Source organism: Proteus sp. TSJ240517 (assembly GCF_047921575.1).
Taxonomy (GTDB): domain Bacteria; phylum Pseudomonadota; class Gammaproteobacteria; order Enterobacterales; family Enterobacteriaceae; genus Proteus.
Genome location: NZ_JBLRMH010000002.1, coordinates 1 through 115343 on the forward strand (window position 1 = coordinate 1; position 115343 = coordinate 115343).

Annotated in this window: 107 protein-coding genes, 6 tRNA genes and 1 other annotated feature; of the genes, 37 read left to right on the forward strand and 76 right to left on the reverse strand. The window is 37.3% G+C overall.

Annotated features, from left to right (window positions below):
* Positions 1-179 precede the first annotated feature (179 nt).
* From clpB to rluD, 3 genes are all read right to left on the reverse strand, one after another.
* Positions 180-2753 carry an ATP-dependent chaperone ClpB gene (gene clpB / locus ACNARN_RS03605; RefSeq protein ID WP_196534248.1) on the reverse strand — a complete coding sequence of 858 codons (2574 nt, stop codon included), beginning with the start codon at positions 2751-2753 and terminating at the stop codon, positions 180-182.
* 146 nt (positions 2754-2899) lie between these two features.
* Positions 2900-3631, reverse strand: a complete 732-nt coding sequence (gene yfiH / locus ACNARN_RS03610; RefSeq protein ID WP_198620966.1) for a purine nucleoside phosphorylase YfiH — start codon at positions 3629-3631, stop codon at positions 2900-2902.
* Complete coding sequence (gene rluD / locus ACNARN_RS03615) at positions 3632-4609, reverse strand: 23S rRNA pseudouridine(1911/1915/1917) synthase RluD (protein WP_075672439.1); 978 nt, start codon at positions 4607-4609, stop codon at positions 3632-3634.
* Positions 4610-4744: 135 nt separating this feature from the next.
* Between rluD and bamD the strand changes: the two genes are divergently transcribed.
* The 3 genes from bamD to pheA all read left to right on the forward strand — a co-directional run bounded on the left by bamD (position 4745) and on the right by pheA (position 7551).
* Complete coding sequence (gene bamD, locus ACNARN_RS03620; protein ID WP_198620999.1) at positions 4745-5479, forward strand: outer membrane protein assembly factor BamD; 735 nt, start codon at positions 4745-4747, stop codon at positions 5477-5479.
* Positions 5480-5750: 271 nt separating this feature from the next.
* The gene (raiA, locus tag ACNARN_RS03625) at positions 5751-6086 is read left to right on the forward strand and encodes a ribosome-associated translation inhibitor RaiA (protein ID WP_109374392.1); all 336 of its coding nucleotides are present in this window, start codon (positions 5751-5753) and stop codon (positions 6084-6086) included.
* 154 nt (positions 6087-6240) lie between these two features.
* Positions 6241-6358 (forward strand) — a sequence feature (Phe leader region).
* 35 nt (positions 6359-6393) lie between these two features.
* Positions 6394-7551, forward strand: coding sequence for a bifunctional chorismate mutase/prephenate dehydratase (gene pheA, locus ACNARN_RS03630; protein WP_196534250.1), 1158 nt, complete (start codon positions 6394-6396; stop codon positions 7549-7551).
* An 82-nt stretch (positions 7552-7633) separates the two neighbouring features.
* Here the strand turns inward: pheA and ACNARN_RS03635 are convergent, their stop codons facing one another.
* Positions 7634-8974 carry an anaerobic C4-dicarboxylate transporter gene (locus ACNARN_RS03635; protein ID WP_196534251.1) on the reverse strand — a complete coding sequence of 447 codons (1341 nt, stop codon included), beginning with the start codon at positions 8972-8974 and terminating at the stop codon, positions 7634-7636.
* Positions 8975-9378: 404 nt separating this feature from the next.
* On the opposite strand from ACNARN_RS03635, the gene ACNARN_RS03640 reads away from it, so the two are divergent.
* Both ACNARN_RS03640 and ACNARN_RS03645 read left to right on the forward strand, forming a co-directional pair.
* Entirely contained in the window at positions 9379-9534 is a 156-nt protein-coding gene (locus ACNARN_RS03640) for a hypothetical protein (protein WP_198620968.1), read from the forward strand.
* Positions 9535-9566: 32 nt separating this feature from the next.
* Positions 9567-9740, forward strand: coding sequence for a hypothetical protein (locus ACNARN_RS03645; RefSeq protein ID WP_198620969.1), 174 nt, complete (start codon positions 9567-9569; stop codon positions 9738-9740).
* An 85-nt stretch (positions 9741-9825) separates the two neighbouring features.
* On the opposite strand, the gene tyrA is transcribed toward ACNARN_RS03645, so the two are convergent.
* The 7 genes from tyrA to ffh form a co-directional block, all read right to left on the reverse strand.
* A complete protein-coding gene (gene tyrA / locus ACNARN_RS03650) occupies positions 9826-10950 on the reverse strand; it encodes a bifunctional chorismate mutase/prephenate dehydrogenase (protein ID WP_198620970.1) in 1125 nt (374 codons plus the stop codon).
* A gap of 27 nt (positions 10951-10977) precedes the next feature.
* On the reverse strand, positions 10978-12072 hold the full coding sequence (locus tag ACNARN_RS03655; protein ID WP_100158633.1) for a 3-deoxy-7-phosphoheptulonate synthase: 1095 nt from the start codon (positions 12070-12072) through the stop codon (positions 10978-10980).
* 406 nt (positions 12073-12478) lie between these two features.
* Positions 12479-12832, reverse strand: a complete 354-nt coding sequence (gene rplS, locus ACNARN_RS03660; RefSeq protein ID WP_023580978.1) for a 50S ribosomal protein L19 — start codon at positions 12830-12832, stop codon at positions 12479-12481.
* A gap of 52 nt (positions 12833-12884) precedes the next feature.
* On the reverse strand, positions 12885-13637 hold the full coding sequence (trmD, locus tag ACNARN_RS03665) for a tRNA (guanosine(37)-N1)-methyltransferase TrmD (protein ID WP_109374397.1): 753 nt from the start codon (positions 13635-13637) through the stop codon (positions 12885-12887).
* 39 nt (positions 13638-13676) lie between these two features.
* Complete coding sequence (gene rimM, locus ACNARN_RS03670) at positions 13677-14222, reverse strand: ribosome maturation factor RimM (protein WP_109374398.1); 546 nt, start codon at positions 14220-14222, stop codon at positions 13677-13679.
* An 18-nt stretch (positions 14223-14240) separates the two neighbouring features.
* On the reverse strand, positions 14241-14489 hold the full coding sequence (rpsP, locus tag ACNARN_RS03675; RefSeq protein WP_004244772.1) for a 30S ribosomal protein S16: 249 nt from the start codon (positions 14487-14489) through the stop codon (positions 14241-14243).
* Between the two features lie 137 nt (positions 14490-14626).
* Complete coding sequence (gene ffh / locus ACNARN_RS03680) at positions 14627-15988, reverse strand: signal recognition particle protein (protein WP_023580979.1); 1362 nt, start codon at positions 15986-15988, stop codon at positions 14627-14629.
* A gap of 173 nt (positions 15989-16161) precedes the next feature.
* Between ffh and ACNARN_RS03685 the strand changes: the two genes are divergently transcribed.
* Positions 16162-16962, forward strand: coding sequence for a cytochrome C assembly family protein (locus ACNARN_RS03685; RefSeq protein ID WP_069367097.1), 801 nt, complete (start codon positions 16162-16164; stop codon positions 16960-16962).
* A 34-nt stretch (positions 16963-16996) separates the two neighbouring features.
* On the forward strand, positions 16997-18271 hold the full coding sequence (locus tag ACNARN_RS03690) for an HlyC/CorC family transporter (RefSeq protein WP_196534253.1): 1275 nt from the start codon (positions 16997-16999) through the stop codon (positions 18269-18271).
* Positions 18272-18315: 44 nt separating this feature from the next.
* Here the strand turns inward: ACNARN_RS03690 and ACNARN_RS03695 are convergent, their stop codons facing one another.
* The 20 genes from ACNARN_RS03695 to gpt form a co-directional block, all read right to left on the reverse strand.
* Positions 18316-19065, reverse strand: coding sequence for a hypothetical protein (locus ACNARN_RS03695; RefSeq protein ID WP_198626086.1), 750 nt, complete (start codon positions 19063-19065; stop codon positions 18316-18318).
* A 193-nt stretch (positions 19066-19258) separates the two neighbouring features.
* Positions 19259-19774: an S-ribosylhomocysteine lyase gene (gene luxS / locus ACNARN_RS03700; protein WP_109374402.1), complete on the reverse strand. Its 516-nt coding sequence runs from the start codon at positions 19772-19774 to the stop codon at positions 19259-19261.
* Positions 19775-19936: 162 nt separating this feature from the next.
* Complete coding sequence (gene gshA / locus ACNARN_RS03705; protein ID WP_109374403.1) at positions 19937-21517, reverse strand: glutamate--cysteine ligase; 1581 nt, start codon at positions 21515-21517, stop codon at positions 19937-19939.
* 185 nt (positions 21518-21702) lie between these two features.
* Positions 21703-21779, reverse strand: a tRNA-Arg gene (locus ACNARN_RS03710).
* A 51-nt stretch (positions 21780-21830) separates the two neighbouring features.
* Positions 21831-21907 (reverse strand) — tRNA-Arg (locus ACNARN_RS03715).
* Positions 21908-21962: 55 nt separating this feature from the next.
* Positions 21963-22039 (reverse strand) — tRNA-Arg (locus ACNARN_RS03720).
* Between the two features lie 89 nt (positions 22040-22128).
* A tRNA-Arg gene (locus tag ACNARN_RS03725) sits at positions 22129-22205 on the reverse strand.
* A 9-nt stretch (positions 22206-22214) separates the two neighbouring features.
* Positions 22215-22307: transfer RNA gene (locus ACNARN_RS03730), tRNA-Ser, on the reverse strand.
* Positions 22308-22773: 466 nt separating this feature from the next.
* Positions 22774-22962: a carbon storage regulator CsrA gene (gene csrA / locus ACNARN_RS03735; RefSeq protein ID WP_004244778.1), complete on the reverse strand. Its 189-nt coding sequence runs from the start codon at positions 22960-22962 to the stop codon at positions 22774-22776.
* A gap of 221 nt (positions 22963-23183) precedes the next feature.
* Entirely contained in the window at positions 23184-25811 is a 2628-nt protein-coding gene (gene alaS / locus ACNARN_RS03740; RefSeq protein ID WP_198620974.1) for an alanine--tRNA ligase, read from the reverse strand.
* An 895-nt stretch (positions 25812-26706) separates the two neighbouring features.
* The gene (gene recA, locus ACNARN_RS03745) at positions 26707-27777 is read right to left on the reverse strand and encodes a recombinase RecA (protein WP_099075159.1); all 1071 of its coding nucleotides are present in this window, start codon (positions 27775-27777) and stop codon (positions 26707-26709) included.
* Positions 27778-27884: 107 nt separating this feature from the next.
* On the reverse strand, positions 27885-28391 hold the full coding sequence (pncC, locus tag ACNARN_RS03750; RefSeq protein ID WP_198632138.1) for a nicotinamide-nucleotide amidase: 507 nt from the start codon (positions 28389-28391) through the stop codon (positions 27885-27887).
* Between the two features lie 36 nt (positions 28392-28427).
* The gene (lplT, locus tag ACNARN_RS03755) at positions 28428-29627 is read right to left on the reverse strand and encodes a lysophospholipid transporter LplT (protein WP_198626085.1); all 1200 of its coding nucleotides are present in this window, start codon (positions 29625-29627) and stop codon (positions 28428-28430) included.
* Complete coding sequence (gene aas / locus ACNARN_RS03760) at positions 29627-31786, reverse strand: bifunctional acyl-ACP--phospholipid O-acyltransferase/long-chain-fatty-acid--ACP ligase (protein ID WP_198626084.1); 2160 nt, start codon at positions 31784-31786, stop codon at positions 29627-29629. The genes lplT and aas overlap by 1 nt, the downstream gene beginning before the upstream one ends.
* A 103-nt stretch (positions 31787-31889) precedes the next feature.
* Positions 31890-32402, reverse strand: a complete 513-nt coding sequence (aroL, locus tag ACNARN_RS03765) for a shikimate kinase AroL (protein ID WP_198620978.1) — start codon at positions 32400-32402, stop codon at positions 31890-31892.
* Positions 32403-32547: 145 nt separating this feature from the next.
* On the reverse strand, positions 32548-33801 hold the full coding sequence (locus ACNARN_RS03770; protein ID WP_196534260.1) for a glutamate-5-semialdehyde dehydrogenase: 1254 nt from the start codon (positions 33799-33801) through the stop codon (positions 32548-32550).
* Positions 33802-33812: 11 nt separating this feature from the next.
* Positions 33813-34916 carry a glutamate 5-kinase gene (gene proB, locus ACNARN_RS03775; protein WP_109373927.1) on the reverse strand — a complete coding sequence of 368 codons (1104 nt, stop codon included), beginning with the start codon at positions 34914-34916 and terminating at the stop codon, positions 33813-33815.
* A gap of 115 nt (positions 34917-35031) precedes the next feature.
* Positions 35032-35433, reverse strand: coding sequence for a sigma factor-binding protein Crl (gene crl / locus ACNARN_RS03780; protein WP_075672399.1), 402 nt, complete (start codon positions 35431-35433; stop codon positions 35032-35034).
* A 71-nt stretch (positions 35434-35504) separates the two neighbouring features.
* Positions 35505-36755 (reverse strand): esterase FrsA, encoded by a 1251-nt coding sequence (frsA, locus tag ACNARN_RS03785; protein WP_416304165.1) that lies wholly within the window; start codon positions 36753-36755, stop codon positions 35505-35507.
* Positions 36756-36970: 215 nt separating this feature from the next.
* Entirely contained in the window at positions 36971-37432 is a 462-nt protein-coding gene (gene gpt, locus ACNARN_RS03790; protein ID WP_006534780.1) for a xanthine phosphoribosyltransferase, read from the reverse strand.
* Between the two features lie 353 nt (positions 37433-37785).
* Here gpt and pepD point away from each other — a divergent pair, with 353 nt between their 5' ends.
* Positions 37786-39243: a beta-Ala-His dipeptidase gene (gene pepD / locus ACNARN_RS03795; RefSeq protein WP_416304166.1), complete on the forward strand. Its 1458-nt coding sequence runs from the start codon at positions 37786-37788 to the stop codon at positions 39241-39243.
* A 218-nt stretch (positions 39244-39461) separates the two neighbouring features.
* Positions 39462-41624, forward strand: a complete 2163-nt coding sequence (locus ACNARN_RS03800) for a TonB-dependent siderophore receptor (protein ID WP_416304167.1) — start codon at positions 39462-39464, stop codon at positions 41622-41624.
* 77 nt (positions 41625-41701) lie between these two features.
* Here the strand turns inward: ACNARN_RS03800 and dinB are convergent, their stop codons facing one another.
* Entirely contained in the window at positions 41702-42757 is a 1056-nt protein-coding gene (gene dinB / locus ACNARN_RS03805; RefSeq protein ID WP_160230048.1) for a DNA polymerase IV, read from the reverse strand.
* A gap of 233 nt (positions 42758-42990) precedes the next feature.
* Between dinB and ACNARN_RS03810 the strand changes: the two genes are divergently transcribed.
* Positions 42991-43863 (forward strand): glycerophosphodiester phosphodiesterase family protein, encoded by an 873-nt coding sequence (locus tag ACNARN_RS03810; RefSeq protein WP_416304168.1) that lies wholly within the window; start codon positions 42991-42993, stop codon positions 43861-43863.
* 95 nt (positions 43864-43958) lie between these two features.
* Here ACNARN_RS03810 and nqrM read toward each other — a convergent pair whose 3' ends face one another.
* From nqrM to ACNARN_RS03850, 8 genes are all read right to left on the reverse strand, one after another.
* Positions 43959-44186: a (Na+)-NQR maturation NqrM gene (gene nqrM, locus ACNARN_RS03815; RefSeq protein ID WP_023580998.1), complete on the reverse strand. Its 228-nt coding sequence runs from the start codon at positions 44184-44186 to the stop codon at positions 43959-43961.
* 19 nt (positions 44187-44205) lie between these two features.
* A complete protein-coding gene (locus tag ACNARN_RS03820; protein ID WP_109373920.1) occupies positions 44206-45228 on the reverse strand; it encodes an FAD:protein FMN transferase in 1023 nt (340 codons plus the stop codon).
* Positions 45229-45308: 80 nt separating this feature from the next.
* Positions 45309-46535, reverse strand: a complete 1227-nt coding sequence (nqrF, locus tag ACNARN_RS03825; protein ID WP_109373919.1) for an NADH:ubiquinone reductase (Na(+)-transporting) subunit F — start codon at positions 46533-46535, stop codon at positions 45309-45311.
* A 16-nt stretch (positions 46536-46551) separates the two neighbouring features.
* Positions 46552-47148: an NADH:ubiquinone reductase (Na(+)-transporting) subunit E gene (gene nqrE / locus ACNARN_RS03830; protein ID WP_006534792.1), complete on the reverse strand. Its 597-nt coding sequence runs from the start codon at positions 47146-47148 to the stop codon at positions 46552-46554.
* Between the two features lie 5 nt (positions 47149-47153).
* Complete coding sequence (locus ACNARN_RS03835; protein ID WP_088493503.1) at positions 47154-47783, reverse strand: NADH:ubiquinone reductase (Na(+)-transporting) subunit D; 630 nt, start codon at positions 47781-47783, stop codon at positions 47154-47156.
* Complete coding sequence (locus tag ACNARN_RS03840) at positions 47776-48561, reverse strand: Na(+)-translocating NADH-quinone reductase subunit C (protein WP_109373918.1); 786 nt, start codon at positions 48559-48561, stop codon at positions 47776-47778. Before ACNARN_RS03840 ends, ACNARN_RS03835 begins: the two co-directional genes overlap by 8 nt.
* Entirely contained in the window at positions 48554-49792 is a 1239-nt protein-coding gene (locus ACNARN_RS03845; protein ID WP_023581003.1) for an NADH:ubiquinone reductase (Na(+)-transporting) subunit B, read from the reverse strand. Before ACNARN_RS03845 ends, ACNARN_RS03840 begins: the two co-directional genes overlap by 8 nt.
* Positions 49793-49795: 3 nt before the next feature.
* Positions 49796-51136 (reverse strand): Na(+)-translocating NADH-quinone reductase subunit A, encoded by a 1341-nt coding sequence (locus ACNARN_RS03850; RefSeq protein ID WP_109373917.1) that lies wholly within the window; start codon positions 51134-51136, stop codon positions 49796-49798.
* Positions 51137-51551: 415 nt separating this feature from the next.
* On the opposite strand from ACNARN_RS03850, the gene ACNARN_RS03855 reads away from it, so the two are divergent.
* Positions 51552-52319, forward strand: coding sequence for a L,D-transpeptidase family protein (locus tag ACNARN_RS03855; RefSeq protein ID WP_196534268.1), 768 nt, complete (start codon positions 51552-51554; stop codon positions 52317-52319).
* On the opposite strand, the gene ACNARN_RS03860 is transcribed toward ACNARN_RS03855, so the two are convergent.
* Complete coding sequence (locus tag ACNARN_RS03860; RefSeq protein WP_416304169.1) at positions 52290-53057, reverse strand: class II glutamine amidotransferase; 768 nt, start codon at positions 53055-53057, stop codon at positions 52290-52292. The two genes, ACNARN_RS03855 and ACNARN_RS03860, sit on opposite strands and share 30 nt — an antisense overlap.
* A 53-nt stretch (positions 53058-53110) precedes the next feature.
* Positions 53111-53689: a D-sedoheptulose 7-phosphate isomerase gene (lpcA, locus tag ACNARN_RS03865; protein ID WP_006534804.1), complete on the reverse strand. Its 579-nt coding sequence runs from the start codon at positions 53687-53689 to the stop codon at positions 53111-53113.
* A gap of 237 nt (positions 53690-53926) precedes the next feature.
* Between lpcA and fadE the strand changes: the two genes are divergently transcribed.
* Positions 53927-56374: an acyl-CoA dehydrogenase FadE gene (gene fadE / locus ACNARN_RS03870; protein WP_416304170.1), complete on the forward strand. Its 2448-nt coding sequence runs from the start codon at positions 53927-53929 to the stop codon at positions 56372-56374.
* Between the two features lie 109 nt (positions 56375-56483).
* On the opposite strand, the gene lysA is transcribed toward fadE, so the two are convergent.
* Positions 56484-57725: a diaminopimelate decarboxylase gene (lysA, locus tag ACNARN_RS03875; protein ID WP_198632134.1), complete on the reverse strand. Its 1242-nt coding sequence runs from the start codon at positions 57723-57725 to the stop codon at positions 56484-56486.
* A 112-nt stretch (positions 57726-57837) separates the two neighbouring features.
* Here lysA and ACNARN_RS03880 point away from each other — a divergent pair, with 112 nt between their 5' ends.
* On the forward strand, positions 57838-58764 hold the full coding sequence (locus tag ACNARN_RS03880; RefSeq protein ID WP_198620986.1) for a LysR family transcriptional regulator: 927 nt from the start codon (positions 57838-57840) through the stop codon (positions 58762-58764).
* Here the strand turns inward: ACNARN_RS03880 and ACNARN_RS03885 are convergent.
* Complete coding sequence (locus ACNARN_RS03885) at positions 58741-59661, reverse strand: LysR family transcriptional regulator (RefSeq protein WP_198620987.1); 921 nt, start codon at positions 59659-59661, stop codon at positions 58741-58743. The genes ACNARN_RS03880 and ACNARN_RS03885 overlap by 24 nt on opposite strands.
* 105 nt (positions 59662-59766) lie before the next feature.
* On the opposite strand from ACNARN_RS03885, the gene ACNARN_RS03890 reads away from it, so the two are divergent.
* Complete coding sequence (locus ACNARN_RS03890; RefSeq protein WP_198626078.1) at positions 59767-60639, forward strand: MBL fold metallo-hydrolase; 873 nt, start codon at positions 59767-59769, stop codon at positions 60637-60639.
* Positions 60627-61295, forward strand: a complete 669-nt coding sequence (locus ACNARN_RS03895) for a DsbA family protein (RefSeq protein ID WP_198620989.1) — start codon at positions 60627-60629, stop codon at positions 61293-61295. The genes ACNARN_RS03890 and ACNARN_RS03895 overlap by 13 nt, the downstream gene beginning before the upstream one ends.
* 107 nt (positions 61296-61402) lie before the next feature.
* On the opposite strand, the gene ACNARN_RS03900 is transcribed toward ACNARN_RS03895, so the two are convergent.
* Positions 61403-62056, reverse strand: coding sequence for an A24 family peptidase (locus ACNARN_RS03900; protein ID WP_198620990.1), 654 nt, complete (start codon positions 62054-62056; stop codon positions 61403-61405).
* Between the two features lie 251 nt (positions 62057-62307).
* Between ACNARN_RS03900 and rsmE the strand changes: the two genes are divergently transcribed.
* From rsmE to ruvX, 4 genes are all read left to right on the forward strand, one after another.
* Positions 62308-63039 carry a 16S rRNA (uracil(1498)-N(3))-methyltransferase gene (rsmE, locus tag ACNARN_RS03905; RefSeq protein ID WP_196534276.1) on the forward strand — a complete coding sequence of 244 codons (732 nt, stop codon included), beginning with the start codon at positions 62308-62310 and terminating at the stop codon, positions 63037-63039.
* Positions 63040-63049: 10 nt separating this feature from the next.
* Positions 63050-64006 carry a glutathione synthase gene (gshB, locus tag ACNARN_RS03910; RefSeq protein ID WP_109373905.1) on the forward strand — a complete coding sequence of 319 codons (957 nt, stop codon included), beginning with the start codon at positions 63050-63052 and terminating at the stop codon, positions 64004-64006.
* A 143-nt stretch (positions 64007-64149) separates the two neighbouring features.
* Complete coding sequence (locus tag ACNARN_RS03915) at positions 64150-64713, forward strand: YqgE/AlgH family protein (RefSeq protein ID WP_023581015.1); 564 nt, start codon at positions 64150-64152, stop codon at positions 64711-64713.
* Entirely contained in the window at positions 64713-65132 is a 420-nt protein-coding gene (ruvX, locus tag ACNARN_RS03920; protein WP_198620992.1) for a Holliday junction resolvase RuvX, read from the forward strand. The genes ACNARN_RS03915 and ruvX overlap by 1 nt, the downstream gene beginning before the upstream one ends.
* Positions 65133-65180: 48 nt before the next feature.
* Here the strand turns inward: ruvX and ACNARN_RS03925 are convergent, their stop codons facing one another.
* A complete protein-coding gene (locus ACNARN_RS03925) occupies positions 65181-66185 on the reverse strand; it encodes a type IV pilus twitching motility protein PilT (protein ID WP_198620993.1) in 1005 nt (334 codons plus the stop codon).
* Between the two features lie 21 nt (positions 66186-66206).
* On the opposite strand from ACNARN_RS03925, the gene ACNARN_RS03930 reads away from it, so the two are divergent.
* From ACNARN_RS03930 to hemW, 5 genes are read left to right on the forward strand one after another with little or no spacing between them, the layout of a single operon-like run.
* Positions 66207-66905: a YggS family pyridoxal phosphate-dependent enzyme gene (locus tag ACNARN_RS03930; protein ID WP_196534280.1), complete on the forward strand. Its 699-nt coding sequence runs from the start codon at positions 66207-66209 to the stop codon at positions 66903-66905.
* A gap of 14 nt (positions 66906-66919) precedes the next feature.
* Complete coding sequence (proC, locus tag ACNARN_RS03935; protein WP_109373901.1) at positions 66920-67738, forward strand: pyrroline-5-carboxylate reductase; 819 nt, start codon at positions 66920-66922, stop codon at positions 67736-67738.
* Positions 67739-67756: 18 nt separating this feature from the next.
* Positions 67757-68314, forward strand: a complete 558-nt coding sequence (locus ACNARN_RS03940; protein ID WP_196534281.1) for a YggT family protein — start codon at positions 67757-67759, stop codon at positions 68312-68314.
* 11 nt (positions 68315-68325) lie between these two features.
* Positions 68326-68919 carry an XTP/dITP diphosphatase gene (locus ACNARN_RS03945; RefSeq protein WP_198632128.1) on the forward strand — a complete coding sequence of 198 codons (594 nt, stop codon included), beginning with the start codon at positions 68326-68328 and terminating at the stop codon, positions 68917-68919.
* A complete protein-coding gene (gene hemW / locus ACNARN_RS03950; protein ID WP_311750415.1) occupies positions 68912-70042 on the forward strand; it encodes a radical SAM family heme chaperone HemW in 1131 nt (376 codons plus the stop codon). Before ACNARN_RS03945 ends, hemW begins: the two co-directional genes overlap by 8 nt.
* A gap of 93 nt (positions 70043-70135) precedes the next feature.
* Here hemW and ACNARN_RS03955 read toward each other — a convergent pair whose 3' ends face one another.
* The 5 genes from ACNARN_RS03955 to trmB form a co-directional block, all read right to left on the reverse strand.
* Entirely contained in the window at positions 70136-71086 is a 951-nt protein-coding gene (locus tag ACNARN_RS03955) for a siderophore ABC transporter substrate-binding protein (protein ID WP_416304171.1), read from the reverse strand.
* Between the two features lie 173 nt (positions 71087-71259).
* Entirely contained in the window at positions 71260-71997 is a 738-nt protein-coding gene (locus tag ACNARN_RS03960; RefSeq protein WP_109373896.1) for a DUF2884 family protein, read from the reverse strand.
* A gap of 22 nt (positions 71998-72019) precedes the next feature.
* Positions 72020-72946: a glutaminase B gene (gene glsB / locus ACNARN_RS03965; protein WP_416304172.1), complete on the reverse strand. Its 927-nt coding sequence runs from the start codon at positions 72944-72946 to the stop codon at positions 72020-72022.
* A 74-nt stretch (positions 72947-73020) separates the two neighbouring features.
* Positions 73021-73347 carry a YggL family protein gene (locus ACNARN_RS03970; RefSeq protein WP_023581025.1) on the reverse strand — a complete coding sequence of 109 codons (327 nt, stop codon included), beginning with the start codon at positions 73345-73347 and terminating at the stop codon, positions 73021-73023.
* Entirely contained in the window at positions 73347-74066 is a 720-nt protein-coding gene (gene trmB / locus ACNARN_RS03975; protein WP_109373894.1) for a tRNA (guanosine(46)-N7)-methyltransferase TrmB, read from the reverse strand. Before trmB ends, ACNARN_RS03970 begins: the two co-directional genes overlap by 1 nt.
* Positions 74067-74282: 216 nt before the next feature.
* On the opposite strand from trmB, the gene mutY reads away from it, so the two are divergent.
* The 4 genes from mutY (at position 74283) to ACNARN_RS03995 (ending at position 77085) form a co-directional block, all read left to right on the forward strand.
* Complete coding sequence (gene mutY / locus ACNARN_RS03980; RefSeq protein ID WP_368887487.1) at positions 74283-75323, forward strand: A/G-specific adenine glycosylase; 1041 nt, start codon at positions 74283-74285, stop codon at positions 75321-75323.
* A gap of 29 nt (positions 75324-75352) precedes the next feature.
* Positions 75353-75625: an oxidative damage protection protein gene (locus tag ACNARN_RS03985; RefSeq protein WP_098943971.1), complete on the forward strand. Its 273-nt coding sequence runs from the start codon at positions 75353-75355 to the stop codon at positions 75623-75625.
* 63 nt (positions 75626-75688) lie between these two features.
* Complete coding sequence (mltC, locus tag ACNARN_RS03990; RefSeq protein WP_198620998.1) at positions 75689-76759, forward strand: membrane-bound lytic murein transglycosylase MltC; 1071 nt, start codon at positions 75689-75691, stop codon at positions 76757-76759.
* 250 nt (positions 76760-77009) lie between these two features.
* Positions 77010-77085, forward strand: a tRNA-Phe gene (locus tag ACNARN_RS03995).
* A 169-nt stretch (positions 77086-77254) separates the two neighbouring features.
* Here ACNARN_RS03995 and ACNARN_RS04000 read toward each other — a convergent pair.
* The gene (locus ACNARN_RS04000; RefSeq protein ID WP_349442804.1) at positions 77255-77440 is read right to left on the reverse strand and encodes a hypothetical protein; all 186 of its coding nucleotides are present in this window, start codon (positions 77438-77440) and stop codon (positions 77255-77257) included.
* 745 nt (positions 77441-78185) lie between these two features.
* Here ACNARN_RS04000 and ACNARN_RS04005 point away from each other — a divergent pair.
* A complete protein-coding gene (locus ACNARN_RS04005; RefSeq protein ID WP_196532201.1) occupies positions 78186-79442 on the forward strand; it encodes a Zn-dependent hydrolase in 1257 nt (418 codons plus the stop codon).
* Here ACNARN_RS04005 and ACNARN_RS04010 read toward each other — a convergent pair.
* Positions 79436-80320, reverse strand: a complete 885-nt coding sequence (locus tag ACNARN_RS04010; RefSeq protein WP_109373888.1) for a helix-turn-helix domain-containing protein — start codon at positions 80318-80320, stop codon at positions 79436-79438. The two genes, ACNARN_RS04005 and ACNARN_RS04010, sit on opposite strands and share 7 nt — an antisense overlap.
* A gap of 274 nt (positions 80321-80594) precedes the next feature.
* Positions 80595-81791, reverse strand: a complete 1197-nt coding sequence (locus ACNARN_RS04015; RefSeq protein WP_416304173.1) for an ROK family protein — start codon at positions 81789-81791, stop codon at positions 80595-80597.
* A gap of 205 nt (positions 81792-81996) precedes the next feature.
* On the opposite strand from ACNARN_RS04015, the gene ACNARN_RS04020 reads away from it, so the two are divergent.
* From ACNARN_RS04020 to ACNARN_RS04050, 7 genes are all read left to right on the forward strand, one after another.
* Positions 81997-82815, forward strand: a complete 819-nt coding sequence (locus tag ACNARN_RS04020; RefSeq protein WP_109373886.1) for a purine-nucleoside phosphorylase — start codon at positions 81997-81999, stop codon at positions 82813-82815.
* Positions 82816-82899: 84 nt separating this feature from the next.
* On the forward strand, positions 82900-84147 hold the full coding sequence (locus ACNARN_RS04025; protein ID WP_416304174.1) for a nucleoside permease: 1248 nt from the start codon (positions 82900-82902) through the stop codon (positions 84145-84147).
* Positions 84148-84350: 203 nt separating this feature from the next.
* Complete coding sequence (locus ACNARN_RS04030) at positions 84351-85970, forward strand: M10 family metallopeptidase C-terminal domain-containing protein (RefSeq protein WP_416304175.1); 1620 nt, start codon at positions 84351-84353, stop codon at positions 85968-85970.
* A 338-nt stretch (positions 85971-86308) separates the two neighbouring features.
* Positions 86309-87727 (forward strand): serralysin family metalloprotease, encoded by a 1419-nt coding sequence (locus tag ACNARN_RS04035; protein WP_198619441.1) that lies wholly within the window; start codon positions 86309-86311, stop codon positions 87725-87727.
* A 167-nt stretch (positions 87728-87894) separates the two neighbouring features.
* Complete coding sequence (locus ACNARN_RS04040) at positions 87895-89634, forward strand: type I secretion system permease/ATPase (protein WP_198626069.1); 1740 nt, start codon at positions 87895-87897, stop codon at positions 89632-89634.
* 16 nt (positions 89635-89650) lie between these two features.
* Complete coding sequence (locus tag ACNARN_RS04045; protein WP_198619439.1) at positions 89651-90976, forward strand: HlyD family type I secretion periplasmic adaptor subunit; 1326 nt, start codon at positions 89651-89653, stop codon at positions 90974-90976.
* Positions 90976-92328 (forward strand): TolC family outer membrane protein, encoded by a 1353-nt coding sequence (locus tag ACNARN_RS04050; protein WP_160230036.1) that lies wholly within the window; start codon positions 90976-90978, stop codon positions 92326-92328. Before ACNARN_RS04045 ends, ACNARN_RS04050 begins: the two co-directional genes overlap by 1 nt.
* A gap of 499 nt (positions 92329-92827) precedes the next feature.
* Here ACNARN_RS04050 and ACNARN_RS04055 read toward each other — a convergent pair whose 3' ends face one another.
* The 3 genes from ACNARN_RS04055 to ACNARN_RS04065 form a co-directional block, all read right to left on the reverse strand.
* Positions 92828-93886 carry a hypothetical protein gene (locus ACNARN_RS04055; RefSeq protein ID WP_416304176.1) on the reverse strand — a complete coding sequence of 353 codons (1059 nt, stop codon included), beginning with the start codon at positions 93884-93886 and terminating at the stop codon, positions 92828-92830.
* A complete protein-coding gene (locus ACNARN_RS04060) occupies positions 93873-94475 on the reverse strand; it encodes a phospholipid carrier-dependent glycosyltransferase (protein ID WP_416304177.1) in 603 nt (200 codons plus the stop codon). Before ACNARN_RS04060 ends, ACNARN_RS04055 begins: the two co-directional genes overlap by 14 nt.
* 409 nt (positions 94476-94884) lie before the next feature.
* Positions 94885-95223, reverse strand: a complete 339-nt coding sequence (locus ACNARN_RS04065) for a carboxymuconolactone decarboxylase family protein (RefSeq protein WP_109373878.1) — start codon at positions 95221-95223, stop codon at positions 94885-94887.
* A gap of 130 nt (positions 95224-95353) precedes the next feature.
* Between ACNARN_RS04065 and ACNARN_RS04070 the strand changes: the two genes are divergently transcribed.
* Entirely contained in the window at positions 95354-95728 is a 375-nt protein-coding gene (locus ACNARN_RS04070; protein WP_416304178.1) for a DUF1992 domain-containing protein, read from the forward strand.
* Positions 95729-95808: 80 nt separating this feature from the next.
* Here ACNARN_RS04070 and ACNARN_RS04075 read toward each other — a convergent pair whose 3' ends face one another.
* The 19 genes from ACNARN_RS04075 to ACNARN_RS04165 all read right to left on the reverse strand — a co-directional run bounded on the left by ACNARN_RS04075 (position 95809) and on the right by ACNARN_RS04165 (position 114753).
* Positions 95809-97383, reverse strand: coding sequence for an AbgT family transporter (locus tag ACNARN_RS04075; protein ID WP_109373876.1), 1575 nt, complete (start codon positions 97381-97383; stop codon positions 95809-95811).
* Positions 97384-97944: 561 nt separating this feature from the next.
* On the reverse strand, positions 97945-98262 hold the full coding sequence (locus ACNARN_RS04080) for a helix-turn-helix domain-containing protein (protein ID WP_109373875.1): 318 nt from the start codon (positions 98260-98262) through the stop codon (positions 97945-97947).
* 23 nt (positions 98263-98285) lie between these two features.
* The gene (locus ACNARN_RS04085; protein WP_198626067.1) at positions 98286-99119 is read right to left on the reverse strand and encodes an adhesin; all 834 of its coding nucleotides are present in this window, start codon (positions 99117-99119) and stop codon (positions 98286-98288) included.
* Positions 99120-99139: 20 nt separating this feature from the next.
* Positions 99140-99691 carry a fimbrial protein gene (locus tag ACNARN_RS04090; protein WP_416304179.1) on the reverse strand — a complete coding sequence of 184 codons (552 nt, stop codon included), beginning with the start codon at positions 99689-99691 and terminating at the stop codon, positions 99140-99142.
* Positions 99692-99701: 10 nt separating this feature from the next.
* Positions 99702-100148, reverse strand: a complete 447-nt coding sequence (locus ACNARN_RS04095) for a fimbrial protein (protein WP_406588704.1) — start codon at positions 100146-100148, stop codon at positions 99702-99704.
* A gap of 56 nt (positions 100149-100204) precedes the next feature.
* Entirely contained in the window at positions 100205-100753 is a 549-nt protein-coding gene (locus ACNARN_RS04100) for a fimbrial protein (RefSeq protein WP_109373871.1), read from the reverse strand.
* An 11-nt stretch (positions 100754-100764) separates the two neighbouring features.
* Positions 100765-101523 (reverse strand): fimbria/pilus periplasmic chaperone, encoded by a 759-nt coding sequence (locus ACNARN_RS04105; RefSeq protein WP_416304180.1) that lies wholly within the window; start codon positions 101521-101523, stop codon positions 100765-100767.
* Between the two features lie 45 nt (positions 101524-101568).
* Positions 101569-104190 (reverse strand): outer membrane usher protein, encoded by a 2622-nt coding sequence (locus tag ACNARN_RS04110; RefSeq protein WP_198619434.1) that lies wholly within the window; start codon positions 104188-104190, stop codon positions 101569-101571.
* Positions 104191-104210: 20 nt separating this feature from the next.
* The gene (locus ACNARN_RS04115) at positions 104211-104771 is read right to left on the reverse strand and encodes a fimbrial protein (protein WP_109373868.1); all 561 of its coding nucleotides are present in this window, start codon (positions 104769-104771) and stop codon (positions 104211-104213) included.
* Between the two features lie 87 nt (positions 104772-104858).
* Entirely contained in the window at positions 104859-105386 is a 528-nt protein-coding gene (locus tag ACNARN_RS04120) for a fimbrial protein (protein ID WP_109373867.1), read from the reverse strand.
* A 1938-nt stretch (positions 105387-107324) separates the two neighbouring features.
* Positions 107325-107645 (reverse strand): helix-turn-helix domain-containing protein, encoded by a 321-nt coding sequence (locus ACNARN_RS04125; RefSeq protein ID WP_109373866.1) that lies wholly within the window; start codon positions 107643-107645, stop codon positions 107325-107327.
* A gap of 21 nt (positions 107646-107666) precedes the next feature.
* Positions 107667-108494, reverse strand: a complete 828-nt coding sequence (locus tag ACNARN_RS04130; protein WP_098943998.1) for an adhesin — start codon at positions 108492-108494, stop codon at positions 107667-107669.
* A gap of 21 nt (positions 108495-108515) precedes the next feature.
* Positions 108516-109064 carry a fimbrial protein gene (locus ACNARN_RS04135; RefSeq protein WP_198619433.1) on the reverse strand — a complete coding sequence of 183 codons (549 nt, stop codon included), beginning with the start codon at positions 109062-109064 and terminating at the stop codon, positions 108516-108518.
* A gap of 10 nt (positions 109065-109074) precedes the next feature.
* Positions 109075-109560, reverse strand: a complete 486-nt coding sequence (locus ACNARN_RS04140) for a fimbrial protein (RefSeq protein ID WP_109373864.1) — start codon at positions 109558-109560, stop codon at positions 109075-109077.
* A gap of 11 nt (positions 109561-109571) precedes the next feature.
* Positions 109572-110117 (reverse strand): fimbrial protein, encoded by a 546-nt coding sequence (locus ACNARN_RS04145; RefSeq protein ID WP_198630205.1) that lies wholly within the window; start codon positions 110115-110117, stop codon positions 109572-109574.
* Between the two features lie 13 nt (positions 110118-110130).
* A complete protein-coding gene (locus ACNARN_RS04150) occupies positions 110131-110889 on the reverse strand; it encodes a fimbria/pilus periplasmic chaperone (protein ID WP_198619432.1) in 759 nt (252 codons plus the stop codon).
* A 55-nt stretch (positions 110890-110944) separates the two neighbouring features.
* On the reverse strand, positions 110945-113560 hold the full coding sequence (locus ACNARN_RS04155) for an outer membrane usher protein (protein WP_196532221.1): 2616 nt from the start codon (positions 113558-113560) through the stop codon (positions 110945-110947).
* A 21-nt stretch (positions 113561-113581) separates the two neighbouring features.
* Positions 113582-114130: a fimbrial protein gene (locus ACNARN_RS04160; protein WP_160230858.1), complete on the reverse strand. Its 549-nt coding sequence runs from the start codon at positions 114128-114130 to the stop codon at positions 113582-113584.
* A 95-nt stretch (positions 114131-114225) separates the two neighbouring features.
* Positions 114226-114753, reverse strand: coding sequence for a fimbrial protein (locus tag ACNARN_RS04165; protein ID WP_196532222.1), 528 nt, complete (start codon positions 114751-114753; stop codon positions 114226-114228).
* Between the last annotated feature and the right edge of the window lie 590 nt (positions 114754-115343).

A 115343-nucleotide genomic window follows, 5' to 3' on the forward strand; every position in this document is an offset into this window, starting at 1 on the left:
CGACAGCGCACTTAATAATCAAATCGATATATTCAGTGTAATTTATAGACATTTACTGTCGAAAAAAGTTTCAAATAATATAAATCATATTTAAATATCCCCATCCCCCTTACTCAATAAAAACATAAAGTATAAAAAAAGAGGCTTATATAAGCCTCTTTTTGGTTTAGTGTTATCTATTACTGCTTCGCGATTATCTTATTGTCATCTAAATCTAAGATAATCTCTTTGCCCGGTAATAATTTGCCAGACAAGATATCTTGAGCTAATGGATTTTCAACCTCTTGCTGGATAGCCCGTTTTAATGGACGAGCACCATAAATTGGATCGAATCCAACTTCACTCAATTTCTCTAATGCAGCCCCAGTGATAGTAACGTGATAACCACGCTCTTCTAAACGCTGGTATAAACGACGCAATTGAATTTGTGCAATCGCTGCAATGTTTTCTTTACCTAATGGGTGGAATACCACAACTTCATCAATACGGTTGATAAACTCTGGTCTGAAATGATGGCCAACAACATCCATCACAATGTTTTTCATTTCAGGATAATCAATTGTCCCGAAGCGTTCTTGAATTAAATCAGACCCCAAGTTCGATGTCATAATCACAACTGTATTACGAAAATCGACTGTTCGGCCTTGTCCATCCGTTAAACGACCATCATCCAATACTTGTAATAAAATATTGAATACGTCTGGATGCGCTTTTTCAACTTCATCTAATAAAATGACTGAATAAGGGCGACGGCGAACGGCTTCTGTTAAATATCCACCTTCTTCGTAACCAACATATCCTGGAGGTGCACCCACTAAACGAGAAACGGAGTGTTTTTCCATAAATTCAGACATATCGATACGAACCATTGCATCATCACTATCAAACAAGAAGTTCGCTAATGCTTTACACAACTCAGTCTTACCTACCCCAGTAGGCCCTAAGAATAAGAACGAACCAATTGGACGATTTGGATCAGATAATCCAGCACGGCTACGACGAATAGCATTAGATACTGCACTCACAGCCTCAGCTTGACCAATAACACGTCTATGTAGCTCTTGTTCCATTCTTAGCAGTTTTTCACGTTCCCCTTCTAGCATTCTAGATACAGGAATACCTGTCCAACGAGCCAAGATTTCAGCAATTTCAGCATCAGTGACTTTATTACGTAACAGCTTCATATGTTTATCTTCAGCTTTATTAGCTTCAGCAAGCTGTTTTTCTAACGTCGGGATTTGTCCATATTGGATCTCTGACATTTTCGCCAAATCACCGCTACGGCGAGCTTGTTCTAATGCAATACGAGCCTGCTCTAATTCAGATTTAATATGTTGAGTGCCAGTAAGTTCTGCTTTTTCTGCTTTCCACTCTTCTTCTAAAGCAGAATACTCTTTCTCTTTTTCAGCAAGTTCTTCATTTAGCATCTCTAAACGTTTTTTACTTGCATCATCAGACTCTTTTTGCAGTGCTTGTTGTTCAAGTTTCAGCTGAATAATACGTCTATCAAGTCTATCTAATGCTTCTGGTTTTGAATCCATCTGCATACGTAGGCTTGCGCCCGCTTCATCAATTAAGTCAATCGCTTTATCTGGTAACATACGGTCAGAGATATAACGATGAGATAAAGTCGCAGCCGCAACAATCGCAGGATCTGTAATTTGAACATGATGATGAAGTTCATAACGTTCTTTCAGACCACGTAAAATAGCAATAGTATCTTCTACAGTTGGCTCAGCCACATACACTTTTTGGAAACGACGCTCTAATGCCGCATCTTTTTCAATATATTGACGATATTCATCAAGTGTTGTTGCACCCACACAGTGTAATTCACCACGAGCTAATGCAGGCTTTAACATATTTCCCGCATCCATAGCACCGTCAGCTTTACCTGCGCCAACCATCGTATGTAATTCATCAATAAACAGAATGACACTGCCTTCCTGTTTAGATAAATCATTTAAAACCGCTTTTAAACGTTCTTCAAATTCACCACGGTATTTAGCACCTGCTAATAACGAGCCCATATCTAAAGAAAGTACACGCTTATTCTTTAAACCTTCAGGGACTTCACCATTAACAATACGTTGAGCCAAACCTTCAACAATGGCCGTTTTACCAACCCCTGGTTCACCAATAAGCACAGGGTTGTTTTTAGTACGGCGTTGTAGAACTTGAATAGTTCTTCTTATTTCTTCATCACGACCAATAACAGGATCGAGTTTGCCTTGTTCTGCTCTTTCCGTTAAATCCACAGTATATTTTTTCAATGCCTGACGTTGGTCTTCTGCATTTTGATCGTTCACTGTTTCTCCACCACGTATTTTTTCAATCGCTATCTCAAGACTTGCTTTATTCGCTCCGGCAGCTTTTAGCATATCAGCAACTTGCCCACCGGTTTCCATAGCAGCTAAAAGAAAGAGCTCTGACGAAATAAATTCGTCACCTTTTTTCTGTGCCAATTTATCGCACAAGTTAAGGTGCTTAATTAAATCATTTGAGGGATGAACCTCTCCACCAGCACCTTCGACTTTAGGTAATCGAGACAAAGCATCATTAATTCGCTCATTAAATTGCGATGCATTAACACCTACGGATGTTAATAGAGGGCGAATTGAGCCACCTTGTTGATTAAATAACGCACTCAGTAAATGTATGGGTTCTATAAATTGATTATCGTTCCCAAGTGCCAATGACTGGGCGTCTGCGAGAGCTTGCTGGAATTTGTTGGTTAATTTATCCAGACGCATAACACCTCCAAGTAAAATTTAAAGTAAAATTCGTAACTGGAGAATAGATGAGGTCATTTTGACAATATTCAAGCTCAAAATAAAAATTTTGAGCAAAAATATTCATCAATATTTGAGATAAGTGAGAAAAAACGTTGAGAGGAAGTTTATTTAATCCAGATTAATGATGCCATTCGCCCAGTTACATGCTCTCGTCTATAAGAAAAGAAGCGCGATGGATCAGTTACAGTACAAAAATCGCCACCATAAATCTGAGTTATTCCACTTTCCTGTAAGATTATTCTCGCTAACATATAAATATTAGCTAAATATTTACCATTATGGGGAATAAATGCAGATTCAAAGGCAATATTTTTCTCTATAAACGCCAAACGGACTTCTGCACCAACCTCAAAAGCAGTTGGTCCAATTGCTGGCCCTAGCCATGCCATAATTTGATCTTTAGGTGCTTTAAACTGCGCAAGTGTATTCTGTAATACACCATGACAAAGCCCTCGCCATCCACCATGAGCGGCGCCAACTTCTGTTCCATCAACAGTTGTAAAAAGGACTGGCAAACAATCTGCCGTCATAATTGCGCAAACTTTTTTCACGGTAGAGGTGTAAAGGGCATCACCTTGTATTTCATTATTTTTCTCAGTATTTAGCGTAACAACATGAGTGCCATGAACTTGTTCAAGCCATAGTGGCATTTCAGGCAATTGAGCTTGCTGGCAAAGTCTGCGTCTATTTTCTTCAACATCAGACAATTTATCACCAACATGAGTACCTAAATTGAGGCTGTTATAAGGCGGTAGACTAATCCCACCTTCTCTCAAGGTACTGCAAGACCCAATATTTTCAGGTTGTGGCCAATCTGGAAAAATCAATGAAGTCATTTACCAATCCATTTCATCTTTAAACTGTTCAACGTCAGCTTTTAGCACATCGATAAGCTTAACCATATCATCAGGCAATGGTGCATGCCATTCCATTTCAATACCTGTTATTGGATGATAAAGACGTAGCATCGTTGCATGTAGCGCTTGTCTATCAAATAAGCGTAACGTTTCACGTAATTCATCTGAAGCCCCTTTTAAAGGACGAGGTCTTCCTGCATAAAGCTGATCACCGATTAAAGCATGGTGAATATGAGCCATATGAACACGAATTTGGTGAGTACGACCGGTTTCTAAACGTAAACGCAAACGTGTATGAGCACGGAAATGCTCCATAACACGATAATGTGTTACTGCTGGTTTACCCATTGGGTGCACAGCCATATGTGTCCGTTTAGTTGGATGTCGAGAAATAGGTTCATTCACTAATCCTCCCGCTGTCATTCTTCCTGTTGCAACCGCTTCATACTCACGCGTGATTTCACGACGTTGTAAAGCTTCAACTAAATGCGTTTGAGCAGGAACTGTTTTTGCAACAACCATTAAACCTGTTGTATCTTTATCCAATCGATGGACAATACCCGCACGAGGTACATTAGCAATCTCTGGATAGCGATAAAGTAATGCATTTAATACGGTGCCATCAGGATTACCCGCACCAGGATGAACAACGAGATCTCTTGGCTTATTGATAACTAAAATATCGTCATCTTCATAAACGATATTTAACGGAATATTCTGAGGCTCCCAGCGAACTTCCTCTTCAATTAAGGCATCGACTTCAATTTTTTCACCGCCAAGCATTTTTTCTTTTGGCTTATTGATGATTTTATCGTTAACCTGCACTCTATTGTCTAAGATCCACTCTTTTATACGAGATCTTGAATAATCAGGGAACATTTCGGCCAAAGCCTGATCTAAGCGTTGACCCAGCTGTGAATCTGCGACTGTAGCATTAAGTCGTATTTGTTGAGACATAAATAATTTTCTATTAATTAAGTTAGTGTTTTGACGGCACAGCCGTTTCATTTAAAATGAGTTATAGTGTAACCGATTTCAGGGGAGCTTCACGGAGAGACTCCCCAAACCTATTCAGAGGATAATCAATACGTGATGAGACGCATTAAATACCTGGTGGCAGCGGCCACTGTAAGCCTGTTACTTGCTGGCTGTTCGAGTTCAGACAAAGACGTTACTGCCGATATGTCGCCTTCTGAGCTTTACTCAACCAGTCAGGAAAAATTGCTAGATGGCAATTATGGAGCGGCTATCAAACAATTAGAGTCTCTCGATAATCGCTATCCTTTTGGCCCTTACTCGCAACAAGTTCAACTCGATCTGATTTATGCTTATTATAAATCAGCGGAACTACCAATGGCGATTTCTGCAATCGACCGTTTTATGCGATTAAACCCAACCCATCCTAATATCGACTATGTTCTTTATATGCGAGGCTTAACAGCTCAAGCATTAGATGATAGTGCATTACAAGGATTCTTTGGTATTGATCGTTCAGACCGTGATCCTCAACATGCCATCGTGGCATTTAAAGATTTTAGTCAATTAGTTCGTTACTATCCAGACAGCCTTTATGTCGCCGATGCAACCAAACGCCTAGTCTTTCTTAAAAACCGTTTAGCGAAGTATGAGCTTTCTGTTGCGAAATTCTATACTAAACGAGGGGCTTATGTCGCGGTTATTAATAGAGTAGAGCAAATGATGCGCGATTATCCTGACACACAAGCTACTCGTGACGCGCTTGTCTATATGGAAAACGCTTATAAAGAATTAGGTCTGACGCAAGAAGCAGAAAAAGTAGCTTCACTAATTGCAGCCAATCCAGCCTAATAAAAACATCACCATCAAAAACAGCAGCTTATCGCTGCTGTTTTTTTATTCTTTTCTAGCTAAATTGTCTTTGCTTTTCATCAGCCCAACCTTCCTAATATGACTGAATAAATGCAACTTAACAAGCGGTCTTTTTCAGCTATTTATCATTTGTCACGTTTCTATTACTAGTTACACATACATCTAACAAAAAGTGATTTTGATCATGTTTTAAATTGTGTATCACGATATTCTGAAGTTATCGAAGACGGAGTAATAAAGAGGTAACTATATGATTATAAATATTACTAGCAAACAAATGGAAATTACCCCAGCACTACGTGAACACATTGAAAGCCGTCTAACTAAACTCAATAAATGGCAGGTGAATTTAATCAATCCTCATATTATTCTTACGAAAGATCCTAAAGGTTTTAGTGTTGATGCCAGCATTCATACACCAAATGGGCAATTGGTCGCTAATGCACAACACACTGATATGTATGTTGCAATTAATGAATTACTCGCAAAACTTGAACGTCAATTAAACAAAGTTCAGCATAAAAACGAATCTCGTCGGGCTGATAACAGCCTGAAAGAAGAGAATTTACTTGTCGATGAAATGTAAATAGTAAAGCAAGATTAAAAATTAGAATAAATCACTGACTCAAAACGCCTCTGCGCATCCTCGTGATGCGCTTTTTATTGTATTTTTCTTGACTCTATTCACATCATCATGTTTGATAGCGATATGTTAAATAATTTACCAATCAATATAATGAAAAAACATTCACATTTGCCTTTCTTCTTTTTCTTTCTACTCTTTCATTAAGAGGCTTTGTCATTTCAGAAAGAAAAGTAAGAACGACAATAGCCTCCAAAATTGGAGGCTTTTTTATTTATGATGGCATGACATAACGGTATAGGGCTTAAACATGGAAAAACTCGATTTATCAGCAATCAGAGATAAAATCACAATGTTAGATTCAGAATTACTAACATTGTTAGCAAACAGACGTCAATTATCTGCTGATGTTGCTCAATTTAAATTGAATACACATCGCCCTATTAGAGATAAAAATCGTGAGCGTGAATTACTTGATTTATTAATTGAGAAAGGAAAAAACGTTGGGCTAGATGGTTTTTATATTAGTCGTATTTTTCAAATGATCATTGAAGACTCTGTCTTAACGCAACAAGCCATTCTACAACAACATCTTAATGCAACACCGAATGAATCAGCCAGAATTGCTTATTTAGGGCCTAAAGGCTCTTATTCACATATTGCTGCTCGTCAATATGCAGCCCGCCATTTTGATAGCTTCGTTGATTGCACTTGCCAGAAATTTGATGACATTTTTACACTTGTCGATACAGGCCAAGCTGATTACGGTTTACTACCTATTGAAAATACCAGTTCAGGGGCAATTAATGATGTTTACGATTTACTGCAAACAACATCAATCTCTATTGTTGGAGAAATTCGCATCCCTATTAATCATGCGCTTTTAACAAGTGTCGATAGCAGTACAGAAGAGTTGCAAACTATTTATAGTCATCCTCAACCCTTCCAACAATGCAGTCATTATTTAAATCAGTATCCAAACTGGAAAATTGAATATTGCGAAAGTACAGCTGCTGCAATGGAAAAAGTAGCTCTTGCACAATCACCACTTGTTGCGGCTATTGGTAGTGAAGCCGGTGGCTCTCTTTATGGTTTAAAACCTTTAGCTAATAATTTAGCAAACCAGCAAATAAACGTAACACGCTTTATTGTTATTGCACGAAAAGCCATTGATGTTTCAGAGCAAGTACCCGCTAAAACAACCTTCTTAATGGCTACTGGGCAACAAGCGGGTGCATTAGTCGATGCATTAATGATTTTAAAAAAATACGACATTATTATGACGAAACTCGAGTCTCGTCCTATTAATGGCACACCTTGGGAAGAGATGTTTTATATTGATGTTCAAGCAAATTTACGTGATATTAATATGCAAAAAGCCTTACACGATTTATCACAAACAACACGTTCATTAAAAGTATTAGGTTGTTATCCTTCCGAGAATGTCGTTCCTGTTGAAGTAAAATAATAAAACGATCCACTAATAAATAAGCCAGATAGTACATCACCTATCTGGCTTTTTTTATCTCATATTCTTACTTTGTCACTCATTATAAGAAGCCATACATCGCTGCAAATATCCAACCAAAGACACAGGAAACAGTTACACCAATTAATCCTGGTAGAATAAAGCTATGGTTAATAACAAATCGCCCTATTCGAGTTGTACCAGAACGGTCAAATTGAATAGCGGCTAAGTCACTAGGATAAGTAGGAAGAATATAGTAACCATAACAAGCAGGTGCAGATGCAATGATATAAGCAGGATCAACACCAATACCCAATGCTAAAGGAACAATGGCTGCTAAAGCCGCTGCTTGTGAATTAACAAACTTAGATACCAATAATAAGACAACTGCATAAGCCCAAGGATATTCTCGTACTAATTGTCCTAATGCAGCTTCTATTTCTTTCATATGTGCAGAGAACATTGTCTCTGCCATCCAAGCAATACCATACACGGCAACAATTGCTATCATCCCTGAACGAAATACTTCATTTTTAGAAATAAGAGAAGGGTTGGTTTTACAGATAATAATAATTGACGCGCCAGCTAATAACATAAACATTTGAATAACGAGCACCATAGATAATGGCTTGCCATTAAATACAGGACGTATTTCAGAGAAAGCACCTAATATTGCCACAACAGCAATTGCACCTAAGAAAATCCACATTGCTACCCAGTTTTTCATAGGGAGCTTTTTATCTAGAAGTGTTGCTGTATCACCATAAACATAATCATGGTTTTCAGGAACTGAAACAAATTCTTGGAAGCGTTGGTCTTTATCTAAATCTTTTCCTCTAAACCAGCTAAAGATACCAATGGCTAAAATACCGATAAAAGTAGAAGGAATAGTAATTGCTAATAAATCTAAAAACTCAAGGTGTTTACCATTAAAAGTCACATCACCGAGCATTGCGACTAATGTAACAACGGCAACGGAAACTGGACTGGCAATAATCCCCATTTGAGAGCCGATTGTACTTGCCGCCATTGGTCTTTCCGGACGAATATTATTTTTAATCGACACATCATAGATTATTGGCAATATGGTATAAACAACGTGCCCAGTACCACATAATATTGTAAGAGTACAAGTTACGAGTGGTGCAACAATAGAAATATATTTTGGATTTTTACGTAATAATTTTTCTGCTATTTGCAACATAACATCTAATCCACCAGATGCTTGTAATGTTGCTGATGCAGAAACAACGGCAATAATAACTAACATTACATCAACAGGTGGTTTTCCTGGAGGGAGGTTAAAAACAAAAACTAAAATAACCAAACCTACACCACCTAATAGACCTAGTGCAATTCCTCCCTTTCTAGCCCCATAAAATAGACACACTAATATAATGGCGAGTTGTATTAAAAAATCCATAAATTACCCCTTGAAAAACACGTCGAAATATAAACAAAAAATAATACAATGAAATTTTTAGCACTTATTGCAAAAAAAAAGAGCTTATAAAATATAATTTACGATAATTGTTATAGGCATTTTTTTGATCATTGTTATAATTTTAATAATACCTTTTAATTTCATTCATTTTTAAGATCTCATCAACAAATAACTTTTAATAAAAAGACAATCTTGAACATTAATTATTATTAAATTAAACTCTGAGATAACAATTAAATAACAATAAACACAAGATGTATTAATCTATTAATAAATATAGATATTTATCTTATTGTTTTTAAATATATATTTATATTTCTCTACTTTTATTTTCTAAGTAAAAACATGTGATTCTTATCTATTATTAAATGGAGGGAAAGAATATGAACACTTTTATCATACTGATTTTAAGTCTATTTTTTACCAATAACGTAGATGAAATTAAATTAAAAGAGGGTTATCACACTTACTCACTAACGTCTCAAACGGATTTGAAACGTTGCACAGTAAGCCCATGTCCAGATCCTAAAGACTATTAACTTTTAAGCATTTTGTTTTAAAAGGAGTTATTATGAATAAATCATATATTTTAATATGCTCATTTTTATTCGCTAGTTATACGAGTGCTTATTTTGATGATAAGGCAGAAAAAAATATAACATCGAAAATTGAATATTCTCAAAATAATAGCAATATCTCTGCTTCTAGTCGTTGTGTTTGGCCACCTTGTGATGATGACTGGTGATAAGCTAAACATGAAATAATTAATAAAATAAAAAGGCCGAACAATTTATTTTATTGCTCGACCTTTTATATAACAAATAATTTAACTAGATTCGGCTATCGTTAGCCTTTTGTAATAATACACCACTCTCTTTCATAAATTGAGTAGCATAATCGCCAAACCAATCACTCACGTTATTAAATGAACGAACAAACTCACTCTTTGCATTTATATCTAATAAATCGATAGCTTGCCCCAAAGAATGATGATATCTACGAATTAGTTCAATATTCTCTTGTGATGATAAAATAATATCAGCATAGAGTTGAGGATCTTGAGCAAACAGTCGTCCTATCATTGCCAATTCTAAGCGATAAATAGGAGATGAGAGTCGCAGTAAACTGGCTAAGTCCACTTTTTCTTTTGCTAAATGCTGACCGTAAGCAAAGGTAGTAAAATGTCGAAGTGCTTGAATAAAACTCATGTTTTTATCATGCTCTTCTGGCGTAATCGCCTCAATTTTTGCTCCCCATACCATTAATTGCTCTAGCAACCATTCAAATTCTTGATGGTTTCGGCCTTCACAATAAGCCACAACCTGTTTTGCCAAACTGGGCACATCAGGGCCAAACATTGGATGAAGACCTAAAACGGGCCCACTATGTGCCTTTAACATCGCCTCTAAAGGGGCTTTTTTGATAGAAGCTAAATCGACTAATAAGCAATCTTTAGGCAATGGCGGTAATTGTTCAATAACCTCAACGGTTAAATGGATAGGTACACTAATTATTACCATTCCTGCATTATCAAAAATAGCAGGCGACTTAGTTTGCCATTCATCAGCTTCTAAACTTTCAACTTGATAGCCAGAGAGTGTAAACAAACGAGAAAATAGTTTACCCATTTTCCCATTTCCTCCCACAATAACGATTTTACCAAGTTGAGGGTTAAGAGTTTTAAATCCCTTATCATTCTCTTTAGTATAGGATTCTCGCATTACTCGGCGTAACACATCTTCAATCAAATCTGGGGAAATTCCCATCATTTGTGCGTCATTACGACGAGAAGCAAGCATAGCGGCTTCTCTATCAGGCGCATAAATCGGTAAGCCATGACGGTTTTTAACTTCTCCCACTTCAGCTACCAACTGCATTCTTTTTGCGAGTAAAGAAAGCAGTGATTTATCTACCTGATCAATTTGCTCACGCAAACCTTGTAATTCTTCAGCCATCTATGCTTGCCTCTTTTTTCTTTATGATTAACTAACTTTTTTTAACTGAGCTTCACGCTGAACCAAAATCGGGGAAAGTTGAGCATGTAAATTTCTTAATACTGACTCCGTTGTTTCCCAACTAATACACGCATCTGTTACTGAGACACCGTATTTCATTTCACTACGAGATTGCTCTGACGATTGATTGCCTTCATTAATATGGCTTTCTAACATAATGCCAGTGATTGATTCATTACCTTTAGTAATTTGCTCAATCACAGAATCAACCACCGCTGTTTGACGACGGAAATCTTTATTAGAATTACCATGGCTGCAATCAATCATTAATGATGGTTTTAATCCTGCTTTTACCATTTGAGCTTCACATTGAGCAACATCTTCTTCATGGTAGTTTGGTGTTTTGCCACCACGTAAAATAACATGACCATCAGGGTTACCTTGTGTTTGCAATAAACAAACCTGCCCTGATTGATTAATTCCCATAAACCGGTGTGGCATAGAAGCCGCTTTCATCGCGTTAATCGCAGTATCTAAATTACCATCTGTTCCGTTTTTAAATCCAACTGGCATTGAAAGCCCTGATGCCATTTCACGGTGAGTCTGAGATTCTGTTGTTCTGGCTCCAATTGCAGACCAACTAAATAAATCACCTAAGTATTGTGGATTGTTAGGATCTAACGCTTCAGTCGCTAGAGGCAAACCTAATTGTACAAGCTCAGTCAATAGCTTACGGGCAATATGTAACCCTTTTTCCATCTCAAAGCTACCATCCATAAATGGATCGCTGATTAAACCTTTCCAACCAACAGTTGTACGAGGTTTTTCAAAGTAGACACGCATCACAATATACAGACTATCACTTAATTCAGACGCTAAGACTTTCAGGCGTTTTGCGTAATCTAACGCAACATCGACATCATGAATGGAACAAGGCCCACATACCACGAGTAAGCGAGGATCACGACGTTGGACAATTTCAGAAATTGTTTGACGTGACTGAGCAATGGCATGCAGATCATTGCGACTCAATGGGTATTTTTGTTTTAACTCTTCTGGAGTAATTAAAACCAGCTCTTCGCTGATATTCACATTATTGAGTGCGTCTTTTTGCATGATCATAATCTTTACCTTTTTTATATCTGTCATTGTGATTTTTGTGTGTCTGAAAGATAAGATAACACGCAATGTAAAGAAATCAATCCATATTTTTAATAATTTTGACAGCAATGTAATCATATCTTTACGATTAATGTTTTTGATACAAATAAACAATAAATAACAATTAGTTACAATAAAAAGAGAGAGCATAAATAATGTGATGAAGATTGAATTAAAATACCATTTTGTAAAAATATATTTACAGCTTGTCTTTTAATGAATCTCGACATATGAAGAATAGATAAGATAGGGATATAGAGGTAAAAGAGGTAAAAACTAACAAGCAGTATTTTCAACATGGGGTGATATAAAAAAGGTCAGCAAATGCTGACCTTTTAACAATAACTTTCGGATGTGCGAAAGCGTATTATTTAGCGTTAAGACGCTCTTTAATACGAGCAGCCTTACCTGAACGCTCACGCAGGTAGTACAGTTTAGCTTGACGAACCGCACCACGACGTTTCACAGTGATGCTATCTACGACTGGAGAGTGAGTTTGGAATACACGCTCAACACCTTCGCCATTAGAAATTTTACGAACAGTGAATGCAGAGTGCAGACCGCGGTTACGAATAGCGATAACCACGCCCTCGAATGCCTGCAGACGTTTTTTAGAACCTTCAACAACCCATACTTTAACTTCTAAAGTGTCACCAGGACGGAATGAAGGAACATCTTGCTTCATCTGTTCTTGTTCGATTTGTTTAATAATATTGCTCATAATAACTCTCTTACCCTAGGTAAACTGATATTAATGACATCTTGTGTCAGACTTACTCTGCTGTTCCTGACAGATGTTCCTGTTGGAACTCTGTTAACAGCACTCTTTGCTCGTCAGTCAGAGCTAGGCTTTCCAGAAGCTCAGGTCTTCTTAGCCAGGTTCGACCCAGTGATTGCTTCATGCGCCAGCGATTAATATGAGCATGGTTGCCTGACAGTAAAACTGCCGGAACTTCCATACCATCTAAAACCTCTGGGCGAGTATAGTGAGGATGATCCAGTAAACCTTCAGCAAAAGAATCTTCTTTCGCAGAGGCTGCATGTCCGAGAACACCCGGTACAAAGCGCGCTACTGCATCTATCATTATCATGGCAGGTAATTCCCCACCACTTAATACGTAATCACCTACAGACCACTCTTCATCGATTTCAGTCTGAATGACACGCTCATCTATACCTTCATACCGACCACAAACCAGAATTAACTTCTCATTTGTTGCCAGTTCACAAACTCCTTGTTGATCGAGTTTGCGTCCCTGAGGTGATAAATAAATCACCTTTGCTCCATCACCTGCCGCAGCTTTCGCTTGATGAATGGCTTCCCTTAAAGGTTGTACCATCATCAACATACCAGGACCACCGCCATAAGGACGATCATCAACGGTATTGTGTCTGTCGTATGTAAAATCTCGGGGATTCCAACATTCTACATTGAGCAGACCATGCTTCACTGCCCGACCAGTCACCCCGTACTCGGTTATAGAGCGGAACATTTCTGGAAATAGGCTAATTACCCCAATCCACATTTTTGTGTCCCACTATTGAGAACCGTTAACCGGAATAATCTAAAAACCAGGATCCCAATCAACGATAATTTTTTTCGCTGAGAGATCGACTTTCTTGATAACCTGCCCATCAAGAAACGGGATTAGCCGTTCCCCGGCACCGAACGCATCTTTCAGATTAGCTTTAATGACCATGACATCATTTGAGCCCGTTTCCATCATGTCAGTAACGACACCCAGATCGTAGCCTTTGTCAGTTTCTACATGGCACCCCATCAGATCTTTCCAGTAATATTCACCTTCAAGCTCTGGAAGTTGCGAAGCATTCACAACAATTTCAAAATTAGTCAGGATATTAGCCGCATCTCTGTCATCAATACCTTTTAGCTTGACGATAATATCTTGGTTGTGATGTTTCCAACTTTCAATTTCAATAGTTTCCCACTGTCCATGACGTTGAATAAACCACGGTTGATATTCAAAAATGTTTTCGGCGTGTTCGGTGGAGGAAAAAACTCTGAGCCAACCACGGATCCCGTAAGGTGAACCCAATTTACCCATTACAATAGGTTCTATAGGTTCTTTTAAGGTTTTTTGTTCGCTCATTGTTACCACCGCGACAGATTAAGCGCTTTTCTTCGCTGATTTGATCAGGCCAGCAACACGTTCTGAAACTGTTGCGCCTTGAGCAACCCAGTGTTCAACACGGTCTACGTCTAAACGTAATTCTTCTGCATTACCGGTTGCCAGTGGGTTATAAAAGCCTACACGCTCAATGAAACGACCATCACGTGCATTGCGGCTATCGGTTACTACTACTTGGTAAAACGGACGCTTTTTTGCGCCGCCACGAGCTAAACGAATTGTTACCATAACATCCTCATTAGTTAATAAAACAACCAGACGCCATCGAGGAACGGAGTCCGGTTGTCATATAAAAAGCCCGAAAAGTTTACTCACTTTGGCGAAAAAAGCAATCCAAAGCACGTTTTTTTTCAGGCTTTTTGATTTTATCGGCCTGGGAATCCAGGTGGCATCATACCTTTCATGCTACGCATCATCTTAGCCATGCCACCTTTTTTCATTTTTTTCATCATACGTTGCATATCATCGAACTGTTTTAATAAACGGTTGACGTCTTGCACTTGTGTTCCTGAGCCCGCTGCAATACGGCGTTTTCTAGAACCTTTGATGATTTCTGGTTTTTGGCGTTCTTTTTTAGTCATGGAATTAATAATCGCTTCCATTTTCACTAAAATTGAATCATCCATTTGTGATTTTACTGCATCTGGCACCTGAGACATACCCGGCATTTTGCTTAACATACTCGCCATGCCGCCCATGTTTTTCATCTGCTTTAATTGATCTAAAAAATCATTTAGATCAAAGCCATCACCTTTTTTAAGCTTTGTCGCTAGCTTTTCAGCTTGTGCTCTATCAACTTTGCTTTCAATGTCTTCAATTAAAGACAGAACATCACCCATGCCTAAAATACGAGAGGCAATACGATCTGGGTGGAAAGGTTCTAAGGCTTCTGTTTTTTCCCCAACACCGAGGAATTTAATTGGCTTACCCGTGATATGGCGAATGGATAATGCTGCACCACCACGCGCATCACCATCAACTTTGGTTAATACAACCCCTGTTAATGGCAATGCTTCATTGAATGCTTTTGCTGTATTTGCCGCATCTTGACCCGTCATGGCGTCAACAACAAACAGGGTTTCAACTGGATTAATGGCTTTATGGAGAAGTTGGATCTCTTCCATCATGCCTTCATCTACGTGTAAACGACCTGCCGTATCCACCAGCAATACATCATAGAATTGAAGTTGTGCATGTTTTAATGCATTACTTGCAATTGTGACTGGATTTTCTTGAACAGTTGAAGGGAAGAAATCAATGCCAACCGTTTCGGCTAACGTTTCAAGCTGTTTAATCGCTGCTGGGCGATAAACGTCAGCAGAAACAACAAGAACTTTTTTCTTCTTTTTCTCTTTTAAGAATTTACCTAGTTTTGCGACACTGGTTGTTTTACCGGCACCTTGCAAACCTGCCATTAACACAACAGCTGGCGGTTGCGCTGATAGATCAAGGTCAGTATTCACTTCCCCCATCGCATTGACGAGTTCATTTTGAACAATCTTCACAAACTCCTGACCTGGTGTCAGGCTTTTGTTAACTTCATGCCCTACTGCGCTCTCTTTGACGCGCGCAATAAAATCACGAACCACAGGTAAGGCAACGTCAGCTTCTAATAAAGCCATACGTACTTCACGCAGTGTCTCTTTGATGTTTTCTTCGGTCAGTCTTCCTCGACCGCTTATATTGCGCAATGTGCGCGATAGTCTGTCACTTAAATTCTCAAACATTATCTTAGCTCAGTGTTAAAGTTGGGCTTATCGGTCATGTATGCCACCGATTATATCACGATGACTCGCGGATCTCTGCATAGAGATTTAAGCTTAATGACTTCAATAGTTGGAGCCGTATGCTCCTAGCGCTATACTAGGAAGTTATTCAAACAATATATGTAAGCGAAACTATGCCCGTTATATCAATCTCTATCGTCGCTGTCTGCGCTTATTTACTCAGTCTGGTGCTGTTTTTGCCCGGTCTGTTACGAAAAGAGCAGAATGGATACCGCGGATTAGCTCTACTATTTGCGGTAATTGCACTTATTGCACATGCCATTTCATTAAAATTTTTAATTTTCCGCCCCCACAGCGGACAAAATCTTTCACTCACCAATCTAGGTGCGATTGTGAGCCTGATGGTCTGCGTTATCATGACGATTGTGGCTTCTCGTGGCCGTGCATGGTTCTTGCTGCCTATTGTTTATTGTTTCGCAATAGTCAATCTTGTTATTGCAGCGCTGATGCCGGGTGAATTTGTTACACATCTTGAAAGTAGCACATCACTCTTTATTCATATTGGGCTGGCTTTATTAAGCTATGCCACACTGTTAATTGCCGCTCTATATGCTTTACAACTTAGTTGGCTCGACTATCAACTAAAAAATAAGAAACTAAAATTCTCACCTCAAATGCCACCATTAATGTCAATTGAGCGTAAAATGTTTCATATCACACAAGTAGGTGTCGTATTGCTGACACTGACCTTATGTACAGGTTTGGTGTATATGGATAATATTTTTGGTAAAGAAAATATCCATAAATCTATTTTCTCTATCATTGCTTGGTTTGTTTACATCATTTTATTATGGGGACATTTCCGAGAAGGATGGAGAGGAAAGAAAGTCATTATCTTTAATTTGATTGGCGCTATTATTTTGACATTAGCTTTTTTCGGTAATCGTTTATTACAAGAGTTAGTGCTTAATTAATTTTCTATTTTAGGGTAGCAAAAGGATCTCAATTTTGGAGCATGTGTCGACAACTACGCTCATTATCATACTTGTATGTATGATTATTGCCTCAGCTTATTTTTCTGGGACTGAAACCAGTATGATGACGATTAATCGCTATCGTCTTCGTCATGCTGCAAAACAAGGAAATCGCTCTGCAAAACGTGTGGAAAAATTATTACAACGTCCTGACAGATTGATTAGTTTAGTATTGATTGGCAATAATCTGATTAATATTGTTGCGTCTGCACTAGCTACCATTGTTGGTATGCGTTTATATGGTGATGCAGGTGTAGCAATAGCCACGGGTGTGCTGACCTTTATTATCCTTATTTTTGCTGAAGTGCTTCCAAAATCAATCGCGGCACTTTATCCAGAGCGCGTTGCTTATCCAAGTAGTGTTATTCTTTCTCCTTTGCAAAAAATGATGCTGCCTATTGTTTGGTTTTTTAATAAAATCACATTAATACTCATGCGTATTTTTGGTATCAAATCCCCAATAATACAGGGAAATGCAGTCTCAAAAGAAGAATTGAGAACTATCGTTAATGAATCTAAATCAAAGCTTTCGCAAAGAAATCAGAACATGTTGCTGTCGATTTTAGATTTAGAAAAAGTGACGATTGGCGATATTATGGTACCAAGAAATGAGATTTTTGGTATCGACGTCAATGACGAATGGAAATCTATCGTAAGACAATTAACTCATTCTCCACACGGTCGAATTGTGCTTTATCGTGACACTCTCGACGATGCAATTGGTATGTTACGAGTACGAGAAGCTTATCGCTTAATGACAGAGAAAAAAGAATTTACTAAGCAAATTCTGATGAAAGCGGCCGATAAAATCTACTTTATTCCAGAAAGCACACCATTAAACCTACAACTCGTCAACTTCCAGCGTAATAATGAAAAAGCGGGTGTTGTGGTTGATGAATATGGTGAGATTCAAGGTTTAGTCACTGTTGAAGATATTCTTGAAGAGATTGTTGGTGACTTTACTACCTCGATGTCCCCATCTTTAGCTGAAGAAGTTATTCCTCAAAAAGACGGTTCATTATTAGTCGATGGTACAACAAACATTCGAGATATCAATAAAGCTTTTGGTTGGCATTTACCTGAAGATGAAGCTCGAACGATCAACGGCGTCATTATTGAAGAGTTGGGAGACTTACCTGTTGTAGGTAATAAAATAAAAGTGAGTGACTACGAATTTGAAATACTTGAAGTTCAAGATAACGTCATTAAAAAGGCATTAATTCGCCACCTTTCAATCCCACATCATTAATGAATACAAAATAAGCGCCTTCTAAGGCGCTTATTTTCTACTGTTTATCCTAGCTCAAATCGTAATTTGCTATTACGAAAATCAAACTCTCTGGCGGGTTTCATATAGAAAGGTTCTATCGCTTGCTCTTGTATTAATTTTGCAGGTTTTAATTGTTGATAATCAGAATAGAAACCATGATTTTTGACCCACATAACTAAGTTTAATGCAGGCTGATAAGAATAATCAGCACCATACTCTTCACGCCGACAAATAAAACACGCAGTTTCTCCTTTATTCAAAGTAAGAGAAAGGGACTTGCGTGGAAAATTAGTAATAAGCGCCTCCTCACCGTTTATCGCTTCAATATTAAAATGATGAGGTGCTAAGCTACAAATATTTTCATATTTTAACTGTGAATTATCGCCACTATAACTGTTTGTTTTAATTTTATCTTGTTGAAAATACCAATGATATTGCTCTTCTTCTTTTTCTTTATAAAGATAATCACCACTTATTTTTATTATGGTATTTGTTTGTGGTTTAATGATTTTGGCAAATAATTCAGTATTGAGTTCAGACGATAGCAATAATAAATCAGGCTTGATAATAAGCTCTGGTTCACACTGAGAGCGTTTAACATACTTTTTGTGGACTCGTTCAAAGTAACGATATTCAAGTGCTTTAGAACGTCCTTGATAGAAAAAGGCATCTTTAGGAAATTGGGTACGCAATGTGCCTTTACCTACAAAATAAAATTCTCGAACAAAAAACTCTAACACTAATTTAGGTGATGAGAATTTGCGATTTTCCATAACAAAAGTGTACTCCGTGTATTAAGCATAAATTTAATCCATTACTGTGCTAACAATATAAGAAGATAAGAAAATAAAACAATGGAGTAGAGAAAAGAAAAATAATAAAGGAGATAAAAATAAAAAAGAGACAATAAATCAGGATGCGAATTTCTTGATCTATTGTCCCCTAATTTTATGAAGTGGCAGTGACTTAAATATGTAGCTCTTTTAAAGTCTCTTCAGGTAGTGCTAATTCATCGTTATGATTAATGCCAATACTATGAGATAAAATATCTCGTGCAATATCTTGTGCTTCTGTCAGTGAGTGCATTTCATAGGTACCACATTGGTACACATTCAGTTCTGGGATATGGTTTTGATCTTTTACTTTCAAAACATCTTCCATTGCCGCTTTCCATGCATTAGCTACACGTTGCTCTTCAGGTTGTCCAATTAAGCTCATGTAGAAGCCTGTACGGCATCCCATTGGGGAAATATCAATTATCTCAACACCATCACCATTAAGATGGTTACGCATAAATCCAGCGAACAGATGCTCTAGAGTATGAATTCCTTTCTCAGGCATGGCTTTTTTATTTGGCACAGTAAAACGTAAATCAAATACCGTGATGGTATCACCTGATGGCGTTTTCATTGTTTTAGCAACGCGTACAGCAGGTGCTGACATACGTGTATGGTCAACAGTAAAGCTATCCAATAAAGGCATAAAAAACCTCCTAAGAAAAATTTAAATATTTTTAAGAAAAAATGAAACTTTCTGCAAGTAGCCTGGTCTTAGTAATGAATACGCGCAAATTGTTATCATCCCTATTTCTCTATAGAATTTTTTAGCCACACAAATCTTAGTGTGGCTTTTTTCTATCTAAGTTTAGGAAGCCACGTTATCGGTGTTTGTCCCCGCATGGATCTTCAAATACTCATCAAAAGAAATGGTATCACTCTTTTCTAACTCTTCTTGACGTTTTATGGATGAAATTCTCTCATGATCAAAAGCTTCATCGGTTAACGTTTCATAAGGTGTTTTAATTAATTCTTGGTAATATTCTTCAGCTAAAGACAAGCCGAAACCACCAATACCTTGCGTTTTAATTTTATCTAAAAGTCTGCCAGAGAAAGTTAATTCAGGATTATCAAACATTTCTTCTAACTTAACGCAAACTTCCATATATTTAGTGCCTGAACAGCAATCAAGAACATTAGCAACACGTTCTAAATCAGCAAATAAGGCTTTACCCACTTGCGCTAATGGCTCTTTTCTTTCACCACAACCCATTCCAATAACTTGACCTGGCTTACGTCCTTCTAGAATAACGTTATTCCAATTTGAACGGCAGCACGCTAATTCAGAGGCGCTCATCTCTGGAGCATCAGCTAATACACACCAGATCAGGAATAAATCAAGGAAGCGAATTTGAGTTTCGTCAACACCAATTGGCGTAAATGGATTGATATCAAGTGAACGAACTTCGATATATTCAATACCACCACGTAATAACGCATCAGAAGGTGATTCATCCCCTTTAACCACGCGTTTAGGACGAATAGGCGCATAGAGTTCATTTTCAATCTGCAACACATTGGTGTTTAACTGAATATATTCACCGTTTTTCTTAACACCTAATTTAGCAAACTCTTCAGAAGGCTTATGAATCGCTTTTTTCAGCCCTTTGACATACGTTTCAAGATGATTAAAGGTGATATCTAAATCGCTTTGAGATTTATTGGTATACCCTAAATCACTTAAACGTAATGAAGTTGCATAAGGTAAATACTTCGCCCCTTTAGGAGTGCTTTCAAATGGTAGATTTGTTTCTCTTCCTTTTAAGAAAGATCCACAAATTGCCGGTGATGCACCAAAGAAGAATGGAATGATCCAGCCAAAGCGATAATAGTTACGAATAAGACGTAAGTAACCATCAGAAATCGCCTCTTTCCCACTCTCTTCATCTTTTACATTTGCCCATGCTTGCCAAAATTCGATAGGCAGTGAGAAGTTGTAATGCACACCTGAAATAGTTTGCATTAACGCGCCATAACGATTTTTAAGCCCTTCACGATAGAGTGTTTTAAAACGCCCAACATTAGAGGTACCAAATTGAGCCAAGGTAATCTTATCTTCGGCTTCAATAAAGCAAGGCATACTCATAGGCCACATACGTTCATTATCTAAGTGACGAGCTGTATAGCGGTGTAAATCACCTAAAAAATGCAAGGTATGTGCAATGTTATCATCAACAGGTGTAATAAACTCTAATAGAGACTCAGCAAAATCAGTTGTGATCCATTTATGAGTTAATGATTTACCTAATGAAATAGGATGCTCTGTTGATGCTAAATTGCCTTCTGGCGTAACTCTTAAAGTTTCACGCTCTATACCACGGTGGATGCCACATAAAACTTTAGGGTGTGCTTCCAACCAAGAAAGCGCTTTTGATACGTCCGGGATCAAAGGTGACCTCCCGCGTTGATTGATGTTAGTAAATAGATAGGAGTTACTTTATCGCAAAGTCACTAAATTGTCGCTGATTAGATGATGTTAGCATTGTTAGTTGGTGCTAAACAAAGACGTAATATTATGAAAAATAATAGAATGGTAGAAAGCAAAAAGCCCCGCAATAAGCGAGGCTTTTAAGATGGTGCATCCTGGAGGATTCGAACCTCCGACCGCTCGGTTCGTAGCCGAGTACTCTATCCAGCTGAGCTAAGGATGCGGGTCTGACGTTTTTGCTAGAAATAATAAACTAAAGAGATCTAATAAAAGATGGTGCATCCTGGAGGATTCGAACCTCCGACCGCTCGGTTCGTAGCCGAGTACTCTATCCAGCTGAGCTAAGGATGCATCGTAGTTACTTTTCTAGCTGCTCATATTGCAATTAGCAATCTGAGTAATGAGATGGTGCATCCTGGAGGATTCGAACCTCCGACCGCTCGGTTCGTAGCCGAGTACTCTATCCAGCTGAGCTAAGGATGCGCCGTTTTAATACTTTACGCTTTTAATGCAAATTATTCACCATTTGCACCAAAATAAAAACCCCATACATTAATCATGGGGTTGGAATATGGTGCATCCTGGAGGATTCGAACCTCCGACCGCTCGGTTCGTAGCCGAGTACTCTATCCAGCTGAGCTAAGGATGCAAATCTAAATGGCGGTGAGAGAGGGATTCGAACCCTCGATGCAGCTTTTGACCGCATACTCCCTTAGCAGGGGAGCGCCTTCAGCCTCTCGGCCATCTCACCATATTTAGAACCACTCGAAGAAGTTCTTACTGAACATCTCGTCTCTGTGTGGCGCACATATTACTTTCTCAGCCTAAGAAGTCAAACAATTTTTCTCAACTTTTTACGAATATACGTTTGTTTGAACACTTCACAAACAAACTGATGCGTTTATCATCAAGATTGGCTAAAAAAGTTCTAAACACAATGATATCGCTGATGAAAAATCATTCAAGTATTTTATTCTCTTAGTAAATAAATTCATTCACACATCAAATAATTGTGAAGCGAATGATTAGAGGTAAAAAGACTTTCAATTCTGTCAATCAGAATAAACGGATAGTGCAATAATAAATACAGTTCAAGGAGAACGAAGATAGGAACAAAGATAGGAATCAAAAGTCTTATAAAGAGAAAAGCGCCCAAACCCGGCAAAAGTGTGGACGCTTACGAATGAATTGTAACTGACTAAAAAATGGGAATTGATTTAGTAGTTATCAGTAGGCTGAGTTTTCTCGGCCTGAATTCGTTGATAGATCTCTTCACGATGGACTGATACTTCTTTGGGTGCGTTTACGCCAATCCGTACCTGATTACCTTTAACCCCTAAAACGGTTACGGTCACATCATCGCCTATCATAAGCGTTTCACCAACTCGACGAGTTAGAATAAGCATTCTTTGCTCCTTGAAAATTTACAAGAGTCGGGTCTCTAGAATTTCCCGGCCATTATCCATCATACATTGTCAATTCGTATAATCATTATTTATCACAAGTAACTCATACTTCATAACAAAATATAAATTTAGTGATTGATTATTTAACGGATTATCAATATCTCTATAAGGCGTTATCCCGATACAAACAGGGATAGCGCCTTTTTTCAGGTTGCTATCGCTTACAGATGCGATTCAACCCACTCGTCAACACTTGCCAAAGCAGCAGGTAAGGCTTCAACGTCAGTACCACCAGCTTGAGCCATATCAGGGCGACCGCCACCTTTACCGCCAATTTGCTGTGCTACAAAACTAATTAGCTCACCCGCTTTAACTTTAGCAGTTAAATCTTTAGTGACCCCAACAATTAAGCTCACTTTACCATCAGAAATAGTAGAAAGCACAATAATTGCAGAACCTAATTGATTTTTTAAATCATCAACCATTGTTCTTAACATTTTTGGCTCAACACCATTAAGCTCACGAACTAAAAGTTTGATACCTTTCACGTTTTTAGCTTGGCTACCTAAAGAGGAACTCTCTTGGGCAGCTTGCTGATCTTTTAGTTGTTGGAGTTCTTTTTCTAATAAACGATGTTTTTCTTGGACTGTTTTGATTCTTTCGACCAAGTTTGTACCATCACTTTTTAGAACTTGTGCAACAAGAGAGATGAGATCTGATTGTTCATGAATACTCTCAATTGCTGCAATACCCGTAATCGCCTCAATACGACGAATACCAGCCGCAGTACCTGACTCACTGACAATGCGGAATAAACCAATATCACCCGTTCTAGAAGCGTGAGTACCACCGCAAAGCTCAGTAGAGAAGTCACCCATAGTTAAAACACGAACTCGTTCGTCGTATTTTTCACCAAAGAGTGCCATCGCACCTTTTTCTTTCGCATCTTCAAGATCCATTAACTCAGTGACAACTGGTGAGTTAAGACGGATTTGCGCATTTACAATATCTTCAACTTCCCGTAATTGTTCTGGTTTAACAGCTTCAAAATGAGAAAAGTCAAAACGCAGATATTTATCGTTAACTAAAGAACCTTTTTGCGTAACATGCGTACCCAGAACTTGACGCAATGCTGCGTGTAATAAATGCGTCGCAGAGTGATTTAAACGAATAGCATCACGGCGAGCAGTATCAATGGCTGCATTGATTTTATGGTTAACAATAAACGACCCTACGTTAACTTTACCAATATGACCAATAGCTTTACCGTATTTTTGCGTATCTGTGACTTCAAACAGGCTATCTTTACCTGTTAGAACACCTTTATCACCAACTTGACCACCAGACTCTGCATAAAATGCGGTTTTATTTAAGAAGATAATACCTTCTTCACCTGCTTTTAATTCAGTGACTGATTGTCCGTTATGGAAAATAGCGGTAATTGTGCCCTGCTGTTCATCATGCTCATAACCAGAGAACTCACTGCGACTATCCACTTTGATTAAACTATTATAGTCAGTACCGAAACCGCTGGATTCACGAGCGCGTTTACGTTGCTCTTCCATCGCGACTTCAAAGCCTTTTTCATCAACTTTGATATTTCTTTCACGACAAACATCGGCAGTTAAATCAAGAGGGAAACCATAAGTATCATAAAGACGGAAAGCGGTTTCACCTGGAAGAACGTCATCTGTTAATTGAGCAAGCTCTTCATCTAATAATTGCAGACCACGTTCTAACGTGCGAGCAAACTGCTCTTCTTCCGTTTTTAATACTTTTTCAACGATATCTTGTTGGCGTTTTAATTCTTCACCCGCTTCTGCCATAACATCAATTAATGGAGCTACTAACTTATAGAAGAAGGTATCTTTAGCGCCAAGCATATAACCATGACGTACTGCACGACGAATAATACGACGCAGAACATAGCCACGGCCTTCATTAGAAGGGATAACGCCATCGCAAATAAGGAATGAACAAGAACGAATATGATCGGCAATAACACGTAATGATTTATTTTCTAAATCTGTTGCATTAGTCACTTGTGCAACTGATTTAATTAAAGAACGGAATAAATCAATGTCATAGTTAGAGTTTACATGCTGTAAAACAGCGGTAATACGCTCTAATCCCATTCCTGTATCAACCGATGGTTTTGGCAATGGATCCATTGTGCCATCTGATTGACGGTTAAATTGCATGAAAACGATGTTCCAGATCTCAATATAGCGATCGCCGTCTTCTTCTGGTGAGCCTGGAGGTCCGCCCCAAATGTGGTCACCATGGTCATAAAATATTTCAGTACAAGGTCCACAAGGGCCTGTGTCACCCATTTGCCAGAAGTTATCTGATGCAAATGGTGCCCCTTTGTTATCACCAATACGGATTATTCTTTCTGCTGGAATACCAATTTCTTTATTCCAAATATCATAAGCTTCATCATCTGTGGCATATACCGTTACCCAAAGTCTTTCTTTAGGTAAGTTGAACCACTCTTTGCTTGTTAATAATTCCCAAGCAAAATTGATTGCATCATGTTTGAAATAGTCACCAAAACTGAAATTACCTAGCATTTCAAAAAAGGTATGGTGACGAGCGGTATAACCCACATTTTCTAAATCGTTATGTTTACCACCAGCGCGCACACAGCGTTGCGCGGTTGTCGCTCGGGAATAAGGTCTATTATCCAATCCAAGAAATACATCTTTGAATTGGTTCATCCCTGCGTTTGTAAACAGCAATGTTGGATCGTTATTTGGAACCAAAGAACTGCTAGGTACTATTTGATGTCCTTTAGTATGAAAAAAGTCGAGAAACGCCTGACGGATCTCAGCGGTGCTTTTGCTCATAATTATCCCGAAATCAAGCTGGAAAAACAGAAATTAGAAATCTAGTTAGAGGAGGTTTATTGTTACCTCTACTTAGCCAACGAATACATAAGTAGGGATAAGATAGAATTTCTTCTGTCAGAAGTAAAACCCCCGATAAACTTATTCGTGTTGACATTGTAAATCGTCTAGTTTTTTTCTGAAAGTGGGATTGTTATCTGAGAATGGGACTTTTCTCTATTTAAGAGCAATTATCTTGGGAAATGTTAATAACTTAAAGTATTTTCATTTTGTAATTATTAAAAAGTATTTGCTATTACTGCTTTTTTGTGGAGTTACTCTTTATACGTTTATTTTCTCTGGATAATCTCTTTTTCTCATAGCAATTAGTAATAAACACATAAGCATTATTACTTAAATAAGATATTAAGAGCACGATAACTTACTAAAATAAAAGCGCTTATCAGTATAAAATTCACCTTACATCTCAACAAACCTTTAAATACAATTTAAATTAGATCCAAATATATTGAATATATTTATCTTTATATCTCAATTATTTATTATCTGGTGCAACCAGACTATCGTAATGATTCTTATTTGCATTATTTATTAGCAAGGATATATCACCAAAATTTCACTATATAAAATTTCATACAACTGTAAAAAATAGGTTAGTAAAAAATATCGTTATATTAAATAAAGTAGTGTTAAAGGCTATTTTTTAGGGGAAGAAAGCAAAATAAGACTAATTTTAACTCTCTTTTGAACAAAAAATACGACATACAGCAAAAAGGAAGCCGTTTTAGAGCTTCCTTTTTTAAGTGAGTTAAATCACATTAATTGACTAGTGGTTTACAACTACGATAATCGTAATATGTTTTAATACACATTCAATTTAGACATTGGAAAAAAATTATTCTTCTGTTTCTTCAATATCTGCTGCATTATCACTATCGTTAGTAAAATCAGCTGCGCTAGTAAATTCGCCTGCATGATTTAATAACATTTCACGTAATTTAGTGTTTAACTCATCATACATTTCAGGGTGTTCTTTCAGGTAAGTTGTTGCATTGGCTTTACCTTGACCAATTTTCTCACCATTGTAGCTGTACCATGCGCCAGCTTTCTCTACCAATTTATGTTTAACACCTAAATCAATCAATTCGCCAAAGGTATTGATACCTTCACCATACATAATTTGGAATTCAGCTTGTTTAAATGGCGCTGCAATTTTGTTTTTCACCACTTTAACGCGTGTTTCACTACCAACAACTTCATCACCGTTTTTAACAGAACCGATACGACGAATATCTAAGCGAACAGATGCGTAGAATTTAAGTGCATTACCACCTGTTGTAGTTTCTGGGTTACCAAACATAACACCGATTTTCATACGAATTTGGTTGATGAAAATAAGCAATGTGTTGGAGTTTTTCAGGTTACCCGCTAATTTACGCATGGCTTGGCTCATCATACGAGCTGCTAAACCAACGTGCGAATCACCGATTTCACCTTCAATTTCTGCTTTTGGCGTTAAGGCAGCAACGGAGTCAACAACGATAACATCAACAGCACCAGAACGAGATAACGCATCACAAATTTCTAAGGCTTGTTCACCTGTATCAGGCTGAGAACATAGCAGGTTATCAATATCTACACCTAGTTTTTTAGCGTAGATAGGATCTAAAGCGTGTTCAGCATCGATGAATGCACAAATTTTGCCTTCACGTTGAGCAGCAGCGATAACTTGTAGAGTTAACGTTGTTTTACCAGAAGATTCTGGGCCATAGATTTCAACAATACGGCCGCGTGGTAAACCACCAGCACCTAAAGCAACGTCTAATGATAAAGAACCTGTAGAGATGGTTTCAACGTTCATGGAACGATCTTCGCCCAGACGCATGATAGACCCTTTACCAAATTGCTTTTCAATTTGACCAAGTGCTGCGGCCAATGCTTTTTGTTTGTTTTCATCAATAGCCATGTTATCTCCCTCTGGGCAGTGAAGCATAAATATGGGTCACTACCATTAAAACGTATATGATTTTGCTTGTTGAAATTCATTATACTGTATAATCATACAGTATCAAGTTAATTATTAATAATTTCTTTAAGGATTGATTTTAAAGAAAAAATAACAGATGCCGCTCTTACCTGCTCTCGTGAACCACTGAATATACAGTGTTTTGCCGTAGTTTGAATACCTGTTGGTGTTTTCATTGCAAAGCCAAACCAAACTAAACCAACGGGTTTTTCTTCGCTACCACCACCAGGGCCTGCAATACCGCTAACAGACACTGCAAAATCTGCATTAGCGGCTATTCGTGCCCCTTTAGCCATTTGAAGAACGACTTCCTCACTCACCGCGCCGTATTTAAGCAAAGTTTGTTCATCAACGCCTATCATTTCATGCTTTGCTTCATTGCTATATGTTACAAAGCCACGGTGATAATATTCAGAACTTCCTGCAATATCAGTGATAACTTTCGCAATCCATCCGCCAGTGCAAGATTCAGCGGTTGTTATCGTGCTCTTCTTTTCAAGTAACGCTTTACCCACCTCAATACTTAGGCGGGTCATTTCATCGTAATTTATCATTAAGGTTCATCTAACCTCTATTCTAAATCTCACTGTTTAAGATTTCTTTCTGGTGCAATCCCATAACCATAGACCACCAATTGCTATGGCAAAAATAGCACCAAACCCAATTCCGATAGCAACGACAGAGACACCAATGCTCGTCACCAGTGAGAACAATCCAAGCATTAATAGCATTGCCGTATTTTCACCTAGGTTTTGTACAGCAATAGCATTACCAGCACCTACACTGTGCTTTCCTTTGTCTTGTAATAGCGCATTCAATGGCACGACAAAGAAACCACCAAAAACACCGATGATGATAAGAATTAGGTAAGATGGAATAATTGAGGTTTGCAATGAAAAGTAAACAACACCAAGACCAATTAAAATACCGGCAGGCATACAGCGGCGTACTGTTTTCAGTGTTACAAATTTAGCGGCAAGCCCCGCACCGACTACAATACCAATGGCAACCATCGCATTTAATATAGTCGGTGTCGTATTATCAGTCATACCTAGAGCAATAGGTACCCACTGAACAAGTAAAAAACGCAATGTAACCCCTGCGCCCCAAAACATGCTGGTTCCCACTAAAGAAAAACGACTTTCTTTATCAGCCCATAAGGTACGCGTTGCCTCAAGAAACTGTGTGAACATTTTTTTAATGTTCCAACCTCGCCCGATTTGAGCCGCTGATAATTTGGGTATACTAAAGTTAACAAATACCGCTAAAGCATACATTGCAGCGCAAACACCTAATGCAAGCACAATGCTCCAATCTGAGAGCAAACCACCAATCACTGAACCTAATAAAATAGCAGCAATCGTTGATGCTTCCATTAAACCATTAGCTTTTACTAAGCGTTCACCATCGGTAAGTTCGCCTAAAATGCCATATTTAGCAGGAGAATAAACAGCAGCACCAATTCCCACTAGAGCATAACCAAGGAAAGGATCTGAGCCGACACAGATAAGAAATGCACCTACGAATTTTAAAAGGTTCCCACTGAGCATTACCCTACCCTTAGGATTACGATCAGCAAACTGCCCAACAAAAGGTGCTAAAAGAATAAAAGCCAGCACAAATACCATTTGTAAAACAGGTTGGCTCCACTCAGGGTAAAGCGCCGATTTAAACTGAGCGAGGATCGCAAACAATAATGCATTGTCAGCAAAAGCAGAAAGAAATTGCGATATCAATACCGCTTTCATTCCTCTACTCATTAAGGGGGGCTGACTAATATTCTCTGACATTAGTTATTTTCCTGTTCAGCAAGTTTTTTCAATGAGACAAAATCCGTTTTCCCACTTCCTAAAACAGGAATTTCTTTGATAAAACGAATATCCTTTGGTACAGCAATTTCAGCAACACCTTCCGATTTTGCCAATGCTGATAGCGTACTACGATCTAATTGCTTATCGGTTGTAAACAGAACTAATGATTCGCCTCTACGTTTATCACTTATTGTCACAACAGCGTGTTCACCTTTAGAGGCTTTACGTGCAAGTTGCTCAACACCTTCAAGAGAAACCATTTCACCCGCAATTTTTGCAAAACGTTTTACACGCCCTTTAATAGTACAAAAACCTTCACTATCAATAGCAACAATATCACCAGTGTCGTACCAACCTTCTTCGTCAATACCGTCAGCATTGGTTGCGACAGGGACTTCCAATTTTTCAGGTGATTCTACACGTAAGTATCCCATCATTACGTTAGGACCACGAAGTTGTAATCTACCGCCTTCGGTAATACCACTCATTGGAATTAAACGCCCTTCCATACCCGGCAATAAGCGCCCTACTGTATGAGCTTTGGCACTCATAGGTACGTTGATTGACACAACAGGTGCGCATTCTGTTACGCCATAACCTTCTAAAATACGAATACCGAATTTCTCTTGCCATAAAACACGCGTTGATTCAGAGAGCTTTTCAGCCCCAGCAACCACATATCTAACTCTGGCAAAATCATAAGGATGGGCAAACTTTCCGTAGTTTCCTAAAAAGGTTGATGTACCAAATAACACCGTACAGTTTTGGTCATAGACTAATTCAGGTACAACTCGATAGTGTAACGGGCTTGGATAAAGAAAAACGCGTGCGCCCAAGCAAATTGGAGTTAGCAAGCAAGCAGTTAAACCAAATGCATGGAATAACGGCAATGCTGACATAAATTTGTCTTTCGGAGAAAAATCAGCAATAGCACGAATTTGATCAACGTTAGCCAATAAACTTGAATGGCTGTGAACAACACCTTTAGGCGTACCTTCAGAGCCTGATGTAAATAGAATAACGGCTGCATCATGTGCATCTTGCGGTAACATCGCTTTTTTAGGCGTAATAAGATGTTTAATTACCCAACGTTTATCTTCGCTGGTGACAGTATCTTTTAGATCCTCAAGATAAATCCAATTAGCTTCAGGGGTTTGCTCAGGAATATGTAATAAATTCCCTTTTTCTAGAAACTGGCGTGATGTAAAGATGGTTTTGATTGATGCGGCTTTCATCGCATTTTGTACACCTAAACTACCTGCCGTGTAGTTTAGCATTGCCACAACACGTTGACGCATTGTTGCACCTAATAGTGCAGCCGCAGTTACTGTTGTATTTGGAAGCAATAAGCCTATACGCTCTTTAGGTTCAGTGTAGCGCTCAATCAATCGACTGATCCCTAACGTTTTTTTCAGTAATCCTTGATAAGAATCTTCTTTTAGGTTGATATCAGAAATTAGCGGGCTAAATCGACCATATTGAGACATTGCCTGTAAAAATGCTTCATACAGCGTGATATTAGGACGTGTTTGCATGATGGCTTCCATCATGATGTCACGCATGGCTTCACCCGCTAATCGGCGACGCTCAGAAGATTTTTCAGCTTTTGGCATCGGCAAATCAACAGCAGGAAGCACCTTGATGGTGATTTTAGGAAAGAATTGAGACTTTACTCGTAAGCTTTTACGTACTCGTGAAAAATAGCTGAATTCAGCCCCTTCAATTCTAACAGGAACAACTTTAGCGCCTGATTTTGCGGCAATAAAAGCAGCACCTTCATAAATTTTCATTAAACCATTTGTTACAGTGATCCTTCCTTCTGGGAAAATCACAACTGGGCGGCCTTTATCCACTTCTTTAACTAACTGACGCACGGCCATTGGGTTAGCGGGATCTAAAGGTACGATATCGGCATAACGACCTAACCATCTTGTCGTTTTTGCAGAAGCAACAGAGGTATAAACAGCAAATACAGGATTAATAGGCAGGAATAAACGTAATAATATACCGTCAATAAAAGAAGTGTGATTTGGTGTAATTATACATTTTTCATATTGTGAAAACTGATTAACAAGTCCTTCAATTCTTATTCTAAATAAGAATTTAAATAGTGTTTTAAAAAACGCTATCAACATCATATCCATATCTCATTTTGCTATAATTAGCCTTACTATAAATAGGATGTGATGAAAATAAAATAGATGTTCCCTGTTTTATCCTTTATATCAGACGACTTCTTAATTATTTCGTGAGTTTTGCGAGAATTGCCTCAATAATCTCATTTATAGGTAATCCCGCATCAACAATGATATCAGCACATTGCAAATATAAAGGTTCACGTTTAGCCAAAACGTCATTCATTTCTGAAACTAACGTTTTACCTGTCAAACTTGGTCTTTGTGCTTCATTTGGATCTTGGGACAAACGCTTAACTAAAGTTTCAAGAGATGCCCGTAAATAAATAGTAACACCTGAAGATTTCATATAAGCACGATTTTGATCTGCTAAAATCATACCACCACCCGTTGAGATAACTTGGTTAGGCTGACTAACTTGGACTAATGCTTCTGATTCAGTTTGACGAAAAAAATCCCAACCTTTCTCTTGAACCATTGAAGATATAGTTTGTTGATATTTTTGAGTTATCCAATCATCCGTATCAATAAATCTATAATCTAAAGTGAGGGAAAGTGCTTTACCTACTGTTGTTTTTCCTGCACCTCTAGGTCCGATAAGGTAAATTGTACTATCCATAAAATGCACTATCTCCATAGTGTGTTCCCTTTTAGGGGTGTAATTAAAAATTTACATACTGTAAAGTATGAAATATCATACCTGATGTAACAAAAAAATAAAGCCACACTTTAGAAAAGTATGGCTTATTTAATCATCTTAACACTTAGCTACGAATTGTATTATCACCGTAACCAATCCATTTATAGGTCGTTAAGGCATCTAATCCCATTGGCCCTCTAGCATGTAATTTCTGTGTACTAACAGCAACCTCGGCACCTAAACCGAATTGTCCACCATCAGTAAAACGTGTACTTGCATTAACATACACAGCAGCAGAATCAACTTGGCGAACAAAGCGATCAGCATTAGAGATAGATTGCGTTAAAATAGCATCAGAGTGTGCAGTACCATAACGGCGAATATGGCTAATAGCCTCAGTTAACCCACTCACTACTTCTACATTTAAATCAAGTGATAACCATTCATCGCAATAATCAGCATCTTTCACATCAACAACAGTAGCTCCGCCTTTTTTTAACCCTGCTAATGCCTTCTCACTTGAATGCAAAGTCACCTTTTGAGCTGCCATAGCATCACTTAGCTGTGGTAAAAATAGATCTGCAATCTTTTCGTGTACTAAGAGCGTTTCTAAAGAGTTACACGCGCTTGGACGTTGTACTTTCGCATTTACGATAACTGTTAATGCTTTTCCTAAATCCGCACTTTCATCAACAAAAGTATGGCAAACGCCGATACCACCAGTAATAACTGGAATGGTTGATTGTTCACGGCAAAGTTTATGCAACCCTGCACCACCTCGTGGAATAAGCATATCAATATACTCATCCATTTTTAGCATTTTAGCGACTAACTCACGATCAGGCTTATCAATCGCCTGAATAGCACCAGCAGGAATACCACATTTTTCTAATGCTTGCTGAATAACAGCAACAACCGCTTGGTTAGTATGATGAGTTTCTTTTCCACCACGAAGAATAGCCGCATTACCTGTTTTCAAACATAAAGAGGCGACATCAATTGTGACATTAGGGCGAGCTTCATAAATAACACCTACAACCCCCAACGGCACACGGCGACGCTCTAAACGTAAACCGCTATCTAGCATACGGCCATCAATAACTTGACCCACAGGATCTTCTAAGCGACACACTTGTCGTACATCATCTGCAATGGCTTTTAAACGTGCAGAATTTAGTAATAAACGATCAAGCATAGCGGCATTAATATTGGCTTCACGAGCCGCTTGCATATCTTTTTCATTTGCTGCAAGAATTGAAGCTTCTTGTTGTTCTAATAAATCAGCCATAACTAGTAATGCCTGATTTTTTTGCTCTGTTGATAGTTGAGCTAAATGCCAAGATGCCTCTCTTGCCGATTTACCCATTTGTTCTAACATCAGAAGGCTCCTTAGCTAACAATCATATCATCACGATGTACGGCAACACTGCCATACTCATAACCTAAAATTTGACTAATTTCTTGTGAATGGTGTCCTGCAATTAGACGCAGTGCATCACTATTATAGTGTGCAACACCATGAGCGAGATCTTTACCTTGTAAACTTTGAATGCGGATAACACATCCACGAGAGAAATCGCCTTTAATTTCTTTGATACCTTTTGGTAAAAGGGAGCTACCTTTTTCTTTAATTGCGTTTTCAGCTCCTTCATCAACCACTATCACACCAGCTATTGGCGCACCAAAGATCCACCGCTTACGCGCTTCTAATGGACTTTGTAAGCCATGAAATAACGTTCCAACAGGTTCATTATTGATAACTTTAGCGATAACTTCAGGTTGTACGCCTGCCGCGATGACAACATCAATACCCGCACGCCCTGCAACGGTTGCTGCTTGTAGTTTTGTTGCCATACCACCCGTACCTAAACCTGATACGCTATCACCTGCCATTTGGCGTAACTCATCATTGATATCAAAAACTTCAGGGATCAATTTAGCATCTGGATTACTACGAGGATCAGCGGTGTAAAGCCCTTCAATATCCGTTAGTAATAACAGTTTATCTGCACCGCCTAAAATAGCCGCTAATGCCGATAAATTATCGTTATCACCCACTTTAATTTCCGCGGTAGCAACAGCATCATTTTCATTGATAACGGGGATAATATGGTTATCTAACAGTGCATGTAAGGTATCGCGTGCATTTAAGAATCGTTCTCTATCTTCAATATCAGCACGCGTTAATAGCATTTGACCAATATGAATACCATAGATGGCAAATAACTGTTTCCATACTTGAATTAAAGCACTTTGCCCCACAGCGGCAAGCAACTGTTTTGAAGCAATAGTTGCAGGCAAATCAGGATAATTCAAATATTCACGCCCTGCTGCAATTGCACCTGAAGTGACAATTATAATCCGATGCCCTTTTTCGTGTTGTTTAGCACATTGGCGAACCAGCTCAACAATATGAGACTGATCCAGACGTCGTGAACCACCAGTAAGTACACTTGTCCCTAATTTAACAACCAGCGTTTGGCTGCTACTCATAACATTTACCATTCTTGTTGATTATTTAAAAAGATAATACACAGTTTTATCAGGAGAGAAGCGTTATGCCAACTGACATAACGCAAAATCTATGAAAAGTTGCCCTAACACAAAATTAGGGCTGAATGGGAAGCGGAAATTTGTTCATTTTTTCATCTGGAATGAGTGTCATCTCTAATTCACTCACCGCGAGTTGAAGAAATTCATGAAAACGAATAAGTGTTTCATTAATTGACTCAACAACATCATTCTTACTGATGTTCTGATGGAGCCAATCACCATTTTTATCGAATAGCCCAATTTGATAATGATAAATGAGCTGTTCATTATTGCGTTCTAATTCCATCCACCAGCCCCAAAACTCTCGTTTTTCCGGCGCGACTTTTTTATTTACACAAACAGCTAAACAGTCAAAAAAGAACTGGCTCTCTTGGCATTGTTGCTCTCGGATATATGGGCCGATTTGAGCAAAACGCTTTAATAACTTACCTCGGGTAGGGTTCAAAGATGAAGTCATAAATTCAGTCTCCTTAGAAACTCTACTGTTATATAATCTAATATAATTAGCAAGTTATTGTTCAAAATTAATTATATTAATTTATCATAGATCCAATCTGCGCTTTTTTGTAACGCGAGCTCTAAACCTTCGTAAAGCGGCTTATCATTAATAGCAAGAATGTCACCATCCATAGAAGAGCGTGCAATTAACTGCGAATCCTCTTTAGGGCTCATTTCATCACCTTTCCAATAAACCCCCATCATAGGAACAGGCATACGCCGCCCAATCAGGCCTTGGTTTTTCAGGGAGTAACTGCTCAATGATAATCGAAGATTATTCTCATCAATATTCCATAACCCTAAGCGACTTGCTAACACATCAAGATACATCACAGGAATTTTTTTCTGCAATTCAGCTTGGGTAAAGAAAGCGTGGATCAAAGGGCCTAAGACAACAACACTTTTAATCAATTTTGGGTAGATATAAGCTAAGCGCACGGCAATATTACCGCCAAAGCGAAAGCCCATCACACCAACACGAGTATGATCAATCCAAGGTACTTCAGAAAGTTGTTTTAGAACTTCACCTTGTAATTGGCATGTATCTTCCGTTAGTTTTTGTTTTACTGAATAACCAATTGCGGGCATATCCAGTGTTAGCATTGCAATACCTTTAGGGGAAAGGTAATTACGGAAAAAGCTGACATAATCGCTTTGTAAACCGTCTAATCCGCCACAAAATAACACGGTAGGATAAGGGCCTCTACAATCTTTGGGTAAATGCAGAAAACCCGTTGTCGTCCCTTTTCCCTCTAATTTAAATGTCAGTTTTTTGACTTCAAAAGAGGAGAATTTTGTCGCATTCTCAAAAGCTTTCATCGACAAAATAACTGCTTGATCCGCTAAAAAATCACCATTAATAAAGGGATATGCAGCAATACTATAAAGATGTGCGGCTTGTAACCAACAATCTGCTGCGGCATCACCAGACTCTTCACATAATGCTTTTTGTTGCCAGATCATCGCTTGATGTGACCATTCAAATGACCAGCCACCTTTACGATACCCAACAACAGTATCGATAAATTTTTCATCACTACGAGGTGCATCAGGCACCGCAATTCGGCTTAATACCTCTTCTATTTCAATAGGAGAAATACCTCGCCAAATCCATTGTAAACGTTGAATTGTTCGATACCAATTTAGCTGGCTTGTTCCATTTAATACAGAGTTTGTCGCTATATTTGATTTTGGATGTGTGTACTGTATTAATGTTGACGTTTCTGCGTGTTTTGCACGAGGCTTAAACAGTGTTTCAGAAAGGTTTTTGTTCTCTGTCATATCGCTCTTCAAATCAGTGGATATCGTGTAAAGGGGCTTAAAAGTCTGGCTTTATCATAGCATGAAATCGACGGGAACAATGTGTATCACGACAAGCAATCGCACGAAGACATCATAAAGAGGAAGAGAAAAGAGAAAAGAGAAAAGAGCTTAAAAACAAAAATCCCCGCCTAAGCGAGGATCTCAATTAAAACAGCAAAGCGAATGCTATCAACTTATTTTTGATCGCAAACAGGTGGAATAAAGGCAACACCCATATCCCAAGGCTGTTCAATCCATGTATTTTGCGGAATATCAACCACAAAATCATCCACTAAAGGACGCCCTTCTGGTTTTGCAAAAATAGTGACAAAATGCGCTTTTGGATACATCTCACGGATAACTTTAGCAGTACCACCAGTATCGACTAAATCGTCAACAACGATAAAGCCTTCACCATCACCTTCTGCTTTTTTTAAGATTTTGAGGTCACGCTGATGATCGTGGTCATAGCTAGAAATACAGACTGTATCCACATGACGGATACCTAATTCACGAGCAAGTAATGCAGCAGGGACTAATCCCCCACGGCTGACAGCAATAATGCCTGTCCATTGTTCGACTGGTAGTAAACGTTGCGCCAATTGACGGGCATGTATTTGCAACATATCCCACGTTACAACATATTTTTCGCTCATAATATTGTGATCCTAGCTACTGAAATTTCGAGAGAAGCTTTTTTGCGGAAAAAAAGGTTGCGCGAGATTATAGTGATTTGAGCACCTAAAAACCAGAGAAAACGTGAAAACAGGAGAGATTATCCTAATTTTTTTCTGTAATGTCTTTTTTCGATTAAAAAATGAACCATATAAAAAATGAATGCAAAATAGAGATCTAATTTCTTAGATAGAGATGTGAATAGAATGACGCATTCATCAGAAGAAAGTGATATTCTCAACTATATTGGCGTATAACGCTCAGAATAATAAAGCTAACCCTTAAAAAAGCGGTAGGCTATCAATAACACAGATGCTGTTAGAGGAGATCCATCGTGTCTGAACTATCTACTCTATCCCCACAACCACTATGGGATATTTTTGCAAAAATTTGTTCGATTCCACATCCATCACATCATGAAGAAGCCTTAGCTTCCCACATTCTTTCTTGGGCAAGTGAAAAAGGACTTTTTGCAGAGCGCGATGCCGTTGGCAATATTTTAATTCGTAAACCAGCAACCAAAGGCATGGAAGATCGTAAAACTGTTGTTTTACAAGCACACTTAGATATGGTGCCACAAAAAAACAACGACACCGTTCACGACTTCACTAAAGATCCAATTCAACCTTACATTGATGGCGAATGGATCAAAGCGAAAGGCACCACATTAGGTGCAGATAATGGTGTTGGTATGGCATCTGCATTAGCTATTTTAGCTGATGACACTGTTAAACACGGCCCATTAGAAGTGCTGTTAACCATGACTGAAGAAACAGGTATGGACGGTGCTTTTGGTTTACAACCGGGTTGGTTACAAGCTGATATTCTTATTAACACAGACTCAGAAGAAGAAGGTGAAATCTACATGGGTTGTGCGGGTGGTATTGATGTTAAAACCACAGTAAGCCTTTCTTACGATGCGATCCCAGCAGGTCACGTTGTTAAACAACTGGTTCTAAAAGGATTAAATGGCGGCCATTCTGGTGGTGATATCCATTTAGGCTTAGGTAACGCAAATAAATTATTGGCACGTTTTTTAGCGGGTCATGCAGAAGAATTATCACTGAAATTAATTGATTTCCACGGTGGTACACTGCGTAATGCGATTCCTCGTGAAGCAAACATTGTTTTTGCAATTCCAGCGGATAAAGTCAAAGAATTAGAAGCATTAAAAGTACGCTTTGAAGAATTGCTAAAAAGCGAATTAGCGATCGCAGAGAAGAATCTAAAAGTTGAATTAATTGATACAACAACAGATAAAAAAGCGTTCACCGCAGATTGCCAATCTCGTGTCATTAACTTACTTAATGCAATGCCAAACGGCGTTATTCGTATGAGTGACGATGTTGAAGGTGTTGTTGAAACTTCACTAAATGTCGGTGTTGTTAGCATTGTTGATGATAAAGTAGAAATTCTGTGCTTAATTCGTTCTCTAATCGATAGTGGTAAAACCTATGTTGTTAGCATGCTGACAGCATTAGCAAAACTGGCTAAAGCCGATATTGAAACGAAAGGCGGTTACCCTGGTTGGAAACCAGATGCAGACTCTCCTGTTATGCATTTAGTTCGTGACACTTACCAACAACTGTTTGATAAAGTGCCAAATATCATGGTTATCCACGCAGGTCTTGAGTGTGGTCTGTTCAAAAAACCTTACCCAGATATGGATATGGTTTCTATTGGGCCAACAATCCGTGGTGCTCACTCACCAGACGAACGCGTTCACATTAAGAGCGTCGGTCAATACTGGCAATTATTAACCGCGATTTTAAAAGCAATCCCTGCTAAATAATCTCGCTTTAACGTTAATAATGAAACCCGCTTATTGGCGGGTTTTTTGTTACTGAAGTCTCTGCAAAAAAATCATTTATCTCTCATTCTCAATGAATTTCCCTTAAATATCATAATTTATAGAATGCTAATTATTATCATTAGCATTAATGTTTAATGAGTGATATTTTCACTGCTCCGCAGTTAAAGTTAAAAATAAAAAATTCAAAGGGATCGATTGTGTCTAATAAAAATTATGCTGTTAGCGTCTTACTTGCCTTACCGCTAAGTCTGTTATCTGTTCAAATTCATGCAACAGTTAATCAAAATACGCCTGAAAAAATAGTTGTGACAGCAACTTCATCACAAGATCCACAAGCGCCTGTTTCAGGTTTTGTGGCAACAAAAACATTATCAACAAATAAAACACCGACTGAAATTGAAAAAACACCACAATCCATTAGCGTGATCACCCGTGATCAAATGGACGCTCAAGATGTCAGCTCAGTTTCTCAGGCGTTACGTTATACACCTGGAGTTTTCACAGAATATCGTGGAAGTTCTAATCGTAATGATGAGGTTTTTATTCGAGGATACAGTTATGCACCACGCTTTCTTGATGGATTAAGTTATGGAATGGGAGCTTCATCGTCAACTGGCGCAATTGATCCATGGCTATTAGAGCGTGTTGAAGTTGTTAGAGGACCTGCATCTGTTCTTTATGGCCAAGTAAACCCAGGTGGCCTTGTTGCAATGACAAGTAAAAGACCAACTGCATCCCTTATTCGTCACATTCAAGTACGTGCAGGTAATGATAAATTAGCAGAAACCGCTTTTGATTTTTCGGGTACATTGAGTGATGATAATCGAGTTCTTTATCGCCTAAATGGTATTGCTAAAACACAACATACCCAAATAAAAAATTATAAAGAAGAGCGTTTTGCGCTCGCTCCTGCCATTACCTTTTTACCGAATGAACAAACACGTTTAACATTATTAAGCTTTATTCAGCAAGAGCCTGAAGCCGGTTATCGTAATTTTTTACCCGCTTACGGTACAGTAAAAAGTACGCCAGAAGGTACTATTCCCTTTGATTTTGATGTCAACAATCCCGATTACCATAAGTCATGGCGCCAGCAATATGGTATAGGTTATGAATTCGAACACGAATTTAATGACACACTAAAAATTGTACAAAATGCTCGATGCAGCCATATTAATCAAAAATATAAATATCTTGTTTTTGGTTCTTTAAGAAAAGATAACCCTTATATTCTTGAGCGCCGAGCTCAACAAGAGCAGCGAGAAACAGATACTTTAGGAATAGATACTCGCTTACAAGCTGACTTTGCTACTGCAAAACTTAATCATACTGTGATTGCTGGTATTGATTATCAGTGGAGTAAAGATCAAGATAATTTACTTCGTGCAATGGGCCCCGAGTACGATCTTGATTGGCGTGATCCTAATTATCACTATCCAATTGATATGAGCTTACAAAAACCCGCAACCGATCAGCGACAAAAACGTGATCAAATCGGGTTGTATCTACAAGATCAGATCCAATGGAAAAATTGGATCTTACTTGCAGGCTTACGCCAAGATTGGGCTCAAGTTCGGACTCATGATTTCTTAGCTAAAAGCTATGTTCAACAAGATGATCATAAGTTAACGGGTCGCGCAGGGCTTTTATATTCTTTTGATAATGGTATTTCTCCTTATATTAGTTATAGCACCTCGTTTGAACCTAATTTACAAACTCGCCGCGCACCAGGAAGTGCCCCTTTTGAGCCTAGCGAAGGTCGTCAATTAGAAGCTGGAATTAAATACCTCACACCAAATGAACAAACATTGGCAACACTCTCTGTTTATCAATTACAGCAACGCAATGTGACCAACTACAATGCTGAAAAAGCGTATTTTGAACCAGTGGGTGAAATTAGAAGTCGTGGTGTTGAAGTGCAAATTAATAGCCAATTAACTGAAAATATTTCATTTATCAGCAGTTATGCTTATACCGATACTGAAGTAAGAAAAACCATTATTGCGGGAACACAGGGAAAAGAACTCCCTAGAGTTCCTAAGCACATGGCATCATTTTGGGGTCAATATGATGAAACATCAGGGCTATTTAATGGCTCTAAAGCAGGCTTTGGCGTGCGATATGTTGGCGTATCTCAAGGTGATACCAAAAATACAGTCAGTGTGCCCACAGTTACGCTTTATGATGCCATGATTGGCTATTCATTAGGTGAGTTATCACCTTCTTTAAAAGGTGCTGAAATTCAGCTTAATATGAATAATATTGCGAATAAACACTATGTTGCATCTTGTGCTGGTGATACTGCATGTTTTTATGGGATCGGCAGAACAATGACAGCAACAATGAATTATCGCTGGTAAGACTATATAGATTAACTACATAAATTAACTACGTTAGCCATAGCCTGTCTGTTGATCGGCTATGGTTTTTTTAATTCTTACAGTGCTAAAAGAAGTTGTCGTTCTATTTGCGGATCTTGTAAGGTGACATGAAATCCGATTAATCGCACACCTCTGCCATTTCGGCGCTCATGCCATGCTTGGTAGGCAATATTTATTAAATCGGCTTTTTCTAAAATAGGATGAGTATGCTCTTGTGTCGTTAATTGAAAATCATCAAATTTTAGTTTAACGCCTTGCCTTGCTATCCTTAAATCGGGTTTCACTTTTGTTAGTCGCCGTTCTAATTCGCTATATAATCCGTCAAGTAATGCCAAGCAATCATCCCAAGAATTAATATCTGAAGCAAAAGTACGTTCAACTCCGACTGATTTTCTAAGTCTATCAGGGTTAATTTCACGCTCATCGATGCCATGACTGCGTTCCCATAAATTTTGACCAAATTTCCCAAATACTTTTACTAAAGAAATGACATCAGTACGGCGAATATCAGCACACGTTTCTAAGCCCATTTCTTGCAAGCGAGCAAATGTCACCTTACCTACACCTGGTATTTTGTTAAGCGGTAATTTTAAAATAAAATCATCGACTTGCTCTGGTGTAATAACAAATTGCCCATTTGGTTTGTTGATATCAGAGGCAATTTTGGCGAGAAATTTAATCGGTGCAATGCCTGCGGATGCAGTAAGATTTAACTCATCAAAAATTTGTTGGCGAATTTCTTGAGCGATCAACGTTGCAGAACCATGACAATGCTTACTGTCAGATACATCAAGATAAGCTTCATCGAGTGAAAGAGGTTCAATAAGGTGGGTATAACGAGAAAAAATTTGGCGGATCTTTGCTGATGTCTCTTTATAGAGAGGCATTCTGCCGGGTAAAACTTTTAAGTGAGGACATAACTTCAACGCTGTCGCCGTTGACATAGCACTACGGACGCCAAAACGACGAGCAGGATAATTCGCCGTGCAGATCACACCTCGGCTAGAAGCATTGCCTCCAACCGCAATTGGGATCTCTTTTAGTGCTGGATTATCTCGCATTTCAATCGCAGCATAAAAACAATCCATATCAACATGAATAATTTTACGCATACAATCACCTCGCCTCATTTACTGTTTAAATATACAGTAAATAAATATTAACTACAATTTTTATTCCTTCTCTTCTCCCTCTATTGAGGTGTATTTCTCATAAAAATCTGAATTAGTCTGTTTATTTATAGAATTGTCACAAAGTGGTGATAGATTGTTTTAGCTCGCTGATTAATTACATTAATTTTAAATATTGTTTTGTAACTATATATAAAACAAGGAAATAATTTTTCATGATCAAATTATTTATCGCTATTTCTCTCTTTTTTTATTCTGTAATTCTTATGGCATCTCCTAAAATTATCGCACATCGTGGTGGCACAGCTGATGCCCCTGAAAATACTGAAATTGCTATAAAAACAGCCCTCTTTCATCAAGCTGATGCAATTTGGATCACTATTCAATTATCGAAAGATAATATTCCTGTCCTTTATCGTCCTAGTGATTTAAAAAGCTTAACAAATGGGCAAGGTAGTGTTTCTGACTTTACGGCACAGCAACTTAAACAATGGGATGCTGGCTATAAATTTGGTGAAGCACAACAATTTCCTTATCGAAATAAAGGTGTCACCATTCTGACATTGGATGAGATATTAACTCAATTCCCTACAACACAGTTTTATCTTGATTTAAAATCACCAGATGCTGATCCTGCAATCCAAGCTGAAGCATTAACCACCGTACTTCATAATCATAACGCACTGGATAGAACTCGCGTTTATTCTACAAATACTGCATTTCTTGACGCCTTATCAATTAATGTACAACGTTTTGAAAGTCGTGATATTACTCGTGATATTTTAGCCAATATCACAATGAGCCATATTTGCCTACTACCTGAAAATTTAGATATTACTCGTTGGTATGGGCTTGAGCTTCACCGCAAAGTAGAAGTTGTTGAGAAATACACATTAGGTGAAGCACGCTCAGCATCGGTTCTAAGTTGGGATAAAGACGCTATGTCTTGTTTTCGTGCTGGTGGCAATGCTCATATTGTTCTTTTTGGGATCAATACAGAGAAAGATTTTATTCAAGCCACAGAATTAGGTGCTGATGCAGTTATGGTCGATTCACCCGCAAAGATGAAAGCATTTAGAAAAGAGTAAGCCCCTAGCTTTTAGCTTCGCTTCTTCAGAAAGAAGAAAATAAAAAAGAGTGATGTAAATATATACACCACTCTTTTTTTATTTTTATATCTTACTTAAAGAATTCTATTTTTATTAAGCAATTCTTCTCTTGCTGCATCTTTTGCCATACGTTTTTTACGTGCATCACAAGGTTCGGGGCAATCACACTCTTTTTCTATGCCCATAGCACCTAAACCGCCACAGCTACCTTGAAGGCTTTTACGTTTTACAATATAGCCTAACGCCATACCAAAGAAAGCAATCAAGAATAAGATGAAGGCAAATAGAAATATTTTTAACATAACCTTCTCTCCTTAAATTCTACTTTTTCAAGAACGGGGCGAATGCTTTACTATAACGCTCTTCAAACCCATTTTCAGTTTTCACTATCATAAAGACAGGAATATTTAGCTCGTTTGCTACTGCTAACCCTTTTTCAGGCCCTAAAACATTCAATCCTGTCGAAAGACCATCTGCGCTCATGCAAGTTGGCACAATCACAGTAATAGAAACAAGGTTATGTTTAATAGGATGACCTGTGGTTGGGTCAATAGTATGAGAAAAACGGACACCATTCTCTTCAAAATAGTTACGATAATCACCAGAAGTGGCTATTGAGTTATCACCTGGTTCAATAATTAACTGAACACTCTGTTTTGTGCCGTCATTTGCTGGTTTTTCAATCGCTATACGCCAAAGCTTGTCATTACCATTCACGCCTTGGGTTCTTACTTCACCACCAATATCAACCATATAGTTAGTAATATTCTGTGAAATTAAATATTCAGCCACAGCATCAACGCCATAGCCTTTAGCAATCGAAGAGAGATCGACATAAAGCTCAGGGATCTTCTTAATTAATGTATTACCTTCAACAGCAAGGTAATCAATTCCAATCCACTGTTTACGTTTTTCTAATTCATCTTCAGAAGGTTGATGCGTAAATCGGCCTTCTGGGCCAAATCCCCATAAATTAACTAACGGTCCAACGGTCACATCTAAAGCACCATCTGTTATTTTATTAATACGGATAGCTTCACTGACTACTTTAGCTGTCGCGGGTGAAACAGGAAATGGGGTATTAATTTCACGGCTTTGATTGAAACGACTGAGTTCAGAATGAGGACGATATGTTGACATTTGATCGTTAACTTCTTCAAGGATACGATCAATCTCTGTTTGTAAGACGTTTTGTGGAGGTGAATTACTGTCAGGAACATATTTAATCGAGTAATAAGTTCCCATGGTTTCACCTTCTAATACCTGCTGCTTTTCACCACATGCAGATAATAGAACTAATGCAGACAGCATCACTATCCAATTTATCATCTTTCTTTTTAACATAACTCTCTCTTCTGATCATGAGCGCCCACATAAGTGGGCGCTTGTCATTTCATTCATTTATGCTTTATCGGAAGTTAGGATCAACCCCCAAAGTCATCCAGCATAATGTTTTCATCTTCAACGCCTAAGTCTTTGAGCATTTTAATAACTGCTGCATTCATCACTGGCGGTCCACACATATAGAATTCACAATCTTCTGGTGCTGGGTGATTTTTAAGGTAGTTCTCAAACAACACATTGTGAATAAATCCAGTATAGCCAGTCCAATTATCTTCAGGCAATGCATCTGAAAGTGCGACATTCCATGTGAAGTTTTCGTTCTCTCTCGCGAGCATGTCGAAATCTTCTGTGTAGAACATTTCACGAACAGAACGCGCACCATACCAGAAGCTGATTTTACGTTTAGAATGTAAACGTTTTAATTGATCAAAAATGTGTGAGCGCATTGGTGCCATACCTGCACCACCACCAATAAAGATCATTTCAGCATCAGTTTTCTTAGCAAAGAATTCGCCAAATGGCCCTGAAATCGTCACCTTATCACCTGGTTTTAATGACCAAATATATGATGACATAATTCCTGGTGGCACATCAGGATTACGTGGCGGAGGTGTTGCAATACGCACGTTTAACATGATGATGCCATGTTCTTCTGGATAGTTCGCCATTGAATAAGCACGTACAGTGGTTTCTTTAACATCAGAAACATAGCGGAATAAATTAAATTTATCCCAATCTTCACGATACTCTTCTGGTACATCAAAATCTTCATAACGTACCGTATGAGGAGGACATTCGATTTGAATAAATCCACCTGCACGGAAAGGTACAACCTCACCTTCAGGGATTTTTAACACTAATTCTTTAATAAAAGTGGCTTTATTATCATTTGAGATAACTTCACATTCCCACTTTTTAACACCAAAGATTTCTTCCGGTAATTCTAATTTCAGGTTGTTTTTTACGTTTACCTGACACGCTAAACGACAACCTTCTTTAGCTTCACGCTTATTAATATGTGAAAGTTCTGTCGGTAAAATATCACCGCCACCTTCCAGCACTTTAACGCGGCACTGACCACAAGAGCCACCGCCACCGCAAGCTGATGAAATAAAAATACCTTCGTTTGATAGTACGTTAAGTAATTTATCACCTGCTGGTGCATCAAAACTTTTGTCTGGGTCTCCATTGACCTCAACTGAAATATCCCCTGTATTGACCAGTTTTGATTTTGCGAACAAAATCAACGCTGTTAATACCAATACAATCAGGGTAAACATCACGACACCTAGAATAATTATATCCATGAGTTCTTCTCACCCTTTATAGCTGAACACCAGAGAAGGACATGAAACCTAATGCCATCAACCCTGTGGTGACAAAAGTAACGCCTAACCCTTTCATACCTGCCGGTACATCCGCGTACTTCATTTTCTCACGGATAGAAGCCAGTAATACGATGGCTAACATCCAACCAATCCCAGAGCCGAAACCATAAACAATAGATTCACTGAAGTTATAGTCACGTTGTGCCATAAATGACACGCCACCGAAAATGGCACAGTTAACGGTAATAAGTGGCAAGAAGATCCCTAGTGCGTTATACAGCGCAGGGAAATAACGGTCTAAAATCATTTCTAGGATTTGTACCAGTGCCGCAATCACACCAATGAAAGTGATAAAGTTTAAGAAACTTAAATCAACACCTTCCATTAATGCATTATCACGTAACACATAGTTGTAAACCAAGTTATTCAACGGTACAGAAAGACCTAGAACAACGGTAACAGCGATACCTAATCCAAAAGCTGTTTTTACGTTTTTAGAAACGGCGAGGAATGTACACATCCCTAAGAAGAATGCGAGCGCCATATTCTCAATAAAAACAGCACGAACAAACAGGCTTATATAATGTTCCATGGCGATTAGTCCTCTTCAACCTGTGCAGGTTTTAATGTACGTAATCCCCAAATTAGCAAGCCAATAATAAAGAACGCACTTGGTGCTAACAGGAATAAACCGTTTGGCTGATACCAGCCACCATTTTGGACAGACTCCATCACTGTAATGCCGAATAATTTACCAGAACCAAAAAGTTCACGTAAAAAACCAACAAGGATCAAGATAACGCCGTATCCTAAGCCGTTACCAATACCATCCATAAAGCTTTCAACAGGAGGTGCTTTCATCGCATAAGCTTCAGCACGTCCCATTACAATACAGTTAGTAATGATAAGACCAACGAAAACAGAAAGTTGCTTAGAAATTTCATACGCATAAGCTTGTAGTATTTGGTCAACAACGATAACTAATGAAGCAATAATCGCCATTTGAACAATAATACGAACACTACTTGGTATGTAATTACGAATGAGTGAAATAAAGAAGCTTGAAAATGCAGTAACCAAAGTTACCGCAATTGTCATCACTAATGCGGTTTCAAGTTTTGTTGTTACAGCCAATGCAGAACACACACCTAATACCTGTAAGGCAATCGGGTTGTTATCTAACAATGGCCCAAGTAAAACTCGTTTAATTTCTTTTGTATCAGCCATTGATCTCTCCTTCACGAACTTTTTTCAGGAATGGGCCGAAACCTTTTTCACCTAACCAGAAATCGAACATATGCTGGATACCATTTGAGGTCAGTGTCGCGCCAGAAAGTCCATCAATACCATAAGGGCTATCAGTTGTACCACTACGTACTATCTTAATTGCAGGAGTACCTTGTTCGTTAATTAAGCGCTTACCCTTCCATTGTGCTTTCCATTGTGGATTGTCTACTTCACCACCTAAGCCTGGTGTTTCACCATGAGCATAATAGGTAATGCCTTTAGAAGTCACACCATCAATATCAACCGCAACGAAAGCATACATCACAGACCATAAGCCAGAACCATAAACAGGTAGAACAACTTCTGTGGTTTTGCCTTGTTCATCAAGCACAAAGTAGACTTCTGCTGTATTAGCACGACGGCGAATTTTGGCGATATCTTCTTGTGGCGATAATGCAATTGAAGTGTCATCACTGCGTAAAGCCGCACTTAAATCAAAACTGCCTTTACTATCAGTCAGTTCACCTGTCTGGAAATTAACAATTTTTGCTTTAATACGAGTGTCATACACCTTCAGTACATCTGTCGCACTCATTTTAGGTACGAGCAGACCCGCAACATCAAGAATATTACGTTGTTTATCAAGAAGTTTTTGTTCTTCTTGTTTAGACTTCAGTCCAACAGCGGCTCCTGCTACTACCACGGAACACACCAGACATAGAATAAATACAACGAGGAACGTTCTTGCGACGCTATCTTTGTTTTTCTCTTTAGCCACGAGCTTGTCTCCGCTTAATATTCGCCTGAACAACCACGTAATCAAACAGTGGTGCAAATAAGTTTGCGAATAAGATTGCCAGCATCATACCTTCTGGGTAAGCCGGATTGACGACACGAATAAGCACAGCCATTACGCCAATCAAAATACCGTAAGCCCATTTACCTTTATCGGTAAACGATGCGGATACTGGATCTGTTGCCATAAACATCATACCGAAAGCAAAACCACCTAATACTAAGTGCCAGTGCCAAGGCATTGAGAAAAGAGGATTAGTATCTGAACCGATAAAATTAAACAGGTATGACATTGCAATCATGCCCACCATTACCCCAGCAACAATACGCCATGAAGCAATGCGAGCAAAAAGAATGACAGCTCCGCCGATTAAAATCATCAGTGTTGAAACTTCACCGATCGACCCTGGAATATATCCAAGGAAAGCATCCATCCAAGAGATTGGTTGTTGAGTGACGGTATTTAATAATGCACTTTCACCCGATACAGACCATTGCGATAATGGTGTCGCACCAGAGAAGCCATCAGCCGCAGTCCAAACCAGATCACCTGAGATTTGAGCAGGATAGGCAAAGAACAGGAATGCGCGACCTGCTAATGCAGGGTTTAAGAAGTTACGCCCTGTACCACCAAAGATTTCTTTCGCGATAACAACACCAAACGTAATACCTAATGCAGCCTGCCAAAGTGGTAATGTTGGCGGTACGATCAAGGCAAATAAGATTGATGTAACAAAGAAGCCTTCGTTAATTTCATGACCACGAATAAAGGCAAAAAGAACTTCCCAAAATCCACCAACCGCAAAAACAACAAGATAAATAGGTAAAAAGTAAGTTGCACCAAGTAGCATCTTACTTGCCCATCCAGCATCTGTTGTTAATGATGCGCCGAGAAATTCAGCGAGGCGATAGTGCCAATCTGAAGCAATAATTTGCTGTAATTCAGCACCGCTATATAACTGATTAAGTGCTGGGATCGCTTGATGACCGACGTTATACATTCCCCAAAACATTGCTGGGAAAACAGCCAACCAAACTAAGATCATCATGCGTTTTAGGTCAATAGTGTCACGAACATGCCCACCATTACGCGTGACAGTACCTGGCGTATAAAATACCGTGGTAACGGCTTCATAAAGTACGTACCATTTTGCTAATTTGCCACCGGGCTCAAAATGGTGCTCTACTTTTTCAAATAAATTTTTCAAACCCATGAGTTACCCTTCCTGCTCAATTTTGGTCAATACTTGGCGCAGTGCTGGGCCATACTCATATTTGCTTGGGCAAACATAAGTACATAATCCCAAATCTTCTTCATCCAATTCCAAACAACCTAATGCTTGAGAACTGTCAGTATCACCTACAACTAAATCACGTAATAAATGCGTTGCCATAATGTCTAACGGCATCACACGCTCATAGTTACCAATTGGTACCATTGAACGTTCGCCACCATTCATTGTGGTTGTAAATGCAAAGCGTTTATTTTTTAAGAAGTGACCGATAGTTGTACGAGTGATAGAAAATTTATCGCTACCCGGCATACCCCAACCAAATAACTCTTTATCACGACCTTCGCGTAATACAGAAACTTGGTTATGGAAACGACCTAAATAGTGATGAGCCTCATCAGATTTCCATCCCCATAATACAGAGCCAGAAATAATGCGGTTTTCACCATCAACTAATTGATCTTTAGTTAACTCATAGAGATCAGCCCCTAAACGAGTACGCACTAAACGAGGTGCTTTTACTTGAGGGCCAGCTAATGCAACAACACGCTCTGTATATAAAGAACCTGTTGTAAACAAATAACCAATAGCAATGACATCTTGGTAATTTAAATGCCAAACCATTTTCTTAGCACTCACAGGTTCTAAGAAATGGATATGCGTACCAACTAATCCTGCTGGATGTGGGCCTGCAAATTGGTTATAGCTAATTTGTCCATCATTTAATTTTGTAGGTGATTTTTCACCATGACAAACATAGACTTTGCCTTCGGTTAAACGAGTTAAAACAACAAGACCATCATTAAATGCCTTCTCATTTTGCTCAATAATAACCATAGGATCTGCTGCAAGCGGATTTGTATCCATTGCAGAGACAAAAATGGCGACAGGTGTTGTGCCTAAACGCGGAGTACGGCTATAAGGACGAGTCCTTAATGTAGTCCACATTCCCGAATTAACGAGGTTAGTTTCAACTTGTTCACGGGTCAGGTCTGAGAGCGTTGAGCTATCATAACGGTTAAAGGTGATTTCTTCGTCGCCATCAATTTCGATAACGATAGATTGGAACACACGACGTTCGCCGCGGTTAATTGCAACGACTTTACCACAAGCTGGGCTGGTGAAAATGACACCGGCATTCTTTTTATCTTCAAAAAGAATTTGCCCTTTTTTTACATGCTCACCTTCCGAAACCATCATAGAAGGACGCATACCGACATATTCTTCACCTAGCAATGCTACGCGTCGAATCGCGGGTCCGTCTTCTATCACTTGGGCAGGTGCTCCTGCAATTGGGAGGTCGAGTCCTTTTTTAATTTTAATCATAAGATTTGCACAAGTTTATCAGTTAAACCCTAAGCTACAAATTCACCCCGAAAATGTAGCGACTCTGTAATAAAAACATCTTAAGGTGTTTTTGAACCCTAAGTTATTTATCTCCGATAATTGTTAACTATTTCTCTTATTCTGCCGAACTGAATTTTATCATCTCAGCCTAAACCTGTCTGACTATTCGAGTGATTTAGCTCAAGCAAATGGGAATATTATTTTGACTGAAACGTTAATAACTCGTATAAACCGAATTAAAATATCATCTTTTTCGACGAGCGCTTAAATTTCATACAGAATATTTTGTAAAAGAAAAGAAACCATATCAGATTTTAATTTACAAATTTATTGCTTCATAGCAATCTACGATCTACTTTATCAACAAATTTTAAGCTATTTTTCTGATAAAACCATGACCAGTCACGCAAAACAACTAATCAGTTTTTTAACATTAATGTTAATTTCTTTATTTGTTAACGCTGAAAATAATTCAAGTTTTCTAATGAAACCTGTTAAAAAAAGTACAGGTCAGCCTATCTATATTCAGATTTTCAAAGAAGAAAGCTTACTTGAACTTTATACGGAAAAATTAGATGGGCAATTAGAAAAAGTACGTACTTACCCCATTTGTAGCTATTCTGGAGGCCTTGGACCTAAAAAGTTTCAAGGTGATTTAAAAAGCCCCGAGGGTTTTTATCAGGTTAATTTCTCACAATTAAATCCGAACAGTCGATTTTACCGAGCTATCAACCTAGGATTTCCTAATCAATATGATAAATCAAAAGGATACACTGGCGATTTTTTAATGATCCACGGGGCTTGTAAATCGGTTGGTTGCTATGCAATGACAGATTCTGTGATGGATGAAATTTATCAGTATGCTGAATTGGCGCTACAAGGTGGTCAATCTACGATTAATATTCATATTTTTCCATTTAAAATGACCACTGAAAATATGAAGAAACATCAGTATTCAAAAGATATGGATTTCTGGCAACAGCTTATGCCAGCCTACCAATATGTTGAAGAACGCAAACAAATCCCATCTGTTACCGTTCAAAATGGACGTTATTTCGTTAATAGCACTTTGACTTCACCTAATAGTGTAAACCCTGTCCTTAACTTATCGCAAAATAGTGAAAGCAAATGGTTACAGGATACGCACACCACGATCAAATAAGACAAACTCACCAGCGGGAATACGCAGCCAAGATTCATTTCCAGTCAATGGTAATGTTGATATAACAGAAACCACATCATCTGATTGTGTGTGTTGCTGGAAATCGATTTCTACATCTTGATCAAGTAATTTGGCTTTGCCGAAAGGTGCTTTACGCGTGATCCAATGTAAATTAGTTGAACAATATGCCATTACAAATCGACCATCTGACAACAGCATATTAAAAACCCCTTTTTGCTTTAATTGAGAGGCTAAAACAGCGATAAAACGAAATACAGCAGGCCAATTCACAGGGGTTCTTTTATAACGATTTTCGAGCTGATTTAAGATCCAGCAAAAAGCTTTTTCACTATCCGTCTGCCCTATGGCTCTAAAACGCCCCGTATCAAGAGATTGATAACCTTTTAGTTGACCATTATGTGCATAAGTCCAGTTTTTTCCCCATAATTCACGAGTAAAAGGATGGGTATTTTCTAAAGAGACATTACCTCGATTCGCTTGACGAATATGAGCGATCACAGCCTCTGATTTAATCGGGTATTCTTGAACAAAGCGAGCGACTGGTGAAATTGCACTAGCTTGAGGATCTTTAAATGTACGACATCCCAACCCTTCGTAGAAAGTAATTCCCCAACCATCTTTATGAGGCCCTGTCTTACCACCTCTTGGAATTAATCCACTTAGACTGAAATTAATATCTGTCGGTACATTTGCACTCATGCCTAACAACTCACACATCGCTCACTCCTTCTTGCCGATGTTTCTTGCTAATTTATAGCAATATCAACAAATTATTTTTCCATTTCTTTTTCAATTAATTGGATCAGAATATGGATAACTTTAATATGAATTTCTTGAATACGATCAGCGTAACCGAAATGAGGTACACGAATTTCAATATCTGCTGTACCGTCCATTTTTCCGCCATCTTTACCCGTTAGCGTAATGACTTTCATGCCTTTCTCACGCGCAGCACTAATTGCTTTGATGATATTGCCTGAATTACCTGAGGTTGAAATACCCAGCAGAACGTCACCTTCTTTACCAACAGCTTCAACATAGCGAGAAAAGATATATTCATAGCCAAAATCATTACTTACACATGAGATATGGCTTACATCTGAAATAGCAATGGCAGGATAACCAGGGCGATTTTCACGATAGCGCCCAGTTAGCTCTTCTGCAAAATGCATTGCATCACAATGAGAGCCACCATTACCGCAAGATAATACTTTACCGCCTGCTTTAAAAGAATCTGCTAATAACACCGCAGCTTTTTGGATAGCTTCAATATTTGCGTCATCTTGAAGAAAGCGAGATAGCGTATCTGCTGCTTCTGTTAATTCACCACGGATAAGATCTTGGTACATAGGATTTTTACTCCAGAAAGGGTATCGAAATTTTCTGTTTCTCAGTGTAACGGATTAAATGTCATGAAAGAAGATGCCTATTATAGACAAATGCTAACTTCTCTCATTTACGAATAATTTGTGAGCTATATTGTAATTAGAATGTAAATATATTGATAAAAGTTAGTGACTAGATTAGATCTAAATAACAAACAACAGGTCTGACCTCTGATCTCTTGCTAAATACAGGAGTTTATTATGACACTACTCAGTATCGTACTTTTTATCGTTCTTATTGGCTTACTTAGTTATCGCAAATTCAGTATCGCGGTAAGTAGCCTCGCGCTTATTGCTTATACATTAGTCATGGGTGTCGCCAATATTTGGAGTTATTGGTTACTCCTTCCCGTTGCATTGGTTTTATTACCCTTTACTATTCCTTCTATTCGTAGAGCCTATATCTCAGTACCTGCACTTAAAGCATTTCAAAAAGTCATGCCTTCTATGTCTAAAACAGAACAAGAAGCTATTGATGCAGGTACAACATGGTGGGAAGGTGAGTTGTTCCGTGGTGCTCCCGACTGGAAACAACTTCATAATTACCCTAAACCACAGCTAACAGCTGAAGAGCAAGCTTTCCTTGATGGCCCAGTCGAAGAAGTTTGTCGCATGACAAATGACTTTGAAATCACTCATGAATTAGCTGATTTACCTCCTGAAATCTGGCAATACCTTAAAGATAATCGCTTCTTTGCGATGATCATTAAAAAAGAGTACGGCGGGTTAGAGTTTTCAGCCTACGCTCAATCACGCGTATTGCAAAAGCTGTCAGGAGTGTCTGGTATTTTAGCCATCACCGTTGGTGTACCTAACTCTTTAGGTCCTGGTGAGCTACTGCAACACTACGGTACTGATGAACAGAAAAAACGCTATTTACCAGGCTTAGCCAAAGGGGATGAGATTCCTTGTTTCGCCTTAACAAGCCCTGAAGCGGGTTCCGATGCAGGAGCTATTCCTGATAGTGGTGTTGTCTGTATGGGTGAATGGCAAGGAGAGCAAGTGCTTGGCCTTCGTTTAACATGGAATAAACGCTATATCACTCTTGCTCCTATCGCGACCGTATTAGGATTAGCATTTAAATTACGCGATCCTGACCATCTATTAAGTAATGACGAGAACCCAGGCATTACCTGCGCGTTAATTCCAACTAATGTCAAAGGTGTTGAAATCGGTCATCGTCATTTCCCATTGAACGTACCATTTATGAATGGGCCAACTCGTGGTAAAGATGTTTTTGTTCCTATCGATTACATCATCGGTGGGCCAAAAATGGCAGGTCAAGGTTGGAGAATGCTGGTGGAATGTCTCTCTGTAGGTCGAGGGATTACTCTGCCTTCAAATTCTACTGGTGGATTAAAAAGTGTGGCAATGGCAGCTGGTGCTTATTCTCGTATCCGTCGTCAGTTCAAAATTCCAATTGGCAAAATGGAAGGTATTGAAGAGCCATTAGCACGTCTGGCTGGTAACGCCTATCTTTTAGATTCTGCAGCGACCTTAATTACTACGGGTATTATGCTAGGAGAAAAACCCGCCGTATTATCAGCTATCGTCAAATATCACTGTACTCACCGATCGCAACGTGGCGTTATCGATGCAATGGATATCGTGGGTGGTAAAGGGATCTGCCTTGGACCATCAAACTTTGTCGCACGTTCTTATCAAGGCTCTCCAATTGCCATCACAGTTGAAGGTGCCAATATTTTAACTCGTAGCATGATCATTTATGGTCAAGGTGCTATCCGTTGTCATCCTTATGTATTAGATGAAATTGCAGCAGCACGAGACAATAACCTACATGATTTTGACCGCGCTTTATTTGGTCATATTGGTCATGTGGCAAGTAATACTTTACGTAGTTTGTGGTTGGGTATCACTAATGGTCGATTAAGTAATTCTCCTACTAATGATGAAACCCGTCGTTATTATCAACAAATTAACCGCCTAAGTGCCAATATGGCGCTATTGTCTGATGTTTCAATGGGAGTTTTAGGTGGAAGCTTAAAACGTCGTGAGCGTATTTCAGCACGTTTAGGTGACATATTAAGTCATATCTTTCTCGCTTCTGCCGCGCTTAAGCGTTATGAAGATGAAGGTCGCCATACCGCGGATTTACCTCTCGTACATTGGAGCGTAAAAGAGTGCTTATACCAAGCTGAAAATGCAATTGATGAACTGCTACGCAATTTTCCAAGCCGTGTTATCGCAGGCACCATGCGTGCAATTATTTTCCCACTAGGTAAAGCTCAAAAATTACCATCAGATAAATTAGATAGCAAAGTAGCACAACTTATCCAACAACCGTCTGAGACTCGTGATCGCATTGGTAGAGGTCAGTACTTAACACCGAGCGAGCATAATCCACATGGTTTAATGGAAGAAGCACTACTGGATATCTTAGCTGCTGAGCCTATTTTCGACCGCATTTGCCGCCTCTATGAGAAGAAATTTAGCTTTACTCAATTAGATAAATTAGCGGATAAAGCACTGGCTGATAAACGAGTAACTCAAGAAGAAGCCGATATCTTACGTAAAGCAGAACAGAGTCGCTTACGGAGTATCAATGTTGATGAGTTTGACTTTGATGCATTGGCGGTACCTGCAAAAAAGCAGAAAGCTGACAATCTCAAAACAGATAAAGCCGCTTAAAAATATATAGGGGAAGATGTTTCCCTATAAAACACAAACACCTCATCACTAAAATTGTCATGAGGTGTTTTTTATTTTTCAATGAAAGCATATTTAATAAAAAAATGAATTAGAGATCTAATTCCAACGCTAATAACTCTTCTATTGTTTGACGACGACGAATTAATTGGGGAACGCCCTCTGTTATCAGCACTTCAGGAATAAGTGGTCGGCTATTATAATTTGATGACATTGAAGCACCATAAGCTCCAGTATCATGAATAACTAAATAATCACCTACCTGTGCTTGAGGTAATAAACGAGGAACAACAGTGCCTCCCTCCTGCTGAGTAAAAACATCTCCAGATTCACACAAAGGACCAGCCACAATCGTCTCTTGTAATTCTGTCATTGGTTTTATTTGACCATGGCTATCTAAAACTGAAATTTGATGATAACTGCCATACATTGCAGGGCGCATTAAATCACTAAATCCAGCATCCACCAGCACATAATGACGACTTCCCATTGATTTAACGGCTCTCACTTGTGAAATCAATACCCCTGACTCAGCCACTAAAAAACGTCCTGGCTCGATTTCTAACTCAACAGAATGTCCTAACTGTTGTGCAATACGCTGACGAGCCTTATCCCATAAAGAAAAATAATGATCCAAATCGACTGTCGCATCACCCTCTTGATAAGGCGTTGACAATCCGCCTCCTGCCGAAATAGCCTGAATATCAACTTGAGAGGTAAGCACTTGCTCTACCATTGCATCACAGACACTAGAAAGGTGTTGATAATCAACACCAGAGCCAATATGCATATGAAAACCAACTAGCGTTAAATTGTATTGTTGGATCACAGCTAACGCTTCAGGCACATCTTCATACCAAATACCATGCTTACTGTTTTCTCCGCCTGTATTGGTTTTTTGACTATGTCCATGACCAAATCCAGGATTAATTCTTATCCAAACCGCATGCCCTTGATTGCGTTTACCTAATTGACGAAGCATATCAATGGAGCCAGCATTAACAGGAATATCTAATTCAACAACACGCTCAATGGTTTTTTCATCAAGTAAATCAGCCGTAAAGACAATCTCACTTTTTTCTCTACCTCCTTGATAACCCGCAACTAAAGCACGTTCAATCTCTCCTAATGAAACAGAGTCAACTTTAACACCCTGTGCTTTCATTAAACGTAAGATATGAATATTGGAGCAGGCTTTTTGAGCAAAACGAACCACATCAAAAGATTTAAGCTGAGCAATACGCTGAGAAATCGTATCGCCTTGATAAATCCATAATGGCGTTCCATAAGTTTGTGCTAATTGGTATTGAGCCATAGTTATTGATGTTGTCATGTTATCTACTCATAAAAATCACGGGGGAATAAATTCATTATTTATTAACTTACAAGGGAATAAAAATATCAAATAAGCTACACTCTATTCATCCGTGATATAGGAATAGACAATGAAAGCTCCTTTTAATTGGCGGCATATTGAAATTTTTCATGCAGTGATGACCACTCAGAATCTAACTGAAGCCGCAGAGTTACTGAAAACATCACAACCCACTGTCAGTAGAGAGTTATCTCGTCTTGAGCATCTATTAGCATTTAAATTATTTGATAGAATAAAAGGCCGTTTACAACCCACAACTGAAGGGTTACGCTTTTTTGAGGAAGTACAGCGTTCTTATTATGGCTTAGATAGAATAATTAACGCAGCTGAAAATATTCGCCATTTTAACCAAGCAGAATTGAATATCACCTGCTTGCCCGCATTTGCTCAGTCATTATTACCTTCAATTTGCCGACAATTTCTAGATACATATCCTGATGTTAACTTAACCATTGTTCCGCAAGAATCCCCATTATTAGAGGAGTGGTTATCGGCTCAACATTATGATTTAGGATTAACTGAACACACTCAAACGCCAGCAGGAACGCGACAAGAAACGCTACTCACACTCAATGAAGTTGCAGTTTTGCCAAAATCACACCCATTGTGTAAAAAGCCATTGTTAAATCCTGCTGATTTTCAAAGCCAGCGTTTTATTAGCTTGTCTGCCAATGATAGCTACCGACAATTGATTGATACCGTTTTTATTAAAGATGGAATTACACGACAGTTAGTGATGGAAACACAAAGCGCCGCCTCTATTTGTGCAATGGTGAGTGAAAATATCGGCATTTCAATTGTTAACCCGATTACCGCACTTGATTACTTAGATAAGTCTATTTGTCTTCGTCCTTTAAGCTTTTCTATCCCCTTTACCATCAGCTTAATTACTCCAACACATCGCCCGTCATCACAACTTGTTTCCTATTTTATTGATGTGATGAAAGAGACATTATCAGATTACCCTAAGCAATTAACCCAAGCTTTTACCCGATAAAGCAAGCCAGTAAGGTGATGATGAAAACCACTCAACTAAGAAATCCAACAATACTCTGACAGCTGCGGGCATATTTTGCCGACTCGCTAAAACTGCATAAATCCCCATCGGCAAAGCTTGATAGTTAGCCAAAACTTGTTCTAATTCACCGCTTTCAAGATAAGGTTTGGCTGAATAATAAGGTTGTAGCGATATGCCGACTCCTTTTAACGTAGCTTGCAATAAAACAACTGATTCATTTGCACTTAAATTACCGCCAACAGGGACTGAATAACGTTCATCACCTAAATTAAATTCCCACAAGCTACGACCAAAAAATCGGTAAGTTAAACATTGATGCTGCGCAAGCTCATCTGGCGTTTGAGGTATACCTTTTTTTGCTAAGTAATCTTTATGAGCACACACCACTGAAAGACATGTCGCTAATGAGCGTGCGATTAAATTAGGCTCAAGGTGATTCGTAATACGCAATGCAATATCAATTCGTTCTTCTACCAAATTCACGGTTTGATTGGTAATTTGTAAATCAACCGCAATTAAAGGATAACGTTGCATAAACTCGCATATCGCCACTGACAAAATGCTATTTGCTAATGATTGTGAACTGGTAATACGAACAAGCCCACTGATTTGATGACGTTCTTTCGGAATATTGGCAGGAATACGTTCAGCCATTTCTAATAGCTGTAAACTCTGTTCATATACCATTTCACCTACTGATGTTAGGCTTTGTTTGCGTGTCGTTCTATGCAATAAACGCACCCCTGCCCACTCTTCCATTTCATTTAAATATCGCGTCACCATCGCTCTAGACATACCTAGATAATCAGCAGCTTTTATCATGCTTCCCTGCTTCACAATGGTTACAAACACTTCTGATGCTTTTATTTTATCCATTTCATTTACTCGATTTACGCAATAATCAATTGCCTAAAATAGGGTTTTTCTCTTGTTTTATGCAACATATTATAGTCAGCAACAACATTATGGAGAAAACAAAAGATGAAAAAATTACTTCCTTTAACACTTGCAACTACCGCATTCTTCGCAACATCAGCGCTAGCAACTGATTTAACATTAGATATTTATAACCCAGGAGAAGCGAGTGTTTTTCCTGTCTCTTCTGAAATTATTTATGGCGATAAAGATGCCGTATTAATTGATGCACAATTTCAAAAAAATGATGCACAAGCGCTGGTTGATAAAATAAAAGCCTCTGGAAAAAACCTGACTTATATCTATATCAGCCATTCTGATCCTGATTTTTATTTTGGGTTAGATGTCATTACTAATGCATTTCCAAATGCCAAAGTGATTGCAACCGCACCCACAATTAAAGCCATTAATGAAACACAAGCAGGAAAACTTGCCTACTGGGGGCCTGTGCTTAAAGAAAATGCCCCTCAGAAAATTATCATTCCTGAAGTACTAAAAGGTGATAGTTTTTCTTTAGAAGGTGAAACCATTTCAGTCAAAGGTTTAGACGGACAATCTCCAGATAGAACATATCTTTATGTTCCAAAACTTAATGCAGTAATGGGTGGTGTTTTAGTTTCTGAAAATATTCATGTTTGGTTGGCTGATACCCAAACTGTGGCAGAACGCCAACATTGGGTTAGTGCATTGCAGCAAATAAAATCACTATCCCCAAAAACCGTTATTCCTGGTCACTATTTACCAAAAGCAACATATGACCTACAAGCTGTTGACTTCACAATGAATTACCTAATTGAAGCTGAGAAAAATCTTGAAAAGACAAAAAATTCAGATGAATTTATTGCAGCAATGGAAAAAAATCATCAGAATTTAGCAGATAAATCAAGCCTAGAGCTTAGTGCAAAAGTACTAAAAGGAGAGATGCAGTGGCCTCAGTAGCAAGCAATACAGGTAATACCCAAGGTACTAAAATATTGCACTATATTTATGATCCTCTTTGTGGTTGGTGCTACGGCATTGCCCCTTTGATTGAAGCAGTAAGCAATGCATTTCCACATTCCATTAAGCTACATGGTGGTGGATTGTTTACACCCGCAAGAGTAGTAACGGGTGGTCAATCATGGAAAGAGCATGTCACGCCAATTGATGACCGTATTAGTCAATTATCTGGCCAAGTTTTTAGTCATGCGTATCGTGATTGCCTTGGTAATACGGAGATGGTATTAAATTCACTGCTACCTATTTCAGCTATTCTTGTTGCCGAAAAAATGGGAAACCGTGATGTTTATTTACTAAAAGCATTACAAGAGGCCTATTATCTTGATGGTTTAAATATCAGTGACAAAGACACACTGCTATTTATTGTGAAAAAACTTGGCTTTGATGTTGAACAATTTGCATCCTTATTATCTGACATCAGCAATAACCAAGTTCAGCAACATTTAAACCAAACACAACAATTAATGCACCAAGTTAATGGTCGTGGTTTTCCGACTTTATTTATTGAAGATAACCAAGGTTATCGCCTGATATCGATTGAAAAATATTTAGGTGATACAAAACGTTGGCAGCAATTTATAAAAGAAAATCTATAATCTTCTTTTCAGTGTGCTGATTAATTTCCGCACACTGCCTTCTTTATTTCGATTTTTACTATTATATTTTTTGTTATAAATGCCTAACCAGAACAGATTGAAATCAACTAATTAAAGGAGTTATAAGACGAAAAATAAAAACCTAATATCATTAATGTTGAAAATGAAAGACAAGAGCCAAATGCTACTTTTTTTAAAAACTCTTTCGTTGTGAGCAATACTCCGCAATACACACTTAATCCCAACAAAGAGCCGAGTAATAAAATATAAGGTAATTTTTCAAATCCACACCATGCACCTATCGCACTAAATAGTTTCACATCACCAAAACCTAAAACACATTTTTGATAGATCAAATATCCCCATAAATAGATGCCATAAAAAAGCCCTGCACCACCTAAAAAACCATAAAAAGCATGATCAAAAGGTACTATCCCAAAGGTTGTGTAATTGCACGATAGCCCTAAAAATATTAGCCAATAAGTCAATGTATTAGGCAAAATAAAATAGTCAGCATCAAAGAAAGAGAGCATTAATAAATAAAAGCTTAATACAGAAAGTATTATCAATAAAGAAAGCGAATAAATTGAAAAAAACCAATATAAACAAATAATAATATAACTTATAGCAAGTTGTTTACGACGGGTTTTAGGTAACAAAAATAATAGTAAAAAAGGCAGACAAAACTTAATAAAAACAAGAAACTCATTCAAAAAAGAGAGTAAAGGTGTTTTTATAAAACAACAACGGCTTAATGGCATAAATATCTACTCCTTAGATACCTCGTTATCCCTGTTAAACGACTGTATAAGAGTCTCCATTTAATACCGAGAATTTTCTTTATAATAACAATGAAAACATGAAATTTTGCGACAAAACACGCAATAAGATCCGCGCTATACTAACGATAAAAGCAAAGTGATAACTTGCATGCCATAATGTCATGCGTATGATGCATATCACATATTTTATTTATCACGGTTAACCATCTTTTACGTAAGGGTTTCACGTTATGCGTATTCCTCGCATTTATCATCCAGAACCACTCACAGCAGGTACTCAAACAGCATTAGATGAAGAAGCATCTAATCATGTTGGGCGTGTATTAAGAATGTCTACTGGGCAAAAACTGGCACTATTTGATGGTTCAAATCAAGTATTTGATGCTGAAATTATCGAAAGCACAAAGAAGTCAGTCACTGTGCAAATTAATGATGGCATTGTTGATGATAAAGAATCCCCTCTCGACCTCCATTTAGGGCAAGTGCTTTCACGAGGCGAGAAAATGGAGTTTACTATTCAAAAATCAGTTGAGTTAGGTGTTAATACGATCACTCCACTGATCTCAGAACGCTGTGGTGTTAAACTTGACCCTAGCCGTTTAGAGAAAAAGCATCAGCAATGGCAAAAAATTATTATCTCGGCATGTGAGCAATGTGGCAGAAATAGCATTCCACAATTAATGCCAGTGATGTCATTAGAAGAATGGTGTGCTCAAGATGATGGTAGTTTAAAACTCAATTTACATCCTAGGGCTAACCAAAGTATTAATACCTTACCCTTACCGGTTAAAAAAGTGCGCTTATTGATTGGCCCTGAGGGTGGACTTTCTCCTGAAGAAATCGCCATGACAGCAGAGCACCATTTTACTGATATTTTATTAGGTCCTCGTGTATTAAGAACTGAAACAACAGCACTCACCGCAATCACCGCTTTGCAGGTTCGGTTCGGCGATCTGGGATAAAGGAGAAGTAATGATTAAATTAGGTATTGTGATGGACCCAATTTCATCCATCAAAATCAAAAAAGACACCAGCTTTGCCATGCTATTAGAAGCGCAACGCCGTGGCTGGGAAATTCATTATATGGAGATGAACGATCTTTACCTACACCAAGGTGAAGCACGCGCTCACACTCGTTTACTCAGCGTAGAAGAGAACCCAGAAAAATGGTTTGAATTTGGCCAAGAGCAGGATATTGCTTTAGGTGAATTAGATACTATTTTAATGCGTAAAGATCCGCCTTTTGATACCGAATTTATCTACGCAACCTATATTTTAGAACGTGCTGAAGATATGGGAACACTGATAGTTAATAAGCCACAAAGCTTACGTGACTGTAATGAAAAACTCTTTACTGCATGGTTCCCGACATTAACACCCGACACATTAGTCACTCGTGAAGCTAAGCATTTACGAGCTTTCCATGAAAAACACGGTGATGTTATTTTCAAGCCACTAGATGGTATGGGTGGTGCATCAATCTTCCGCTTGAAAAAAGATGATCCAAACGTAGGTGTTATTATTGAAACATTGACAGAACATGGTCATCGTTTCTGTATGGCACAAAATTTCCTACCTGAAATCGTTAACGGCGACAAACGTATCCTTGTTGTTGATGGCGAACCAGTGCCTTATTGCTTAGCTCGAATTCCTGCAAAAGGCGAAACACGAGGTAACTTAGCTGCTGGTGGTCGTGGAGAAGCTCGTCCATTAACAGAAAGTGATTGGGCAATTGCGCGTCAAGTTGCACCTATTCTTAAACAAAAAGGTCTTATTTTTGTCGGACTAGATGTTATTGGCGATCGTTTGACTGAGATTAACGTTACAAGCCCAACTTGTGCCCGTGAGATTGAAGCCGCTTATCCTGATATTTCTATTACAGGCATGTTAATGGATGCTATTGAAGTGCGCTTAAACAAGAAAAACTAACTTTTAGACACAGAGATTAACGGGTTTAAAAGTATGAACCTAGCCCCCACATATTAATCAATAAGCGGTATACATTAAGAAATACAATGTATAAAAGGGCTAGGTTTTTTTAATAAAAATGATCAGGGAACAGTACTACTATTATGAATTTACTTAACCATTTTCTTATTGCTATGCCTTCATTAAGCGATCCGTTATTTGAACGCTCGGTCGTCTATGTTTGCGAACATAATGAAAACGGTGCGATGGGCTTAATTATTAATAAACCTATCGAAGATATCTCTGTGGAAGGTGTATTAGATCAATTGGAAATTTTTTCGACTGATAGAGACGAAGCAATTAGCTTACAAAAACCGGTGATGTCAGGAGGCCCAGTTGCAGAAGAACATGGTTTTATCTTGCATACTCCAGTTTCAGGTTTTAGTTCTAGCATCAAAATTAGTGACAGCACAATGATCACAACTTCCAAAGATGTATTAGAAACCCTAGGTACAGCAAGGCAACCAGAAAAAACATTAGTCTCTCTAGGTTATTCCAGTTGGGAACAAGGCCAATTAGAGAAAGAGATTTTAGAAAATAGCTGGCTAACAGTTGAAGCCTCACCTCAAATTATTTTTGATACCCCTATTGCTGAACGTTGGCATAAAGCCGCTGAATTAATTGGGATTAATATCCACACCATTTCACCAATAGCGGGTCACGCATAATGTCAAACAGAACGGTAATGGGCTTTGATTTCGGCACTAAAAGCATTGGTGCCGCTATTGGTCAAGAAATTACAGGAACCGCTAGACCTTTAGCCTCATTTAAAGCAAAAGATGGTATTCCTGATTGGACTCAAATCGAAAAAATCATAAAAGAGTGGCAACCTGATTTAGTGGTTGTCGGCTTACCTCTTAATATGGATGGCACCGAACAGTTAGTCACAACTCAAGCTAAAAAGTTTGCTAATCGCCTTCATGGTCGATTTGGTGTACAAATTGCGTTGCATGATGAACGCCTTAGCACCGTAGAAGCTCGCGCTCATCTTTTTGAACGTGGTGGTTACCGCTCCTTAGATAAAGGCAGTGTAGATGCAGCATCTGCCGTTATTATTCTTGAAAGCTGGTTTGAACAGCAATCCTAAAAAATAGGTTCCACTTCGTGATCCCCACCTATTTTTACTTATAAGTTATCATTCAGCTTGAATTAAACCTTCATGTTGGCGTTGCTGCCGACTTAACATGAAGGTTTGCATTCCGTATTCACTACCTGTTTGCATTAATGTTGTCACTTGGTGGTATTTTCCTTCTCTTATAAGATGTGAAATACCCTGCGTAACCTGCATTATTTCAAATAACGCCACACGCCCACCTTCAGTTGAAGGCACTAACTCTTGTGAAATTATCGCCCTTAAACTGCACGCTAATTGCGATGAAATCCATTGTCGCTCATTACCTGTAAAGACATTAGTGACGCGCTCAAGCGTTTGTACTGCTCCTTGAGTATGCAATGTTGCCAGCACCAAATGCCCTGTTTCTGCTGCCGTTAATGCCAACTGAATACTTTGTGCATCTCTTAACTCACCCAACATAATGACATCTGGATCTTGGCGTAGAGCACTCTTTATTGCATTTGCAGTATGTTGAACATCTCGCCCTATTTCCCTTTGCTGTACAATGCTTTGCTTATTGCCATGTATAAATTCAATAGGATCCTCTAATGTCAAAATATGCTGACGTTGATATTGGTTTAAATGGTTGATCATTGCGGCTAATGTCGATGATTTTCCACTTCCTGTTGCGCCAGTCACTAAAATAAGTCCATGAGAATAATTATCTAATAATGTTGAAACCGACTTGGGTACTCGAAGTTTATCTAAAGAAGGAATTTGTGTTTCAATTATTCTTAATACTGCTGAGACACCTTTTTGTTGGCGAAATAAATTAATACGAAGTCGTTGCCCACAAGACAGCGTAAGTGCCGTATCAACCTGCCCTTCATGCTCAAAAGTTTGCTTTTGAGTATCACTTAAAAAAGGCTTGAGCCACGTGAGTAGACTATCGGAAGTGATAGGTTTACATTGATTTTGTTGATAAAGTATTCCATTGATCCGCAATCGAGGTACATCACCACAACAAAGGTGCAGATCCGAAGCGTTATGCTTTACACTATATGCAATTAAATTTTCCATTTTCATCTTATTATCTCCTGAGTTGCCATGAATACTATTAAACAGAATCTCGTCAATGTCAGGTCTCACATTGACACAGCAGCGCAGAAATGCGGCCGTTCTTCAGAAGAAATAACACTACTTGCAGTGAGTAAAACCAAACCTGTGAGTGACATCGAAAAAGCAATAGCATGTGGACAAACTGAATTTGGTGAGAACTATGTCCAAGAAGGTGTTGATAAAATCCATTATTTTGCTAATAACCACACCTTAGTTTGGCACTTTATCGGCCCTTTACAGTCAAATAAAACACGCCTTGTTGCTGAGAATTTCGATTGGTGCCATACCATTGATAGATTAAAAATCGCTCAAAGATTAAGTGACCAACGTCCTGACTCATTACCACCATTGAATGTACTTATTCAAATAAATATCAGTGATGAAAATAGTAAATCAGGTATTAATCTGAGTGAGCTTGATGGATTAGCAGCACAAATTTCTATTCTTTCAGGTATTAAATTACGTGGATTAATGGCTATTCCAGCACCTGAAAGCAAGTATGACAAACAAGTTGAAGTGCTAGAAAAAATGCATCTCGCATTTAAGCAATTACAATCTCAATATCCCAATATAGATACGTTATCTATGGGAATGACGAGTGATATGGAAGCAGCTATTGCTTGCGGTTCAACACTCGTTCGTATTGGTACAGCAATTTTTGGCGCAAGAGATTACGCGGCTAAGTAGAAATAGAGGTTTATATGGAACATCGTAACATCGCTTTTATTGGCGCTGGAAATATGGCTCAGGCCATTATTGCAGGATTGGTTCAAGGTGGATATCCAGCACATAAGATAACCGTCAGCTCACCTTCTGCCGTTCGCCGTGAACCTTTAGAAAAAGAGTTCGGCATTCATAGTACTAATGACAATATTGATGCCGTTCAAAAAGCGGATGTTATTGTGCTGGCAGTAAAACCACAAATGATGGAAGAAGTTTGTAAGCCCTTACAAAATATCGATATGAGCAAAAAGTTAGTCCTTACTATCGCTGCTGGCATCCCTGCCACACGTTATAACGACTATTTTGCGACCCAATTACAGCTTGTTCGCATTATGCCAAATACTCCAGCACTGGTAGGTAAAGGCTTAAGTGGTATGTTTGCGCACAATTCACTTTCATCTCAAGATAAACAGTTTGCCGACGAATTAATGAAAAGTGTCGGAACAACTGTTTGGGTAGAGCAAGAATCTGCCATCAATGATATTATCGCCGTTGCTGGTAGTGCACCCGCTTATTTCTTCTTGTTTATGGAATCAATGCAACAAGAAGCTGAACGTTTGGGTTTTTCTCCTGAAGTAGCAAGAGCTATTGTGCAACAAGCCGCAAGTGGTTCTACCGCCTTAGCTGAGAAACAACATATGTTGCCTTTCTCAACTTTACGAGAGCAAGTAACATCAAAAGGTGGAACGACAGCGGCTGCACTTATGCAGTTTTATGAAGGAAAATTACCTGAAAACGTCGCTTCTGCCATGCAAGCTGCGATTAAACGTGCGCAAGAAATGGAAAAACAATTTTAATTTCATCAGGGCCAACTAATGAATTTTTTAAATTTCGTCATTCTGACTCTTCTTCAACTCTACACATCCGTACTTCTATTACGTGTTTGGATGCAATGTGTTAGAGCTGATTTTTATAATCCTTTTTCACAATTTATCGTCAAGATCACACAGCCAATTGTTCGTCCATTAAGAAGTGTTATTCCTTCTATTGGCCCTATTGATACCGCGTCAGTCTTATTAGCCTATATACTCATTCTGCTTGGTATTATTATTCCATCTTACTTATCAGGAACATCAATTCCTTTCGCTTTAATGTTCCCTTTTGCCTTTATTGAACTACTCACAGCAGCAGGTAAGATGATTTTCTGGTTGATTATTATCCGCGCAATCCTTAGCTGGGTAAGCCAAGGTCGTAATCCAATTGATCACCTTTTATTTCAATTAACAGAACCTTTAATGGCACCAATTCGTCGTGTAATTCCGGCAATGGGTGGCTTAGATTTCTCTGCAATGATTGTTATTCTGGTACTTTATGCCTTGAATTATCTGCGTGTAGACGTTTTACAATGGCTACTTAGCGTAACGCTTTACTAAGGATAACTCTCATGCAAAAAGTCGTTCTCGCAACAGGAAATCCAGGGAAGGTCAAAGAGCTAGCCTCTTTGCTTTCTGATTTTGGTTTAGATATTGTTGCCCAAACAGAGCTAGGTGTTGATTCAGTGGAGGAAACGGGCTTAACCTTTGTTGAAAACGCGCTGATCAAAGCACGTCATGCGGCAAAAGTGACAGGTCTTCCAGCCATTGCTGATGACTCAGGTATTTCGGTAGATGCTTTAGGCGGTGCTCCGGGTATTTACTCAGCACGCTATGCGGGTGTTGATGCAAACGATCAGCAAAATCTGGATAAATTGCTTGATGCAATGAAAGATGTACCTGCTGAAAAACGCCAAGCGCAATTTAACTGTGTATTGGTTTATATGCGCCATGAGAACGATCCAACTCCGCTGATTTTCCACGGTATATGGCATGGTGTATTAAGCACAGAAATGCACGGTGAAGGTGGATTTGGCTATGATCCTATTTTCTTTGTTCCTGAATTAAATTGTACGGTGGCGCAATTAACTAAAGAGCAAAAAAATCAGCATTCGCATCGTGGTAAAGCACTTAAATTAATGTTGGATGCCCTTAAGAATGCTTAAGTTGCCCCCATTAAGTTTGTATATTCATATTCCTTGGTGTGTACAAAAATGCCCTTATTGTGATTTCAACTCACACACCTTAAAAGGAGAAGTACCACATAAGGAATATGTGCAACATTTACTCAATGACTTAGATGCCGATCTTATTCACGTTGGCTCCCGTGAAGTCCAGACAATATTTATTGGTGGCGGTACACCTAGCTTATTAAGTGCTGAATCAATGGCTGATTTACTCTATGGAGTGAAAGAGCGTATTGCTGTTAGCCCCAATGCAGAAATTACCATGGAAGCGAACCCAGGAACCGTAGAAGCGGAACGCTTTGCTGGATTCCAACGTGCTGGTGTAAATCGTATCTCTATTGGTGTACAAAGTTTTGGCGACGACAAGCTTATCCGCTTAGGTCGAATTCATGATGCAGATGAAGCTAAAAATGCGGCTCGTTTAGCCAAAGAATTAGGCTTACGTAGCTTTAATTTAGATTTAATGCATGGATTACCAGACCAATCATTATCTCAAGCGCTTTCGGATTTACAGCAAGCAATAGCGTTATCTCCGCCACATTTGTCTTGGTATCAATTAACCATTGAACCTAATACACAATTTGGCTCTCGCCCACCTAAATTACCTGATGACGATATGCTGTGGGATATTTTCTCAGAAGGCGATAAATTACTGACAGCAGCAGGTTATCAACAATATGAAACATCGGCATATTGCAAGCCAGGATTTCAGTGTGAGCACAACCTAAACTATTGGCGTTTTGGTGATTATTTAGGTATCGGTTGTGGTGCTCATGGGAAAATAAGCTTTGAAGATGGTCGCATAATGCGAACAGTAAAAACCAAGCACCCTAAAGGTTTTATGGAAGGTCGCTATCTCGATCAGCAAAATTTTGTTGATAATGATGACCGTCCATTTGAATTTTTTATGAACCGTTTTCGCCTATTAGAAGCATTTCCAAGACAAGATTTCAGTGATTACACTGGGCTTTCAGAAGAAGTGATTCGCCATCAAATAGATGAAGCTTTGGCGTTGGGTTATATCAGTGAAACTGACTCTCACTGGCAAATAACCCCTCACGGTAAGCTATTCTTAAATTCATTACTTGAGCTATTTCTTTAATATTGCTGATTTCAAATAGCTAATTTTAAAATACCCATACTGTTATTCACAATATGGGTATTTTTTATTTATGATAAAACGATCATAAAAGTCTTAGAATGCGCTTTCTACCGCTTCAATCTGCTTAGTTAAGCTGTCTAATCCACCGCCAGAGAGATACCAAAGATCTGCTTGCAGATAAACAATATCGCCATTTTTATAAGCAGATGTCGTTTTAATTTCATCATTTTCAAAAGTAGCTTTTTCTAATTTATCAGCACCAATCGCTTCACTACGATCCACAATGAAAATCACATCAGGGTTTGCTTTTGCGATCATTTCAGAAGTGACAACTCGACGTTTATCTTTATCTTCTTCAGCTACAGGGGGTAATTCGGCTTTCTTCACTTTAACCACATCATAAATAACACTTTGGTTATTTGGCATTAAATTGCCTGCATTATGCAGTAACACTAAAACTTTTTTATCAGACTCTGCCGCTTTTTTCTGAGCCTGCTCAATCACTGTATTCAGTTTTGTCAGTTGCTCTTGGGTTGCTTGTTGCTTATCAAACAACTCTCCCATTAATTTAATATTCGCTTCAACTGAATCAAGATAATTAGCGCTATTGGTGCCTAAGTTAACGGTTGGTGCAATTTTCGCTAAAGCCTCATAAGAAGCGCCTTGTCGACCCGTAATAATAATTAAATCAGGTTTAATTTCGGCTAATTTTTCTAAGTCAGGCGCTTTCATACCACCGACATTAGCCACATTACTTGCAATACTTCCTTTAATATAAGCAGGCGCATTACCTAATGGTAACCCCACCACTTTATCAGCTAAACCTAACTGAACTAAAGAATCATATAAACCAAAATCAAATAGAACAACTTTTGAAGGGTTCTTAGTAACCGACGTTTCACCCAACAGGTGTTTAATCACCATTTTGTCATTCTGCTGACTAATAACTTGGTTAGGTTGGTATTCGATTGGCGTTTTGCTTAACGCTGAGAAACTCGTTACAGAAAGGATAGATGCGATAACTAAAGGAAGGATCTTCTTCATTAATTTTGCCCTGTTTAAGTGGGATACTCAAACAGGGCATTCTAAACAGCTCTCCCCACAAGTCAATTGAACAAGAATGATTTTCATTATTATTTTCAATTATTGTGAATCTGCCATTTGTAAAGCTTATTAATTATCTGGTTAATAACCCAATCATTAGAGAGACGGATCAGCTACTTCTTTAATGCATTAATTAATTCAACACGTTGATTTTCCATCTGTGTGATTTTGCTACAAGCTTGCTGACCAAATTGAGTAAACGCAGCTTCTTGCTGCTTCCACTCCTGATCTATGATCTTTTGAAAACCATCTAAGCTTCCTAATAATCCGCCTAAGGCTTTTTTACTGTCGCCACCTGCAGCGGCTAATAACTGTTTTTTCCCCAATTCATTAATGCTGTCTTGCAACATACCACCAAGGCTGCTTTCTACGATTTCACGGCCTTTAGCTTCAACTTCTTTAATGGCTTGAGAATGGAACGTAATGTTATTAGGTTCTATGCTGACCACTCTATCCATTTGCTGATTAAGATCTTTCTCTAATCTACTTAATCTATTGAGGATATTGCTTTCTTTGCCAAAAGCTTCAATCACTACTTTATCAAGCACTTTGCGAGAATCTTGCAGTTTTACCCCAGTTTCAGTTCTTAGCCAAGGTACGTCTCGTCTTACTGTGGCTTGATATTTTTTTGCTAATTCTTGTTGTTGTGGTGTCAATGTGGCACTTTTTTCATTTTGAAATAATGTGCCATCAGGATAAATCACCATTAAACCATGTGAACCAGCGACTTCAACAAATTCAGAGGTTATGCGTAAATCATCTTTTGGCATTACAGCACAATCAAAACTTGGTGATGCATTTGCTGTACCCGCAACAAAAAACAGTGTGACAGCAATATTTCTTAAATTCATAACAACGCTCCTGAAAACACACCTAAAAAATTGAACGCCCGACTTTGTTTGCTAATAATTCAAGTGCTGCACAACCTGCTAATGAGTTACCTGATTTATCCAGCTCTGGTGACCAAACTGCAACCGTAAAAGCATCGGGAACGACTGCAATAATGCCACCACCCACGCCTGATTTTCCGGGAATACCAATACGAAATGCAAATTCACCTGCACCATCATACATGCCACAAGTTAACATTAACGCATTTATTTGTCGGGTTTGTCTTGGCGTAATAATCTGATTTTTATTAACCACACACATACCTTGATTAGCTAAATAGCTAAAACATCGTACTAACTCGGTGCAACTCATTTCTATGGAGCAATAGTGAAAATAAGTTTCAAGCACCGTAATAACATCATTCTCAAAATTACCAAAAGATTTCATCAGATAAGCGATTGATGCATTTCGGCTAAGATGCTCCATCTCTGATTTTGCAACCACTGAGTTATAGCAAATATCTGGAGTATCAGTAAGAAAACGGATCACTTCTAACATTCTTTGCTTAGGCGCACTAAGTCGAGACTGCAACATATCAGTGATAACAATGGCACCCGCATTAATAAAAGGATTGCGCGGTATTCCCTTTTCCATTTCTAGCTGTATCAAGGAATTAAAAGGTAGACCTGATGGCTCTTTTCCTACACGTTGCCAAATTTCATTTTCTTCATAACGTGTTAAAGCAAGCGTTAAGCTAAGTACTTTAGAAATAGATTGAATCGAAAAGCGCTTATCTGCCATGCCTGATTGATAGAGTTCACCATCAACCGTATAAACAGCCATAGCAAGCTGTTCTGGAGGTATTTGAGCCAATGCGGGAATATAATCCGCGACTTTTCCTTGCCCGATTAATGGGAGAATTTGTTGCAAAATATCTGACAGTAATGCGTTAGATAACGTTGTAGTCACAGTCCCTTCCCCAGACAGACAAGGGCATCCTTTTGGATGCCCTTGTAATTATTTGCTAAATGTATAACTTTCTATCAATCCCACCAAACATCAAATAGTTCAGAGGTCTGTACATCTTGCATTTTGCTTTCTTTGAGGAAGTTTTCGACTAATTGGCGATGTTCTTCTGTACATTTACCAATTTGTTGTAAGCAGATTAAGCCTTCCCAGCTCAGGTAACCACTTGCATCAAATGCCAGCCCGTTTGGCTCAATAACTTTGAGGATCAGTTCATCAACAAAGCGATCTACTTCCTCAATTGGGGTATTTTCTGGGAAAGTCCATTTAACTGAGAAACCTAATTCCTGAAATTCATCGATACGCATTTTTTTGCGTAAGCGGCGACTACGTTGTTTAGCCATTATTTTACCCTCTTAAACATAAGATCCCAGACTCCGTGCCCTAAACGATGACCGCGTTTTTCAAACTTAGTCACAGGTCGTGTTTCTGGTCGTGGTACATAATCCTGAGTTTCTGACAAATTCTGATAACCCTCAACACTTGTCATCACTTCAAGCATATGTTCTGCATATGGTTCCCAATCTGTCGCCATATGAAAAACACCGTCTAACGTTAATTTTTTTAAAATTAATTCTGCAAAAGGCACTTGAACAATACGGCGTTTATTATGACGCGCTTTGTGCCATGGATCAGGGAAGAATAGCTGAACCATTTTTAAACTATTATCTGGGATCATATGATTGAGCACTTCAATCGCATCATGACACATGACTCTCAGATTACTTAATTGCTCTTCTTCAGCATTTGCAAGACAAGCTCCAACACCCGGTGCATGTACTTCAATACCGAAATAATTATTTTCTGGTGTATTTTTTGCCATAGTCACGAGCGATGCGCCCATGCCGAAGCCAATTTCTAAAATTACAGGCGCTTCGCGTCCAAAAACCTGACTGAAGTCGATGGGTTCCGGTTGATATTCAATACCAAAGACAGGCCACTGTGTTTCTAATGCTTGCTCTTGACGAGGAGTCAAACGACCTTGTCTACGAACAAAACTACGAACGCGTCGTAAAGCACGCCCTTCTTCATTGAATTCCGGAGAAATTACATTCTTGATCATGTCTAATACTGTCAGTCGTTAGGCCAATTATTTACTTAAAATCGTTATAATGTCGCTATAGTACAACTTAACCGACATTATCCAAAGATCACTAAGTTTAGCAAGAGTCACTCATAGAAGCATCACTCTATAAGATAAATATTAAGAGTGTTTACAGTTTATTCTCTCTGTGGTGCAATCTTACCTTAATCAGAACATGAGTTAATAAAATAAAACATGATGGAAGCTCAGCAATTTTCGCAAGTCGTGCTCAATTGGTATCACAAATATGGGCGTAAAACGCTCCCTTGGCAGCAAGAAAAAACGCCTTATCACGTATGGTTATCTGAAGTAATGCTGCAACAAACTCAAGTTGCTACGGTTATTCCTTATTTTGAGCGTTTTATTGCACGTTTTCCTGATGTTAGCGCATTGGCTAAAGCACCTCTTGATGAAGTGCTTCATTTATGGACAGGACTTGGTTATTACGCAAGAGCCAGAAACCTACATAAAGCAGCACAACACATTGTAGATAAACATCAAGGGCAGTTTCCTGATACCTTTGAGGACGTTTGTGCCTTACCTGGTGTTGGACGTTCAACCGCCGGTGCTATTTTATCGTTATCACTGAAAAAACCTTACCCAATTCTTGATGGTAATGTAAAACGTGTTTTAGCACGCTACTATGCTGTCGAAGGCTGGCCGGGTAAAAAAGAGGTTGAAAATAAGTTGTGGGAGATCAGCGAAAACATCACTCCAACTGAAGGTGTAGAGTATTTTAATCAGGCAATGATGGATTTAGGTGCAATGGTCTGTACAAGAAGTAAGCCTAAATGTGAATTATGCCCATTAAATACTGGCTGTATCGCTTATGCTCAAAATAATTGGGCGGATTATCCTGGGAAAAAACCGAAAAAAGTCATCCCAGAAAAAACAACTTATTTTCTTATTTTACAATATGATAATCTTGTTTGGTTAGATAAAAGGCCACCAGCAGGAATATGGGGCGGGTTATTTGCCTTTCCTCAATTTGAAACAAAAGCGCTTTTAGAACAGTGGCTAGCCGAGCATGGGCTCGATAATAATAAATCAGAGCAACTGATTTCATTTAGACATACTTTTAGCCACTTTCATTTAGATATTGTGCCAATTTGCGTAGAACTCTCAGCGTTTACCTCTATGATGGAGGCGCAAAAAGGACTTTGGTATAACTTACAGACACCTGCAACCGTAGGGTTAGCAGCACCTGTAGAGAATTTACTTAGACAATTAGCCTAAGCTAATCCCTGCGATATTGAGGATTTATTATGAGCAGAACTATTTTTTGTACTTTCCTTAACAAAGAAGCTGATGGACTTGATTTTCAGTTGTACCCAGGAGAAATTGGAAAGCGCATTTTCAATGAGATCTCAAAAGAAGCATGGGCTCAATGGATGACAAAACAGACCATGCTTATCAATGAGAAAAAACTTAACACCATGAATCCTGATGATCGCAAACTATTAGAACAAGAAATGGTGCGATTTTTATTCGAAGGCCATGATGTTCATATTGACGGTTACACACCACCTGAAAAATAATATTCACTTTTCCAGAGCCTTTAAGGCTCTGGTATTTTATTCACCATAGCGATGCAATTGACCATGAAAAAAATCCTTCTCTTGCTGATTATCGCCCCTCTACTCATTTCATGTAGTAGCCAACCACCAAAAACATTTGAACCTGATTACGCAAAGGATACCAATGCGTTCGATATTCTTATGGGGCAATTTGCCAATAATATCGAAATGATTTGGGGTATGAAGGAAGTATTAATCGCAGGCCCTAAAGATTACGTAAAATATACCAATGCTTATAAAACACGTAGCCATATTAATTTTGAAGCAGGTACAATTACGATAGAAACTTTAGGTGATGATGCGCCTCAATTCCAATTGCATAAGGCGATAGTCACAACGTTATTAATGGGTGAAGATCCAGGTTCTATTGACCTCTACTCTGACGTTAATAATATTCCTCACAGCACTGAACCGTTTTTATCTGGGCAGGTTCTTGATAATACGGGACAACCTATACGCTGGGAATGGCGAGCCAATAAGTTTGCAGATTATCTGATTGCCAATAAATTACAAAAACGCCAATCTGGTATGAATACCATTTGGTATGTCACCATTAATCTTGTTCCTAATCACCTTGATAAACGTGCTCATAAATATTTACCGCTCGTTCAACAAGCTGCGGCTAAATATGGGGTTGAACCATCACTGATCTTGGCAATTATGCAAATTGAATCAAGTTTTAACCCATATGCCGTGAGTAGTTCTGATGCGCTAGGTTTAATGCAGATTATGCCAGCAACGGCTGGACGAGATGTATTCCGAATGCAAGGAAAATCTGGGCAACCAAGTCGTAGTTACTTATTTGATCCAGCTAATAATATCGATGCTGGTGCGGCTTATATCTCAATTCTGCAAAATAGCTACCTCGGCGATATCAAAGATCCTGTTTCGCGCCGTTACGCCGTGATACAGGCTTACAACGGTGGTGCTGGTAGTGTGTTGCGGATATTCCACAACGATAAGAAACAAGCTGCTGCCATGATTAACAACTTAGAGCCAATGCAGGTGTATACCACATTACGTAATAAACACCCTGCCGACCAATCTCGTCGTTATCTTGAGAAAGTCAGTACAGCTCAACGTAACTATCGTTAGTTGATGCTTAATCCAAAAAACAAAGCTTCCTCAATGAATTTGGGGAAGCTTTTTTGTTATTGAGACTTAATAAACGATTTTATCGTCATGTATTTTTTGAGTATTGCAAAAGACTTTAGCTTTATTTTTACTCATCTCCCACGACAAATAGCGTTTTAATACCCAATGAGTTTAAAAAAACAGCAATCGAACGGTTTTGTGATAAATAACGTTGACGAGCAAGGCGATATCGGGTTTAATACGCCCCGTTGCCCGAATAGCTCAGTCGGTAGAGCAGGGGATTGAAAATCCCCGTGTCCTTGGTTCGATTCCGAGTTCGGGCACCATCTTTCATTTGTTCGTCAGTGAGTTAAATCACTGAGAGGGCAAAAAAGCTAAGATAAAACACAAATTTAACGTAAGTTATCTGTTGTTAAAATTTATTAAAAGCTTTGAATAAACAGTCTTGTTCATACCAAGGCTGTTTTTTTTTATTTGTAACTTTTACTTTCTTTCCTAACTCTGTAATTCTGTTCTAGCAATCAGTTGTTCTATATCATTTAAGAGCATCATTCTTGCAAAAGAATCACCAATATATTGATAGGCAAATTTCATTGCTATTCTTCTTAAATAACTGGATTCTCTTCTTAATGTATCGCTATATACATCACTATAACTATAGTCTAGTTCATACTCAGTCATTTCTTTCACATTCTTATTTAAAATAAAAACTTAAGTAATATCTCATCCAAATTATCGGCTATTATAGTGTAATATTTAATAATTCTTATTAATAGTAAATATTTAGTTTTCTACTTAGCAGAGAGATAAAAGTCCATTTAACCAAAGCAATAAAATAAATAGACTATAAATCTAAATATATAAGATAGGTTATTATTTATTTTTATAATTATAAAATTAATTTTATATAAAGACCTCTATATATTTACATGGTATTTATGATATTTACAGGAAAACCCAACATTCCCCTGATAATGTTATAAATATTATTTATATATAAAAAATGATATCTTTATTAATACAAAAAGTCAGGGATATTTTTAATTATTAGTATATAAATCACAATTTAAATAACTCTTAAAATAATAAATTTACCACCAATAATAATTCTTATTTTCATTTTTAAATTAAAAATATAATTTTAAATATACTTAACATAAAAAAGCGATCGCTTTTATAACATTTATAATACAATTTAAGTTCATTTAAGAAATACCCCTGCTATATATCTCTTTTTAATTGAAACCTACCTCACAGAATATGAAATTCACCTTAATTGTCATTGACGAAATATAGCTTCAGCAGTAAATATAATAAGCAATGATTATAAAAACAGTGACCATCTTTAAAGATGGCTTTTTTAATCCTTAAATTGTCTCATTTTTTAGACAAATAAATATTACAGAAACCACGGGAGAATTCTCTTATGACTCAACAAGATACAGCAACTCATTATTCAATTGATGATATGAAAGCATTAATTGAAACAATGCAGATTTATAAAAAAGACAACAGTGGCAAAGGGATAACTCGTATTGCTTATGGCGAAGAAGATGAAGCCGCCCATCTGTACCTTGCTGGTTTAATGAAAGAAGCGGGTCTTGAAGTTTATCGTGATGGTATTGGTACACTTTACGCACGTTTACCAGGTAAAGATCGTTCACTACCCGCAGTAGGTACAGGATCTCATCTTGATACAGTCCCTCAAGGCGGTGCTTATGATGGAGCTTTAGGTGTTATTGCAGGTTTTTATGCATTAATGCAATACAAACCACAACAACTTAAACGTGACCTTGAGCTTGTTGTTTTTCGTGCGGAAGAATCTAGCCGTTTTGGCTTTTCGTGTATTGGCAGTAAAGTATTAACAGGAAAAATAGATAAAGCTCGTTGGGAACAAAATAGAGATGATGACGGCAATAACTTCTTTGAAGTTTTAAAATCTTTAGGTTATCAGCATGATAATTTGGATAGTTGTTTAGTCAAAGCTGATCGTTATAGTGCCTTTGTTGAGCTTCATATTGAACAAGGTAAACGCCTTGAGAATGACAAAAAAACTATTGGTATTGTCAATGGTATTGCGGCACCAACTCGTTTTTCAGTCACTGTTAATGGTCATGCGGATCACTCTGGTGCAACACCTATGTATCAACGCCAAGATGCGTTAGTGGCAAGTGCAGGGATTATTACCGATATCAACCGTGCAGCATGCACTGAAGCAGTTTATGGCACTGTAGGTACAGTGGGTAAACTCAATGTTGTGCCGAACTCCATGAACGTCATTCCAGGACAAGTAAAATTCTCTGTTGATATTCGTGGTATTGATACTGAAAGTATTCAACGTGTTGTACAACGCCTAAATAATAGTGTGGAAAAAGCAGAAAAAGATTTTGGCGTCTCTATTGATGTTCAACCGATTTCTGCTGAATCGCCAGTCAAACTAGATGATTCAATTTGCCAAGTTATTGAAAGCTTGTGCCAGAAACACGATATCAGCTATATGACAATGCTAAGTGGTGCTGGCCATGACTCAATGAATATGGCATCACTTTATCCAACTGCGATGATCTTTACACCTTCAGTTGCCGGTATTAGTCATCATCCTGATGAGTTTACCGAATTTAGTGATATTGCTGTCGCTGCAGATTTATTAGCAGAAACATTAGGCACATTAGCCAATCAATAATGACTGACTATTTGTTTTAGAAGGTTAATTGCATCATCTCCCTTGGTTGCTTTTAACCATAATTTATCAAAGAGGGATTGATATTGAAATATCGCCTCAGTTGAAGAGGTTACAGTAGCAATGCCCGTACTGACATTAGGAAATTCACCTAAACGGAACGGGCTAACGGCTAAAGAAAGAGGGACTTTGTCTTGATAAAATAATTGGAAAGTTAAAGACGGCATAGTATCTGAAATAATTGCAATATTAAGATAACTATTTTTTTGCTCTAACTTTTCAATTAAATGAAGAATTTCGTTTTTTGCTCGTTGTTTTCTTTCTTGTTGCAGTGTTTTAGTTAAATTAACCGAACCTAGCATGCCAACATAAAGAAATTTTTCAATTTGTTGCTGGCTAATAAGGTTATAAATATGGGGCGAATGTAAGGACTGATGTTTCTTACGCTCTTTTAAAATAGACAAAACTTCTTGTTGTTTTTCAGACAAAAGATTTAAAGGTGATGCCTCTGTTAGCATTTCAACCAATGTTTTGTCATAACAATCTGAAGTTAATAAGTAAGAGAAAGGTTCGAAGTGGGTATAAATATGTGAAGATTGACTTTCAAGTTGGCGCATTCGTTCAAAAAAGCCATTTGCACTTGAATAATATTCAGTATTAATACCCAACAAACTGGTTAACGAGGTATTTAATAATCTAGCAAGATTATCAAGTGTCTCAATTTTAACAATTTCGCCTTTTTCTAACCGATACACAGCAGCACGAGAAATACCCAAGCTTTCTGCTACATCTTCAGCTTTTAATGAAGAGGCTATGCGGTAAGCACGCAAGCGATAGCCAATGGCTTGATAATCTATTTTTTCTCTAGGTATGTAAGGCATATTTATAATTGGCTCCCAAATGCACAAAGTACCAGGGTAAAGTAACGGCACAATAATAAGATGTTAGTTCAGATAGTTTAAATTAAACCAAAAATAAAAAGAATCACCTTTCTCACAATGAGGTAAATAAAAAAAGTTTGCAGTAAAAAGTTAGTCTATATCAATAAACCTGTCTCCTAGCAGGTAACCTCACCAGGGTTAAAGCAGTAAAAACAAACAACAATAAAAAAACTAAAAGGCGATGTAATTGATATTACACCGCCTTTTTCATTATTTAATTAACTAAATGCTCTAATACCATAGCGCCAGCGCCTTGAGAAACGATTTCATAAGCGTGGCTTGCTGGATAAACTTCTGTTTTTATATTTGGGAAAAGAGCGAGTTTAGTTTCAATCGTTTTTTTGACGGTATCAAAAAACGTATATTTAGGTATTAATGTTCCGCCACAAACAACAATATCAGGTTGGAGCATTAAAATCGTATTTGCAATAGCAAGCCCATAGTAATAAGCCGCTTCTTCTAATGCATCAATACACAGAGGATCTCGCATTTCTATTGCTTGAAAAATCGTGTGATAGTTAATTTCATCATCGGTACTGACCAGAGAAGTTAATAAGGAGTGCTTTCCCCGCCTTATTTGATGAATAATACTATTTTTTATGGCGTCTAAAGAACACAATGTATTTAAACAACCATAAGAGCCACATTCACACAATAGCCCTTTTACATCAATCGTCATATGACCAAAACAATTCATTGCCGCTGAGGTATCAGTTAAAAACTGATTACCAATAATGGCACATCCTCTTACTTCGGTATCACAAGAAGTAAATAAAAATCGTTGTGTTTTTTGGCGATAATATAAACGAAATTCAGCTAAAGCAGCAAAATGTACTCCACTTCCCACTGTGACGTAAGTAGGAATTTTTTTACGTAATAACGCCTCTAATTCACTGAATTCTTCATCGAGAGATTTTGAAACCAATTGATGTTCGACAACATGCTCAATAGAAATTCCTAACCCTAAAACTTTTTCATAGCTGATGTTATTTTTTAATAACAAGGCATCAATTTTAGGTAATAGCTTATCTGTCATCTCATATGCAGATAAGTAAGGTTCTGGCGATATTTTAATTTTATCCAACATATTAAGTTTCAGATCCATCAACACAATGGTTGAATAGACCTTACTTAATTCAATACCGATTAAAAATACCCCTTCTGTATTGATATTATACAAAATAGGTTTTCGACCACCCGTTGATTCACCTAATTCTGCGGTTGTAATTAATTGAAGAGCATTTAACTCGTCCAGTAGTCGAGCACAAGTAGCAGGCTTCATTTGTGCCAATTCAGTGAGTGTTTCTGTTTTTATTGGGCCATTTTCTGCCACTAATTTATAAAGGCTTTTAAGTTTCAATGCTTTTGAAGTCTTAGAAGACTGAAGTTCTTTTAAATTTTTCAATAGCATAGCCATTTCCTTTATTAAATTATTTAGCCACTCAAAGAAGAATATCGCTATCTTACTGTAAAAAAAGCAATAGTTCCTTAGTCAAAACAAACAACATGATCTTAATCTCAAAATGAGAAAAAGTAAGTTGTTCATTTCTGTGTATCAGGCAAAGTACTCTCAAGCACAATTAAAAATGTAATGACGATTTACATCGGAGAGAGTCATGCACCAGATTTCTGAAATTAATAAAGCAAAAGAATTTGTTCAATCTAAAACCACAGAAAAACCAACTATTGGGATCATTTTAGGATCAGGTTTAGGTCCTTTTGCCGATACATTAGAAGATGCCGTACATATTCCTTATCACACCATTCCACACTTTGCAGCATCAGGAGCTGTGGGGCATGCAAATGAATTAGTGATTGGTAAAATTGCAGGAAAAACAGTTGTTGCAATGAAAGGTCGTTTTCATTACTACGAAGGTGTATCGCTCGATGAAGTCACCTTTCCTGTTCGTGTAATGAAAGCATTGGGTGTTGAAAAGCTGATTATCACTAACGCATGTGGCGCTGTAAATACAGATTTTAATCCTGGTGATCTAATGCTAATTACTGATCATATTAATCTAACTGCAAATAACCCACTGATTGGGCCAAATAACCCTGAATTAGGTGTTCGTTTTCTAGATGTAAGTGAAGTTTATAACAAAGCTATGCGCCAAATTGTTATTGATATTGCCAAAGAGCAAGACATTACCTTACGTCAAGGTGTTTATGCATGGTGGACAGGGCCAACTTATGAAACCCCAGCAGAAATTCGCATGATAAGAACATTAGGTGCCGATGCCGTAGGCATGTCAACCGTTCCAGAAGCACTTATTGCTCGCCATTCAGGTATTGATACCATTGGTATTTCATGCTTAACCAATATGGCTTGTGGCATTTTAGAACAGCCTCTTAGTCATGATGAAGTTATTGAAACCGCAGAACGTGTGAAATCTACCTTCTTAAAACTGATCAGTGAAGTGATCGCTCGCTTATAACTTTTTATCAATAAAAGAAAAAGTGGAGAATAGATAGCTGCCTATGCTCCACTAAAATCAATATCCCCAACAGTGGAGATTGTTATGGGTATAAAAATACAGCTCAAAGGCATGATGTTTATGCAATATTTTATCTGGGGAAGTTGGTTAATTACCCTAGGTGCATACATGATGCAAACATTAAACTTCACTGGGATTGAAGTTGGATTAGTTTATGGCTCTAAAGGCATTGCTGCTCTGATTATGCCTGGTTTATTAGGTATCATTGCCGATAAATTTATTCCTGCAAATCGCTTATATATCATTTGTCATCTTATTTGTGCTGTTGCTTTATTCTTTGCGGCATCAGTGACTGATCCAACAATCATGTTCTGGGTTATGTTCATTAATGCATTAGCATTTATGCCAACTATTGCGCTTTCAAATTCAATTGGTTATTTTTGCTTAAATAAACACAAGCTAGATTCTGTTGCTAATTTTCCCCCTATTCGTGTTTTCGGTACGATAGGTTTTATTATCGCCATGTGGTGTGTAAGTTTATTTAAATTAGAACTCAGCAACACTCAATTATATATTGCATCAGTAGCTTCTCTTTGTTTAGCTCTCTATTCATTTTGCTTACCTAAAATTCCAACAGCCCAGCATAAACAATCAACCTCTTGGGCATCTCGTTTGGGATTAGATGCCTTTGTTCTATTCAAAAAACCTATAATGGCAGTATTCTTTTTATTTGCCATGCTATTAGGTGCGGTACTTCAAATTACCAATACTTTTGGTAGTCCTTTTATTCATGATTTTGCTAAAAATCCTGAATTTGCTGATAGTTTAATTGTTCAATATCCATCAATTTTATTATCAGTATCACAAATGGCTGAAGTTACCTTTATTTTAGCAATTCCTTTTTTCCTAAAACGCTTTGGTATTAAAAAAGTCATGTTAATTAGTATGATTGCATGGACTTTACGTTTCGGATTATTTGCCTATGGCGATCCATCTCCTTGGGGATTTGTATTGCTAATGCTTTCAATGATTGTTTATGGTTGTGCATTTGATTTCTTTAATATTTCAGGCTCTATCTATATTGAAAATGAAGTTAATCCTGAAATAAGAGCCAGTGCTCAAGGGTTATTTATGACCATGGTCAATGGTGTTGGTGCATACGCAGGCTCTATTTTAAGTGGTATGGTCGTTGATCATTTTACAGTTAATGGAATGAAAGACTGGCAATCTATTTGGTTAATTTTTGCATCCTATACACTTATACTTGCTATTGTATTTATATTTGCATTTAAAGAAAATAAGGTGAGTAATTATAAAAAAGATTTTTCATAATTAACTTATATATTCCCTCTTTTAAATGATAATAAACCTTTATTGGTTTATTATCATTTTTACTTTTCTCAATATAAATATTATTAAATCTCCTCTCTTTTTTTAAATGAAATCCATTTTTAAAAGAAATTTAATATTAAGAAAAATAAAATAAGCATGCTTTAACATGGAAAATGTTTATAAAAAAAGGATATTTATATATTATGAATGCTATTCATCAAAATGACCCTTTAGAAAATAGTGATATTATCAATTTAATAAAGAATTTTAAACCTCTACGCAGATGGAAAAAACAAGATCCTAATAGTGATTTTACTGAAGTTACATATAGCTTTCCTGACTGGAGCAATTTAAGGGGTGAGGAATATAAAACCATTACAACATTAAATCAATATCAACAAGATCTTGCCGAAAAAACATTACAACTATGGGCTGACATTGCCAATATTACATTCATTAAGAAAGACAATAAATATGATACTAATATTAAATTTGGTGTTTATAATAATATAAATGAACTAACGAAAGATAATTCTCATTTAGTCGCTGGTGTTGCAACATTCCCATTAAATAATATAGAGCCAGATAAAAAAATAGAAAAAATCACTGATTACAGTATAGGAGGACATGTTTGGATTAATATATCTTCAACTACACGTATAAAAAAATTCAATAAACATGAAATAACACCAGAGCAAAAAAATGAAATAGATTTATTTAAAGAAAAATCAGACAATATAAAATATTATTATATAGAAACAGATACTCAGATTACTTTATATAAAAACAATAATGAAAATGGTCATATAAATAATCAACCTATAATATTAAAAAAAGGAAATAAAGAAACTCAAACTTATATACATGAAACTGGACACGCTCTTGGTTTACCACATACCTTTAGAGTGAATGATCATAATAATCCTGATATTGAAGAAAATAGTTTTAAATATTCTATAATGTCATACCGCCACCCAAAAACAAAAGAAGCTGATTTTGTTGGATTATTTCCTATGTCTCCATTATTAATCGATATATATGTTATTCAAAAGTTCTATGGCGTAAATCTAACGACACGAACAGGTGATACTATTTATGGTTTTAATTCTAATACGCAAAGAGACTGTTATAGTTTAACTTCATCAGATGATGTCATTATTAGTTGTATTTGGGATGCCGATGGCTGTGATACTCTTGATTTTTCAAAATATAATTTTGAGCAGAAAATAGACCTTAACCAAGGTGCTTTCTCTGATGTAGGTGGGCTAAAAAGTAACATTTCTATTGCGTATGGAACAATAATTGAAAATGTAATAGGAGGAAAAAACAATGACCACATCATTGGTAATGAAGTAAACAACCACTTAATTGGTAATCAGGGTAATGATATTATTTATGGATATGATGGGGATGATAAAATTTTTGGCGGTAAAGGTAGTGATGCACTTTATGGTAACGAGGGCAATGATTTCATTAATGGAGAAGATGACTGCGATATAATTTCTGGAGGTAATGGACATAATACGCTGTTCGGAGGAAAGAATGCTGATATGTTTTTTTTCGAAATTAGCAACAAGACAAATAGCCATAATAAAATTATGGATTATCATATAAATGAAGATTTCCTTATTTTTTTAGATGAAAACAAAATAAGCCTAAATATCAAGAAACTTATATCTCAAAATTCAATCTCGCTTAAGATGAGTTTTCAAGAAGAAGATAATTTAACAAAATTAGCAATAAAAACAAAAGAACAACTAGAAGTTCCAAATTTAACAATAGATATTGTTGGGAATTTCAGTTATGAAGATCTATTTTATTAATATAATTAATTACCTTAAAAAATAACGAAAAATTTATAAGGCTTGTATTTACCCAAGCCTTATAATAAGAGAATGAAATACATTATAAAATCATGACGGAATTATATAATAACATTAAAAAACATCTCTCTAGAGAAGATAACCTAAAATTTATTTACTTAGTAAAATTATTCTGACTTAAAACACACCTCACTTCACAATTATTTAAAAACTTATTTTTCCCCTCTAGATTAATATCAATAAATAGCTATCTTTATTATCGCTGGTGTTCGCCAGATAATTAAACTATTTTCAACATGAAAATAAACCTAACCTAAACTTGATATCCGGAGGATATTATGGGTTCTTCTTTATTAAAAAAAGCAGTAGGATTATCTAATGTTTCTGACTTATTAGATAAAAGTGGAATTTTTTATAATTTCTCAGCTAAGACTCTACCTTCTTTTGATTATGATACTGCTGGAAAACATATTGCACGCGAAAATTCCACATGGAATGGGAAATATGTTGTTGGACAAGCGGCAGAAGTGACATATTCATTCCCAACTTGGGCTGGTAAAAAGTTTAATGATTTTGGTGATAAAAATCCCTATGGATTTAATTCAGTACAAAAAGATCATGCAAGACAATCTTTAGATGCATGGTCTGATATTGCAAATATCAAATTTACCGAAGTAGCGCCAGGTGTAAAATCAGATATTACTTTTGGTAATATTACTGATCCAAACGGCACATTCCAAGCTTATGCGACGTTGCCAAATACCTATAGTTATGGACGTGATCTTTCAGGCCAAGCTTGGTTTAGTGACTATTATTATGCTGGTAATACAACACCTGAATTAGGTAATTATGGTCGTTTAACTATTATCCATGAAATTGGCCATGCACTTGGTCTAATGCATCCTGGCGATTATAACGCAGGGCAAAACGTACCTGGCTATTTAAAGTCTGACTACGCTGAAGATAGTCGCCAATATACTGTTATGAGTTATTGGGAAGAATATGAAACAGGTGCGCACTTCCAAGGTGCTTATGCAGGCGCTCCTTTACTTCATGATATTTCAGCAATGCAATATCTTTATGGCGCAAATACCACAACCAGAACAGGTGATGATGTTTATGGTTTTAACTCAAACACAGGTATTGATTATTACACTGCAACAAGCAGAAACGATAAATTAATATTCTCTGTTTGGGACAGTGCTGGTAACGATACTTTTGACTTCTCAGGATATTATCAAGATCAAGTTATTGATTTACGCGAGGGTCATTTCTCTGATGTTGGCGGACTACAGAAAAACGTTTCTATTGCACAAGGTGTAACAATAGAAAATGCAATCGGTGGCTCTGGTAATGATATTATCTACGGCAATGATGCTGATAATATTCTCATCGGCGGTGGCGGTAACGACATACTGTATGGTGGCGGTGGTCAAGATACATTATGGGGTGGTACAGGTAGCAATACCTTTGTTTATAAAGAGATCACTGACTCTCTGGTATCTGCCGCTGACAAGATAATGGACTTCAAATCAGGTATTGATAAGATTGATTTATCAGCATTAATCGAAAATACCTTTAGCCATAAACTCCTTAACTTTGTTGATAATTTTACAGGTCGCTCGGGTGAAGCAACCATTAAATATGATCAATCAACAAACTCAAGTGAACTTGCTATTAACGCTTATGGTTACAGCCCTGATTTCAAAATTGACATTGTAGGATTTGTTAATTACGAAACTGACTTTATTGTTTAATTTTTCATTGGGTAGGAGAGAGATATTTCTCCTACCTTTCTTTTACCTATAAGGAGTTATTTTTATATTATCTTATTAAAAAAAAGATAAATTGATCACTCCATATTGATAGAAGAAATGCAGTAAATAGCAATAAAACAGATAGGAATAAAATCAGGAATAACATTATGTCAGCAAGCAAAAAAAATAATGAAATAACAAATATTATAAAAGAAAGAAAGAAAGTATTTCTTTCCATTGGAATATTTACAGCCTTAATAAATATTTTAATGTTAGTTCCTTCTATTTATATGTTGCAAGTTTATGATCGAGTCTTACCATCAGGTAATGAAATGACTTTATTAATGCTAACACTCATTATGTTAGCATTATTTATTTTTATGGGAGGATTGGAATACTTAAGAAGCATTATTGTCATTAGAATGAGTAACAAACTTGATTTATCCTTAAGTTCAAGAATTTATACTGCTGCATATCAAGCAAAATTAAACAAAACGCCCAGTATTAATTCCTCTTTAGCATTTAATGACTTAGTGACTATTAGGCAATTTATTACAAGTCACGCCATTTTTGCTTTTTTTGATTTACCTTGGTTCCCAATCTATCTTCTCGTTATCGCATTATTTAATCCATGGTTAGGATTATTTGCATTATGTGGTGCGCTCGTTTTATTTTCTTTGGCTATTCTTAATGAATACTTGTCTCGATCATCATTAAAAAAAGCCAATGAGTTTGCTAATCAAGCTCAGGTAATACAAGGTCATCATTTTGAACATCCACAGCCTATTGAAGCAATGGGAATGCTAGGTTATTTACGTAACCAATGGCAAATTGCTCACTTTAAATATCTACAAGCACAAACTCATGCAAGTGATAATGCAGCAAGTATCAATGCAATAACAAAAGTCACCCGAATGGCACTGCAATCTTTAATGCTAGGATTAGGTGGATGGCTAGCAATAGATAATACAATTAGCCCAGGAATGATGATCGCAGGATCAATACTATTAGGTCGCGCTTTAGCGCCAATTGAACAAGTTATTGGTGTATGGAAAAACTGGGATAGTAGTAAAGAAGCTTATAAAAGGTTAACCACACTATTAAAAACGTATCCTGAAGAAAATAAAAAAATGGCGCTACCTGCTCCTAAAGGTGAATTAACAGTAAATATTAATCAAGCTCAATATCCTCAAACGGAACGCACACTATTAAATAATATTCATTTTTCGCTAAGCCCCAGCGATGTACTTGGCATTATTGGCCCGAGTGCTTCAGGAAAATCCTCTTTAGCTAAATTTATTGTTGGCATATGGGAAGTTAAAACGGGCGCCATACGCCTTGATAATGCAGATATATACCAATGGAATAAAAGTGAAGTTGGCCAATATATCGGATACCTTCCTCAAGAAATCGCCCTTTTCCCTGGCACGATTGCCGAAAATATTGCTCGCTTTTCTGAAATAGATCCTCAAAAAGTCACTCAAGCTGCAATGATGGCAAATGTTCATGAAATGATTTTACGTTTTCCTGATGGTTATGAAACCATTATTGGTGCTCATGGTGAAGGGTTGTCAGGAGGACAACGACAACGTATTGCGTTAGCTCGCGCATTATATGGTAACCCTGCTCTAGTCGTTTTAGATGAACCCAATTCTAATTTAGATGATTTGGGCATTAAAGCTCTAATGCAAGCAATTCAAACACTTAAGCAAAATAAAAAAACCGTTATATTAATCACGCATCAAAAACAATTACTCTCAGTGACCAATAAACTCTTGGTTCTTTTCGATGGTCACACAAAATTATTTGGCTCTACAACAGCTGTTGTTGCTGAGTTAAATAACTCATCAGTAATAAAGAGTACGCCAACACCAGCAACTACACCTATTACTCAAAGCAATATTTAATATTGAGAAGATTATTATGATCACAAAAAAAAATGAAATCGATATTGTTCATGGTATTTCAGATGATCCTAGAAAATTCTTAATAATAGGATGGTCAGTTATTCTTTTAGGTCTTGCTATTTTTATTTTTTGGGCTGCCTTTGCTCCTTTAGATAAAGGCGTATCTGCAAAAGGAAATGTTTCAATTTCAGGTAATAAAAAGAGTGTTCAAGCTTCCGTAGAAGGTATTATCACTGACATTTTAGTGAAGAATGGTGATAACGTAATCGAAGGCCAAACGCTTATTCAATTAAGCCCTATTCAATCGAAAGCTTTAGTCAAATCTTTATCTGATCAATATGATAATTTACTGATTACTCAACAACGCTTATATGCTCAATTAAATGAAAAAACAGAGTTTATCTTAGATCCCAATGAAAAATATTATTCTCCTTCAGAGAATTTAAATAAATTATCTCTACTGCAAAATAAACTACTTAATGAAAAGTATATTGAATTGCATAGTGAGATAAATGGCTATAAAGCTATTATTGATGGTATCTCTAATCGTTTAGTTCATTTAAAAAGATCTACGTTAAATAAACAACATCAAATTGATAGCTTAAAAATTCAAATCAAAGATTTATATACTCTTGCTAATGAGGGCTATATTCCCCGTCATCGTTATCAAGAAATTGAGCGTGAACTTGCTGAAAATAATAACCACCTTAATGATACATATGGACAAATAAGTACATTAGAAAAACAAAAATTGGAATATCAACAAAAAATATTGCAACGTAATGCTAATTTTTACCAATCGGCACGTACTGAACTTAACCAAGTTCAATTACAAATAAGTGAAACAGAAAAACAACTTATCATTGAAATAGATAAACTAAAAAAGATGCAAATTACTGCCCCAATTTCGGGAATAGTAATGGATTTATCTGTTTTTACCCAAGGTGGCGTTGTAAGAACAGGTCAAACATTAATGGAAGTTGTTCCTCAAGATCATCAATTAATTATTGAGGCACGTTTAGCACCTCACCTAATTGATAAAGTTACCCTTGGTCTTCCTGTTGATTTAATGTTTAGTGCATTCAATCAAAATACAACACCTAAAATTCCTGGAGAGGTAACATTAATTTCAGCTGATAGACTCATTGATGAAAGAACAACAGAACCTTATTACCAAGTATTTATTAATGTTAAAGATAATGCTCTTCTTACAGACAATAAAAATAAATTAAAGGCTGGAATGCCAGTTGATGTATTTATTAATACAGGCGATCGCTCATTACTAAATTATCTCTTCAAGCCTGTTTTAGATAGGATCCATACTTCATTAACGGAAGAATAATGATGCAAATAAAAAAACTCTCAACCATTTTATTTATATGGATGCTAAGTTTTCACGCTTTGGCGATCAATTTATCTGATCTTTATTTCTTAGCAGTAAAAAATGACCCTACGTTTAATGCTGCGATTAAAGAACAGGTTGCGGGTAAAGAGTATGAAAATATTGGATTATCTCAATTACTCCCAAGCGTACATGTAAACTATCAAAACAACCCACGAAATTGGCAACGAAAAGTTTATCCTATTAATACGAATCAAGGGGAAATGGAAAGAACAGAATATCAAAATTATCAAAGCCATTCTATCAGTGCAATTATTAGCCAACCACTCTTTGATTACACTGCATTTAGTGATTACAAATCATCGGTAATCAAAACATTATTATCAGACAGCCGTTATCAAGTAAAATTTTCCGAGCTAGTGATCAGATTAGTAGATAATTATATAGAATTGGCTTATGCACAGGATAAATTATTATTAAACCTTTCACAGCAAGAGATTTATAAAAAACAACTAACATCAAGTCAGCGTTTATTCGAATTAGGTGAAGGAACAAAAACAGATATTTCAGAGATCCAAACGCGATTATATTTAACTCAATCTCAATATACAGATATTCAGCTTGAATTAGATAATGCTAAAAATAAACTAAGTTCAATGATTGGCACGCCACTACCTTATGCAGAACATATAGCAAAATTAAGCAGTAATCGCTTTATATTACAACCTATCACACCCAATAATTACGAGTCATGGGAAAATGAGGTTATGCAAAGCAACCTCAATATTCAAACAGCTCGTTATGAAATGGCAATAGCAAAACAAGAAGTAGAGAAAAATCGAGGTGAATTTTTCCCAACAGTACAACTCTATGCCTCTTACTCTAATAGTGATTCCGATAGTAATAATACTGTAAATCAAAAATATCAATCAGCGAATGTTGGTTTTTATGTCAGTTTGCCTTTATTTAATGGTGGAAAAACAACAGCTTCGATGCGTCAATCTACTGCATTGTATCAAATGAGTGCTTTTGAAAGAGATTCAATTATCCAACAAATCACGCAAGAACTACGTCATCAATACCAAATATGTACAACGAGTAATATTAAATTGAATGCTTATGAGCAGTCCGTTTCCTCTGCTAAATTACAATTAGATGCGACTCAAAAAAGTTATATTGGTGGGCAGAGGACAATGGTTGATGTTCTTAATGCTGAAGAATTATTATATCGCGCTCAACAGGATTTGATTAAAGCTAAATATGATTATATTCAGGCTTGGACATTATTACATCAATACACTAATACATTAGATATTGAAAAAATAAAATTAATTGAAGGTTATTTTCAATAGAGTTGTTAAATTGTTTAATAAGAGATATGAATATAATTATAAAAGTCCTAGATCATGGAATAGATATAGGACTTTTAGTTATAAGCAATAGTTAATCACTTATTTTAGCTAGCGGGGTATCATCACTTCTTTTTAGTACCGTACAACGTTAATACACGGTGAGTAAGAGCAATTGATGCTAGACCGATAAAACATTCAGCTAGGAAAATCAGCATAAATTACCCCCATTCATAAGTACATTTTGTTTGGGCGGGGGTTCTGATAAAGTAAAGTGACTTGTCATATAGTGCTTAGCTAACTCCGATTTAATGGACACATTTTAAACCTACCATTAAAACTAAAAAGAGCAAAATATATTTCTCAACAAAATCCATTTTTGGGCTTTGATCACATAAAAACAACACAAAAAATCAAATTTATGTCATTTTAAAAGCCGAAGTTAAATTTATTTGCTCTTTTATAACCGTCTTTTGAAAAAATAAATAATATTTAAAATCAGTCAATTAAAGAAAACAAATGTTAAATCACCCTGTTTTTCTACAATAGGTTTTACCTTTAACTGGCTTATAACAGATAATATTTCTTTTCGCTCTGGTCGGACTAAAATAATCGCAAGCCCTTGATAGTTATTCTCTTCAATTAAGTTAACTAGCTGCTTAAGATCATAATATTTATTTTGCACATCAGGATATGCCAGACCATAAGCAAGCTCCCCTTTCGTCTCTGTTAAACGAATATCAGTGCGTTTTAACCCCCATGCTAAAGACGTTCCGATCCCAACTTCATCAGTTAAAATATAAGGCTTATCTGCTAGCTCACTATAATAGTAATTAATTGCCTTTTCAGGGGTGCTTTTGCTTTCTACTTTATGAGGAATAGCATACCCAATTGCTAAACTTAATCCTATCGAGCAAAATAAAGTCAGTAAGCGTGTGGGTTTAAAGAAAGAAGCAATCCCTATCACACTCCAAAATAAGAAGCCCACAATACCCAGCAACGCTTTATATTGCTCATTTGTTTCATATAACGTAAATCGTGTAGAGAGAAGCGAATAAACAATAATAGAGACGCCTACAAGCCCAAAAACAGTATTTATGATCGCATTAATATTATGAATTTTTTCATTTTGTTTATTTTTTAGCTCTTCCATATAATGTGCAATCAAGATAGAAAGTGGCACAAAACAAGGTAGCATATAGGTTAATAACTTACCGCTGGAGGCAGAAAAGAAAGCAAAAAACAGGAATAACCAAAACGAAAAATAAAGAGTTCCTTTCTTCAAGAAAATAGCTGATTTAATAGCCCCAAATAAGAACCCTAACCAAGGCAAAATACCCAAAATTACAATAGGTAAATAAAACCACATAGGTTGTGATCTTGCTGATCCCTTTTCAACAAAACGTTGAACATGCTCAACCCAAAAGAAGTAGTGCCAATAATCAGGTGCCTGAAGTGCAACTGAAATCACCCAGGGACCAGCAATAATAACCATAGAGATAAGCGCTATTGGTGTATAACAAAGGACTTCTTTAAAACGAGATAAGCTAATTGCGGTCACAAAAAAAAACTAATGCAGGTAATACAACAGCAATAAAACCTTTGGTTAGAAAACCTAATCCACAGAAAATACCAACGAGAATATAAGCTTTAATTCTACTCTTTCTATTAGTTGCATGTAATCCAGATAAAAAATAATACATTGTTGCCGTGACAAACATTGTCACGATAGGATCAAGAATATTGTAAGTACCAATAGCTAACACAAGAAACGAGGATAAAAAAACTACCAGTGCATTAAACGCCAAAGTACGGTTATGCCAAACTAGCATAGCAGCACGATAAACAAATAAGCCGGTTAATAAGGTTGAAGTTACAACGACAATACGAACAGAAAAATTACCGCCGCCAAATAACCATTGTGCTATACTGTTTAGCCAATACCCCAATACTGGCTTTTCAAAATAACGAATATCCAGCATATAAGGTACAGACCAATTACCTGATGCAAGCATTTCTCGACTAATTTCAGCATAACGGATCTCATCTGGTTGCCAGAGCAGTCGCGTTTCGAGAGGAATTAAATAAGTTAAAAATATAAAAATAAAAAGTAGAAACCATTTATATCTTTCTACAAAATCAACACGCATATATTCCTCGTTAAAATAAAACAATATCACCTTATACGAACTATTCACTTAGAATAGCTATCCTATAAAAGATTCAATTATTATTTATTAAATTATAATTAATTAACACATTGCTTTATTTTCAACCAACGAAAAAGATACCAAAAAAACAGCATTATCAATACTAATCAATAAGATATTGATAAAATTTAGTTAGTAATTAAAATAACGACACATTAATTTTTTATTAATCTTTTTTAAGTAACAGCAAGTTTTTTATCAAAAATCTACCTAAATAGTATTAAATTAAAAAATGAAGGATAAAGAATTAAACATAAACAGAAAATAAACAAAGTATATAAATAAAAAAACCAGAAGGAACTTATTCTGGTTTTTGATTACTTTGTTTAATTATATAATGATAAAAATCTTATTTACTAAACTCTTTAAAAGCGCCCATGGTGTTGGATGCATACATAACTGAAGGGCCTCCCCCCATATAAATAGCAACGCCTAATGCTTCAGCGAGTTCTTGTTCTGTTGTGCCAAGCTCCACAAGTGTTTTTGTATGAAATCCAATACAACCATCACAACGATTTGCGACAGCAATTGCAATGGCGATCAGTTCTTTTGTTTTTGCGTCTAAAGCACCGTCTTTACCACCCGCTTTTGTTGTACTCATAAAAGCTTTCATCACTTCTGGAATATTTTGAGACAATGCCCCCATGTTACCTGCAATGTCTGTTACTATTTCTTTGTACTTGCTCATTTTTGATCCCCTAATAATATACTTATTTATATAATATAAAAATATATTATCAAACCATATAATATAAGCAAGGGAATTTAATTTGAGGTGATCTTTTTTATTGTGATAGTTACCGAAAAAGAGGTTTAAAGTGTCTATTTTAGACGAGTGGGCTGAACGCCATATCGAAAAAGCGTTACAAAAAGGAGAACTTTCATCACTTAAAGGTGAAGGAAAACCGCTGATCCTTGATGATAATAGCCATGTTCCAGAGTCACTTAGAGCAAGCTATCACTTATTAAAGAATGCAGGTTTTTTACCACCTGAAATGCAAGATAGAAAAGAAGCCTTATCTCTAGCTGAAATCTTAAGCACATTAAATGAAACCGAAATAAACAATGGATCACTGCAAAAACGTTTGGCATTACTTGAGTTGAAATTACAGCAAGCTGGTTTAGATACTCAATTTTTACATGCGGACTATGCCACACAGCTGATAGAAAAATTGACAAATCATAAAAAATAAACCGATCAAAAATAATGAAATATCAGCATAGAAAAAGCCTATACATCCCTGTATAAGCTTCTTTCATTTATCGCAGAGAATTAACCTGCTGTTGGAGAATAATACGTTGGTGAGCCAGGCCCTACTGGTAAATTGAATACAAATACCCATAAGTAGAATAATAATGACCAACCAATTAAGAAAATAACGGAATATGGCAACATCATAGAGATCATCGTACCAATACCTGTGTCTTTCTTATATTTTGTTGCAACTGCTAATATCAAACCAAAATAACTCATCATTGGTGTAATGATATTAGTAACAGAATCTCCTATTCGATATGCTGCTTGGATTGTCTCAGGCGCATAACCTGCAAGCATTAACATGGGTACAAAGATAGGCGCGGTTACAGCCCATTGAGCCGAAGCCGAGCCAATCATTAAGTTAATAAAAGCACAGATTAAAATAAAACCTAAGAACAGTAATCCACTTGGCATATCAATGCTATTAAGTAATGCTGCACCTTTGACAGCAATAACCTGACCGATGTTTGTCCAACCAAAAAACGCAACAAACTGAGCCGCAAAGAAAATAATGACCAGATAAAGCCCCAATGTGCTCATCGAATTCGCCATAGCATCAACGATATCTTTATCTGTACGCATTGTCTTAGCAACCCATCCGTAAACAATACCCGGAATTGCAAAGAATAAGAAAATAAAGACAACAATAGATTTTAAGAAAGGAGAATTACCAATTAGCCCTGTTTCTTGGTTTCTTAATATGCCATTTTCAGGAACAACCGTTAGCGCCAAAATCACGCCCATAACAATAAAGGTTCCTGTTGCCGCCCATAATGCTTTCTTTTCTAGTGGCGTAACTTCAGCAGCATTCCTTAAATCATTTTCTTCATCATCAAGTTCATTACCGTTATAAGGCCCTAGTTGAGGCTCAACGATTTTTTCTGTAATGAAGTAACCTAAGAAAGTAATAAGGAATGTACTGACAAACATAAAGTACCAGTTTGCTTCAGCACCAACGATATAAGTTGGATCTATAATGCGCGCGGCTTGCTGCGTAATACCCGATAATAACGGATCTATCGTCCCTAAGAGTAAGTTAGCAGAATAGCCACCAGAAACCCCTGCAAATGCAGCAGCTAAACCAGCAAGAGGATGCCGTCCTAACGAATGAAAGATAATCGCTGATAACGGTATCAATACCACATAACCCAATTCAGCCGCAGTATTTGACATAATACCAGCGAAAACAATCGCCAACGTGGTCATCTTGCGAGGTGCTTTCATTACCACTAAACGCATAACCGCAGATAATAAACCTGCTCGTTCAGCAATGCCGACACCTAATAACGCCACCAGCACCGTACCTAAAGGCGCAAATCCAGTAAAGTTTGTGACAATATTTGCCAATATACGGCGAATACCATCAGCATCTAATAAGCTGATAATGTGAATATAGCCATCTTCTGCGCGTCCTTTGGCGCCTTCTGGTCGGGGATCTTGTACCGTAACACCGAAGTATTCACCAACTGCCGAAGAGACAAGTAAAATAGCAATTAAAATAATAAATAAAATAACGGGATGGGGTAGCGCATTTCCTAGCCATTCCACTGTGCGAAGAAAGCGACTGCCTCCCTGTTTTTTTGTTTGCATCATTTATCCTTTTTATAAAAAAACAGAAAATGCACAGTACACAACCCTTTTTATTATGACTATCTGTTAATCCTATTTATAAATGCTTTATTTAAGATAAACATCATAATAAAGTTATCAAATAAAATATTTTTCACCTTAATAAACAATAAAATAAAAATAAATTACACAATTACAAATCACTTACATTAAAATTAATTTATAATATCTAAAATTAAAAAATGTGCATAAGGTAACATTTTTTAACAATATTTTGATTAATTGTTAACCTTTGGTAGTTAAAGATCTGCTGAAATAATGGGAAGAATCGAATCAATACTCTGATAAACCTGATAATAACGGACGAAATTACTATAAAGAGGAAATTAGTGGCGAATAAAAATACAAAATAGGTTAAAAATGAGTTTATTTGTAACGCAAAAGATAATAAACCAACCATCATTTAAACAGCAATAAAATAAAAAAATCGACAATAAATAATTATTATGGATAAAAAAAGAAGGCAAGATTTCTCCTGCCTTCTTCTGTATAACTTAAACCCAGTGTTAAAAATATCTGTAATTAGAAAATAAAATCGGGTGTGGATTCCGCCATAAAATATGTAGATTTGCGGATATTTTTATCTTCCGTTTCAGCTTCAACATGAAAACAATCTTCAAAGAACCAGTATATTGGAGTTTTTAAATAAACAGCTAATGTCACAAGGTAACTTAGGTCTATTTTATTTAACCCTCTTTCATAACGTGAGAACTGTTGTTGGCTAATTCCCAATTTATCAGCAATGTGAGCGCCTGTATAACCAAGCTCTTTGCGTTTTTTCTGTATTCTTTGACCAACTAACTCATTCACATTGATGTTTATAAGATCATAATCCATCATCGCGTTTTCCAACTTCGTTTATATTAAGGCATTGCCAAAATTAATGTACCTACCCCAGAAAATGAACCAGGAGCAACTCGACCATAAGGACGTAATACAGAGCTAACAACTACAGGTGTTGCTCTCCCCGCAGGTACAAAAATTGTCTCACCATTTTCACCGGGTCTATTATTAAGATATAAATCCGCAAATAGGCTACCGTCTGGACGTAATCTGACATTTGGACCATCTAGAGATGAGGCATAAACAACAACCGATAAATCTTTATTGCACGTCACTCGAATTGTTTGTGAACGTTTATTCTGTGTTGAGTCGCCTAGTTTATCTTCATCAATGTCGCCATAGTTGAGGTTGACAGAACCATCAATTATCTCACAAGCCCCAGCAGGAGGTGGTGCAATACCGCACATTGATCCTGGAAGTAGTAATTTTGTCGTTCCGGTTTCATAAAATAAACCAACACACTCTTGAATTTCACTATTAGGCACCCCTGAGTGGTGAGCTACAGTAGGTGACGTAGGAAAACTTTGCACTCGCATAACAGCATCACGCAATTCCGCCATAGTGCGATATTTTTGCGCCCCTGTTAAAACTGTTCTTGTCGCTGCCCCACCTTGTCCTGATGCATTATGTCGATGATTAATCGTAATTTTACAAGATGCGCCACCATAACAAGGATTCAAGGTCATCGTTGTTTCAGGATCCCAACGTTGAATAATGAAAGTATAATTTGCAGAGGAAGGAGTAAGAACTTTGGATTCAGTAATATAAGAAAAAATAGAAGCCATTGATGACGCAGAAAAGAGCATCATCACACTAAATAAACATAATGCTGATAATCGTTTTGGGGTAAACATATTAACCTCAATCTTAATAATTAATCATAATTCAGGTGGAATGTGGCTATAGCACTAAAACGACCTCGTTTTATTGATTCATTAGCAATAGCATTAGGCTCGGCTTGTATAAAAGCTCGGAACCTTAAAATAGAATCTCCTGAATTTAAGGCAATATTGCTTGTTTCCTGATTAATCCGCAGTGGACTGCCATCAGAGTTTTCTAACCCTATGGCAATACCTTCAGCTTGACTTCCTGTACTTAATGCAAGAAAACCTTGCCCAACCATTGCCTGATTTTCAGTACCACTAAATGTCACTCTCACCCTTTTATTAATAGAAAGGTCACATTCTGATAAATGAATTTGAAAATTTTGGCTATTTGTTCTACCTGCGCCAATATAAAACGTTTTATCAGGCACATTACCAAATTCTAGAGAAATGGTTTCATCCCCCGGTTTAATCACACAAGGTTCATCAACTAATGTGCCATAAAGTCGCATATTATTCGGTGCTGCATTGGCAGCTGTAAATATTCCTATTAGAAACGTAAGCCCGCAAATAACAGGAAGCGGCAATGTTTTAAGCTTCATTTTCACACTCCTATTGATATTCTGCGAGCAACGTTGCTGTTACTTCAAATGGGCCTTCTACTAAAGTACTTCCTGGTCTTTTTACCGGTACAGCTTGAATAATAGGTGGCTTATCTGGTGAGATAACAAATCGCTCATTTAAAATAAAAGGCTCACCATTGCGAGTCATATGAATCGCTAAATCGGCAATATTAGTTTGTAATCCTGCATCATCAAACTGGCTTTTAGGGCCAATAATAGAAAGCCCCAGATCCCACCCTTTAATATTGGGATCGCACTTTAATTTGTAATTCACGGGTTGGGTGTAATTAATGCCATCAACTCTATGAATACCAACGTTATGGCCAAAATAAACTTCAATTAAGTTATTATTTTCGATCACACAAGGAGGCGGAATTAATAATGTTCCAAATAATTTCATATTCGGTTCATCCGCACTGACAAATAAAGGCGACATGACGAGTAATGTTGTCAGACAAACCTTTTTTAAATTAATAAGCATGTACTGACTCCTTACTGATATTCTACTCGAAGCGTTGCAGTAGCGTAAAAATCACCTCCAGTTAATGATGCAGAATAATCACGAACAGGAATTGCCTCAAATTGAGGAAAGTTAGGATAAGTGAAATTCACTTCTTGCCCCAATCTTAATAATTTATTTTGGTAAAGAATACGTACCCCTAATCCTGTAATATTTGTGGTCAAAGCATTTGAATCAAACCCAGTACCATTTCCAGAAATAGAGACTTTCATTGTATTTGTTGGCATTTTTCTACATTCAGCACTATAGGTAATAGGCTTTTTGTAATTAACACCATCAATACGCGTACTCATGACTTCACCAAAATCAACCTCAATCGTTTTTCCTCCATTGATAACGCAAGGAGGTGGAGCGATAACATTACCCGAGATATAGACATATACAATCCCAGGTATAGTGCTACCCGCTCTCGCTGTAGGTGGTGTATTTGCAACAGCAGCTGAACTCAGGACACCAGTAAATGTTGTCATTAATAAAATCAACACTGCTTTGCTTGTGTTAAACCGCTGTTCCATATCCATAAATAAACCTATTAATTTCCGATTGCTGTTTCTACAACCTTGCACTCATTGCCACTACAGCTAAATTTCAAACGAGGGCGTCCACCGTAATCATTGATATAACTAAGTACAGGGGATGCACCAAGTGTAGAAGCTTTCAAATTAAGATCTGCACTACTTTTTGGATCAACCATTAAAGGCGTAAACCCAGTAATACTTTCACCTTTTAACCCAGTTAACCCATCGACAATTGTCACAAAGTAAGGGGTTGGATTATTTACCTGATAAGTATCACCTTTTTTCGTTAAGGTGATTTTTTCCTGCCACGGATTAGTTAAATCCGTTTGTGTTGCATAAATCTCAGCAGGGCGATAAAAAAGTTTAATGCGTGTTTGTAATGCAATTTGCAGTACATTAGGCTTATCACTACGTGGTGGAATTTCACGTAAATTAAAATAAAACACGCTTTCTCTATCTTGCGGTAATTTCGCAATATCGGGTAAAGCCTGTATTTTTATTTGGCTCTTATCACCTGGTTCAATACGTTGAATAGGCGGTAGAACGATTAAAGGGCTTTCTACTTTTTGCCCATTCACATCTTCCATCCAACCTTGAGCTAAATAAGGCGATTCTTTATTTTGATTGCTGACATTAAGGCTGACTGATTTATCAGTACCATTAAAAATGACACGAGTTCTATCCAATGCAATTGCAGCAATGGCTTGCTGAGTAAATACCATGCCTGTCAATAAGGTTGTTGCTACAATGAATGAGCGCTTTAATAACATCATCTTTAATTACTCTTTTGTTTATAAAATCGTTTAATTTTTCCCTTCTCAACCTTCAGTTTTGACTAATTGTGGCTGAGATGGTGATTCGGTTCTCTCTTGTGCTGAATAAGAGATTGATGGAGTGTCCCCACACGTTAATAATAGTGAAGAAATAAAGATACCTTCATCTAATTTAGGTACTTGTACTTCACACTGTTTTTTACCACTCCAACGTACATCTAAAATATCACCAGAGTTTATTCCACTTAAATAAACATTACCGCTATCATTCACGATGCCCAGTTCTCGGCCTTTTTCTGTGGTAATGCTAGCGCCAAATGGTGGATAACTACCGTCTTTCATGCGGACAATCGCCATCGCTTTTTGCCCTGAAATAACGTCAAACTCACGGTAACCTATCGCCCCTTCGGTCAGGGTTAATTGTTGAATTGAACGCACTGCATCAACATCATCAGGTAATTTATCTAAATCAATTGTTGCACTACTCCGATAGTAATTATTGATATCTGGAAGTACCGCTTTACCAAAATAGTTAGTATGGCTCACAGCCCCTAAACTTCTAATTGGTACATCAGCCACACCATTAGTATCGACCAATAAACGCGCAGCTCCTGGCATTGCAGTACGATGGAATGCTCCGCCTTTAGGTGTTAACGTTGCTCCGCCTTGTAGCGAAAGTGATGCTGAGGTATTTTCACCTTGAATATGACTCGCACTCGCTGTTACCAATGCTGTATCGCCATAACGCGTATAATAAGCATCAGCAGATGGACGACCACGGCTACTTAACCCCGCACCTAAGCGATAGTTATTATTGTCATCGAGGCGGTCAAAATAGCTCACATTATGAGAGTTACCATGCTTATTAATCACGGTGTTATAGCTAATTGTGGCTTTATCGCTCCAAGGCATGCTGACATTTAGATAAATACCATCATCATTCGTGCCTTTAAATTTATTGCGGTAAGCCGATAAATTGATATTGATATTTTTAAAACTACCAATGTCCATAAACTTAGATAAAGATAAGTTGTAATAATCGTTATTAGGCTTATTCCAATAAGTTTGATGGTTATAGTTAAGATAAGCACTCAAGCCTAAATCTGGGAATTGCTTACTTAATGTTATGGTATAAAGCTCTTTATTATTATCTCGATTGTTATCACGATAACGACGATCCAGATATTGCTCCATACTCATAAAATCACGTTCAGAGAAACGATAACCTGCGAATGTTACTTGACCATTAATCGCCTCAAAACGTTTTGAGTAACTGACTCGATAAGAACCACCATGATAATTCTTATCATCATTCGGAATTTTTGCCCATGAATGTGTGGCATCAAACGAAATTGCCCCCAGAGCCATCAAGTCACGACCAATACCTAAAGAAACAGAGTTATAATCTCCCGCAACTAATGAACCGCCATAGAGAGACCAACCATTACTTACCCCCCATGAAAATTCACCCATTGCAAATACAGGTCCTTCAGCCTTGTGATCCATATCTGAAGGTTTACCTGCCGATAGCTTATATTGCACTCGACCTGGGCGTGTTAAATAAGGAATACTTGCTGTATCCATTTGATATTCTTGTACTGAGCCATCTTGTTCTTCAACACGAATATCTAACTTACCACTTACCGCATCATTAAGATTTTGTATACGGAAAGGTCCTGGCGCGACCTGAGTTTCGTAAATGACACGACCTTGCTGGCTAATCGTCACTTTTGCGTTCGACTTTGCAACACCAGTGACTTCAGGTGCATAACCTCTTAAATTAGGAGGTAACATCTGATCATCCGTTAATAAACTAATACCCGTAAAACGGAAGTTATCAAAAATGTCAGAGCGTGAATAAGTCTCACCCATAACAAGGCGAGCACCCCATTGGGTTATTGCTCTATAAAGGTAATATTGACTCCAATCCCAATTATTCTCAGTACTGCCATTCATGCCTGTTGTGTGTTGATAGTTTGCTTGCCAATCCGCACGAAAACGCCAAACACCTAAGTTAGCACCCGCAGTACCACTACCTGTAACTTGTTGTCTTTGTTTACCATTAGCAGGATCGGTCACATTAGCATTCAGGTTATAGTCAAAAATAAGCCCTGAAATACCTTCATCCCAACGAGATGGCGGATCCCAATCGTCGGTTGCATACTCAACATAGGCTTGAGGAATAGTAACAATAAAACTACCTGCACCTAAGTTAGTACTTGTTGTCATACCTGGTATCGATGACTCGTCAAGACAGGAGCCATCATCTTTCCAAGTTACCGCTTTGAGCCACTCAGGTTTCAATGTAAATTGATTGACTAATTCACGAGGAATACAAGGAATACTCGCTTTAGGATCATTTGCGGGGACAATATAATTAATGGTATAGAGATCCGGTAATTCATTATTGTTAACTTTAACAATAAATTCATACTTACCAGGCATAATATAGCCGGCACGAGAAAAATCTGATAAATCAATATTTTGTTTATCTTTTAGATCAAGAATATCAGAGTTAAACTCGATATCACCGGCTGCAAATACCATATTAGAGGCACTCGCCATACCAGCAATAATTAAATAGATCAGTGCTGCTACAGGTCGAATTGTATGCTGATTACTCTTTTTTTCTGCTTTTCTTGAAGCAGTTTTGAATGATTTAGCCATAAATAATCCAACCAATCCATTTAATAATATTCGAGTTTAAAACGCAGGGTTGCTTGATAATTACCTGCTCGTGGAATGTCGTTATTTTTAACAAGCCTTGCTTGATACAACAAAGACAACGATTTAGTATCGATATCCACAGGAGGTAAAGGTTTCCCTGGTGTTGCCAATCTTCCGTAACGGTCAGCAATAGCTAACGAAGCACCTTTGGCGTCGCCGAAAAGTTGGAATAATCCGTTCTGTGCAGGGCCTTCAAAAGTAGCAATAAAACGAGGACGTTCAGCTTGTGTACCTTTTTGGTCAACAAGGGAACATTCTGTTAATCGAATAGAGAAATGTTCAATAGGTCCTTGGCCTTCAACAGCTAAGGTCGGAATAGACACGGTACTCAAAGAGATAACTTGCTCTCGACTTCCTGCCGAGATAGTACATGTTGGCTCTAATATAGAACCTTGTAGACTAACCACGCCGAATCGCTGATGTGATTTTACATCTTGTTTTATATCGGTCACTGCCATTACAGGCTTAACAAATAATCCTGTTGTAACAAGTAATAATAGTGGCACCATCTTGCGATTCATTGTTTTCTACTCCATAAGATAAACCATAAAAATACAGCTAAAGATAAAGCCCTATACATCCTTATACAGGGCCTAAAAGGACATCTATTATTGGTAAGTCAATGCAAAAGTAGCGATTGCAGTAAAGTCACCAGGTACAGCTGCATCTGTTGCAGAACCTTGTAAGTAAGCAGCAAAGTTCAGATCATTTGAACCGTCACGAATAGTTTGAGCTTTTGTTGGTTCACCTAATTTAATTTGTGTACCACCAGCATCAGTAATAACAACTGCTGCATTTTTCGCTAAACCTTCGATGCCTAAAGAGCCTGGCAGAATAGCCGCTGCTTCAGCACCAGTGAAGGTAGTTTGAACTGTTTTATAAGTTTCAGTAGAGCATTGCAGTAATTTAATTTTGAAAGTATTAGAAACACTACGGCCGCCATCTTTCAGTGCATTTGCTGAAACTTGTCCTAGTGGAACACGTTGGTCGCCTGAGTTAGGATCAATTGAACATGGAGCATCAATGATTGAACCCCAAAATTCTACAGTACCATGACCTTGATCAGCCGCGAATGCAGAACCAGCAGCAACAGTTAAGCCTAAACCTAAAACTAAACCTAATTTATTTAATTTCATCTTTATGTTTCCTGAAAATATAAGAACGAAGATATTTAAAATAATAAAATTCAATATAAGCAAATTGCTTAAATGAATGTCACACTAAATAAAGTTTCTATATTTTGATAAAGTTCACCCAGCCAATTTCATATTTAATTATGAAATTAGATAAAGGAAGCGTATCAAGTTGGATATATTATTCTCTCTGGTTTTATTTAAGTCAAACCACCCCAATTTCATTAAGTCTATTTTTATTAATTTACTGATATTAGGTGTATTTTTTACATTTTCATACAAAATATTACTTTTTGAAAATGACGGAAATGGACTTTAAAGCCAAATAGACACTCTTAAAAAGAGATATACAAGATTTAAATTCTGCTATTTTGGAATTTAAAGTGAAAAGATCTGATTGTCTTTTTACGAATAGGATTAATTGTCAATTAAATAACATTTTCTTATTTATTTATTTTAACTCAATATAACTAAAATTTTACATAATGAAACAAATTAGACTTAATTAATTGATTTATAAGCAGATCAAAATAATGGATTTGTTAATTTATTTATTATCATTATTTAATCCCATGTATAAACCACATTAAATAACTCCTTTAATGATAATCCAAAATTGAAATAAGCATTAAAAATAAAACACAAAATAAACATAAGCATCTGTATTTAATATAAAAATTAATAGTTACATTTTTTATAGTTACGTATATTTACAATAAACAAAATAAAAAGAGCAGAAAAATCATAAGTAATTGATTTACAATTTATTATATAAATAAACTAATCAAGAATAGAGTATTTTTATAATAATTTAACACTTGAGATTAAGTGTTTTCACTTAGGAAGTTGAGGTCATAAAGCGAGTTTTTTGTACAAATTGCATTTTTTGATTAAGAACACTCTTATAAGTTAACTAACTGATAATTCAAAAAAGAAATTCGTGTAACGCCTATTTTTTTCTCAGAAAAACCTAAAAATTTAATCATTTGATTGAGAATAATTACGCTTTTTTTGGGTAAAAATTTTAATGTATTTATTAAGAGCGGCTTCAAAAATTTAAATTAATTATTTATTGGCTCCTTGACTATTTTACGTATTGCTACTAATTTCATTATTAGCTTATTCATATTATTAAATCTCCATAGAATCCACATTTTCTTATCAAAATAGAAACACAGTAAAATACATTTTATTTACATTACGAATTCATTAATTTAACATTACCCATATAATGCGTATAAATATTAGTCGTTATTACTTGTTTTTTAATTATCAAATTTTTTTCAATAAGAATATTGGTGTTTTTTTATTTTTACGATAAATTAGGAATAATTTTATATTATCTGAATAGATTTAACTCATTTTCGAATAGTTAATTAATCTAAAGAAGTAAGTTTTAAGGTATATATTGGAAACAATCCTTTATAGACTGAATAATAACAAGTTAATAATTTAAATAAAAATAGAGAATTACATTAGCATTATTTAATTATTTAACTAATAACGTCTTAATAAGAATATCATTATTAGAGTATCTTTATTTAATAAATTAAGTTAGCTTTATTTATCTTTTTCACGATGAAATAAAAAAAAGACATTTTCAACCTAATAGAAATCGATATTCTCTAAATACTCGCTTTAAGAGTATTCTTATCCTACATTTCAAGAAAAATACCTGTGTTAGATAATTATCATCATCATAAAATGACAATTTTATATTTATGCCCCATTTTCTTCTCTATATAAAAGAGTAAAAATTGATTATCCGTTCCTTCCTTTTTGCTGATCACACTATCAATAACTCGAGTTTGACTAACGGTACTTAGCTTTTTTAGCATAAAAAAAGGGCAGGGTTTCCCCTGCCTTACCAATTTGGTAATCAATCAAAGAAAAAGCATACGCTCTAAAACACCAAGTTTGAGTATCCTTTAGCGATATGCATTAGTATAAAAAAACATCAGGCATCGCTTCAGCAATGATGCTACTTCGTTTATCGGTACATTGATTTTCTGATGACGATTTTGATATAAAACAGTCTTCAAAAAACCAATAAATAGGTGTATTTAGATAGTTGGCTAATAGAACAAGATAACTTAAATCTATCTTGTTCATCCCGCGCTCATATCGAGAGAATTGCTGTTGACTTACACCAATTTTCTCAGCAATTTGCATACCGGTATAACCTAATTCTTTACGCTTTTTCTGAATACGTTTTCCAACCAACGCATTAACATCAATATCTGTAAAATCGTAATTCATCATAATATTCACCCATTATCATGATTAAGGCATCGTTAAAATAATTGATCCTGAACCAGAGAAATAGCCCGGTGCAACGCGACCATTTGTATGTAAAGTAGAACTTACTTTTACAGGCACTGAACCGCCAGCTGGAACATTAATTATGCTACCGGTCTCGCCTGGATAATCATCAAGAAATAAATCAGCATATAAACTGTTGTCTGAACGTAAAGGCACTCTCCCATTATCTGAACCTGATGCAATAACCATGACTTTCATCGCTAAATTACAAGTAACATTGATATTCTGATAACGCTGAGCACCTTCTAAACTATATTCATCTATATCACCATAATTAAGGTTTACAGCACCTTCTGTTATTTTGCAGGCACCAACAGGTGGCGGTGCGATACCACATAATGATCCCGGCAATAAACGTCCACTCGGTGATATTCCACTTGAATTTGGTTGATAAAATAATCCCACACATTCCTGATTAGAATTTAAAGCAGGCCCTACGTGATTTGTCTTTCCTTCAAGTGGAAAGGATATATTTCTTAAAACTTCCTCTCGAACTTCAGCCAAAGTACGCAACTTCTCAATTCTTGTGATAAGTTGCTTAGCTGATCCACCAGACCCATCAAGATCATGTTTATGGTTAATCGTTACATAACAAGTAGACCATCCATAACAAGGATTTAATGTTCCCGACGTTTCAGGATCCCAACGCTGAATAACATAGGTATAGGTTGCATTTGAGGGTGTTCCTGTCGATTCAGTAATATAAGAAAAGATAGATGCCATTGCGGGTGCCGAAAACAACAAACCTATTGCAATACATAAAGCCGGAAATCGCTTTAATATGGACATATAAAACCTCAACCCTAATAATTAGTCATAATTCAAATGGAATGTGGCGATTGCACTAAATGGGCCGCGTTTAATGGATTGGTTAGCAATCGCATCTGGCTCCCCTTGAATAAAGGCATAAAAATTTAAAATCGTGTCATCCGCATTTAACGAGAGTTTGTCTGTTTCTTTATTAACAGGTAGCGCATTTCCATTTTCAGATTCCAGTCCAACAGCAATACCCGCCGCTTGACTGCTTGGGCTAATCGCTAAAAAACCTTGTCCTGCCATAGCTTGATTTTCATCCCCTTTGAAAGTGATCTTGACGCTTTTACCAATCGTTAAATCACATTCAGACAAGCGTATTTGAAACAACTTGCTTGGTGTTCTTTGATACGCATAAAGGTTCTTGTCTGGTATATTGCCAAAATCTAATTCAACGGTTTCGTCACCAGGCTTTATGGTACAAGGCTCGTCAACTAATATGCCGTGAAAACGCATATTGTCTGGCGCTGAGAAAGCGGTTGATATTAATCCCGTAAATGTGGCAAGACCCAATATGAACGGGATCGATAACCTTTTTATATTCATCAATACGCTCCTATTGGTATTCAGCAAGCAGTGTTGCCGAAACTTCAAATGCACCTTCAGGCAAAGTGCTACCCGGTCTTTTAACGGGCACCGCTTGGATCACGGGAGGATTATCGGGTGATATCGCAATACGCTCGTTTAATTTAAAAGGCTTACCATCTTGCGTAAGATGAATGCCTAAATCTGGAATATTGGTTTGTAGCGCAGCTTCATCAAACTGTGTTTTAGGACCAATAATAGAAAGCCCTAAATCCCAACCTTTTAAATTTGGATCACAGACCAATCGATAATTCACCGATTCGGTATAGTTAATGCCATCTACTTTGTGAATACCTACGTTGTGTCCAAAGTAAACATCAATCAGTTCGTTATTACTAATGACACAAGGAGGGGGTACTAATAAGGTGCCAAATAATTTCATATTAGGTGCGTCTGCACTCATAACAGAATAAGAATTCAGTAATGCGATCAGACATAGGTACTTTAATTTATTCATCTTCTGACCTCTTACTGATAATCCACATGCAGTGTGCCACTTGCGACAAAATCACCACCCACTAAGGTTTCATTCTGATCACGAACAGGAACAGCTTCTAATTCAGGTAAGTTGGGATAGGTAAAATTCACCGCCTTACCTAAATCTAATAAGTTTCCCTGATACAGAATACGCACCCCTAATCCCGTAATATTTGTTTGTAGCGCATTTGAATCGAACCCTGTTGCGCTACCCGTAACATAAACTTTCATGGCATTGGTTGGCATTTTTTGGCAAGTCGCGGTGTAGTGGACAGGCTCTTTATAACGAACACCATCAATACGTGTACTCATCACCTCACCAAAATTAACTTCGATCATTTTGCCGTCATTAATTAAGCAAGGCGGTGGCGCAATGACATTCCCTGAAATATTGATATAAACAATTCCTGGAATAACATCTTTCACCGCTCTAGCGGGTAAATTCGCAACAGCAGTAAAACTTAGGCCTCCAGTAAACGTTGCCAAAATAAGAATCAACACTGCTTTGCTTGGGCTAAACCGCTGTTCCATTTTCATAAAATAGACCTATTTAGTTTCCTGCTGATGTTTCTGTAACTTTGCATTCATTGCCATTACAGGTGAATTTCATCTGTGGTCTTCCACCGTAATCATTGATGTAACTGAGTACAGGTGATGAGCCAAACGCAGAAGTATGCAGATTTATCGTTCCTGTGCTTTTAGGGGCAATCATGATTGGTTCAAAACCATCTAGGCTTTTTCCTTGCAATCCTGTTAACCCATCCACTAATGTCACGTAATAAGGTGTTGGGTTATTCACTTCATAGCGATCACCTTTCTTTATTAAGGTGATTTTTTCCTGCCAAGGATGGGTGAGATCCGTTTGTGTGGCGTAAATCGATGCTGGGCGATAAAAAAGTTTAATGCGCGTTTGTAGTGCAATTTGCAGTACATTAGGTTTATCGCTACGTGGTGGAATTTCACGCAAGTTAAAATAGAAAACGCTTTCTCTATCTTGTGGTAATTTGGCAATATCAGGTAATGACTGCACTTTTACTTGGCTTTTATCGCCCGGCTCAATACGCTGAATAGGAGGCAAAACTAATAATGGGCTGTCAATACGTTCTCCATTTTCATTTTCCATCCAGCCCTGAGCCAAATAAGGCAACTCTTTATTCTGATTACTGACATTTAAGCTAATAGACTTATCGGCACCATTAAAAATGACACGCGTTCTATCTAAAGCAATCGCAGCAAGAGCTTGGCTAGTAAAGACCATTCCAGTCAATAAAGTGGTTGTTACAATGAATAAGCGCTTTGATAACATCATTTTAAATTACTCTTTTTATCTGAAATTATTTTTATCTTTCCCTTTTTTCCTAACCTTATTGCGTGATCAGTTGAGGTTTAGGTAAGGGCTCTGTTCTTTGATTGATTGTTGAAGGTGTTGCGTCACCATCACTACAAGTCAGTAATAATGAAGACATAAATAATCCTTCAACTAATGTTGGAATACGGACTTTGCACTGCTCTTGACCATTCCAACGAACACTCAATAGATCATCACTGTTAATCCCCGTCAGATAGACATTCCCACCATCATTGACAATACCAAGCTCACGCCCCTTCTCAGTTGTGACACTGGCACCAAATGGTGGATAAGTTCCATCTTGTAAGCGAATGACAGCCATGGCTTTTTGCCCCGAGACCACATCAAAGTGGCGGTAGCCTATTGCGCCTTCTGTTAGGGTTAGCTGTTGAATTGAGCGTAATGCTTCAGCGTTATCTGGCATCTGATCAAGGTCGATGCTGGCACTACTGCGATAATAATCATTGATATCAGGCAGTACTGCTTTACCAAAAGCATTGGTACGCGTAATAGCGCCGATGCTTTTCACTGGAACATCTGAAATACCATCTGTATCAACAAGTAAACGAGTACTACCCGTACGACTTGTTCGGTGTAATGCACCACCTTTTGGTGTTAATGTTGCCCCACCTTGTAGTGATAATGTTGCTGATGTGTATTCACCATTAATATGGCTCGCACTAGCAGTGACCAATGCAGCATCAGCGTAATGCATGAGATAGGCATCTGCGGATGGTTTACCGTTACTGCTTAAACCAGCACCAACTCGATAGCTACTATTGTCATCAATACGATCGTAATAGCTGACATTATGTGAATTACCGTGTTTATTAATCACCGTGTTGTAGCTAATAGTTGCACGATCGCTCCAAGGCATACTGACATTCATATAAACGCCATTATCATTGGTGCCATTGAATTTATTGCGAAACGCCGACAGACTGAGGTTGATATTTTTAAAGCTACCAATATCCATCGTTTTGGCTAATGACAAGTTATAGTTATCGTTATTAGGCTTATTCCAATAAGTCTGATGGCTATAGTTTAAGTAAGCACTCAATCCCCATTCAGGGAACTGCTTACTAAACATAATGGTATAAAGCTCTTTATTATTATCTTCTTCACCACCACGATAACGGCGATCTAAATATTGGTTCATACTCATAAAGTCACGTTCAGAGAAGCGATAGCCTGCGAATGTCACTTGGCTGTTTATTTGTTCAAAACGTTTTGAGTAACTCACACGATAAGAGCCCCCATGATAACGCTTGTCATCACTTGGAATTTTTGCCCAAGAATGTGTCGCATCAAAAGAGATAGCACCCAGTGCCATTAGGTCACGACCAATACCCGCAGAAACCGAGTTATAATCGCCCGATACTAATGAACCGCCATAAAGTGACCAACCGTTACTGATCCCCCATGAGAATTCACCCATACCAAAAATAGGGCCTTCAGTATTACGGTTCATATCCGACGGTTTACCCGCAGATAATTTATATTGCACTCGGCCGGGGCGTGTTAAATAAGGAATACTTGCCGTATCCATTTGGAATTCTTGAACAGATCCATCTTGTTCTTCAACACGTACATCTAATTTACCACTCACTGCATCATTGATGTCTTGAATGCGAAACGGTCCTGGAGCAACCTGAGTTTCATAGATCACACGGCCTTGCTGGCTAATCGTCACTTTCGCATTCGTTTTTGCCACACCCGTTACTTCAGGGGCATATCCCCTTAAGTTAGGTGGCAGCATATTGTCATCCGTAGACAAGTTAACCCCAGTAAAACGGAAGTTATCGAAAATGTCAGAACGAGAGTAAGTTTCCCCCATCACAAGGCGAGCCCCTAATTGCGTGATGGCTCTATAAAGATAAAGCTGGTTCCATTTCCAACTATTTTCAGTACTATCAGGAAGACCTGTTGTATGCTGGTAACTTGCTTGCCAATCGGCACGGAAACGCCAAACACCAAGGTTCGCTCCCACGGTTCCTAAGCCTGTAACTTGTTGACGCTGTTTTCCTTTAGCAGGATCTGTCACGTTAGCATTGACGTTATAGTCAAAAAGCACACCTGAGATACCGTGATCCCAACGAGAAGGTGGATCCCAGTTTGGCGCTGAATATTCAAGATACGCTTGAGGAATAGTAAGAATAAGATTGCCATTTCCCAGACTTGCATTTACCGTCATTCCGGGAATAGAAGAGATATCAAGACAGCTTCCGTTATCTTGATATTTAACTTTTTCAGCCCATTCAGGTTTGAGCCCTATTTGATGAATCAATTCTGGCGGTAAGCAAGCTTCGCTACCTTTAGGATCATTGGCTGGTACAACATAGCTAATGTTATAGAGTTCAGGGAGTTCATTATTATTCACGCGAACAACAAACTCATATCGGCCGGGCATAATATAGCCAGCACGAGAGAAATCTGATAAGTCGATATTTTGCTTATCTTTTAGATCTAAAATATCGGCATTAAATTCAATATCACTATTTGCTAAAGCTGAACTTGAAATACTGGAAGCGCCAGTAAGAATTAAATAGATCAGTACAGCAACAGGCCGAATAGTATGTTGTTTTTTCTTTTTTTCCGTCCCTAAACCAACGGTTTTGAATGTTCTAACCATAAGTTATCCAACCCGATCCATTTAATAGTATTCCAGCTTAAATCGCAGCGTTGTTCGGTAATTTCCAGCTTTTGGTATTTCGTTATTTTTGACTATTCGCGCTTGGTAAAGTAACGCCATTGATTTGGAGTCAATACCTACTGGGGGTAATGGCTTACCGGGGATGGCTCGCCTACCGTAACGATCAGCTATCGCTAATGACGCGCCTCTCGCTTCACCAGAAAGTGCAAAATTACCATTCTCGTTAGAGGGACCTTCAAACGTTGCAATAAAACGAGGGTTGTCCGCTTCCTGACCTTTTTGTTCAATTAGCGTACATTCCGTTAATCTGATAGAAAAATACTCAATAGGTCCTTGCCCTTCAGTCACTAGCATTGGAATAGAAACCGTTGTCAGTGGAATAACTTGTTCTCCACTTCCTGCTGCAATCGTGCAAGATGGTTCTAAGATCGAGCCTGAAAGATTAAGTACCCCAAATCGCTGATGCATGTTTTTATCTTGTTTTACATCACTCGCTTCTGCTGTTGTTATCAGTAAGCTGGCAATAAGGCATAGCCATAGTGGTGTCATCTTGCGATTCATATTTTTCTCCGTAAGAAAAAAATCGTTAAAAATAGACACAGGAAATAAAGCACTGTACATCCTTGTACTGTGCTTATTTTTTCTTACTGATAAGTCAGTGCGAAAGTTGCGATTGCAGTGAAGTCACCTGGAACGGCAGCTTCTGCTGAAGAACCTTGTAAGTAAGCAGCAAAGTTCAGATCGTTATTACCATCACGTAATGTTTGAGCAGCACTTGGTGTGCCTAATTTGATTTGTTTGCCACCTGCATCAGTGATAACAACAGCAGCATTTTTAGCGATACCTTCAATACCTAAAGAACCTGCTAAGATGTTTGCATCTTCTGAACCAGTGAAGGTTGTTTGAACAGTTTTATAAGTTTCTGTTGTGCAATTCTCTAAAGTGATTTTAAAATCACGAGAATTACTACGACCACCATCTTTTAATGAAGCAGTAGAAATTTGACCTAATGGAACAGTTTGATTTTCTGAATCAGGATGAATAGAACAAGGTGCATCAATAATTGAACCAACAAATTTAACGGTACCGTGACCTTGATCAGCAGCAAAAGCAGAACCTGCAGCAACAGTTAAACCTAAGCCAAGAACTAACGCTAATTTATTTAATTTCATCTTTTTGTTTCCTAAAATATAAAGGACGAAGACATTAAAAATAATAAATTCATTAGGATTGAATTATTCCTAATTGAATGACTCACTTATTGAGTTTTTGAATTTTGGTATACTTGTGCCCGTCCAAAACGAAATTAAATATCGTTAGAAACAAAACAAAATACACCAAATTGTTTTGTTAAAAATTTTCATCTCGAAATTAAACACATTTAGATAATCAAACTTTAAATATCGAAAAAAGAGTTTATAATTCTTAGTGCAATTACTATAATTTGTGAAAAAAGTAAAAAAAATTATTTCTGGATTTTAAACAAAGTAACCAATCATGTTTGTTTTTTAAAATAATGATAAATATCAATATGTTAAATAAATGAAGATAAGTGATTAACATTAAATTTGACTTAAGTGAGAAGCCAGAGAATAATAGTAAACAATTTGGTGTATTCTGTTTATTTCTCTAAAGATAACCAAATTCCTATCCATACTCATTTTTCGCTTTTTCAATCAATCACTTTCATTTTCTAAAAATAAATAAACTTTCAATAAACTTGTTTAAAATGAACAAGTAAAAGTGTAAGCATAAAAAAAAT

What these genes read in the sequence shown, in the direction of transcription:
- ACNARN_RS03970 (WP_023581025.1), bottom strand. Translation starts at nt 73,347, where the DNA reads ATGGCTAAACAACGTAGTCGCCGCTTACGCAAAAAAATGCGTATCGAT.
- clpB (WP_196534248.1), bottom strand. Translation starts at nt 2,753, where the DNA reads ATGCGTCTGGATAAATTAACCAACAAATTCCAGCAAGCTCTCGCAGAC.
- pncC (WP_198632138.1), bottom strand. Translation starts at nt 28,391, where the DNA reads ATGATAAATTACGATGAAATGACCCGCCTAAGTATTGAGGTGGGTAAA.
- ACNARN_RS03770 (WP_196534260.1), bottom strand. Translation starts at nt 33,801, where the DNA reads ATGTTAGAACAAATGGGTAAATCGGCAAGAGAGGCATCTTGGCATTTA.
- trmB (WP_109373894.1), bottom strand. Translation starts at nt 74,066, where the DNA reads ATGATCAAGAATGTAATTTCTCCGGAATTCAATGAAGAAGGGCGTGCT.
- nqrM (WP_023580998.1), bottom strand. Translation starts at nt 44,186, where the DNA reads ATGTTAAAAATATTTCTATTTGCCTTCATCTTATTCTTGATTGCTTTC.
- ACNARN_RS03640 (WP_198620968.1), top strand. Translation starts at nt 9,379, where the DNA reads ATGAACACTTTTATCATACTGATTTTAAGTCTATTTTTTACCAATAAC.
- tyrA (WP_198620970.1), bottom strand. Translation starts at nt 10,950, where the DNA reads ATGGCTGAAGAATTACAAGGTTTGCGTGAGCAAATTGATCAGGTAGAT.
- ACNARN_RS03835 (WP_088493503.1), bottom strand. Translation starts at nt 47,783, where the DNA reads ATGGCTGATACAAAAGAAATTAAACGAGTTTTACTTGGGCCATTGTTA.
- recA (WP_099075159.1), bottom strand. Translation starts at nt 27,777, where the DNA reads ATGGCTATTGATGAAAACAAACAAAAAGCATTGGCCGCAGCACTTGGT.
- ACNARN_RS04130 (WP_098943998.1), bottom strand. Translation starts at nt 108,494, where the DNA reads ATGTCCATATTAAAGCGATTTCCGGCTTTATGTATTGCAATAGGTTTG.
- proC (WP_109373901.1), top strand. Translation starts at nt 66,920, where the DNA reads ATGGAACATCGTAACATCGCTTTTATTGGCGCTGGAAATATGGCTCAG.
- rluD (WP_075672439.1), bottom strand. Translation starts at nt 4,609, where the DNA reads ATGTCTCAACAAATACGACTTAATGCTACAGTCGCAGATTCACAGCTG.
- crl (WP_075672399.1), bottom strand. Translation starts at nt 35,433, where the DNA reads ATGACTTCATCTTTGAACCCTACCCGAGGTAAGTTATTAAAGCGTTTT.
- ACNARN_RS03855 (WP_196534268.1), top strand. Translation starts at nt 51,552, where the DNA reads ATGACCAGTCACGCAAAACAACTAATCAGTTTTTTAACATTAATGTTA.
- nqrF (WP_109373919.1), bottom strand. Translation starts at nt 46,535, where the DNA reads ATGGATATAATTATTCTAGGTGTCGTGATGTTTACCCTGATTGTATTG.
- ACNARN_RS03940 (WP_196534281.1), top strand. Translation starts at nt 67,757, where the DNA reads ATGAATTTTTTAAATTTCGTCATTCTGACTCTTCTTCAACTCTACACA.
- ACNARN_RS04050 (WP_160230036.1), top strand. Translation starts at nt 90,976, where the DNA reads ATGATGCAAATAAAAAAACTCTCAACCATTTTATTTATATGGATGCTA.
- ACNARN_RS04060 (WP_416304177.1), bottom strand. Translation starts at nt 94,475, where the DNA reads ATGCGTGTTGATTTTGTAGAAAGATATAAATGGTTTCTACTTTTTATT.
- mltC (WP_198620998.1), top strand. Translation starts at nt 75,689, where the DNA reads ATGAAAAAAATCCTTCTCTTGCTGATTATCGCCCCTCTACTCATTTCA.
- ACNARN_RS03695 (WP_198626086.1), bottom strand. Translation starts at nt 19,065, where the DNA reads ATGGAAAATCGCAAATTCTCATCACCTAAATTAGTGTTAGAGTTTTTT.
- lysA (WP_198632134.1), bottom strand. Translation starts at nt 57,725, where the DNA reads ATGACAACATCAATAACTATGGCTCAATACCAATTAGCACAAACTTAT.
- ACNARN_RS04090 (WP_416304179.1), bottom strand. Translation starts at nt 99,691, where the DNA reads ATGAAGCTTAAAACATTGCCGCTTCCTGTTATTTGCGGGCTTACGTTT.
- ACNARN_RS03985 (WP_098943971.1), top strand. Translation starts at nt 75,353, where the DNA reads ATGAGCAGAACTATTTTTTGTACTTTCCTTAACAAAGAAGCTGATGGA.
- dinB (WP_160230048.1), bottom strand. Translation starts at nt 42,757, where the DNA reads ATGCGTAAAATTATTCATGTTGATATGGATTGTTTTTATGCTGCGATT.
- ACNARN_RS04030 (WP_416304175.1), top strand. Translation starts at nt 84,351, where the DNA reads ATGAATGCTATTCATCAAAATGACCCTTTAGAAAATAGTGATATTATC.
- ACNARN_RS03915 (WP_023581015.1), top strand. Translation starts at nt 64,150, where the DNA reads ATGAATTTACTTAACCATTTTCTTATTGCTATGCCTTCATTAAGCGAT.
- ACNARN_RS04015 (WP_416304173.1), bottom strand. Translation starts at nt 81,791, where the DNA reads ATGCTATTGAAAAATTTAAAAGAACTTCAGTCTTCTAAGACTTCAAAA.
- ACNARN_RS04160 (WP_160230858.1), bottom strand. Translation starts at nt 114,130, where the DNA reads ATGACACCACTATGGCTATGCCTTATTGCCAGCTTACTGATAACAACA.
- ACNARN_RS03955 (WP_416304171.1), bottom strand. Translation starts at nt 71,086, where the DNA reads ATGAAGAAGATCCTTCCTTTAGTTATCGCATCTATCCTTTCTGTAACG.
- ACNARN_RS04040 (WP_198626069.1), top strand. Translation starts at nt 87,895, where the DNA reads ATGTCAGCAAGCAAAAAAAATAATGAAATAACAAATATTATAAAAGAA.
- ACNARN_RS03860 (WP_416304169.1), bottom strand. Translation starts at nt 53,057, where the DNA reads ATGTGTGAGTTGTTAGGCATGAGTGCAAATGTACCGACAGATATTAAT.
- rplS (WP_023580978.1), bottom strand. Translation starts at nt 12,832, where the DNA reads ATGAGCAATATTATTAAACAAATCGAACAAGAACAGATGAAGCAAGAT.
- csrA (WP_004244778.1), bottom strand. Translation starts at nt 22,962, where the DNA reads ATGCTTATTCTAACTCGTCGAGTTGGTGAAACGCTTATGATAGGCGAT.
- ACNARN_RS03850 (WP_109373917.1), bottom strand. Translation starts at nt 51,136, where the DNA reads ATGATTAAAATTAAAAAAGGACTCGACCTCCCAATTGCAGGAGCACCT.
- fadE (WP_416304170.1), top strand. Translation starts at nt 53,927, where the DNA reads ATGACACTACTCAGTATCGTACTTTTTATCGTTCTTATTGGCTTACTT.
- ACNARN_RS03645 (WP_198620969.1), top strand. Translation starts at nt 9,567, where the DNA reads ATGAATAAATCATATATTTTAATATGCTCATTTTTATTCGCTAGTTAT.
- frsA (WP_416304165.1), bottom strand. Translation starts at nt 36,755, where the DNA reads ATGACAGAGAACAAAAACCTTTCTGAAACACTGTTTAAGCCTCGTGCA.
- ACNARN_RS04075 (WP_109373876.1), bottom strand. Translation starts at nt 97,383, where the DNA reads ATGCAAACAAAAAAACAGGGAGGCAGTCGCTTTCTTCGCACAGTGGAA.
- ACNARN_RS04120 (WP_109373867.1), bottom strand. Translation starts at nt 105,386, where the DNA reads ATGAAATTAAATAAATTAGGTTTAGTTTTAGGTTTAGGCTTAACTGTT.
- ACNARN_RS03685 (WP_069367097.1), top strand. Translation starts at nt 16,162, where the DNA reads ATGCCCGTTATATCAATCTCTATCGTCGCTGTCTGCGCTTATTTACTC.
- aas (WP_198626084.1), bottom strand. Translation starts at nt 31,786, where the DNA reads ATGATGTTGATAGCGTTTTTTAAAACACTATTTAAATTCTTATTTAGA.
- ACNARN_RS04145 (WP_198630205.1), bottom strand. Translation starts at nt 110,117, where the DNA reads ATGAAAATGGAACAGCGGTTTAGCCCAAGCAAAGCAGTGTTGATTCTT.
- ACNARN_RS04035 (WP_198619441.1), top strand. Translation starts at nt 86,309, where the DNA reads ATGGGTTCTTCTTTATTAAAAAAAGCAGTAGGATTATCTAATGTTTCT.
- gshB (WP_109373905.1), top strand. Translation starts at nt 63,050, where the DNA reads ATGATTAAATTAGGTATTGTGATGGACCCAATTTCATCCATCAAAATC.
- ACNARN_RS03810 (WP_416304168.1), top strand. Translation starts at nt 42,991, where the DNA reads ATGATCAAATTATTTATCGCTATTTCTCTCTTTTTTTATTCTGTAATT.
- ACNARN_RS04020 (WP_109373886.1), top strand. Translation starts at nt 81,997, where the DNA reads ATGCACCAGATTTCTGAAATTAATAAAGCAAAAGAATTTGTTCAATCT.
- ACNARN_RS04080 (WP_109373875.1), bottom strand. Translation starts at nt 98,262, where the DNA reads ATGATGGATTATGATCTTATAAACATCAATGTGAATGAGTTAGTTGGT.
- aroL (WP_198620978.1), bottom strand. Translation starts at nt 32,402, where the DNA reads ATGGATAGTACAATTTACCTTATCGGACCTAGAGGTGCAGGAAAAACA.
- ACNARN_RS04010 (WP_109373888.1), bottom strand. Translation starts at nt 80,320, where the DNA reads ATGCCTTACATACCTAGAGAAAAAATAGATTATCAAGCCATTGGCTAT.
- ACNARN_RS03900 (WP_198620990.1), bottom strand. Translation starts at nt 62,056, where the DNA reads ATGCCATTAAGCCGTTGTTGTTTTATAAAAACACCTTTACTCTCTTTT.
- trmD (WP_109374397.1), bottom strand. Translation starts at nt 13,637, where the DNA reads ATGTGGATTGGGGTAATTAGCCTATTTCCAGAAATGTTCCGCTCTATA.
- ACNARN_RS04095 (WP_406588704.1), bottom strand. Translation starts at nt 100,148, where the DNA reads ATGTCGCCTTTATTTGTCAGTGCGGATGAACCGAATATGAAATTATTT.
- ACNARN_RS04150 (WP_198619432.1), bottom strand. Translation starts at nt 110,889, where the DNA reads ATGATGTTATCAAAGCGCTTATTCATTGTAACAACCACTTTATTGACT.
- lplT (WP_198626085.1), bottom strand. Translation starts at nt 29,627, where the DNA reads ATGTCAGAGAATATTAGTCAGCCCCCCTTAATGAGTAGAGGAATGAAA.
- ACNARN_RS03960 (WP_109373896.1), bottom strand. Translation starts at nt 71,997, where the DNA reads ATGAATTTAAGAAATATTGCTGTCACACTGTTTTTTGTTGCGGGTACA.
- alaS (WP_198620974.1), bottom strand. Translation starts at nt 25,811, where the DNA reads ATGAGCAAAAGCACCGCTGAGATCCGTCAGGCGTTTCTCGACTTTTTT.
- mutY (WP_368887487.1), top strand. Translation starts at nt 74,283, where the DNA reads ATGATGGAAGCTCAGCAATTTTCGCAAGTCGTGCTCAATTGGTATCAC.
- ACNARN_RS04115 (WP_109373868.1), bottom strand. Translation starts at nt 104,771, where the DNA reads ATGAATCGCAAGATGGTGCCACTATTATTACTTGTTACAACAGGATTA.
- ACNARN_RS03945 (WP_198632128.1), top strand. Translation starts at nt 68,326, where the DNA reads ATGCAAAAAGTCGTTCTCGCAACAGGAAATCCAGGGAAGGTCAAAGAG.
- rsmE (WP_196534276.1), top strand. Translation starts at nt 62,308, where the DNA reads ATGCGTATTCCTCGCATTTATCATCCAGAACCACTCACAGCAGGTACT.
- ACNARN_RS04125 (WP_109373866.1), bottom strand. Translation starts at nt 107,645, where the DNA reads ATGATGAATTACGATTTTACAGATATTGATGTTAATGCGTTGGTTGGA.
- ACNARN_RS04045 (WP_198619439.1), top strand. Translation starts at nt 89,651, where the DNA reads ATGATCACAAAAAAAAATGAAATCGATATTGTTCATGGTATTTCAGAT.
- hemW (WP_311750415.1), top strand. Translation starts at nt 68,912, where the DNA reads ATGCTTAAGTTGCCCCCATTAAGTTTGTATATTCATATTCCTTGGTGT.
- ACNARN_RS04065 (WP_109373878.1), bottom strand. Translation starts at nt 95,223, where the DNA reads ATGAGCAAGTACAAAGAAATAGTAACAGACATTGCAGGTAACATGGGG.
- ACNARN_RS04100 (WP_109373871.1), bottom strand. Translation starts at nt 100,753, where the DNA reads ATGGATATGGAACAGCGGTTTAACACAAGCAAAGCAGTGTTGATTTTA.
- ACNARN_RS03820 (WP_109373920.1), bottom strand. Translation starts at nt 45,228, where the DNA reads ATGTTAAAAAGAAAGATGATAAATTGGATAGTGATGCTGTCTGCATTA.
- bamD (WP_198620999.1), top strand. Translation starts at nt 4,745, where the DNA reads ATGAGACGCATTAAATACCTGGTGGCAGCGGCCACTGTAAGCCTGTTA.
- ACNARN_RS04025 (WP_416304174.1), top strand. Translation starts at nt 82,900, where the DNA reads ATGGGTATAAAAATACAGCTCAAAGGCATGATGTTTATGCAATATTTT.
- ACNARN_RS04165 (WP_196532222.1), bottom strand. Translation starts at nt 114,753, where the DNA reads ATGAAATTAAATAAATTAGCGTTAGTTCTTGGCTTAGGTTTAACTGTT.
- ACNARN_RS03635 (WP_196534251.1), bottom strand. Translation starts at nt 8,974, where the DNA reads ATGGATTTTTTAATACAACTCGCCATTATATTAGTGTGTCTATTTTAT.
- ACNARN_RS04105 (WP_416304180.1), bottom strand. Translation starts at nt 101,523, where the DNA reads ATGATGTTATTAAAGCGCTCATTCATTGTAGCAACAACCTTATTGACA.
- ACNARN_RS03845 (WP_023581003.1), bottom strand. Translation starts at nt 49,792, where the DNA reads ATGGGTTTGAAAAATTTATTTGAAAAAGTAGAGCACCATTTTGAGCCC.
- ACNARN_RS04005 (WP_196532201.1), top strand. Translation starts at nt 78,186, where the DNA reads ATGACTCAACAAGATACAGCAACTCATTATTCAATTGATGATATGAAA.
- rimM (WP_109374398.1), bottom strand. Translation starts at nt 14,222, where the DNA reads ATGAGCGAACAAAAAACCTTAAAAGAACCTATAGAACCTATTGTAATG.
- ACNARN_RS03925 (WP_198620993.1), bottom strand. Translation starts at nt 66,185, where the DNA reads ATGAAAATGGAAAATTTAATTGCATATAGTGTAAAGCATAACGCTTCG.
- luxS (WP_109374402.1), bottom strand. Translation starts at nt 19,774, where the DNA reads ATGCCTTTATTGGATAGCTTTACTGTTGACCATACACGTATGTCAGCA.
- ACNARN_RS04155 (WP_196532221.1), bottom strand. Translation starts at nt 113,560, where the DNA reads ATGGTTAGAACATTCAAAACCGTTGGTTTAGGGACGGAAAAAAAGAAA.
- ruvX (WP_198620992.1), top strand. Translation starts at nt 64,713, where the DNA reads ATGTCAAACAGAACGGTAATGGGCTTTGATTTCGGCACTAAAAGCATT.
- ACNARN_RS03880 (WP_198620986.1), top strand. Translation starts at nt 57,838, where the DNA reads ATGAAAGCTCCTTTTAATTGGCGGCATATTGAAATTTTTCATGCAGTG.
- yfiH (WP_198620966.1), bottom strand. Translation starts at nt 3,631, where the DNA reads ATGACTTCATTGATTTTTCCAGATTGGCCACAACCTGAAAATATTGGG.
- ACNARN_RS04110 (WP_198619434.1), bottom strand. Translation starts at nt 104,190, where the DNA reads ATGGCTAAATCATTCAAAACTGCTTCAAGAAAAGCAGAAAAAAAGAGT.
- pheA (WP_196534250.1), top strand. Translation starts at nt 6,394, where the DNA reads ATGGAAAAACTCGATTTATCAGCAATCAGAGATAAAATCACAATGTTA.
- ffh (WP_023580979.1), bottom strand. Translation starts at nt 15,988, where the DNA reads ATGTTTGAGAATTTAAGTGACAGACTATCGCGCACATTGCGCAATATA.
- gpt (WP_006534780.1), bottom strand. Translation starts at nt 37,432, where the DNA reads ATGAGCGAAAAATATGTTGTAACGTGGGATATGTTGCAAATACATGCC.
- ACNARN_RS03890 (WP_198626078.1), top strand. Translation starts at nt 59,767, where the DNA reads ATGAAAAAATTACTTCCTTTAACACTTGCAACTACCGCATTCTTCGCA.
- ACNARN_RS03930 (WP_196534280.1), top strand. Translation starts at nt 66,207, where the DNA reads ATGAATACTATTAAACAGAATCTCGTCAATGTCAGGTCTCACATTGAC.
- ACNARN_RS04085 (WP_198626067.1), bottom strand. Translation starts at nt 99,119, where the DNA reads ATGTTTACCCCAAAACGATTATCAGCATTATGTTTATTTAGTGTGATG.
- ACNARN_RS04000 (WP_349442804.1), bottom strand. Translation starts at nt 77,440, where the DNA reads ATGACTGAGTATGAACTAGACTATAGTTATAGTGATGTATATAGCGAT.
- proB (WP_109373927.1), bottom strand. Translation starts at nt 34,916, where the DNA reads ATGAGTAGCAGCCAAACGCTGGTTGTTAAATTAGGGACAAGTGTACTT.
- nqrE (WP_006534792.1), bottom strand. Translation starts at nt 47,148, where the DNA reads ATGGAACATTATATAAGCCTGTTTGTTCGTGCTGTTTTTATTGAGAAT.
- raiA (WP_109374392.1), top strand. Translation starts at nt 5,751, where the DNA reads ATGATTATAAATATTACTAGCAAACAAATGGAAATTACCCCAGCACTA.
- ACNARN_RS03655 (WP_100158633.1), bottom strand. Translation starts at nt 12,072, where the DNA reads ATGATCATGCAAAAAGACGCACTCAATAATGTGAATATCAGCGAAGAG.
- lpcA (WP_006534804.1), bottom strand. Translation starts at nt 53,689, where the DNA reads ATGTACCAAGATCTTATCCGTGGTGAATTAACAGAAGCAGCAGATACG.
- ACNARN_RS03885 (WP_198620987.1), bottom strand. Translation starts at nt 59,661, where the DNA reads ATGGATAAAATAAAAGCATCAGAAGTGTTTGTAACCATTGTGAAGCAG.
- rpsP (WP_004244772.1), bottom strand. Translation starts at nt 14,489, where the DNA reads ATGGTAACAATTCGTTTAGCTCGTGGCGGCGCAAAAAAGCGTCCGTTT.
- ACNARN_RS04140 (WP_109373864.1), bottom strand. Translation starts at nt 109,560, where the DNA reads ATGAATAAATTAAAGTACCTATGTCTGATCGCATTACTGAATTCTTAT.
- ACNARN_RS04135 (WP_198619433.1), bottom strand. Translation starts at nt 109,064, where the DNA reads ATGAATATAAAAAGGTTATCGATCCCGTTCATATTGGGTCTTGCCACA.